Genomic DNA, 114,677 nt, shown 5'->3' on the forward strand with positions numbered 1-114,677 from the left:
TCGGCGAAATCGACGGCATGATTGGCGCCAATTCCAGGCAGGCGATCCAGGCCGAACAGAAGCGCCTCGGCATGACCGTCGACGGCCGTCCCGGGCAGAAGCTGTTGACCACCCTGCGGGCCGCGCCGGCAGGCCGCTAACGGTCATGGCGATTTGAGACACCCCCGATCATGAAAGTCATGACCGTTTCCCTCTCCCCCGAACCCTCCCCCGCGAGGGGGAGGGGAGATTCGTGAGTCGCATACGCGACTTTCACATTAACGGTCATGGCGATTTGAGACATCCCGGATGATGAAAGCGCCCGCACCGGATGCCGTCACCCCGAATGAAGGGGAAATCTGCATCGATGCCTCGCAATTGCGTCCGGGGGTGCACGTCCGTCTGCCGGTGCCCTGGGTCGAACACCAGTTCATGTTCAACTCCTTTGTCATTGCGGATGAAGAACAGGCGCGGCTGATCGCGGCGATGAAGCTGCCGCAACTGTTCTGCGACCCGACGCGTTGCAAGGTGCCACCGCTGCTGCGACAGGAGCAGCAGCCGGGCGCCGATCCCGAGGCTGCCGCCGAGAAAGACCGTCTGGCGGCGCTGGCGGCGCGGCGCATGGCCGAGAAGCGTGCGCGTGCGCAAGTCATGAGCGAACTCAGGGAACGCCTCGACAAGGCACAGCAACACTACCTCGGCGCCGCCAGGGAAGTCAGTGGCGCCATCCAGGGCTTCCTGCTCCATCCCCGCGAGGCGGTCGAACGGGTCGCCAGGGTCAGCAAGGACACCACCACGGCGCTACTCGCCGATCCCGACAGCGCGATCGTGCTGATTGCCGAAAAAGCGCACGATGACGGTCATGCGGCACACTCGCTGTCGGTCATGACCCTGGCGCTACTGCTCGGCAAACAGGCAAAAATCCCGGAACAGGCCCTGCACTCGCTCGGCATCGGTGCCCTGCTGCACGACATCGGCAAGCTCGCGATCAAGGCCTCGATTCTGCGCAACAACGAGCGCAACCGGCACGAGGAACAGATCTATCAGTCGCATTGCCGTGCCGGCTACGACGCGGCAATGCGTGCCGGCAACCTGACGCCGCCCTTGCTCGAAGCCATCCTGCACCATCACGAGCGTTACGACGGTAGCGGCTTTCCGGATCGCCTGAACGGCAACGCAATTCCCCTGTCAGCACGGCTGGTGGCGATTGCCAACCGCTTCGACAATCTCGTCAGCCCGATCGACCCGCGGCGGGCGCTGTCCCCTTCCGAAGCCTTGTCGACGATGTGGACACGCGAGCAGAAGGCCTTTGATGCGGCCTTGCTGCAACTCTTCGTGCGGGCGATGGGTGTCTATCCTCCGGGATCGATCGTGCAGCTCAGCGACGGCCGCATCGGCGCCATCGTCGGCTCGGCGCCCGCCGGCAAGCCGCTCTCGCCGAAGGTCATGATCTACGCCCCCGAGGTACCGCGTCGCCAGTCAATCATCATCGATCTGGCGAGCGACGACGAACTCAAGGTCGACCGCCCCTTGCGCCTGCAGGAGCGCCCGCCCGAGGAACTCGATTACCTGCTGCCGCGCCGCAAGATCAACTGGTCCTACATGGCGCAACGGCCGTGATCCGATAGGCGCTGCACATCGGCCAGGGGTCATTATTTGTGGGTCGCTGATGTGATTGCCACGTGAATGATCGCCGGCCAGACGAGTCCAACTGGTCTATAGTTGCGCCTGCCGTGCACCACCCGGGTGACGGCATTTTGCAGAGGAGGGCGTGATTTGTCTTCAGCTCCGGGTGAAGCGACCCTGCAGGAGGGCGAGATCTGCATCGATGCATCACAACTGCGTCCGGGTGTGCACGTCCGTCTGCCGGTGTCGTGGGTCAAGCACCAGTTCATGTTCAGTTCTTTTGTCATCGAGAATGAAGAGCAGGCGCGCCTGATCGCCGCGATGAAACTGCCGCAACTGTTCTGCGACCCGGCGCGCTGCAAGGTTCCGCCACGGCCGCTCCAGGAAGCCGTGACACCGCCCGACCACGATGCGGACCAGGCCGCCCAGTCGGAACGGGATGCCCTGGCAGCACTGGAAGCGGCTCGCATGGACGCCAGACGTGAACGTGAGCGGATGATGGAGGGACTCCGGCAACGGCTGCTCAAGGCTGGACAGCATTACCGTGGAGCCGCGGCGACGGTGAGCAGCGCCATCCGGGGCTTCAGTACCAACCCCCAACAGTCGGTCAAGGATTTCAACCGAATCTGTGAGGAATCGACCACGGCGCTACTGACCGACCCGGACAGCGCTTTCGTACTGGTGATCGAGAAGGGGCAGGACGACGGACAAGCCGCGCATGCCTTATCGGTGATGACCCTTTCCTTGTTGCTCGGCAAGCAGGCAGGGCTGCCCGAGCAGGCGTTGCGCGTACTCGGTAGCGCTGCGCTTCTCCATGACATTGGCAAGCGATTGATGAGTCCATCGATCCTGCGCAACCCCGCGCGCAACCGCCATGAGGAGGCGCTCTTCCAGACCCACTGCCGCGGTGGCTACGACGAGGCCTTGCGGACCTGCAGCCTGTCGCATGCGATCCTGGAGACCATCCTGTCCCATCACGAACGCTGCGATGGCAGTGGTTTTCCCGACCACCTCAAGGGCAACGCGATCCCTCTGACGGCGCGGCTGGTTGGAATTGCCGACCGTTTCGATACGCTGGTCAATCCGGTCGACCCACGCCTGGCCATCGGTCCTTCCGAGGCCTTGTCGACGATGTGGTCCAGGGAGCAGAAAGGCTTCGATAGAGGTCTGCTGCAACTCTTCGTGCGCGCGATGGGGGTCTATCCACCCGGCTCCATCGTACAGCTCAGCGATGGTCAGATCGGCGCAGTCGTGGGCTCGGCCCCCGTCAGCAAGCCGCTCTCCCCCAAGGTGATGATCTATGCGCCCGAGGCGCCTCGCCATCAGGCGATCATCGCCGATCTCGCAGCACAAGAAGTGGTGACCATCGAGCGTATGCTGCGCCTGCAGGAACGCTCCATTGAGGAACTCAACTATCTGCTGCCACACCGCAAGGTGAACTGGTCCTGTCCGGCATAGTGACTGATCATGGCTGACCTGCACGGACATGCTGACCGTTAGCGGTCTCTCCAAGCGTCACCCCAGGGCCAGCCGGCCGCTGTTCAGTGCGCTCGCTTTCCACATCGCGGCAGGCGAGATCGTGGCCCTGGTCGGCGAATCGGGCGTGGGCAAGAGCACGCTGCTGAACTGCATCGCCGGCCTGGAAAGCGCCGACCGCGGCGCGATTTGCATCGGCCCGCAGGCGCTGGACATCGTCCGGCTCGATGAAACTGCGCGGGCGGCGCTGCGGGCACAGCACATCGGCTTCGTCTTCCAGGCGTTTCATGTGTTGCCGACGCTGAATGTGGCCCAGAACATCAGCGTGCCGCTGCTGCTCTGCGGCGTGCCGGCCGGCGAACACGCGTCACGCACGCAGGTGCTGCTCGAACGCGTCGGACTCGCCGGTTTCGGCGAACGCTGGCCGGCGTCGCTGTCGGGCGGCGAGCTGCAGCGGGTGGCGATTGCGCGCGCGCTGGTGCACCAGCCGGCGCTGATCCTGGCCGACGAGCCGACCGGCAACCTCGATCCGCGCACCGCCGGCGAGGTGCTTTCGCTGCTGCTCGAAAGAGTCCGCGAGCAGCAGACCAGCGCGCTGATCGTCACCCATTCGCAGCCGCTTGCGCAGTGCTGCGACCGCATCCTGGCGCTGACGCCGGACGGCCTGCAATGACCACTCTGGCCTGGTGGCTGATTTGCGCACAGTTCCGCACACGCCGCGCGGCGACGCTGTTGTCGATGCTGGCGATCGCCCTCGGGGTCGCGCTCGGCTACGCGATCCATTTGATCAACGACGCCGCACTGGCCGATTTTGCACGCGCCATGCAGACCGTGCAGGGCGACCCGGATGCGCTGCTGGCCGCCCGCGACAGTGCCGGCAGTGTTCCCCTGGAAAGCATCAACGACATCGCCCGCGACCCGGCGGTGCTGGTCATCGCGCCGGTGATCGAAACGCGCGTGCGCATCGAACCGGCGCGCACACCGGTGCGGCTGATCGGCCTCGACGTGTTCAGCGCCGCAGCGGTGATGCCAAAGCTGCTGCCACGCCAGAGCGATCGCGTCGCCGGCAACCTCTTCGACGGCGGCGTCTATGTTTCACCGGCGCTGCTCGGCCAGCTCGGGCTGTCGGCCGGTGCGGCGGTGACGCTGCGGCGCGGTGATCAGCACTGGGCCACCACGATTGCCGGCGACCTGCCGGGCACCGGACCCGACGACCTGTTGCTGGTCGCCGACATCGCCTGGGTGCAGGAACACTTCGGACCAGCAAATGCCGTCAGCGAGGGTCGCGTACGCCTAGCGCCTGCGACCGACCCGGCGAGCTGGCGGGCAGCGTTGGCGGGGCAGCTGCCGGCCGGCCTGCTGCTGCGTGCACCCGACGACGAAAGCGCGCGCGTCTCCAACCTGTCGCGCGCTTACCGCGTCAACCTCAACGTGCTGGCGCTGGTTGCCCTGCTGACCGGTGCCTTCCTGGTCTTTGCGACGCAACTGACAGCGGTCGCGCAGCGCTCGACGCAGTTCGCGCTGCTCGGCGTACTCGGTCTCTCACCGCGCATGCGCCTCCTGCAGGTCCTGCTCGAAGGGCTCGCGATCGGCGTACCGGGCGCGCTGCTCGGCTTGGCTCTCGGCTACGTGCTGGCGCTGGCCTTCACGCAACTACTCGGTGGCGACCTCGGCGGCGGTTATTTCGCGGGCAGCGCGCCGCGGATCGTTCCGCAAATGCTGCCCGCGTTGATCTTCCTGGCGCTTGGCTGCGTGGCCAGCCTCGCCGGCGCGCTCTACCCGGCGTACCTGAACCGCGAGCAGCCGCTGGCGCAGGCCCTGAAAATCGGTTTCGCACAACGTCCGCCGGCCGGCGATGCGCAGCGTGTCAGGCGGTTGCTCCCGGTATTGCTGGCGCTGGCTGCGCTCGTCCTGACGCAGTTGCCAGCAATCTTCGACCTGCCACTCGCCGGTTATACGGCCATTGCCCTGGTTCTGGTGATCGGCATCGCCAGCGCACCGCTACTCACGCAGAACGTGTTTGGCGGGTTCGCCCGGCGAAGTTTGCCGGCGCCGCAACGGATCGCCATCCAGAATGTCGCGCAGGCGCCGCTGATGGCGCAGGTGGCGGCGAGCGGTCTGATCGTCAGCTTCGCCCTGACCGCCAGCATGGTGATCATGGTGTCGAGCTTTCGCGTCGCCGTGGACCATTGGCTCGACGAGGTGTTGCCGGCACCGCTGTATCTGCGCAGCAAGTCCACGCCCTTGCCGCAGGAGTTGCTCGCAGCGCTGACCCGGCCCGAGGTGCCATTTGCCCGTGTCGAGCAGAGCGCGCAGGCTTCGCTGACCATCGACCCGCAGCGGCCGAACGTCGCACTGCTGGTACGCGAGATCGAGCGTAGCCATCCGGAAGCGCGCCTGCCGTTCACCGGGCCGGTGCTTGCGCCGCCGGCAGGCGACATCGCCGTGGTCTGGATCAGCGAAGCGCTGCACGAGATCTACCGCATCGCGCCCGGTCAGACCTTGCGCCTGCCGCTGCTCGGACGCGCCATCGAGGTCTTCGTCGGCGGCGTCTGGCGCGACTATTCCCGGCAGTTCGGCGCGATTGCGATCAGCCGCGACGATTACCAGCGCCTGGGCGGCGATTTCCAGCCCACCGACCTCGCGTTGTGGCCGCGGCCCGGCCAGGAAGCCGCTGCCACTGCCTGGCTCGCGCCCTACACCGGTCAGTACGGACTCGAAGTGGCCGACGCTGCCGAGATTCGCCGGCTGAGCCTGTCGATATTCGACAAGAGCTTTGCCGTGACCTACGCGCTCGAAGCCGCAGCGATGCTGATCGGACTGTTCGGGCTGGCGGTGACCCTCGCCGCCAGTGTCTGCTTGCGCGCCCGCGAACTGGCAACGCTCGGCGCGCTCGGTTTCAGCCGCCGCATGCTGAGTCGCGCGGTGATGCTCGAAGGCGCGCTGATCGCCGCCGTCGGCCTCTTCATCGGACTCGCCTGCGGTATCGCGATCGGTACCATCCTGACGCAGGTCATCAACCCGCAGGCTTTCCATTGGCGAATGTCGCTGCACATTCCCTGGCCGGCCCTGCTGGCCGGCGCCGGGTCGACACTGGTCGCGGCCGTGCTTGCCAGCCACTATGCAGCGCGCCAGGCGACGCGGCTACCGGTGGCGCAGGTTCTGGCCAGCGCCCAGTAAGCACCGCCGATGCGCCGCCGCAGCTTCCTGGCCACTCCCTTGCTGTTGCCGCTGCTGGCGCGCGCCGCGGCAGTGGAAACACCGGTCGCCTACCCGCCGGTGACGCCCGGACGCCTGCTCGAATTTCCGCGTGACCACGGCGCGCATCCGGATTTCCGGACCGAATGGTGGTACGTGACCGGCGCGCTGGATTCGCCCAGGCCCGACACCGGTTTTCAGCTCACCTTCTTTCGCAGCCGGACAGGCCGCGCCGAAACACTGCGCTCGCCGCTGGCCGCGCGCCAGATTCTCTTTGCGCACGCGGCGCTGACCATCCCCGGCGAGCGGCTGTGGCACGCCGAACGCGCCGCGCGCGCCGATCTCGGCGCCGGCTTTTCGAGTCTCGACTGCGACGTCTCGATCGGCGCCTGGCGCATGTTTCGGCAGCAGCGCAGCGCGGGCGAAGTGTTCCGACTGCAGATGCAGAGCCCGCAGTTCTCGTACGACCTGACCCTGACGCCTTCGCAGCCGCTGCTGCTGCAGGGCGAGAACGGTTATTCACGCAAGGGCCAAGGGCCGGAGTCGGCGAGCTACTACGTGAGCTGGCCGCAGTTGCAGGTCGCCGGGGAACTGGTGCAGGACGGTCGACGGCAGTCAGTCAGCGGTCGCGCCTGGTTCGATCACGAGTGGTCGACCGCTTACCTCGGTGATGGCGCAGTCGGCTGGGACTGGCTGGGAATCAACCTCGCCGACGGTGGCGCGCTGATGGCCTTTCGCATGCGCGATGCACAGGGACAGACGCGTTTCGCGCATGCCACCTGGCGCGACGCCGCCGGCCACCTGCGCCAGTTCGGGTCGGACGCCGTCAGCTTCACGCCGCTACGCCGCTGGTCGTCGCCGCGCAGCGGCGCCAGTTATCCGGTGCAGTTGGAAATCCGTTTCGGCGAGCACACCCTGCGGACGCTGCCGGTGCTCGACGATCAGGAACTGTCCACCAGCCGGCCGGTGCCGGTGGTGTATTGGGAGGGGCTGGTCAAGGTCGAAGGCAGCCTCAGCGGTCGCGGCTACCTGGAAATGACCGGCTACGCCGGCAGATTGCAGATGTAAGGGAAACTCGCAGTCCGTGCGAGGTTCCCGGACGACCCCGGATCCTGGCCTGCCATCCGTCGTTGCGCACCAGGTCACCGTTCCCGCCAGCGCGGCAGGCGAAGTCAGGCCGCTCAACCGGTCACGGATCGATCGGGTCCCGTACCCACTGCGCGCCGTCACCGACACAGTGAACCTGCGTCTTTCGACGATCAGCATCCCTGCGGCAGGAACGGGGCGCGCAGCCGGCAGGCCATCCGCCTCCGCCCAGTCGCCAGCTATGCGCTCAGTCAGCGTGCAGTACCGGTGGCAATCGAAATTCCATCATGGTCTCCTCCTGGCGCTCGGCCGCAATCTGCCCAAGGGGCACTTCAACGCCCAGGTCGGCCACGGCCCGCTCCAGGGGCAGAGAATAACCATAGCAGCAGACCCTGCGACCCCGGAAAAATCGTGAGCTTAAGACGTCGACAAGCACAGCCGTAAATGCACATTGAGCATTTTTATCTGTTAAAATATGCAAATTTTGCATATAAATGATTCCGCCTATGGCGATTACCACCATTGCCGAACTGGTTCGGGCCGCACGAAATGGTCGTAGCCAGAAAGAATTCGCCCATGAGCTGGGCGTCCTGCAGTCCTCCATCAGTCGTTACGAGAGCGGAAAGGCAAGCCCTCCGGCGCCGGTGATAGAGCACTGCATGCGGATGGTACATTCGGGCAGCAGTGAGCCCATTCCGACAGCCGATGAACTCGCCAACAAGGTGCGGACAGCACTTGCCGATACGAGTCTCGGTCAGGTCCGCCTCCTGATCTCGAAGCTCATTGACACCCTGACAGGTGAATATGCCCAGGTTTGCGCGACGACCGCCGCATCGACCATGAAAGACAGGAAATGATGCAGAATCCGATTCCGGTTGTAGATCTCTTGTGGTTGATGGTCGCGGTGACAGCATCAGGCCCCAGGACTTCATCATCGAAGCCGAGAATTTTGGCGTTCCACAGATGCGCCACAGGGTCATTCTTTTCGGGGTACGGCGCGATCTGTCATGGCTGGATCATGACGTGCTGTCGCCGGCGATGACCGGCAGGGTGTCGGTGTGGCAGGCGATTTCTGGTTTGCCACTTTTGCGCAGCCGTCTGTCGAGGGAGCCGGATTCCTTCGAGTCGTGGTTCCAGGTGATCAGGGAAGCCCCCCGCAGCCTCAAGGGGTGGAGGAGCAAGACCAGAGAAAAGATCGAAGAGTTGATGCGCGAAGCGGCGACGAGAGCCGCAGCACACCAGTCGACTGGCGACAGATTCGTGGCGGGTGACATGAACACTGTAAGGCTTCAGGCGCTCCTATTGAAGGAAAGATATGGCATTGCCTGACGGTCTCTACGACCAGCTGCTCACCCAAACGCTTTGGAATCTCGTCTCCCGGACGACAACGGATGACGGCCGCACCCTCAAGCCCCTGACGGCGGAGGAAGCCCCCGGGCGCCTGGCCGATGCGATTGCTTCCCAGTTGACCCGAATCCTCGATGACCTGAAAGGCGAGGGTGCGGAGAAGCTGCAGCATCAGCTTGACCTGGTCAATTCCGTCCTCGTTGGCCTGCGTCATCGCCTTGGGAATGATGCTGAGGGTGCGGACACCCTCCTCTCTCCACCCCGACTCCTGCAGGCTATCCACCGGCAGTCGTCAAGCCCGGTGATGCCGGAGACCGGCCTGGCTTCGCCTTGGCTCTTCACGGCCGGTAAAGGCTCACCCTCGCTGCTGACCGAATTGCGCCGCGAACTGGCAGCCTGCGATCACGTTGACATCCTGGTCAGCTTCATCACCCACTCCGGGGTGCGCAAGCTGCTTGACATCCTCAAATCCGTGACCGCAGTGAGCGCCGATGGCCAGCCGCGAACGCGCCTGCGCGTCCTGACGACCACCTACACAGGTGCCACGGAAATCCTGGCCCTGGATGAGCTGGCCGACCTGCCGGGTTGCGAGATTCGCGTTTCGCTCGACGGCCGCCGGACCCGGCTGCATGCCAAGGCCTGGCTGTTCCGGCGCCAGACCGGCTTTGGTTCGGCCTACGTAGGCAGCGCCAACTTGTCAGGGGCCGCGCTGATGGGCGGGCTAGAGTGGACGGTGAAATTCACCGAGCGTGGTCAGCCGGATTTGTTTGAACGTGCCAGTGCGCACTTCGAGATGCTCTGGGAAGACAACGAATTCCAGGGCTACGACCCCGCCAACCCGGCACACCGGACCGCCCTCGGGGAGGCGCTCAAACGGGAGTCGGGAGAAGACATCGTTGCCCGGCCCACCTATTTTGACCTTGAGCCGAAAGCCTATCAGCAGGAAATGCTCGATCAGCTGCAAGTTGAACGGAATCACGATCGCCGGCGTAATCTTGTCGTCGCCGCCACCGGCACCGGTAAGACCGTCGTGGCCGCCTTCGACTATAAGCGTCTCTGCATGCAGGAGGGTGGGCAGCCGCGATTGCTGTTCGTGGCCCATCGGGAGGAGATATTGAAGCAGGCGCTGCGGACCTATCGTGAAGTGCTGCGCGACCATTCCTTTGGCGAGCTGCTTACCGGAGGCACCCAACCACAAAGATTCGATCACGTCTTTGCCACCATCGACAGCGTAGTGGCGCGCGATGTGGCGACACGCCACGGCACCGACCACTGGTACGTCGTGGTGGTGGATGAGTGCCACCGCCTGGCGGCCGATCGTTTCGAGGCCTTGGTGACCACCGTTCGGCCGCACATTCTCCTTGGCCTGACAGCGACTCCCGAACGCAGTGACGGCAAGCCGATCCTGGGTTATTTCAACAACCGGCCGGATGGCTCGCCCGCCGTCGAACTCCGACTCTGGCACGCCCTCGACCAACAGTTGCTGAGCCCTTTCGAGTATTACGCCTGCGACGACGATACCGACTTCTCTGAAGTGCCCTGGCAGCAGCCCGGGGAACTGGTCGCCATCGACAGCTTGGTCACTGGCAACGAAGTGCGCGCTCGGCTGGTGCTCAACGAATGGCGCCGTTTGGCGGGTGACCCGGCCCGCGGCCGCGCCCTGGTGTTCTGTGTCTCCGTGGCTCATGCGCAATACATGACCGAAAGACTGAAACAGGCCGGCATCAAGACGCTATGCGTGGTGGGCGACACCTCTCAGGAGGAAAGGCGGAGGGCACCGGAAATGCTGGCCCGGGGAGAGGTTACTGCGCTTGTGACCTGTGATCTCTATAACGAAGGTGTCGATCTGCCGCTGGTCGATACCCTGCTCCTTCTTCGACCCACGCAAAGCCCGGTGCTGTTCCAGCAGCAGATCGGCCGCGGCCTGCGTCTGGCCAGGGGAAAGGAAAGCTGCCTGGTTCTCGATTTCGTCGGTCGCCATCGGGAAGAATTCCGCTTCGACCGCCTGTTGTCCACCATCACCGGACTTTCGCGCAGCCAGTTGATCGAGGCGGTGGACAAAGGTTTCGGCACCTTGCCACCGGGTTGCCACATCCATCTGCAACGTCAGACCCGCGAACAGGTTTTGCGCAGTCTGAGAAAGCTGGTGCAGCAGAACTGGCGTCGACTGCGTACCGAGCTGCAGACCTACGCAGCCCTGCGCGGGCGAAACAACATCCGCCTGGCAAACTTTCTACGCGAACAGGCCATCGACCTGGGTGACATCTACCGTGACAACGGTCGGTCCGGCTGGACCAACCTTAAGCGCGATGCCGGCCTGCTGGGGACGCCGCCGGGAGACGAGGACGACTATTTCGGTCGCCGCTTCGGCGACTTGCTGCACATGGATGATCCGGCACGCACCGACCTGTTGCTCAAGGTCGACGAATCCACTGCGCCCTACCATCCGCAGGAGGAAGGGGAACGCCTTCTGCTCCAGATGCTAGCCTATCAGGTGGACGCGCAGCATCCCCAAACCGGCAGCGGCGAGGATTTTCTGGGACGACTGCAGCTTCACCCGGACCATCGCGCCGAGCTTGCGGAGATCGGAGAGGTCCTGCAGGCAAGAAGCACGTTGCAGCAGCAGGCCATTCCGGGTCTGGAGGATGTTCCCCTCTGCCTTCATGGTGCCTACGGCATCCGCGAAATCCTCACCGCCACAGGCTGGTTGACCGCCAACCGGCGCACACCTTTTCAGGCTGGCGTCCTGCCTCTCCACGAGCGCAAGGTCGAGTTGCTTTTCGTGACCCTCGACAAACGCGAGGGATATCACGAACACATCGCCTACCGCGACTTCGCCATCAGCCCCGGGCGCTTCCACTGGCAATCGCAGAATTCGGCGGGGCCGGATACCCCGGTGGGCCGCCGCTATCTGGAGAGTCCCGGCAACGGCTGGAGCTTCCAGCTTTTCGTTCGCACAGCAAAAGGGAAGCCCTATCGTGCATGTGGCCCGGTTACGCTGGAGCGTGCCGAGGGCGAAAAGCCCATGAGCATCTACTGGCAGCTGGCAGTACATCTGCCGAACCAGTTATTCCGGGAATTCTGTATCCTGCGGGGCGAATAGCCGCGGACGCGATCACACTCTTTAGTTTGCCAATTTTGTTGGCATCGCCGTCATTGAGGCCGAAGCGCGTTCGCAACACTTCGGCATCCTTGGGAGGCAAACTGGCCAGCTGCCGACCCAGCACCTCGCGCAGGGCACACTGCATTGCCTATCCCTCGGGTTTCGGAGTTGCGGTAGGTCGAGCGTAATGGAAACAGGCGGTCGTTCCGCTTTCGGTAGTCACACTACAGCCGGCAGGTGGCTGTCGGTGATAGCGGGAAAGGCAGCCGCGGATTACGAATGATTTCTGCCCAGCGTCAGGTTTCGCTCGATCACCGGAGAAGCGAGCCCGGGTCCTCCCCCGTCGAGTGCGCGCATGGGCGCACCAAGCAAGAAGCCCGCCATTCGGCGGGCTTCTTGCTTCACAAACGGTCATGACTTTGCAAGACACCACCGATGATGAAAGTCATGACCGTTTCCCCTCACTCCCGACCCCTCTCACGCGAGTCGAGAGGGGAGTTCGAGAGTCGCTCACGACTTTCATGGTAATGCTTGCCACGACGCGAGGCTCACTCGAATTCGATGATCACCTGATCGACCGACAGACTCTCACCGGGTGCGGCGACGACCTTCTTGACCTTGCAATCGAGTTCGGCCTTGAGGACGTTTTCCATCTTCATTGCCTCGATGACGGCCAGCTTCTCGCCGGCGCTAACCTGCTGTCCGGCGGTCACCGAGACCTCGCGCAGCAGGCCCGGCATCGGCGAGAGCAGGAACTTCGAGAGGTCCGGCGGCAGCTTCTTGGGCATCAAGGCCAGCATGCGGGCGGCGTTGGCGGTCATCACCGTGGCCTTGACCTGCTTGCCGAAGTGCACTACGCGATACAGGAGACCAATGCGCTCGAGCTGCAGGCAGATCGGTGTACCGTTGCAGGTGCCGCGAAAAACGAGTTCGCCGAACTTCCAGTCGGAAACGAGATCGTAGCGATCGACACCATGCGTCACCGAGTAGCCGCCAGGGATCGGCGTGACGACCACCGGGTAGTCCTTGCCCTCCATCTGGACGACCCACTCACTGCCGACCTTGCGCTGATGGCCCGGCATCTGGCCGCTGACCTGCACCGCGCGATCGATATAGCGACGACGGCCGAAGGCAGCCAGTGCGGCGAGCAGCCCCGGATCGTCGTGCACCACGTCGGCGGCAACGAAGCCTTCCGGATATTCTTCGGCAAGGAAGGCGGTGGTGAACACCCCCGACAGGAAGCGCGGATTCTGCATCAGCGCCGCCTGGAACGGAATGTTGGAATCAATGCCGCGAATCACGAAAGCATTCAGTGCGTCGCGCATCCGGCTGACTGCCTGGTCACGGGTCGCACCGTGGCAGATCAGCTTGGCGATCATCGAGTCGTAGTACATCGAAATCTCGCCGCCTTCGAAGACGCCGGTATCGACGCGGACCTGTCCTTCGGCGGTTTCCGGTGGCCGATACTTGACCAGGCGACCCACCGAGGGCAGGAAGCCGCGGAAGGGATCCTCGGCATTGATCCGACATTCGATCGCCCAGCCGTTGGGCTTGATGTCCTCCTGCCGGAATGGCAGGGGTTCGCCGGCGGCGACGCGGATCATCAGTTCGACGAGATCGACGCCGGTGATCATTTCGGTGACCGGATGTTCGACCTGCAGGCGGGTGTTCATTTCCAGGAAGTAGAACGACTTGTCCGAGCCGACGACGAACTCGACGGTGCCTGCGCTCTGGTAGTTGACGGCCTTGGCGAGTGCCACCGCTTGCTCGCCCATCGCCTTGCGGATCGTGTCGTCGATGAATGGCGAGGGGGCTTCCTCGAGAACCTTCTGGTGCCGCCGCTGAATCGAGCATTCGCGCTCGAGCAGATAGACGGTGTTGCCGAAGGAATCGGCGATGACCTGGATCTCGATGTGGTGCGGGCCTTCAACGAATTTCTCGATGAACACGCGATCGTCGCCGAAGCTGTTACGGGCCTCGTTGCGGCAGGCCTCGAAGCCCTCGAAGGCCTCCTTGTCGTTGAAGGCGACGCGCAGACCCTTGCCGCCACCACCGGCAGACGCCTTGATCATCACCGGGTAGCCGATTCCCTTGGCGATTTCGACGGCCTGCGCCGAGTCGACGATCTCGGCATTGTAGCCGGGGATGGTATTGACTTTGGCTTCCATCGCCAGCTTCTTGGAAGCGATCTTGTCGCCCATCGCGGCCACCGAATAGTGCTTCGGGCCGATGAATATGACGCCGTTGTCTTCGAGGCGGCGCGAGAACTCTTCATTCTCGGAGAGGAAGCCGTAGCCGGGGTGTACCGCCTCGGCGCCGGTGGCCTTGCAGGCGTCGATGATCTTGTCGATCACCAGGTACGACTCCTTGGAGGCTGCGGGGCCGATACATACCGCTTCATCGGCCATCAGTACGTGCATCGAGTCCTTGTCGGCCTCGGAATAGACCGCGACCGTCTTGATGCCCATTTTCTTGGCGGTCTTCATGACCCGGCAGGCGATCTCGCCGCGGTTGGCGATCAGAATTTTCTTGAACATCTCTATTTCTCCCCGTCGATCAAAGCGGAATGTTGCCGTGCTTGCGCCACGGGTTTTCCAGCTGCTTGTTGCGCAACATTGCCAGAGAGCGGCAAATGCGCTTGCGGGTCTCGTTGGGCATGATCACATCGTCGATGAAGCCGCGTGCGCCGGCGACAAAGGGATTGGCGAACTTGGCCTTGTACTCGGCCTCGCGCGCTGCCAGTTTGGCCGGGTCGCCCTTCTCCTCGCGGAAGATGATCTCGACTGCACCTTTCGGTCCCATCACCGCGATTTCGGCAGATGGCCAGGCGAAGTTGACGTCGCCGCGCAGGTGCTTCGACGCCATCACGTCATAGGCGCCGCCATAGGCCTTGCGGGTGATCACGGTGATCTTCGGCACCGTACATTCGGCGTAGGCGTAGAGCAGCTTGGCGCCATGCTTGATGATGCCACCGTATTCCTGCGCGGTGCCGGGCATGAAGCCGGGGACATCGACGAAGGTCACCACCGGGATGTTGAAGGCATCGCAATAACGGACGAAGCGCGCCGCCTTGATCGAACTCTTGATATCCAGGCAGCCGGCGAGGACCAGCGGCTGGTTGGCGACGATACCGACGGTGGAGCCGTCCATGCGCGCGAAGCCGATGACGATGTTTTTGGCGTATTCGCGCTGCAGTTCAAAGAAGTCGCCATCATCGGCGATCTTGATGATCAGTTCCTTGATGTTGTACGGCTTGTTAGGGTTGTCCGGGACCAGCGTATCGAGCGAGAAGTCGAGACGGTCGGCCGGATCCTGCGACGGCAGACGCGGCGGCTTCTCGCGGTTGTTCGACGGCAGGAAACTGATGAACCGGCGAATCATCATCAAGGCTTCGACATCGTTCTCGAAAGCCAGATCGGCGACGCCGGATTTGGTCGTATGCGTGATCGCGCCGCCGAGTTCTTCGGAGGTGACGTCTTCGTGCGTCACTGTCTTGACCACTTCCGGGCCGGTGACGAACATGTACGACGAATCCTTGACCATGAAGATGAAGTCGGTCATCGACGGGCTATACACCGCACCACCCGCGCACGGTCCCATGATCAGCGAGATCTGTGGCACGACGCCCGAGGCGAGGACGTTGCGCTGGAAGACGTCGGCGTAACCGGCGAGCGAAGCCACGCCTTCCTGGATGCGGGCACCGCCCGAGTCGTTGAGGCCGATCACCGGCGCTCCGACCTTGATCGCGTGGTCCATGACCTTGCAGATCTTCTCGGCATGCGCTTCCGACAGCGAGCCGCCGAAAACGGTGAAATCCTGCGAGAACACGAACATCAGGCGGCCGTTGATGGTGCCGCAGCCGATCACCACCCCGTCGCCGGGTACCGACTGCGCGGCCATGCCGAAGTCGTTGCAGCGGTGCTCCTTGAACATGTCCCACTCTTCGAACGAGCCACTATCGAGCAGAAGCTCGATGCGTTCGCGGGCAGCCAGTTTGCCCTTGCTGTGCTGGCTGTCGATACGCTTCTGGCCACCACCCAGACAGGCCGCCGCGCGCTTTTCTGCAAGCTGGCGAATGATGTCGTGCATATGCTCTACTCCCTAACGGTCGCGTCAATCAGAACTACTCAAACAAGTCGGAGGATCTCGGTATTTTTGCAATCAGTGCTTTAGATACGCCAGCAGACGTGACGCTGCTGCGCCGGGCGTCGTGCGCCCTTCGGCGACGTCGCTCAACAATTCCGGCAGCGCCGAGCGCACTGCCGGATGGGAACGGAAATAGCGGCGCAGGCCGGAATCGATCAGGCTCCACATCCAGTCGACGGCCTGCCGGCGGCGTTTTTCTTCGAATTCGCCGGTAGCGGTCAGGGTGCTCTGGTAGCGCTCGATTTCGGCCCAGAATTCGGCGATGCCGCGTTTTGCAAGCGCGCTGACGGTCAGCACCGGTGGACGCCAGTTGGGGCTGGCGCTGCGCAGCATGGTCAGCGCTGCTCTCATCTGCCCGCGCGCGAATGCGGCGGCGCGTTCATCGATGTCGGCCTTGTTGAAGACGATCAGGTCGGCGATCTCGACGATTCCCTTCTTGATCGCCTGCAGGTCGTCGCCGGCGTTGGGCAATTGCAGCAGGACGAACACATCGACCATACCGGCGACCGTCGTCTCGGATTGTCCGACGCCGACCGTTTCGACAATGATGACGTCGAAACCGGCCGCTTCGCAAACCAGCATCGCTTCACGCGTCTTGTCAGCGACGCCACCCAACGAACCCGAGGAAGGGCTGGGCCGGATGAACGCTTCGTCGCGCTGGCAGAGCAACTCCATGCGAGTCTTGTCACCGAGGATCGAACCGCCGGAAACCGACGACGATGGATCAACGGCGAGAACGGCAACGCGCTTGCCGGCTTCGATCAGATGAACGCCCAGCGATTCGATGAAGGTCGATTTGCCGGCCCCTGGCGAGCCCGAGATGCCGACCCGAATCGTTCTTCCCGTGTGCGGCAGCAGCGCTGCCAACACCTGTCGCGCACGTCGATGGTGATCATGGTGCGTCGACTCGACGAGGGTGATGGTTTTGGCCAGCGCCCGCCGGCGACCGGCAAGAACGCCATCGACGAGGTGCTGGTCGGCAGCCGTGAGGCTGCCGGCGGACGCGCTGGACATGTCCATGACCTTTGCAGATGGTGGCGCCGTTCAGGCAGTTACTTGCGCGCGGGCCTTGCGGATTTCCGCGAGAACGGTCATCGCCGAGTCCTCGATGCGGGTACCGGGACCGAAGATGGCCTTGGCGCCGGCGGCAAACAGGAAGTCATAATCCTGCGGCGGTATGACGCCGCCAGCAAAGACGATGATGTCGTCGGCGCCCTGATCCTTGAGGGCCTGCACCAGCGCCGGCAACAGTGTCTTGTGCCCGGCGGCGAGTGAGGAGACGCCAATGGCGTGCACGTCATTCTCGATCGCCAGACGGGCAGCTTCTTCCGGGGTCTGGAAAAGCGGGCCGACGTCGATGTCGAAGCCGAGGTCGGCAAAAGCGGTGGCTACCACCTTGGCGCCCCGGTCGTGGCCGTCCTGGCCGAGCTTGGCAATCATGATCCGCGGCCGCCGGCCTTCTTCATCGTTGAACTTGGCGATTTCGGCCTTCAGCGTTTCCCAACTCGCCATGCCCTCGACGACTGCGCCATAGACTCCCGAGACGGTCTGCTGCGTGGCGCGGAAACGGCCAAAGATTTTTTCCATCGCGTCCGAGACCTCCCCAACCGTCGCGCGCAGGCGCATCGCCTTGACCGCGAAGTCGAGCAGGTTGCCTTCACCGGTTTCGGCGCAGCGCGTCAGATCGGCGAGCGCGGCGTTGACCTGGTCGGAATCACGGTTTGCGCGCACCGTCTTCAGGCGCGCGATCTGTGAGTCTCGGACGGCGTTGTTGTCGATGTCGCGAATGTCGATCATGTCTTCCTTGGCGAGCTTGTACTTGTTCACACCGACGATCACGTCCTTGCCGGAATCGATGCGTGCCTGCTTGTCGGCCGCGCAGCCCTCGATCTTCATCTTCGCCCAGCCGGATTCGACGGCATGCGTCATGCCGCCCATACTTTCTACCTCTTCGATGATCTTCCAGGCTTCGTCGACCAGATCCTGCGTCAGCTTCTCCATCATGTACGAACCGGCCCAGGGATCGATGACGTTGGTGATGTGCGTCTCTTCCTGGATGACCAGTTGCGTATTGCGCGCGATGCGCGACGAGAATTCGGTCGGCAGGGCGATCGCCTCATCCAGCGCGTTGGTGTGCAGCGACTGGGTGCCGCCGAAAACCGCCGCCATCGCCTCGATGGTGGTGCGCACGACGTTGTTGTAGGGATCCTGTTCGGTCAGCGACCAGCCGGAGGTCTGGCAGTGGGTGCGCAACATCATTGATTTCGGGCTCTTCGGTGAAAACTCCTGCATGATCTTCCACCAGAGCAGGCGAGCGGCGCGTAGCTTGGCCACTTCGAGATAGAAGTTCATCCCGATGGCGAAAAAGAACGACAGGCGGCCGGCAAAGAAGTCGACGTCGAGGCCGGAGGCAATCGCCGTTTTCACGTACTCGCGGCCGTCAGCCAGCGTGAACGCGAGTTCGAGCGCCTGTGTGGCGCCGGCTTCCTGCATGTGATAACCCGAAATCGAGATCGAGTTGAACTTCGGCATGTGGTTTGCGGTGTAGCCGATGATGTCGGCGATGATTTTCATCGACGGCTTCGGCGGGTAGATGTAGGTGTTGCGAACCATGAACTCCTTGAGGATGTCGTTCTGGATAGTCCCCGAGAGTTTGTCCTGCGGCACACCCTGCTCTTCGGCGGCAACGATGTAACCGGCGAGAATCGGCAGCACGGCGCCATTCATGGTCATCGACACCGAGATCTTTTCGAGCGGGATGCCGTCGAACAGGATCTTCATGTCCTCGACCGAATCGATCGCCACTCCGGCCTTGCCGACATCACCTGTGACGCGCGGATGATCGGAGTCGTAACCGCGGTGCGTCGCCAGATCGAAAGCCACCGAAACCCCCTGGCCGCCGGCGGCCAGCGCCTTGCGGTAGAAAGCGTTCGACGCTTCGGCGGTGGAGAAGCCGGCGTACTGGCGAATGGTCCACGGACGCACGGCATACATCGTTGCCTGCGGGCCGCGCACGAAAGGGGCCAAGCCGGGCAGCGTGTCGGTGTATTCCAGACCTTCGATATCGGCCTTGGTATATAGCGGCTTGACGACGATTCCTTCGGGTGTCACCCAGTTCAGTGCGTCAACATTCCCTCCGGGCGCCGACTTGGCGGCTGCCTTTTTCCAGGCATCAAGATTTGCAGAATCACTTTTTGCAGCATTGTTCGCGTTGGACATGACGGAACCTTTCGAGAAATCTGTGGATTGAGGCGGTTCTTCCGCCTGACGATGCACAAGCCATGGCGCTCAGGGGAGTCGCGCTGCACAGGCTATTTTAACGCTTGACACCCCGCTCCGCGAATAATACTGTATCCATAATTATGAAAGCAAGGTCCCTTGGGGGACCTGAACAAGGCTGCGAAAAAAGATCGATGGTTGCGAGTCGTATAGCCCAGACTGCCCTCTACCAGGAAGTTGCTGAAAGACTGAGGCAGCGCATCTTTGCGCACGAACTGCCGCCGGGAACACGCATCGACGAGCAGTTGCTGACGGTCGATTACGGCATCAGTCGAACCCCCTTGCGCGAAGCGCTGAAGGTTCTGGCTGCAGAAGGGCTGGTGACGCTGAAGCCACGCCGTGGTTGTTTCGTGACCGAAATATCGGAGCAGGATCTGGACGAGATTTTCCCCTTGATGGCGATGCTCGAAGGGCGTTGCGCACTCGAAGCGACCAGGCGCGCGCAGCCCGAGCAGATCGCCAGGCTTGAAACCATCCATCGACAGCTCGAACGCTTCGCCGCCAGCAATCAGATCGAGCGCTTCTTCGTGGCGAATCAGGAGTTTCACGCACGCATCCAGCAGCTTTCCGGAAACCGCTGGCTACAACAGGTGATCCAGGATCTGCGCAAGGTGCTCAAGCTGACGCGCCTTTTTTCGTTGAGCATCGATGGTCGTCTGCAGCAGTCGCTGGCGGAACATACTGCCATTCTCGAGGCCATCAAGGCCGGTGACGCGACGCGGGCGCAGAACCTGATGCACGATCACATTCTGTCCGGACGGCAGGCGCTGGCCAGGAACCCCGTTCATCAGGAGTTGGTGGCATGACCGGCAGCATTCTCTGCGCGCGCGCGGACGCCGTCGCGACCGTCACCTTGGCGAATCCGGGCAAGCGCAACGCGCTCGACCTGGCGATGTGGCAGACCCTGGCGGCAGTGGTCAGCGAGCTGTCCGCCGACGATCAACTGCGCTGTGTCGTCCTGCGCGGCGACGGAGAGCAGGCTTTCGCTGCGGGTGGCGACATCGAGGAGTTCCGGAGCCAGCGCGATACCCTGGAGCGTGCGATGGCGTATCACGCACAGGCGGGTGCCGCCTTGCAGGCGGTTTTCGATTGTCGCCACCCAACGATCGCCATGGTGCAGGGGGCGTGCATCGGGGGAGGGCTGGAGATCGCCGCGCAGTGTGACCTGCGCATCTGTGGCGAGTCTGCGCGCTTCGGTGCGCCGATCAACCAGCTCGGATTTTCGATGTATCCCGTCGAAATGGCGAGTCTGCTGCGTCTCGCCGGGCCGGCGACGGTGCTCGAAATTCTGCTCGAAGGGCGCATTCTCGGATCAGGAGAGGCTCTGGCCAAGGGCCTCGTCACGCGCGTCGTCGCTGATCCGGAGCTCGTTCCGGAAGCCTACACGAGTGCCCGGCGCATCTGCGAAGGCGCGCCGCTGGTCGCCCGCTGGCACAAACAGTGGGTACGCCGCCTGCAGCACGCTCGACCGCTCAGTGAGCAGGAACTGCGCGCTTCGTTCGCTTTCCTCGACAGCGAAGATTACCACGAGGGCCTGTCGGCTTTTCTCGAAAAACGCAAACCGCAGTTCAACGGTCGCTGATCACCCCGCAGTTCATCCTTTTCCGACGAAGAGTCCCCACAGCATTTTTGCCGCCAGCAGGATCAGGACGCCTGCGAAAACGCGTTTCAAGGTGGCCACCGGCAGACGGTGCGCCAGCCCCGCCCCCAGCGGGGCCGTCAGCATGCTCGCAGGCACCAGCCAGAGCAAGGCCGGCAGATACACGTAGCCAAGGCTCCACTGTGGCAATTCGGCGTGCCCCCAGCCGTTGAAGATGTAGCCCAGCGAGCCGCCCAGCGCGATCGGAAAACCGACCGCTGCCGAAGTGCCGATGGCATGCTGCACGCGCACGTTGCACCAGGTCAGGAAGGGCACGGTCAGCGCACCGCCGCCGATGGCGACCAGTGCCGAGACCGCACCGATGCCGCTACCGACGGCAAAAACGCCGCCGGCACCCGGCAATTCGCGCGATGCTTTCGGCTTCAGGTTGAGGATCATCTGCACGGCCACGCAGCAAACGAAAGCCGTGAAGAACACGGCCAGTGGTTTTGCCGGGACACTGGCGGCGAAGAGCGTGCCGAGCAGTGTCCCGACGAGAATCCCCGGCGTGATCTGGGCGACGATCTTCCACAACACTGCGCCATGCTGGTGATGCGCACGCAGACTGGCCAGCGAGGTGAACAGGATCGCCGCCATCGCCGTTCCAAGGGCCAGATGGAGAACTTCCGCCGGCGGAAAGCCCGCCTGCGCGGCGAACATCATGGTCAGCGCCGGCACCATCACCAGTCCGCCGCCAATGCCGAGCATGCCGGCGAAGAAACCGGTAAACAGACCCAGTGCGATATATGCCAGCCACCAGAGCAATTTTGCTTCCCCTCAGAATCTGTGCGCTGCGTTGTTCACCATCACTTATGGACTTATTGGTCGAGGATTTCCAGCAACATGCGGTCCACCCCCGTTTGCCAATCCGGCAGGACCAGGTCAAAGGCGGCCTGCAGCTTGCGCGTGTCGAGACGAGAGTTGCGGGGGCGTGGCGCGGGGAGCGGGTAGGCGCTGCTGGGCACGGCTTCGATGGCTTCCGGAGCGACCCGAATCGCTCGGCCGGCCTGGCGGGCATGTTCGATGACGTGCCGTGCGTAGCCGTGCCAACTGGTTTCGCCGCCGGCCACCAAATGGTAGAGACCGGCGAGGGCAGGACGCTGCTGCACGCTGCGAATGGCGTGTGCGGTGACGTCCGCCAGCAGTTCGGCGCCAGTCGGCGCGCCGATCTGGTCAGCGACGACCTGGAGTTGATCGCGCTCGCTCGCCAAGCGCAGCATGGTCCGAGCAAAGTTGTTGCCGCGCGCGGCAAAGACCCAACTGGTGCGGAAGATCAGATGCCGGTCGCAGCAGGCCACGGCCTGCTCGCCTGCGAGTTTGGTCTTTCCGTAGACCCCGAGCGGGCCGGTCGGGTCGCTTTCCCGCCACGGCGAGTCGCCGCTGCCGTCAAACACGTAGTCGGTCGAGTAATGCACCAGCCAGGCACCGAGGCGCTCGGCTTCCTCGGCCAGAACGCCGGGAGCCAGGGCGTTGATGGTTCTCGCCAGATCGGGTTCCGACTCGGCCTTGTCGACCGCCGTATGAGCGGCAGCGTTGACGATGACGTCGGGAGCGACTGCGCGCACGCAGGCGGCCAGTCCCGCGAGATCGGTGAAACTGCCGCACAGGCTGCCTTCCCCTTCGTAATCGAGGGCGACGATCTGACCAAGCGGCGCCAGGCTGCGCTGCAATTCCCAGCCGACCTGTCCGCGCTTGCCGAAGAGCAGGATCTTCATGGCTGGCGCTCGCCGTAGTTCTTCTCGACCCAATCGCGGTAGGCGCCGGACTGGACATGGCGAACCCAGTCCTGATTTTGCAGATACCACTGCACAGTCTTGCGAATACCGGTGTCGAAGGTTTCGGCCGGTTTCCAGCCCAGTTCCCTTTCGATCTTGCGGGCGTCGATGGCGTAGCGTCGATCGTGGCCTGGCCGATCGGTCACGTAGCGGATCTGTTCGTGGTAGGGCTTGCCGTCGGCGCGCGGACTGATCTCGTCGAGCAGCGCACAGACCGTATGCACAATGTCGAGATTGGTTTTTTCGTTCCAGCCGCCGATATTGTAGGTCTCGCCGGGACGACCGGCATCGAGTACGCGCCGGATGGCACTGCAGTGGTCCTTGACGTACAGCCAGTCGCGAATCTGCTGACCGTCGCCATAGATCGGCAAGGGTTTGCCGGCGAGAGCGTTGACGATGATCAGCGGGATCAGCTTCTCGGGGAAGTGGTAGGGGCCGTAGTTGTTCGAGCAGTTGGTGGTGAGCACCGGCAGGCCATAGGTGTGGTGGTAGGCGCGTACCAGGTGGTCGCTCGCTGCCTTGCTCGCCGAGTAGGGACTGTTGGGTTCGTAGCGATGGGTTTCGCTGAAGGCGGGTTCGTCTCTGGACAAGGAGCCATAGACCTCGTCGGTGGATACCTGCAGGAAGCGGAAGCCCCGTCTGGCCTCGTCGGGCAGGCCGTTCCAGTAAGCGCGCACGGCTTCCAGCAGATGGAAGGTGCCGACGATGTTGGTCTGGATGAAGTCTTCCGGGCCGTGGATCGAGCGGTCGACGTGCGATTCGGCGGCGAAGTTGAGGATCGCGCGCGGCTGGTATTGCGCCAGCAGGCGGTCCGTCAGTTCGCTGTCGCCAATGTCGCCGTGCACGAAGAGGTGCCGCGGGTCATTGGTCAGCGAGGCGAGGTTTTCGCGATTGCCCGCATAGCTCAGCTTGTCGAGGTTGAGCAGCGCCTCGTCGCTCTGTGCCAGCCAGTCGAGAACGAAGTTGGCTCCGATAAAGCCGGCACCGCCAGTAACCAGAATCATGGGGAGAGCCTTTCAAGCAGGGTGGGGGGAATGCGTGTCGCGACCGGCGGGCGGATCATGGCGTAATCCAGGTCAAGGTGGTATCGGCGATCGGACTCATCTGCCGTAGCTGTCTTCCAGACGAACGATGTCATCTTCTCCCAGGTAGCTGCCGGACTGAACCTCGACGATTTCGAGGTCGATCTTGCCGGGGTTTTCCAGGCGATGCACCACGCCGAGCGGAATATAGGTCGACTGGTTTTCGGAGAGCAGCAGCGATTCGTTGCCGCGCGCGATCAGCGCCGTGCCCTTGACGACGACCCAGTGCTCGGCACGATGATGATGCTTCTGCAGACTGAGGCTCGCGCCTGGCTTGACCAGGATGCGCTTGACCTGATAGCGCGGGCCGTTCGCCAACCCCTCGTAGCTACCCCAGGGGCGATGCACGATGTGCCGGAATTCGGTTTCGCAACGTGTCGCGCACTTCAATTCTTCGACCAGCGCCTTGACCTCCTGCGCTTTCGACTTGTCGGCCACCAATACCGCGTCGGGGGTGGCGATCACGATCAGATCCCTGACCCCCACCGTGGCGAGCAATCGTCCTTCGGAGATCAGGACGCAATCGCGGGTGTCGACGCTGTGCACGTCGCCGCGTTGTGTGTTGCTGTTGGCACCGGTCTGGCCGATGGTCGATAGCGCATCCCAGGCACCGATGTCGTTCCAGCCGGCAGAGAGCGGAATGACCACCCCCCGCTCGGTCTTTTCCATGACTGCGTAATCGATCGAGATCGACGGGCTGGCCGCGAAAGCGACCGGGTCGAGGCGGAGAAAATCGAGATCGCGGCGCGCACTCGCCATCGATGTGGCAACGCAGTTGCGGATGGCCGGCGCGAAGCGGTCGAGTGCCTCGAGATAAGTGTCGGCGCGGAACAGGAACATGCCGCTATTCCAGAAGTAGTCGCCCGAATCCAGGTAGGCTTGCGCAGTTTCAGGATCGGGTTTTTCGACGAAACGAGCGAGGGCATAGCCCCCGCTGACTGGATCGCCACGGCGAATATAGCCGTAGCCGGTTTCCGGGCGGTCAGCCAACACACCAAAGGTGACCAGAGCTCCGGCGTTGGCGTGCGGAATCGCCCCCCTGACTGCGTCCTGGAAAGCGGCGACATCGGCAATCACGTGATCCGAGGGAAGCACCAGCAGCAGCGGCGCAGCTTTCTCCCCTTCCTCACCGAGTGCCTGCAGCGCTGCCGCTGCGACCGCAGGCGCGGTATTGCGCGCGGCCGGCTCAAGCAGGATGTCGGCCTGCAGCCCGATCTCCAGGAGTTGTTCGGCGACCAGGAAACGGTGGTTTTCGTTGGCCACGGCAATTGCCCTGCCAAGTCCTGCGAGGCCGTCGAGTCGTCGCAAGGTGTTCTGGAGCAGCGAAAAATCATCCACCAGACGCAGAAACTGCTTGGGATAATGCGTTCGCGAAAGCGGCCACAGACGGGTCCCGGATCCTCCACAAAGGACGACCGGACGAATCATGGGGGAGTTCATTTGCAGCGTCTCCAGAACAGGGCCGACTCGCCGCGAAGGGATGGCAAGAGGCGGCATTATAGCGCTTCAATGGTGCGCCAGCCGTGCAGCAGGCTGGGCATCTCCTATAATGCGCACTTCCCGGCTACCGCCTTCATCACCCTGGCCCAGCGATGCGCATCCTACTGGTAAAGACCTCGTCGCTCGGTGACGTAATTCACAACCTGCCGGTGCTCAGCGATCTGCGTCATGTCTTTCCCGGAGCGCGGATTGACTGGTGTGTCGAGGAGTCCTTTGCCGATATTCCCCGTCTGCATCCGGCGCTCGACCAAGTCATTCCGGTTGCCCTCAGACGTTGGCGCCGGCACCTTGGCCGGCTTGCCACCTGGCGTGAACTGCGCGATTTCCGGCGACTCATCAGCCGCAAGGCGTACGACATCGTGCTCGATACGCAAGGATTGCTGAAGAGCGCGCTGATTGCTCGGCAAGCGCAGGGCAGGCATTGCGGTTATGCCGCCGAAGCCGCGCGTGAACCCCTGGCAGCGCGGTTCTATGACCAGACCTTCGTCATTCCTCGCAATGTGCATGCGGTACAACGCAACCGCTGGCTGGCTGCTGCTGCTTTCGACTACCCGGTCGACCTGCCGCTCGACTACGGGATTTCGGCGCCGACGATCGAAACCGACTGGCTCAGTGCAGATCGTCTGGTGGTTCTGCTGACGGCGACCAGTCGCGACGACAAGCTGTGGGATGAAATGCACTGGTGCGAGCTTGGCCAGGCTCTTGGCGAGCGCGGACTGACGCCGGTCCTGCCGGCCGGCAACGCGGTCGAACGGCAACGTGCCGAACGTATCGCCGCCGCGGTCACGGCTGCAGTGCTGGCGCCACCTCTGAGCCTGCCGCAGGTCGCCGCGCTGATTGCACGGGCCAGCCTGACCATTGGCGTCGATACCGGCCTCGCGCACCTCGCCGCGGCCCTGCGCGTACCGGTCATCGCCCTGTACATCGCGACCGACCCGGCGCTGACCGGAGTCCATGGCAGCGGCATCGTACGCAATCTCGGCGGCGCCGGTGCTCCGCCGTCGGTCAGCGAGGTGCTGACGGTCACCGAGCAGATCCTGCGCCGATGAGCCGTCTGCTGTATTCGCTGCTCTTCTATCTGGCCATGCCGCTGGTCTGGCTGCGCCTGCTCTGGCGAGCGCGCCGGCAGCCCGAGTACCTGCAGCAGCTGGGCGAGCGGCACGGCTTCTACGCCTCGCGTCCACCCCTGCCGCTGCTCTGGCTGCACGCCGTTTCGGTCGGCGAGACACGTGCCGCGGCACCGCTGATCGATTCGCTGCTGCGTGCCTACCCTGGGCACGGTGTGCTGCTGACGCACATGACGCCGACCGGTCGGACGACCGCTCAGGAGTTGCTGGCGCGGCATCCCGGGCGGCTGATGCAGGCCTATCTGCCTTATGACCTGCCTGCTGCCTGCGGGCGCTTTCTCGACCACTTTCAGCCCCAAATCGGCTTGCTGATGGAAACTGAAGTGTGGCCCAACCTGATCGAGGCGGCCAGGCGACGCAAGCTGCCGATGGCTTTGATCAACGCTCGCCTGTCCGCACGTTCGCAGCGCGGCTATGCACGCTTGCCGAGCCTGATCCGGCCAGCCCTGGCATCGTTGAGCGCGATTGCGGCACAGACCGCCGCCGACGCCGAACGCCTGCAGAAGATCGGCGCTCGCCAGGTCAGCGTCTGCGGCAACCTCAAGTTCGATGTAACCCCGGCGCCGGCCATGCTCCGGCAGGGAGCTTGCTGGCGGCAGGCGCTCTCTGCCCGCCCGGTCTGGCTGGCCGCCAGTACACGAGAAGGCGAGGAAGCGCTGATTCTCGAAGCCTTCATGGGAATGAACATTCCCGACTTGCTCTTGCTGCTGGTGCCGCGTCATCCGCAACGTTTTGCCGAGGTCGCCGAACTGATTGGCAAGCGCGGGCTGGCATTCTGCCGCAGAAGTGCGGAAACCTTGCCAGGCCGCGAAATGCAGGTCTGGCTGGGCGACAGCATGGGTGAAATGGCCGCCTTTTACGCGCTCGCTGATCTGACCCTGATGGGGGGTACCTTGCTGCCTTTTGGCGGCCAGAACCTGATCGAGGCGGCTGCCTGCGGCTGCCCGGTCCTGCTTGGCCCGCATCGCTTCAACTTTGCCCAGGCCAGTGCAGATGCCATTGCTTGCGGGGCTGCGCGTGCGGTTTCGAATGCCAGCGAAGCGGCCATTGCGGCAAGAGATCTGCTCCAGCATCCGCAAGCGCTGCTGGCCATGCGTGCTGCCGCGAAAACTTTCAGTCAGACGCACCGCGGAGCGACGGCGCGCACCATGGCATTGATCGAGCGGCTTATGGCGCTTCGAACAGCGAATTGATCCGTTCCAGGTCGCTTTCGGCGAGCGATCCAACCGCAGCCTTCAACCTGAGCTGGCTGATCAGGGTGTCGAAACGAGCTTTGGCCAGATCGCGCCGGGTGACGTAGACCTGATTCTCGGCATTGAGCACGTCGATGTTGATACGTACCCCGACCTCGTAGCCCAGCCGGTTCGACTCCAGTGAGCTGAGACTGGAAACCAGCGCCGCTTCGAGTGCGCGAACTCCGGCGAGGCCATTGACCACGCCGAGATAGGACTGGCGCGCGCCGAGGGCTGCGTTGCGGATTGCATTGTCCAGCGAGGCCCGTTCCCCGTCGCGCCTGGCAATGGCTTCACGGGTTCGCGAGTTGACAGCCCCGCCCTGAAAAATCGGGATATTGAGCTGTAGGCCAATCTGGCCGGTGCTGGTGTCGATCGAGCCGACCCCAAACTGCCCCGGGCCATTGTTCTGCCCGTAGTTGGCGACTACATCGAGCGTCGGATAATGAGCCGCACGGCTGATGTCGACTCCCTTGCTGGCCGCTTCGGCTGCTGCCTGTTGTGCCTGGACGATAAAACTGTCACGTTCTGCCGCCTCTACCCATGGTTCCATGCTTGCCGGTTGCGGTGGTTCCATCACCGCTTGCGGTTTCAGCCGATTCAGTTCCCCCGGATCCTTGCCGACCAGCACGCGTAGCGCATAACGCTTCACTTCCAGGTCATTGTCGGCAGCGATCTCCTGCGCAGTCGCCAGGTCGAAGCGCGATTGCGATTCATAGGTATCGGTGATGGTTGCCGTGCCGACCTCGAAATTCTTCTTCGCCTGTTCGAGTTGCTGAGCGATCGCCGTCTTGTTGGCCTGCACCGCGCGCAGGTTCTCGATCGCGAAGAGCACGTCAAAATACGCCTGGGCGACGCGCAGGATCAGATCCTGTCCGGCCTGCGCAAAGTTGGCCTCGGTCTGCATCAGCAGCAGCTTCGACTGACCGTACTGGACGAAATTCTGCCAGCGGAACAGCGGTTGCGTCAGGTTCACGCCAAAGCTGTTGCTGTTGTACTTGTTCTGGTAGCTTTGCCGGTCGGGTCCGATCGTGACCTTGTAGTTGGTGTCGTTCCAGAAGGTGTTGCCGGTCGCCCCGATGGTCGGCAACAGGCCGGCGAGCGCCTGCGGTAGCTTCTCGCGTCCGGCTTCGGCGGCCGCACGCGCAGCCGCGTACTGGGCGTCGTAGGCGAGGGCATTGCGATAGACCTGCAGCAGGTCGGCTGCCCTTGCGGAAGCAGCCGACAGGAGAGCCACCAGCACGAGGCTGATCCTGCCGGCGCGGAGTTTCAGGGGCATGACACGAACTCACTTTCAGCAGGCGACGGAGTTGTTGCCGCCAACAGCCAGTTGGCCAGTTCGAGCGCAGGGAGGTGCTGCATCGAGCGCCAGGAGGCCGTTAGAAGACGAAGCTCTGGCGCTTCCTGGTGGTCAAGGGCGCGACCACGGTTTCAAAGAAATTGATGGTGTTGAACGCCTTGTCATCGGTGCGAATGATCAACTGAGCTTCCATCACCGGCGCTTCACCGATGAACGCCGTGAGGCGGCCGCCAAGCTTGAGTTGCTGCAGAAATACGTCGGGCAGTTCGGGCAGGGAACCCGAGATGACGATCAGATCGTAGGGGGAGTGGCCGGACCAGCCCTGTGAGGCGTCACCCGTTTCGACGCTGACGTTGGTTACGCCGGCACGCCGCAGGTTACGGCGGGCGGTTTCGGCGAGGACCGGATCGATCTCGACGCTATAGACATACTCGGCCTTTGAAGCGAGAAGAGCGGCCATATGCCCACTGCCGGTACCCACCTCAAGAACGATGTCGGTGTTCCTGACCCCCACTTCCTGGAGAATGCGCGCCTCGATCTTCGGCGGCAGCATCGTCTGGCCGTTGCCAATCGGTAACTCCAGGTCGGCAAACGCCAGTGCCTTGAACGCCTCGGGGACGAAGACTTCACGCTTGACTGCTGCAAGCACTCCCAGTACTTCCGGATCCAGCACCTCCCAAGGGCGGATCTGTTGCTCGATCATGTTGAAGCGAGCCTGTTCCATGTCCATCTTCACCGCAGCCATAACATTCCCCGTCACAATGGTAATATTAGCACGATCTAATATTGACTCTCGATCGCAAGATTATACCTTGATCGCCAAGCCCCCGCCCACTGCGATTCGGCGCAAGGGGTATGCGGGCAGCGTGAGCACGGGCCAAGCGGATGGCACTGGGCGGGTTTTGCCTGTGGATGGGGCCCAGCCTGTCGACCAAAAGAAACGGCGCCCGCAGGCGCCGCTTCAGACGATCCAGGAAAGCTTATGCGCCGAGGCTCTTGACCTGAGCCGAAAGGCGGCTCTTGTGGCGTGCGGCCTTGTTCTTGTGGATGATCTTCTTGTCGGCGATGCGGTCGATCACCGATACCGACTCCTGGTAAATGCTCTGCGCCGCCGCTTTGTCGCCAGCCAGAATGGCCTTTTGCACACGCTTGACGGCGGTCCGCAGGCTGGAGCGCAGGCTGGTGTTGTGGGCGCGTTGCTTGACGGCTTGGCGGGCACGCTTGCGAGCTTGTGCGCTATTGGCCATGGATGTTTTTCCCTATCAAAAACTGGTGCTTGGGTCGAAAGGCGAAAATTATACAGAATGCCAGCTCTGGACGCAAGCGAGATGTTTGGTCGGTGTTGCTTCTTCGGTGAAAAAACGGGCGCCAGGGCGCCCGTTGATGCTGCGAACAGACTGGAATCAGAAGCTGTGTGTAATGCCGGTACCGAGTGCGTAGTTGCTTTCGCCTGTGGCACCGACGATTCCCGGTATGGCGATTGCTTGACCAGGAAGGAGAACGTTGTTGTTGTTGCTGAAATAGCTGTAGGCTGCATACAAGGAGGTACGCTTCGACAGCGGATAGGTGTACTGGGTTCCGGCACCCCAGCTGACGCCATCCGAGGCATAGTTGCGGTCGGTCGTCAGCCTGCCATAGCTCAGCCCGAGGGTGCCGCGACCGATCGGTGCGGTCAGACCAACGGTCCAGAGGTCGCTGGAATCGATCCCGCCGTACCTGCGCACATTGTTGTTGTTGTCGAGAGCCTGGTAGCTGGCAAAAGCCTTGACGATCTTGAAGTCGTAACTGCCGCCGACGTACCATTCGTTGATGCTCTTGCCGGTACCGGCCAACTGGTATGGAGGGGCAGCGGTCGGGACAACGACATTGGTACGCGATTGCCAGACGGCGTCGAAATTGATCGGACCATTGGCATAGTTGAGGCCAAGACCGTATTTGCCGTTATCCGTGGTACTGACCTGCTTGTCGTTGTAGCCGCCAGAAGCGTCGCGGGTCTCGCCGAAGCTGTAAATGGCACTTGCCTTGAAGCCGGACAGATCGGGACTGGTATAGGTGATGGCGTTGTTGAAACGGGCCGGGCTGTTCGGCGTGATCGTCATGCCATTGATCGCACTGAGGCTCGATTGAATGCCAAAATCGCTCGCGTCGAGTGCGTCGTTGTTGGCGGTCGCGTTAAAACCCGGAGCGTATTGACGACCGAGTGCGACGGTACCATAGTTGCTCGCCAGTCCGACGAACTGCTGGCGGGCGTTCAGACCGCAGGTGCCGATGCCGCAGTTGAGGTCCGGGTCGAGGCCGTACTCGAGGGTAAACACTGCTTTCAGGCCATTGCCCAGCGCTTCTTCGCCCTTGAAGCCGAGGCGATTCCCGGCGCCGACGCCGGTAATACCGCTGAAGGTGTTCGTGCCCGGAATCTTGATTCCGAGACCATTGCGTCCGGCGTTACCTGAACTGTAAGCATAGGCCAAGTCAAGTACGCCGTACATGGTGACGTTGGTCTGCGCGGAAGCAATACCCGATGCCAGACCGGCAACTGCCAGGGCAATCAGTTTCTTTTGCATTTGTGAGTTCTCCTGTAGGTCAAAAAAATGAAGAAAAAATATTTCTTCACCAGTCGTCTGTATCGATGCGTCTGCGCAGCCAACGGCGAAAGTCGACTCGATTGTGGCAGGCGGCACGGGGGTGGGGCAAGCTTTATGAGTGATCATGAAAAGCCGAGCAGAGAGATTGTTGTATTTTAGTCACGTTGCTGAACGGATCAAGATTCGCAGCCTGGTCAGCACGATTCACGAAAAAAAAAACGGGCGCCGAAGCGCCCGTTTCAGGAAGCAATGGAGCAACGTCAAATTAGAAGGTGTGACGGATGCCCGCCAGGAAGGTATTGTTGTCCTCGCCACGCGAGCCAATCGCGCCGGTCAGGAGGCCACCACCCACCGGGGCTGCGGCAATGCCCTTTTTGTCGTTCGAGGCCCAGACATAACCTGCATAGAAGGTGGTGCGCTTCGACAAGGCGGTCGTCCAGGCCAGGGTGGCAGACTGCGAGTCGCCGGTCAGCGGAACCACAGCCCGATTGTTGCCATCCATCATCAGCTGGGCATAGCCCAGATGAATGTTGCTGGCGGCGAGAACCGGGATGACTGCGCCAACCTGCCAGAGCTGGCTGTCGACCTGGCTGTTGTTGATCAGCCGCGAAGAGTTGCTGACGTTCATGCCCTGCCAGCTACCCATGAGCTTGACCATTTTCAGGTCAAAGCTGGCACCAATGTACCATTCCTGGGTATCAAACGAGTTGATGGCGAGAGTGCCAGACGGCCGGATGTTGTCGCGTGCCTGATAGACCAGGTCGACGTTGAGCGGGCCGTTGGCATAGTTGGCACCGACAGCCCACTTGCTGTTATCCGTTACGCTGACGTTCTTGTCGTTGTAGGTGCCGGCGGCGTCCGTGGTCTCACCGAAGGAGTAGATGGCCTTGGCGCTGAAACCGCCCCAATTCGGGCTGGTGTAGGTCAGAGCGTTGTCCCAGCGAGCGGGGCTGTTCGGGGTGATGGTGTAACCGGCGTTGGCGGAAAGGAAGGATTGCGATTCGACCAGGGCACCACCCATCGGGTCGTTATTGACCGTTGCCTGGTAACCCGGAGAATACTGGCGACCAAGAGCGACGGTACCCCAGGTGGCGCCGGAGAGGCCGACGTACTGCTGGCGGGCGTTGAGGCCGCCGGTGTTGCCGACGCCGCTGTTGTTGTCGATGTTGAGCGAGTACTCGAGCGTGAAGATCGCCTTCAGGCCGTTGCCGAGTGCTTCCTCACCACGAAAACCGAGGCGCGAGCCGCTGAGAATGCCGGAAACGATGCCGCTGAAGGTGTTGGTGCCCGGAACATTTACGCGTACCGGGACGCCGGCGACGTTGCGAATACCATTGCCGGCGTCGCCGGTGCTATACGCATAGCCGGCATCGGCAATACCGTACATGGTGACGTTGGTCTGGGCAAAAGCAGCGCCCGAGGCCAGGCTGGCGACTGCCAGTGCGATGAGTTTCTTTTGCATGGTGAATCTCCTCTAGGTTTGAGATCAATGAAGCTCGCTGCTGCTCCATCAAACTGGACCTCTCGAAAAAGAAACGAGAAGTTGCAGCGATTCTGGCAAACGGCGATGGCCTGAGCAAGTTCCCTGAACGCTTTCCTGGAATGCGGGCCAGAGGTTGTTGGGTTTTTGCAACAGGACTCGCCATTTGTCTTGGGAAAGTGCGCCTCGGCAGCCTGGTTGCTGCGCATGGGCAGTTTGTATTCAGGTCAGGCTTGGGGGCCGGTCGGTCGAACACGATGCAAGCGCGCAGAAGCATTCGTTCCGCTTGCCGTACGGGCTGGACGGCGCTAATAAGATTCAGGTGAACAACTCGGCCAGCGCTTCGCCAGGGTCGACAGCACGCATGAAGGCTTCGCCAACGAGAAAGGCATTGACGCCATGGTCGCGCACCAGTTGCACGTCGCGGGTAGAGAGGATGCCGCTTTCAGTGACGACGATGCGGTCAGCCGGGAGATAGGGCAGAAGTTCAAGGGTGTTTTGCAGGTTGACTTCGAAGCTGCGCAGGTTGCGGTTGTTGATACCGATCAGCAAGGTGCGAAGCTGCAAGGCGAGATCAAGCTCCTGAGCATTATGCACTTCGACGAGCACCGCCATGCCGAGACTGTCGGCGATGGCTTCAAAATCACGCATCGCTGGCAGATCGAGTGCCGCAGCGATGAGCAGGATCGCATCGGCATCCATCGCCCTGGTTTCGTGAACCTGATACGCGTCAATCAGAAAGTCCTTGCGCAACACCGGCAATTCACAGGCGGCACGCGCCGCCTGCAGGTATGCTGGTGCCCCCTGGAAAAACCGACGGTCGGTGAGCACCGATAGACATGCCGCGCCATGTTGTTCATAACTGGCAGCGATCCGGGCGGGGCGAAAATCAGAACGCAGGACGCCTCTGGACGGGCTGGCCTTCTTGATCTCGGCGATCACTGCCGGCTTGCCGGCGGCGATTCGGTTCCGGATTGCGCCAAGAAAATCGCGCGGCACTGGCTGTGCTTCGGCTGCGCTGCGCATCGCGGCGAGCGGGGTTTCGACTTTCGACGTGGCGACTTCGTCACGCTTGACGGCAAGAATCCGCTTGAGGACGTCGCTCATTTGAGCGCCTGGCGCAAACTGGTATACGGGTTCAGGGTCGCGAGATTGTGTGCCTGGCGCACGCCCAGCATGGCGAACACTTCACCCGACAGGTATTCGTGACGCTCTTCCTGAGTCTCTTCCCAGGCGAGATAAGCTGCCGCGTCGAAGTGTCGTTCAAGCTGTGGTCTTGCCATGGCAAATCCTCCCGGCAAGTCCATCAGGCCGCAAAGCGTCGCGTGAATTTCACGAAATCGTCGAGCCGGGCGCGCGCGGCACCCGAGGTGAGCGCTTCGAAAGCCTTATCGACTCCATCCGCCAGCGTCGCGGCCAGGCCACTGACGTAGATGCTGGCGCCGGCGTTGAGGGCGACGATGTCGCGCGCGGCACCAATCCGGTCTTCGAGCGCGGCCAGCAACATGGTTTTGGACTCCTCGACGTTGGCCACGCGCAGAACCCTCGGGTCGTGCACCGGCAGGTTGAACTGCTCGGGGTGGAGCGTGTATTCCTCGACGCGGCCGTTCTTCAGTTCGCCGACCAGGGTTTCGCCGGAGATCGAGATTTCGTCGAGGCCTTCGCGGCCGAAAACGACGAGTGCGTGCGAACTGCCGAGGCGCTGCAAGACACGCACCTGGATGCCGACCAGATCGGGATGAAAGACGCCCAGTACCTGATTGGCCGCGTTGGCCGGGTTGGTCAATGGCCCCAGGATGTTGAACAGCGTGCGCACGCCGAGTTCGCGGCGTACCGGCGCCGCGTGCTTCATGGCACTGTGATGATTGGGAGCAAACATGAAGCCGATGCCGACCTCGTCGACGCTCTGTCCGACCTGTGCCGGTGTGAGGTGGATATTGACACCGAGGGCTTCGAGAACGTCGGCGCTGCCTGACTGCGACGAGACGGATCGCCCACCATGCTTGGCAACGCGTGCCCCGGCCGCGGCTGCAACGAACATCGCAGCGGTCGAGATGTTGAAGGTCTGGGCACCGTCACCACCGGTCCCGCAGGTATCGACCAGGCGGGCGCGGTCACTGACCTGCACCTTGGTCGACAATTCGCGCATGACCTGCGCCGCTGCCGAGATTTCGCCGATCGTTTCCTTTTTGACGCGCAGGCCGACGATGATCGCCGCAATCATCACTGGTGTGACTTCACCGCTCATGATCTGGCGCATCAGGGAAATCATTTCGTCGTGGAAGATTTCGCGGTGTTCGATGACCCGCGCCAGTGCATCCTGGGGCTTCATTTGTACTCCTCGAGGAAGTTCTGCAAGAGATCGTGGCCGCGCTCGGTCAGGATCGATTCCGGATGGAACTGGACTCCCTCGACGGCCAGTGTTTTGTGGCGCAGGCCCATGATCTCGCCGTCGTCCGTCCAGGCGGTGATTTCCAGGCAGGCCGGCAGGGAGTCGCGTTCGACGGCCAGAGAATGATAGCGTGTGCAGGTCAGCGGGCTGGGCAGGCCACGAAAGACACCCTGGTCCGTGTGCTTGACCGGCGATACCTTGCCATGCATCAACTTGCGGGCGTGCACGACGCGGCCACCGAAAGCCTCACCGATTGCCTGATGGCCAAGGCATACCCCGAGCAGGGGAATCCTGCCCGCAAATTCGCGAATCGCCGCCAGAGAAATGCCGGCTTGTGCCGGTGCGCACGGGCCGGGAGAGATCACCAGCAAGGCCGGCTTCAGGCGCGTGATCTCGGCAATCGAGATGGCATCGTTACGGAAGACTCTGACATCCTGTCCGAGCTCGCCAAAATACTGGACGAGATTGTAGGTGAATGAGTCATAGTTATCGATCATCAGCAGCATGTTTGGAGCGATCTCCCTGATTGATTCGCCCCGATCACCGATCCGTGGAGATTCCATCCAGCCACTGGTCTGTCATCCGCTGCGGGCGGTTGGCGCCGATACGCCCTTACATATGGCATTGTCGCATACAATCGAGTTAACTCGGAGAGGTGGCTCTCTGGGCTTGGGGATGGTCATGCGGCCGGGCAGAGCCGCCTATTTTGAGCCATTCCCGGCACTTGGCGAGAACGGGTTTTTCAATCCACTTGTGAATGATGATGCCGCAGGCAATCGAAATGGCCATGATCACGGCCAGCAGCAGGAGCGCCTTGGCCTGCGTCTTCTCGCCCGCAGGTACCCAGTCGAGCGAACGGAGCCCGTTGGATACGCGTTTCTGGAAAAAGAAATGTACCAGGTAGATCGAGTACGAGGCGTCGCCGATCAACAGGAGCCAGCGCTGTCTTTTCCACAAGCCTTCGAGTCTTGCCGAGACCGAAGCGAGCAGGAGCAGCGCGCTGCCTGTTCCGAAACCCAGGGTCAAGGTCAGATTGTCCCAGACGGGCAGTTTTGGATCGTCGAGCAGAATGTACCAACAGGCGGTGCCGACGAAAACCAGCGTGCCGGCGACGAGACTGACGATGCCGATCCAGTCGCGACTGTTCTTGCTTAGCTGCTTGCGCAGCGCCATCACCGTGGCCGAGGTGAGCAGGCCGAGCATGAACAGGGTATTGATCAGGTTGAGGCCGATCAGGTTGGCGAAGTGGTAGTGATCATTGAGCGCGACCAGCACGAACCAGGTGGCGAAGACCAGCATCCCCAGCGACCTCTTGAGGATGAAGGTGATGAAAATGCCGTAGAACACCATCTCGTAAGCCAGCGTCCAGGCGACTGCGACGAGCAAGGATTTGCTGGACGTGAATAACAGGGCGTTCAGGAAAAAGTCGCCGACCTCCATGCGGTTGGCGAACACCTTCCAGCCGCCCGAGACGATGAACACGATCCAGTACAGCGGATAAATGCGCACCAGCCGCTTGAGAAGGTAATCCGGAACCCTGTAGAAATTGTCCACGTCGTGGCGGTGCGCATGGTAGATGATCAGGCCGCTGATCACGAAGAACATGTGCACGCCGGAAAACCCGAAATTGCTCAGGGTAAGCAGCGTAAACCATCGCCAACCTGTTTCCCTCCACCGCCACCAAGCGCCTTCGCCTGATGAAATCGGTTGCCCGACCGCAGGCATAGAGACAGCAGGCAAGCTGGTTGGCGATCGGTAGCGGCAGCGAGACTTCGCCGGCGAGGACGCGGCGCATCCAGGCGACCGTGGCTTTGGCGTCGCAGTTCTCGGGAGCTGCGGCAGGTTTCTGAGGCTGTCGTGTTCGGCTTCGAAGAGGATGTCGCTGACGCCGTCGTGGAGGTGCTCGATCAGTCGGGCGGCGCTTGGGATTGGCGAAGGGTTCGCCTTCGGTGCCGCGCAGCAGGAGCGCGTTGGCGCCGTGCCGGTGAGCACGCGCGCGCATGCTGCGAGGTAATCGGGGTGCGTCGCCGCGGCGAGCAGCAGGGAATCGCCCTGAAAAGGATCGAGCATCTTGACCAGGCTGTGCGCGCTGTTGCGCAGGCCCAGACGGATGCGCAGGGCAAGCTGGCGGTCGAGGCCGGGAGAGAGCAGCGGCAGCGGCAGGTAGGCGACGCGGCGTTGATCGATCAGGTTGCGCCTCCTGCAGGCTGCCGCTCGCCAGCAGGCCGTACTCGCTGCAGCACCTGCTCGCTGGTGACCCGCCCGTAATCGTCGCTCAAGCCGTGCAGCAGCACCGGAACGCCGAAGCGCTGCAGCAGCAGCGCCAGCAGCGGCGTCAGATTGGCGTTGCGGCGCGCGCCGTTGTAGGTCGGGATGACCACCGGGCGGATCTTTCCGCAGGGGGGCGCCGCAGGGTCGGCAGGCGATCGCTCGCGGCGGCGAGAAAACCGCCCATTTCGTCGACCGTCTCGGTCTTCATGCGCAGCGCGATGGCGATCGCCCCGAGTTCGAGATCGGGACCTCGCCATCGAGCATCGCGCCGTAGAGCTGCTGCGCGTCGCCGCGTGACAGGTCGCGCGCGCCTGTCGCGCCACGTCCGATCTCCCTGATGAACAACGCGAAATTCATACCCCCTCCCGCTGTGTTCACAGCACGGCTTGCATCGCTGGCGTGCAGTGCCTGGTCAGAAATCATCTGTCGGAGTTCCGGCAGACATGAACCACAGAAGGTACCGCATTTCCGCTGCTCCTGCAGCACGGCCAGCGTCGCGCCGGCTAGCGATGTCGGTCGCGATCTGCGCGGCGGTGACGTCGGCGCATTTGCAGACGACGCGACTGCGTACCGGCAGTTTTCCGGGGCGCTTGCCGATCGGCGCGACGGCCCAGCGGATCAGCTCGGCGTCGAGCGTGTCGTCGGCCATCACCTCCTTGAGCCACACCTCTGCCTGCGTCTCGCCGGCGAGACGAACGCCGATCAGCTTGCCGTCCGGTGCCAGCGCGCGCTTGCTGATCTGGCGGCGTTGGTCTACATAGACGATCGCTGCCGCTTCGTCGCCGAGACCGAACAGGCTGTCGATTTCCTGCAGGCGACTTTCCGGCAGCGCCTGCGGGTGCGCTGCACGGAAGATCACCAGCGGCTCGCGCGACCGTAGAGTCCGACGCTGGCGAAAGCGAACTCGCCGAGCAGCGTCCGCGCCCTGGCGAGCAGGGCGAGCGCGGCCAGCTCGCCAACCCCGGCCTTGCGCAGGATTACCAGTTGCCACGGCAGTTCGGCCTTGTTGACCGCGACCGCGGCGTGCTTGAGTTCGGGTTGATGCGAGTAGGGATCGCGTGCCGAGGTGGTCAGTGCATTGACGCCGGCGCTGTTCATGAACTGGCTGCCCCAGTGCATCGGCAGCCAGGCGCTGCCTCGAGTCAGACCGGCATCCGACTTGACGCGTACGACGATGTCGCCGCGCGCACTGTCCACCTGCGCCAGATCGCCGGCGACCAGGCCGCGTTGCTGCAGGTCGTCCGGGTGCATCGACAGCAGCGGCTCGTCGTCGAGATTGAACAGCCGCGCGACGCTGCCGGTACGGCTCATGCCGTGCCACTGGTCACGCAGACGGCCGGAGAGCAGGCTGATCGGGCGCGCTGCGTCGGTGCTTTCGGCAGTCGGCTGGTGCTCGACCTGGACGAAACGCGCACGCCCGCCGGGGGTCGCAAAGACGCCGTCTTCGTACAGGCGCTGGCGTCCGTGGCTGGCGCCCTCGGGCATGGGCCACTGCTGCGGGCCGGCTGCGTCGAGCAGCGCATAGCTCAGGCCGGTGATGTCGAGATCGCGCCCGCGCGTGCTCTCGCGATGCTCGTTGAAGATCGCTTCGGCGTTGGTGTAGGGAAACAATTTCCGGTCAGCGGCTGATCGAGGCGGGCGCCGAGACGACGCGCGAAATCGACGGCGATCTGCCAGTCGTGGCGCGCCTCGCCGGGCGGGGCTGAGCGCCGGGGTCAGGTGCGTGATGCGGCGCTCGGAGTTGGTGACCGTTCCCTCCTTTTCCCCCCAGGTAGTAGCCGGCAGCAGCAGGTCGGCATAGGCGGCGGTGTCGGTGTTGGCGTAGGCTTCCTGCAGCACGACGAAATCGGCGGCCTGCAGCGCGGCGCGTACTTCGGCCTGGTCGGGCAGCGATTGCGCAGGATTGGTGCAGGCGATCCAGACCGCCTTGACCACCCCGCGCTTGAGCCCCGCAAAGAGTTCGATGGCGGTCCTGCCGGGCGCTGCGGGTACCGACGGGACGCCCCACAGGCTCGCCACTTCATCCCGGTGTTTGGAGTTGGCGAGGTCGCGGTGCGCTGAAAGCAGGTTGGCCAGGCCACCGACTTCACGGCCGCCCATGGCGTTCGGCTGTCCGGTCAGCGAGAAGGGGACCGGCGCCGGGGCGACCGATCTGGCCGGTCGCCAGATGCAGGTGGATCAGCGCTGCGTTGTTGTGCGTGCCGTGCGACGACTGGTTGAGTCCCTGGCAGTACAGCGACAGCGCCGCGCCGGCAGTACCGAACCAGCGTGCCGCCTGGATGATGTCGGTTTCGGCGAGGCCGCAGATCTCGGCCACCGCCGCTGGCGGGTAGGCGGCAACGATTGCTTCGAGTTCGTCGAAGCCCTCGGTATGCAGCGCGATGTAGTCGCGATCGACGAGTTGTTCGCCGAGCAGGACGTTGAGCAGGCCGTTGTAAAGCGCGATGTCGGTGCCGGGCTTGAGCGCCAGGTGCAGATCGGCAAGCGCGGCGGTTTCGCTGCGGCGCGGGTCGATGACGATGATCCGCAGCTCCGGATGGGCTGCGCGCGCATCCTCGATGCGACGAAAAACGATCGGATGCGCGACCGCCGGGTTGGCGCCGGCAATCAGCAGGCAGTCGGCCAGGGCGATGTCCTCGTAACAGCACGGTGGTGCATCGGCGCCGAGTGTCTGCTTGTAACCGGCCACCGCCGAGGACATGCACAGGCGCGAGTTGGTGTCGATGTTGTTGGTGCCGATCAGCCCCTTGGCGAGCTTGTTGAAGACGTAATAGTCCTCGGTGAGCAACTGCCCGGAGACGTAGAAGGCGACGCTGTCCGGCCCATGCGCGCGAATGATCTCGGCAAAGCGGCCGGCAGCATGATCGAGCGCCGCTTCCCAGCCGACACGCTGGCGCGGCTGACTGCGATCCAGGCGCAGTTCCGGATGCAGCAGGCGATAGTCCGGCCGCGCCGTCAGGTGCAGCGTCGCGCCCTTGCTGCACAGACGGCCGAGGTTGGCGGGGTGCTCGGGGTCGCCGCGCACCCCGACGATCTGCCCGTCTGCGGATTCAATCAGCAGCCCGCAACCGACGCCGCAGTAACAACAGGTGGATTTGATTTGCTGGTTCATGACTATTGCTCCTGATTGTGCATAGCAATAGGTGTGCCACCATGATAAATCATGGAGATGGCGTGTCTGACCGGCATTTTGCCGGCAATTGCGCCTCGTCATGGTGCGCTGCGGGGCGCTGCTGCCTCAATGCGGGGCATTTTGACCGCTCGTCAGCAATTGCCGACACTGCTGCAGGGAGCCTGGCGCTCGGCCGGCGAACCGGATGATCCCTTCCTGCCGCCCGGCTACCTGTAGACCAGGGCATGTTTCGAGGTCGGCGCTGCGGTCCGTGCTGCCGTGTCAACGCGCAGCAGTACGTCGTCCAGGATGCTGAGGTCCTGGCGTCGAACTGGCCGATAGTGGCGTCCTGGTCTCTGGCGCGCCACTGCCAATTGGCGGCCAGAGAAGCTTACCGGTGCAGCGGCAGTCTCTGGGATGCCTTGATGGCGGCCGGGACGCTGCTCGTCGAGCCGGGCTTGTCGCCCATCGAGAGCTGGAGCAGTTTTCCTGCAAGGGAGCTACAGTTCTACCCTCAAGAATCGGCCGGATGTGCCGTGAAACCATATACGGGGTAACCAATCATAGGAGTAGAGATCATGAACGTAACCGGAATCGCCGCTGCGGCGACTGAAATGAGTCAGGCCAGAACTGCAGAGGCGGTGCAGATGGCGGTACTGAAAAAGGCCATCGACGTACAGGAGAAAGGCGCGCTGCAACTGCTTGAAGCGGCTTCGCCGGTGGCCAGCAATCCGCCGAATCTGGGCAATCGAGTCGATATCTCGGCTTAGGTCGTAGCAGCGCCCGCTGTCGGTGGTCCCGGATCAAGCGTCCTCGCCGGATGGGCGTGCGGCGCTTGCGACCAGCGCGGCGATCGCCTTGCCGACGTCGACGGTACTCGCCTTGCCGCCCATGTCCGGCGTGCGCGTCCCCTCGGCAAGGACCGTTTCGATTGCCGCCATGACCGCTGCCGCCGCTGCGCTGTAGCCCAGATGTTCGAGCATCATCGCGCCGCACCAGATCTGGCCGACCGGGTTGGCAATGCCCTGGCCGTAGATGTCCGGTGCTGAGCCATGCACCGGTTCGAACAACGAGGGATGCCGGCGCTCGGGATTGAGGTTGGCCGATGGCGCGATGCCGATGGTGCCGGTGCAGGCGGGACCGAGGTCCGAGAGGATGTCGCCGAACAGGTTCGAGGCGACGACCACGTCGAACCAGTCGGGGTGGCGAACGAAGTGCGCAGTGAGAATGTCGATGTGGTACTTGTCGCTGCGGATGTCGGGATACTGCGCGGCCATCGCCGCGAAGCGCTCGTCCCAGTAGGGCATCGAGATCGCGATGCCGTTCGACTTGGTCGCCGAGGTGACATGTTGCTTTGCTCGCTGCCGCGCGAGTTCGAAGGCGAATTTGAGGATCCGGTCGACGCCGCGGCGGGTGAAGATACTTTCCTGGACGACCGTCTCGTTCTCGCTGCCCTCGAAAATGCGGCCGCCGATGCTCGAATACTCACCCTCGGTGTTTTCGCGGACGACGTAGAAATCGATGTCACCGACCTCGCGGCCAGCGAGCGGCGTCGGGATGCCCGGCATCAGGCGCACCGGGCGCAGGTTGGCGTACTGGTCGAACTCGCGCCGGAACTTGAGCAGCGAACCCCATAGCGACACGTGGTCGGGTACCTTCTCCGGCCAGCCGACGGCGCCGAAGAATATCGCAGCGTGCTGGCCGATCCGCTCCTTCCAGTCATCGGGCAGCATGCGGCCGTGCTTGAGGTAGTAGTCGCAGCTCCAGTCGAACTCGTCCCACTGGATTTTCCAGACAATCCCGACAATCCAGATCGCCGACGGCCTTGATCACTCGCCAGCCAAGCCCCAGAATCTCTGCCCGGCAAGGCGCTTTCCGCCCTAGCTCATGCACCATTCCCTGCTGACCATGCAAATCTCGACCAAGCGCCCTTTCCTTTCGCTGATCCTCCCCGTGCTCAATGAAGCGGCGACAATCCGCGCGCAGGTAGCGGTGCTTCAGGAACTGCGCGGCCGCGGCGCCGAGCTGCTGCTGGTCGATGGCGGCAGTAGCGACGGCACGCCGGATCTGGCGCGGCCAGGGGTCGACCGGCTGCTCGAATCGCCGCGTGGCCGGGCATCGCAGATGAACGCGGGGGCAAATGCGAGCCAGGGCGAGGTGCTGCTCTTTCTGCACGCCGACACCACGCTGCCGCCAGCGGCCGACGGGCTGATCCGAGCCGCGATTGCGGGCGGTGCCGCCTGGGGACGCTTCGACGTGCGCATTGACGGACGCCAGCCACTGCTGCGAGTCGTCGAATCGATGATGAACTGGCGCTCGCGCCTGAGCGGCATTGCCACCGGCGATCAGGCGATTTTCGTTCGCCGCGAGGTTTTCGAGCGCCTTGGCGGCTATCCCGAACTGCCATTGATGGAGGACATTGCCTTGTCGAAGCGGCTCAAGCGCATCTGCCGACCAGCCTGCCTGCGCGAACGGGTACTGACCTCCGGGCGACGCTGGCAGAAACACGGCGTTCTGCGAACGATTTTGCTGATGTGGCGCCTGCGCGCGAGTTATTTTCTGGGTGCGGACCCGCAGCAACTGGCGATTCGCTATGGCTATCTGCCGCGCCAGCGCTGAGCCACTCGGCATCGCCGTCTTTGCGCGCGCGCCACAGGCCGGTGCCGCCAAGACCCGCCTGATTCCAGCCCTCGGTGCGGTCGGCGCCGCCCGCCTGCAACGCCGGCTGATCCTGCATGCGCTGGCGGTCGCGCAGGCTGCGGCGATCGGCAGAGTGACGCTTTGGGGAACACCGGACGACCAGCAGCGCTTCTTTCGTGCCGTGCAGCGCTGTTGCGATGTCGATCTGTGCGGCCAGTCGGGCCTGGACCTCGGCGAACGCATGGCGGCGGCTTTTGCGGCGCAGGCCGGACCGTTGCTGCTGATCGGCAGCGACTGTCCGGCGCTGCAGCCGGCGCATCTGGTGGCTGCCGCCAAGATCCTGCTCGAAGAGCGCCAGCACGCCAAGGACGCGGTGTTCATTCCCGCTGAAGATGGTGGTTACGTGCTCGTCGGCCTGCGTTGTCCGCAGCCGCAACTCTTCGCGGCCATCGAGTGGGGGAGCGAGCGGGTCATGGCCCAGACGCGGCAGCGCCTGTCCGGGTCGGGGCTGCGCTGGGGCGAGCTGCCCCGGCTGTGGGATGTCGATCGGCCGGCCGACCTGCTGCGCCTGGCCACTCTGGAAGGATTTGTCGAATGGAGCCAATGAATACCAGACGCCGGTGGGCTTCGCTGGCGCTGCTGATGACCCCGGTCATCGGCGTCGTCAGCGGGTTTTCAGTCTGCCCGGCGCGCGCCGACGCCAGGCGAGTCGAGCTGCCGAGGTTTTCTGCCGCGCTGCCGGGAAATCATTTGCCGAAGGAATGGCTGCATCAGACCTTGCCCTCGGTCGAGCGGCCGAACCGTTTCGATCTGCTGGCCGATGCTGGCGTGACGGTGCTGCGGGTGATTTCCGACCACTCGGCGTCGAGTCTGGCAATCGCAGAGCGCGTTGACCCGGCGGTGACACCCTTGCTGCGATGGCGCTGGCGAGTTTCCAAGGCAGTTTCCGGATCGGACCTGCGGCGCAAGGCCGGTGACGATTACGCCGCGCGTGTCTATGTCCTGTTCGATCTGCCACCGGAGCGGCTCGGTGTCGGCGACCGCATGAAGATCGCTGCGGCGCGCGTCCTGTATGGCGCCAATCTGCCGGCAGCAGCGCTGTGCTACGTCTGGGGTACGGCGCAAGTCGCCGGCGAATCGGGATGGAATGCCTATAGCGATCGCCTGCGGATGATCGTCGTCGATTCCGGCAACGCGCACTCCGGAAAATGGCGGGAGGTCGTTCGCGATGTCGCCGCCGATTTTCGTGCGGCCTTCGGCGATCCGGTGCCGGCGATCTCGGGTGTTGCCCTCGCCGCCGACACCGACAACACCGGCGATCGCGTCGAGACCCACTTCGGTGACCTGTGGTTCGAGGCACGACCGTGAAGATCTCATGGACCGTCCGTCGATCGTCGATGATCGCGCCAGCCGCCGCCGGAGCCTGTCATGTCAGGAGGGATGGCTCCGGTCAGCGGTTTTGCAGCAGCTTACTGAGTCTGCTGAATGCCGGCGACAACCCAACCGGACTTGCCGTCACGTGGCTTGACCAAGTGCCAGATTTCGTCGAAGGGCTCGGCGGCGGCGTCCTGGTTTTCGCGGATCATGCCGCTGAAACGCGTGCTGACAACGTAGCGGCCTGGCTCTTCGGCGACATCGATCACTGCTGCCTCGACGCTGACGACATCGGTTTCCTGCCTGGCGTTGCCGCGCTCGCGAATCTGCAGGCTGATCTCGGCAAACATCTCTGGCGTGGTGAATTCACGGATGTCGTCGAGATTGCCGACGTCGTTGGCGGCCTGCAGGCGGATGAAGCTGAGCTTGGCGTTGCGCACGAAACCGGCGACGTCGAAGTCGGTCGGGATGTGTCCGGTGGCGACACCGGCTGCGTCGTTGCTACCGGATGCCGGCAGGGAAAGCTCATGGTTGCCCGTAGGCGCGCCGCCGGCACCCGCCGCCGCGTACTGCAGGCCGCCGCCAGCAGGTTCGCGAGCAGCGGCGCGGCGACGCATGACGAGGCCGATCACCATCAGTACGGCCATTACCAACAGGCCAATCATTAGCATCGAAGCGAGTTCCTCGCCGAAGCCGAAGTACGAGGCCAGCGCGGCCAGGCCCAGGCCGGCGGCGAGTCCGGCCAGCGGCCCCATCCACGAACGCTTGGGTTGCGCGGCTGCCGCGGGCATCGCGCCTGGCGTCTGCGCTGGCGAGACGGCGGCTTTGTCGGGGGTGGTGGACTGACGTTGCATGCCGGTGGACTGGCCGCCGCCCAAACGTTTGCTGGCGGCTTCCGCATCGCCGAACGCAAGTGTACAGCCCAGTGCCAGAACGGCGGCGAGCAGTGAAAAGGTTTTCATGGATGTCTCCTGTGAGTGGTCGAACAGGCTCGAGAATAGACACTTGGAGATCATCAGAAAAGCAGAATTATCTGGAACGATACTTCGTAAAAAACTGATGATTGACGTCCGCAAGGCGTATCCTGCTATACCGCGCTCTTGTTCCTCGGCCTGGAGAGCCCCGGATGCCGCGCCTTGCGTACCGGCAGCAGCGGCCCGTCAAGCGCGTTCACGACATCGGTGTGGGCGCTCGACGCCTCACCAAACACCTCGTTGCGCGCCACTTCGCTGATGGCGACGATCGCCGGGTGGGTCAGCCGACGCTCGGTGGTAATCGCGAAGAGCTGTTCGGCGATCGAATCGATGCGCCCCAGGGATGTGACGCGATACTGTTCGCAAACGTAGGCGGCGATTGCCGTCGGAGCGACGAAGAGGCCGTCGCCGGCCTGTCCGAAGGCCTTGAGCAGCGCGCTGTCGTCGAACTCACCGATGATGCGCGGATGCAGGCGCTGCGCTTCGAACCAGTGTTCGAGGCGGGGCCGAATGGCGACGTCTTCGCCCGGCATCAGAAACGGAGCGCCGTCGAGCATGGCCGGGAAGCTGTCGTTCGGTCGCAGCGTCTCGACCAGCGCGGCGGCGCCGAAAACCGTCAGCGTGCTCTCGCCGAGCAGATGACTGTAGCCGCGCACGTTGAGATTCGCGGGCATCGGGCGGTCGGCGATCACCATGTCCAGCCGATGGATGGCCAGTTCCGCCAGCAGGGCGGTCAGGCGGCCCTCGCGACAGATCAGACGCACCGGTTCCGGCAGGTGCAACGCGGGTTCCACCAGTCGGTGGGCCACCGATTTGGGCACCGAGTCGGCAATGCCGACCGTAAACGGCAGGCTCTTCGTTGCACGTCTGGTCGCGCACGGCGTCGAGCAGTTCGTCGCCGAGAGCAAAGATCTCTTCGGCGTAGCCGAGGATGCGTCGGCCGCTGTCGGTGAGTTCCAGGCCACGCCCGACGCGGCGGAACAGGGCCACCCCGAGGCTTTCCTCCAGCTCGCGCAACTGGCCGCTGATCGACTGCGGCGTGAGATGCAACTGTTCGCCGGCGCGGGCGATGGCGCCGGATTTGGCGACGCCCAGAAGTAGCGCAGGTGTTTGTAGTTGAGTGTGCCATGTTATAAATACATCCAGAAAATCGATGTGTTGATCAATTATATTCGATTTGTTGGATTGGTTGCCGTGCGCTACAGTTTTCCCCGTTGCCAACCCACAAGGAGTTCCTCCATGCACATCATCATCCAGGCCCAGGTTTCGATCTCTCCGCCGGTTTGCGCGAGCACGTCGAGAGGCGCATCCATTTCGCGCTTGATCGGGCCAGTCAGTACGTGCGCAAGGTTTCGATCCGTCTCTCCGATGTCAATGGTCCTCGCGGTGGGGAAGACAAGCGCTGCAGCATCCAGGTGACGGTTGCCGGGGCCGCCGACGTGCTGATCGAGGATACCGAGCCCGACCTCTATGTCGCCATCGACCGGGCGCCGACCGTTCGGGGCGGACACTGGCGCGTCTGTTGCGCGGCGAGCGCGAACATCGCCACGAAAGCCCGCGTGGAACCCGAAGTCCAGGGGCGTGGCGATCGCCGGGAAGCCAGAAAGCACGAGTGACGGCAAGTGCGGCCCTGATTCACGGGGATCGAATCATGAAAAGGATCGCTCTTGCTCATCGGCACCAACCTGGCGATCATGCTGGTGCTGGGCATCGTCTGCACCCTGACCGGCGCGCACAAGTTCTTCTCCGGCGCCGGGCTTGACCTTGGCAAGCTGCTGTTCTTTGCGCTGATCATGGGTTTCGGCGGGGCCTTCATCTCGTTATGGATGTCGAAGACCCTCGCCAAGTGGAGCACCGGAGCGCAGGTGATCGAATCGCCGGGCAACTCCACGGAGTACTGGCTGTTCGATACGCGTGCGCCGATTCTCCGAAAAGGCGGGTCTGCCGATGCCCGAGGTGGCGATCTACGAGGGCGAGCCGAATGCCTTCGCGACTGGCGCCAGTCGCAACAGTTCGCTGGTCGCCGTCTCTACCGGCCTGCTGCAGAACATGACGCGCAGCCGAGGCGGAGGCAGTGATCGCTCACGAAGTCGCGCACATCGCCAATGGCGACATGGTGACCCTGACGCTGATCCAGGGGGTGGTGAACACCTTTGTCATCTTCATCGCCCGCGTCGTCGGCTGGCTGGTGGATTCGGCGCTGCGCAGGGGCGGCCGAGAGTCGGGACCGGGCATTGGCTACACGATCACGGTGGTGGTGTGCGACATCGTCTTCGGCATCCTGGCCAGCATCATCGTCATGTACTTCTCGCGCAGTCGCGAGTTCCGCGCCGATGCCGGAGCCGCGAAGCTCCTGGGCACGCCGCGGCCGATGGTGGACGCGCTACGTCGCCTCGGCGGCATGGAAGCCGGCGAACTGCCGCAGAATGTGGCGACCGCCGGCATCAATGGCCGGCCGGGCTGGATGGCCCTGTTTTCCAGCCATCCGCCGATCGAAGAGCGCATCGCGGCGAACTGGAAAGTATTTCGCCGAGGAGCGTGAACTTTTCGAACAGCTTGTCCGCAGCCAGAGCCCCAAGGCGCTGATCGTCGCCTGCGCCGACTCACATGTTGATCCTGCACGAAACGCCTTCGAGGGCACCCGCTCGAGCCAGCAACCCGTTTCCGGAATCCGCTCGTGAGCGCCGTCGAAACCTTCGCCACCGGCTCGATGTGGGCCGGCTTCATTGTCTTTGTCCTGATCATGCTGGCGCTTGATCTGTTCGTCTTCGGCGGACGCCAGGCGCATCGTGTCTCGGTTAGGGAGGCATTGGCCTGGGTGCTGGCCTGGATGGCGCTGAGCATGGCTTTCGCCGGCCTCATGTGGTGGTATCTGGACGGCGCACTCGGTCGCGAGATCGCCAACCGCAAGACCCTGGAGTTTCTCGCCGGTTATCTGATCGAGCAATCGCTGTCGGTTGACAACATGTTCGTTTTCGTGATGATCTTCGGCTATTTTGCGGTGCCACCGGAATTGCAGCGTCGTGTCCTGCTGTATGGCGTACTTGGTGCGATCGTCATGCGCGCGACGATGATTCTCGCCGGCGTCTGGCTGGTGACGCAGTTCTCCTGGTTGCTCTATGTCTTCGGCGCCTTTCTGGTCGTCACCGGCATCAAGATGCTGATCTTCGCCGAGCACGAACCCGATCTCGAAGCCAACCCGATCCTGCGCTGGCTGCGCGGCCACCTGCGCATTACCGGCGCTTTCCACGGCGAGAGTTTCTTCGTGCGCCAGAATGGTATCCTCTGGGCGACGCCGATGTTCCTGGTGCTGGTGCTGATCGAGGCCAGCGACGTGGTCTTCGCGGTGGACAGCATCCCGGCCATCTTCGCTGTCACCACCGACCCGTTCATCGTCTTCACCTCGAATATCTTCGCGATCATGGGCCTGCGCGCGCTCTACTTTTTGCTCGCTGACATGGCCGACCGCTTTCATCTGCTCAAGTATGGCCTCGCCGTCGTGCTGATGTTTATTGGCGGCAAGATGCTCGCGGCACCATGGTTCCATCTGCCGATCCAGTGGTCCCTGGGAATCGTCGCCGGCATCCTGCTGATTTCGGTTGCGGCAAGCCTGGCCTTGACGCAGGGAAAGCCGAGTGCGACCAGTGCTGGAGATGCATCCTGAGCGAAGCGATGCCGATACCCGCAGGCGGAGAACGCAAGGCCCAGGATCGCCTGCGCACACTGTTTCCCATGCGGTGCGGCGCCCCGGAATAAGCTTTTGTATTTCCACGGCGGTTGATTCAAGGGAGCGATATGCTGGAAAGCAATACAAGTAACGACAAAACGATCGATTTTCTCAATCGGGTGATCCGTCAGGTCTCCAGAGTGGTTGCGGTGATCATGGTGCTGGTGATCATCTGGGGCGTTGCCGATATCGTGTATGTCCTTTATGAGCGCCTGATGGCACCGCCCTTCATGCTGCTGGAGATCAAGGACATCCTGGCCACCTTCGGCGCTTTCATGGCCGTGTTGATCGCCATCGAGATTTACCACAACATCATTCTGTACGTGGCGGATCACCGCGACCACCGGCTCGCCGTGGAAATCGTGCTCGGCACCGCCTTGATGGCGATTTCTCGAAAGGTGATTGTGTTCGATTTCAAGGAAATGACTGCAGAATACATGTACGGGTCGGCGGCGGTCATCTTCGCGCTGGTAATAGGCTACTACCTGATCGCGGTACGTGGCGCCCAAACCGCGCAGGCTTCTCGGGTCAAGAGGAATCTCGATGAAGAACCATGACCCATGGCAGAAAATGGAACCCTGGAGCATTGATGCCGCTGCGCCTGCTGGCCTGCCTGGATGCATCCTCTCAGTCAACGCGCTGCTCGGATTTTTCCAGGAACATCGTGCCGAGGCCGCGCTGGCTGCGCTCAAGAACATGCATTTGTCCAGGGCTATATGGCGCATCACTCTGAATCACACTCTTGCCACTCGGCCATAGCGACAAGATCAAGCGGGCGGTGGTGGCGTGGCACCTGGCGCACCTCGTAAGGCTTGGACGCACTCATCCTGAGCTGTCCGCCTGCGAGTTGTTCAGCGAAGAGGAATAGCCAGGCGCATATATACAGGGCGCTTTGGTGGGCGAATTCTTGGCGTCTGCTAGCCTTGCGATGCGTGCAATAGCGCGCTGCGCCTGACAAAAATCGGGGCGCGCGGAAAGCGCTGCCTGCAAGGCGCTGATCGCCTGTGGGAAGCGTCGCAGGCGGAACAGCAGCAGTCCAAGCTCATACCAGGCTCCGGCCAGGGTCGAGCCATGGCCGCTGGCAGCCTGCAGGCACTGCGCCGAGGCATGCAGGCTGCCGGTGGGCCGGTGAACGTCGCCTTCGGCCGCATTGAAGGCCTGCATGGCCTCGCTGCGACGCCTGGTGCGGTAATAGACCAGGCCGAGCAGTTGCAAGGACACGAGGTCGTCCGGGATCGCCTGCAGGATGCTGCGCGCCATCCACTCGGCCTGCGCGAACTCGCCACTCTGATAGAAGGTGCCAAGCAGGTCAAACAGGGCGTTGATCATCGCCAGTCCTCCATTGTGTTCTTGAAACGAGCGGCTTGCCTCTTGCCGCCTGGTGAAGCGAGGGCATCAACCGAGTTCGACCGGCACGAAGATCCTGGCGTTGTCACGTTCGATCAGCAGCGCCACGTTCTTGCCCGCCTTGTCGAGCAGCGCGCGCAATTGCGCGACATCCTGGACCGTCTGGCCGTTGAGCGAAACGATGACGTCGCCAGGCTGGATGCCGGCCCGCGCGGCGGGTCCGCTGACACTCTCGACGATCAGCCCGTTCGGATTTTCGACCTGCCGACGCTCGTCCGGAGTCAGGGAACGCAGCGCCAGGCCGAGTCGCGATTTGTCGGCTTCCCCGCCAACGGCTGAGGCCAGCTTGGGAGTGGCAATCTCGCCGACAGCGAGGGCAATGTCGCGGCGCATTCCCTTGCGCCACACCTGCAGTTTGACCTGGGTTCCGGGCTTGAGCGCAGCGACCAGTGGCGGCAGCTCGGACGAGCGGACGATCGTGGTGTCGTTGAGCTTGAGGATGATGTCGCCAGCTTCAAGACCGGCGACGGCAGCTGGGCCGCCTTTCTCGACAGAACTGATGAGGGCGCCGGCCGTAGCCTGCAAACCGAACGATTCCGCAAGTGCTTGTGACACTTCCTGGATTGTGACCCCCAGGCGTCCATGACTGACCTTTCCGTGCTGCACCAACTGCTCCTTGATGTTCATCGCGACGTCGATGGGGATCGCGAAGGAGACACCCTGATAACCGCCGCTGCGGCTGTAGATCTGCGAGTTGATGCCGATCACTTCACCGTCCAGATTGAGCAGTGGTCCGCCGGAATTCCCAGGGTTGATTGCCACGTCGGTCTGGATGAACGGCACATAGCTGTCGCTGGCCAGCGAGCGTGATTTTGCCGAGACGATTCCGGCGGTGACGCTGTTCTCGAAGCCGAATGGTGCCCCGATGGCGACGACCCATTCGCCGACCCGCGCGCGCGCCGGATCGCCAAGGCGCAGGACCGGCAGATTCGTGGCATCGATGCGCAGCACCGCGACGTCGGTCAGCTTGTCGAGGCCGACGACCCTGGCCTTGAATTCACGTTTGTCGGTCAGCTTGACGATCACCTCATCGGCATCGGCGACGACATGTGCGTTGGTCAGGATCAGTCCGTCGGCGCCGACGATGAAGCCGGAGCCCTGGCCGCGTGCGGGTGTACGCTCACGCGGCGGCGGCATGCCAAAGCGGCGGAAAAACTCGAACATCGGATCGTTGGGGTCGATCGTTGCGGCCGTCTTCGACAAGCCACTGACGCTGATGTTGACCACCGCCGGACCGCTGTGCTCGACGATCGCGGTGAAATCGGGCAGTACCATTCCCGACCGGGGCAGGGCTGCCGGAGCCGGTGCTGTGGCGGCGAACGCCTCACCGGGAGGGATGACTTCGCCACCGAATTTTGCGTAGCCGGCGCCGAGGGCGGCGACCAGCGTCACGGCGAACAGACTGCGCTTGAGGGGGTTTTCTTGCATGGTGATCTCCTTTTTCGTGGCAGAACCGGAAGCGCGCGTGGCTTCCCGCGCGTGGCTTCCCATTCGGAAACGATAGAAGAAAGTGACTTAAAGCGGACTTAAAGGGGCAGCAAGCGAGGGAATTCAACGCGCGCGCGCAAGCCACCCAGGTCGGCATCGTCGAGAAGCACGTGTGCCCGATGACGATCTGCGATGGCCTTGACGATCGCCAGTCCGAGACCACTGCCGGCGGTGTCGGTTTGCGCTCGGCGATAGAAGCGGTCGAAGACATGCTCTCGCTCCTCGGAGGGAATTCCTGGACCCGAGTCGCAGACTTCGATGAATGTTCCGCGTTCGTCTTCGCCGCTGCTGACGTCCACTTTACCTCCTGGTGGGGTATAGCAGACGGCGTTGCTCACCAGGTTGCCGACCAGGATACGCAGTGCTTCCGGGTCACCCGTGACCACCCCCTCGCGAGCCGTTGGCGTCACACCGAGGTCGACCCGCCGAGCATCCGCCAGTGGCAGATGCTCGGCGATGACTTGTGCTGCCAGCTCGGCAAGCTGCACCGGTACCAGTGGTCGCTCGCCACCGCCCGGTTCCTGGCGGGCCAGGGTAAGGAGTTGCTGCACCGAATGGGTGGTGCGCTGCAGCCCGCCTTTGAGTTCGGCGAATGCTTCGGCACGTGACCTGGCATCGCTGGCGCGTTCGGCGAGCTGGACCTGCAGGGTCAGCGCCGCAAGCGGCGTGCGTAGTTCGTGCGCGGCATCGGCGATGAATTCGCGTTGCGCCACCAGCGCGCGCCGCAGGCGATCGAGGAGTTCGTTGAGCGCCCGCACCAGCGGTAGGACTTCACTGGGCACCCGGCTTTCGGGCAAGGGGTCGAGGGCTACCGGTGTGCGCGTGCTGACTGCCCGCGCTATTGCATCGAGAGGGCGCAGGCCGCGGCCGACGACGATCCAGATCAGCACCCCGAGCAGTGGCAGCATCAGCAGGAACGGCGCGACGGTCCGCCAGGCGGCTGCGAGCGCCAACTGGTCTCGCACTTGCATTGGCTGCGCCACCTGGATCATCTGGCCGGCCTGCTGCATCCCGAAGACTCGCCACTGGCCATGGCCGGTGTCGATCGTCGCAAAACCGATCGGTGCCTGGTGAGGAAGTTCCTGGCGGGGATGCGAGAGGTAGATGCGAGTCCCATCCGGACCCCAGATCTGAACCGAGAAATGCTGCGCGTCTTCGTCGATCCCAAATTCACGCAGCGGCCCGTTCTGCAAGGCATGATCGCGAAGAGTGAGCGCCAGCTGGCGCAGTTGATAGTCGAACATCGCCTGTGCCTCATCGCGCGCCGTTCGGTAGGTGGCGAGCGCACCAAGCAGGGTGGTCAGCATGATCGTGGACAAAAGTGCCATCAGCAGCTGCTGGCGGATCGATTTCATCCGCTTGGGGGCACCAGATATCCGACGCCGCGGATGTTCCTGATCCGCTCGGCGCCGAGCTTTCGTCGCAGGGAATGGATGTAGACCTCGACGGCGTTGCTCTCGATTTCCTCACCCCAGCCATACAGTCTTTCTTCGAGTTTCGCTCGCGACAGCGGCACGCCGGGTTGTTCGAGCAAAGCCTGCAGCAGCGCAAACTCACGCACCGAGAGCAATACCGGCTGGCCATTCTGCGTAAGCTCATGGGTTGCCGGATTCATGCACAGCTCGCCGATGCGAATCACCGGGTCGGCGCGGCCGGCGTGTCGGCGCAGCACGGCGCGCAGGCGTGCGCACAGCTCGTCGAGATCGAATGGCTTGACGAGATAGTCGTCGGCACCGCTGTCGAGTCCGGTGATGCGATCGGCAACTGCATCGCGGGCGGTGATTACTACCACCGGGATGCGATTGGCGGCACGCCGTAGTGTCGTGAGAATGGCCAGACCGGACCTGCCAGGCAGGCCAAGATCGAGCAGCAGCATCTCGTAGGGAGTGGTCGCCAGAGCCAGTTCGGCGTCCTGGCCGTCGCGCACCCAGTCAACCGTGTAGCCGTTCTGTCGCAGACCCTGCTGAACGCTTTTGCCGATCATCGGATCGTCTTCGACGAGCAGTACGCGCATCGGATCAATGCCTGATCTGAGTGGATTTGCGGACGTACATGTACATGGCAGGCTCCGATGTGGTGATCACAGTTGTTATACTGCGCCGGCGCCTGGCTGATTTCAAGAACCTGCCGCGGAAGTCCGGCCACGATTCTGCTCCCCTTCCACCGTCACGAAAAATGTCGATCAGCGCTATAAAAACAAGCCCTTTCAGGGAGATGACCATGAAACCGATTGTCTACACTTGTTCACTGCTATTGCTGATGACCGCAATGCCTTCGATCTGCGCCGCGGGCATGTTGCGCCAATATGCCGACGAGCTGAACGAAACCGTCACCCTGGTGAAGACCGGCGCACTCAAGCAGGCTGTTGCAAAGATTGAAGGAGCCAATGAGGGGGACGACAAGGACATTCTCTACTTTTTCGAGAAAGGGGAGTTGCTCAGCCTCGGCAGCAACTTCACCAGCAGCCGCGAAACCTGGATGAAGGGCGATGAGATCATTCAGGCGTGGGAAAACGAATTTCGTACCAATCCAACGAAGATGTTTGGCGACATTGGCAGTTTTCTGATCAACGACAAGACCCGCCGTTACGATGGGCAAGACTATGAAAAGGTGTTGCTCTCGACGCGCTTGACACTGAACCACATCATGCTCGGCAATTTCGACCATGCCCGCATCGAGATGAAGAAAACCTATGAGCGTGAAAAGCTGATCGAGGCTTTCCGTGAAAAGGAGTACGACGCTCTCCAGGCCGAGTCGAACAAACAAGATTCGGGTCAGGTCAGCAGTCTTGAAGGCTATCCAATGCAGGAACTCGATACGCCGGAAGTCCGCGAGTTGAAGAACGGTTTCCAGAATGCCTTTGCGCACTATCTGGCTGGTTATTTTTTTGAAGTCACCGATGAACCTTCGCTTGCCGAACCGGGTTATCGCAACGCGCTGCAACTGGCTCCGGGCAAAGTCATGATCCAGAGTGCTCTCAATGATCTTGGCAAACGCGTACCTGGCCCGGGCGAGACCGATGTGCTTTTCGTTTTGGAGACCGGATTCGCGCCGCGCATCGACTCGTTGACTATTTCGATCCCTATCATGCGAAAAGGAGGAATGCTCATCACCCCCCTCTCCTTCCCGGTGCTCAAGGCTTCAGAACAGGTATCAGTGCCTTCCTCGCTAGCGGTTGCCGGAGGTCGATATCCGGTTGAGACACTGACCAATATCGACACCATGGCGCGGCGTCTGCTCAAGGATCAAATGCCGGGAATCATCCTGCGTACGGTCATCCGGGCGGGGCTCAAGTCAGTCGTCCAGGAACAGGCCAACAAGGCGCACTGGATCGCCGGGATGATTGCCAATGTCGTATCGGTGAGCACCGAGCAGGCCGACGACCGCAACTGGCGAACCCTGCCGGAACGTATTTCCATAGCCCGTGCCATTCTTCCGCAGGGTCGGCAAATCATCGAATTTCAGACCCAAGGCGGCCACTACCGCACGGAAGCAGACGTCTCCGGTCGCTTTACCATCGTGCCGATCCGCTTTACCGGGAACGCAGTCTATGTCGGACAACCCAACCGTGCCAAGGACGTCGCCGCTGGGTTTCTGCCTGCCAGTACGATTTCGGCAGGCGGCATTGTCCCGCCTGCACCTGACTCCAGTGGCTCTTTGGTGCCTTCCGTAGCCGCCGTACCGGCCAGGGCCGACTTGGGGAAGCGTGTGCAGGTTGGAGACACCACCTACATCGGCGACTTTCGCTTTGCCCAACCCAGTGGCCAACCCAGTGGCAAGGGGGTAATCGAGTGGCAGAATGGGCAACGCTTTGAAGGCCAGCTTGAAAACGGTGTCAAGCAAGGCTATGGTGTCTTCATTGCGCCTGGAAGTTTCCGTTATGAAGGCAATTGGGAGGACAACAAACAGAACGGTAAAGGGAAAACCATCTTTGATAACGGGGATGTTTACGAAGGTGAAATACTGAACGGCGAATTCCACGGCCAAGGCAGTTACACGACAAAAGCCGGTTCCCGCTACGAAGGTTCCTGGAAAAATGGCGTCAAGGAAGGGCCGGGAAAAATTACCTTCCCCGATGGCGATTCCTGGGAAGGAATCTTCAGCAATAACGAAAGAACCGACCAGGGGAAAATGACTTTTTTGCCCAAGCCTGAGATGGGATCAAGGCCGTAAGAAGAGCCCAAGCCGACCTCCGCCAACAAGAAATAAAAAAGGCTGGGCGGGAATGTCCCGTCCAGCCATCATTTCTAACTGGGTAGCCGCAATGGCCAGGTTCCAGTTGCTTACTTTCCGCCGATAACACCAGCTTCATTGGCCGCGGTGTTGTTCTTGCCCACCGCAACAGCGGTCGCGTTCTTTTGCGAGGCCTGGATTTTGGTGTTGCCCTGGATCTGGGTACCACCCTTGATGGCACCGGTCGTGTTCTTGGCGGTGTTGCCTTCGCCAACAGCAACAGCCGTCACGTTCTCGTTTTTAGCCTTGATGTCGGTATTGCCCTGAATCTGAACACCTTGGGCATTCGGTGAGGACATGCTGCCCTTCGGGCCACTTTGCGAGGCTTGACCGAAAGCAGCGGTAGAAATGACAGCAGAAGCCAGGGCGATGATAGCGAATTGAGCGCGCATTGTTGTTTCCTCCGGTATGGGAATGATGAACTATGGGGACGACGTATTACTTGCCGCCGATGACGCCGGCTTCGTTGGCAGCGGTGTTGTTCTTGCCCACCGCAACGGCGGTCGCGTTCTTCTGCGAAGCCTGGATTTTGGTGTTGCCCTGAATCTGGGTGCCACCCTTGATGGCGCCGGTCGTATTCTTGGCTTCATTGCCTTCGCCGACAGCGACAGCTGTCACGTTCTCGTTTTTCGCCTTGATGTCGGTATTGCCCTGGATCTGCACGCCCTGCGGGTTGCTGGAACGCTGGGTTTGTTGAGCGAAAGCCGGGGAAGCAACAACGGCAGCAGCAATCATCATAGAAATTAAACGCATGTGAGTCTCCTTGGTTCAGTTAAAAAGTACTGCGAAAGGATCAACCAGTTACTACCTTGAATACGACGCGACGATTCTTCGGATCGCGCGCGTCGAGGTTCGGCATCGTCTCGGTCGAGCCCTTGCCTACCGGCACAAAGCGCTTCCGATCGATTCCGTGTCGGGTGGAGATGAAAATCACCACCGCATTGGCGCGGTCGCGAGACAGCGCCATGTTTTTTTCATAATTACCGATCACGTCGGTGTGCCCTTCGACGATGATGCAGCGATCCGGCGACAATGCCAGGACTTTAGCGATCTGGTTCAAGGTGCCTTCAGAGGCAGAAGAAACCGTTGCACTGCCGGCATTGAACTGGATGGGGAAATCTACCCCCACCGTGCGTACGTCAGGCGGTAGCGAGCCGCAATCACGAGAGCCTGCTGCAGTAGTAGAGGATGGCGCAACTTGGGCAGAGGGTTCGGCTGCCTGAGAGCCGGATTGCTGTTGATTGTCAAAAACGATTGCGCGGGTACGTTTCTGCTGTGGCATGCCGGTGTCGGACGGCATGTTCATCGCGCGCTCGAGTTCCTTAAGCTTGTCTTCATCCGATGCGGCCTGGGCTGCGCCTACGCCGGCGATCAACATCAAACCCATCAAAACCCTGGAAATGTTATTCATTGCGATCTCACTTGCAAACGTTGATGACTTCTTTTGTTGTTACGACAACGTCGTTCTTGCGTCCACCACGAGTGTTGGGTTGTGTCGTTCCGACATTGACATTACAGGTGCCTTGTTTCTTGCTTCCGACATTGACGACCTGCTTCTCGTCGGTCGGGGTTTTCTGGCCCTTGGCTTGTTCGGACCAGCGTTTGGCCATCGCACTGTTGACTTTCTGGTTTCCATGAGCATCCAGGCCCTCAACGGCGTAAGCGCTTAGCGTAGTCGAAGCCATCGCCAAGGTGATCGCAAGACTCGTCAATTGCTTATTTGCATTCATTACTGACTACTCCTCCAATATTTGTACATGCCTTTTTGTTTCGCCCAATGGCCACTGTAGTGACGTTGCCCGCAGCGACGTTAACTCTGGTGTTGCCCTTTGGGTCACCTTGAACGACGCCGACACGATTTTTTGCGACGTTGTTGTCTCCAGCGGCAACCGCAGTCATGTTTTTTGTGGTCGCATTGATTTCCGTGTTGCCCTGAACCTTCGTGCGCTGACTGTTTTGTGCGAGAGTTGAACCGGCAAAGGTCGCCAAAACAATTATAATCAAGCCAAGTCTTTTCATGTCATGCCTCCTAGCGCATGGGCAATCGGATGGGCGGACTACCGCGACGGAAGGTCTCTCGCAGCGATTGCAATTCCGCATCGGAGACGCCCAACTTGCGGGCACTGAATGATTTCGGATCTGGCGTGAACATCAGGTACGCCTGCATTTCGTTGATCAGAAGTTCTTCATTATTGACTGCATAATTGAAATTTGCGAGAAAGCGCTTGAAGAGTTCCCTTTGGTTTTCCGTCATGGTTTCGTACCAGAAACGCTGACAGAATTTGGCATAGTGCGGGTTTGCGTAATACTCGCCGTGAGCCAGTTCATGCAACAGGATGGCATAGCGTGCACCAGGAGAAACCATCGGTTCAGTAGCTTTTCGGTCCTGAGTTTGCGGTATGGCAAGCACGACAACACCTGGTTTCATGGCCTGGTAGAAACCCCGCCAGAAGCGCACCAGCCCCTGTTCCATCAGGAACTCGCGAATGACAATTTCTTCCGGGTTCAATTCAACCTTGTCACGCAATGCAAAGTTGAAGAACTGCACCAGTTCGGAGATCAGCACATCGTGACCGAAAGCAAAATCGGCCTGTGTGCGGCGTGCTGCTTCGACATAGCGAGCCAGTTCCTGATTGCTCAGTACCTTGGGATAAGGCTCGGTGGTCTGTTGTTCCGTAAATTGAGTAATGCGGTTGAAGCTGCGACCTTGATAGGTCAAGCCTGGGAAATCAAATATGTAAATGCTGGGATTTTCGGCCATCTGCCAGACAGTCAGTTCTCCCGTGCGGGAATCGAACACCTGCGAAAAGTCGGCTTGCACGGCATCCAGCGCCCAAGCCGATTGCGTCATCGCCATGAGCACACTGGTTCCGATCATTTTCCTGATGCGTCCGGCAATAGTGTCAAATCCTGATTTCACTTGTATATCCCATACAGATCATTCGGGAACCTATCCTGAGCAGTACCAGATAAGTAATTGGACAATATTTTTGCAGCGTGGTTCCAATTCATGTCGGATGTTAATCGTCAAAAATCTTATTCACGGGGGCTTAGGCGATACGCCTGGGCACGTGATATATTGTTACGAACTTCGACTTGTCGCAACGAGGTCGGCGCACCAATCGAGCCCGATACCCACGGATAAACCAGCAAAGCGCCCGTACGTGGACGGTCCTGGTTGTAAACGCGCCAGGCATTGCTTCTCTGCATGAGATATCCCGGCTCTGTCTCTGCCAGAGGAACGAAGCGTGACGTCAAACCTCCCGGAGGTGGTGGCGGTCTCACGACACTGTAATCAATGACGATCACGGCCTGGGCTGAAGAAACAAGAAAACCAATGGTAAAAATGCCCAGGAGGCTATTTTTCCTGAATTGCGACATTTCCATCTTTCTCCCACTTAATTACATAGGTCTTGCCTGACTTCTTGGAGGTATAGGGCGATTTTCCCTTTGGAACCTTTTCACCATCCACAAACACCTCGCCGTTGATCACGGCAACACCATCCATCTGCACATCCGGGTCAATCGTCCCCGCAGTATTACTTGCAACCGATCCGCCTTTTCCTGTCTGTACTTTCACGCCGAGTCCAGATACATCAACAGATACTTGCGCCAGTGCAAGCGTAGCCATACCGAGAATGGCAATAGCAACCCACCATTTCATTACTGTCTCCATATTGCACGATTCATAGACTATATAACGCAGTGGCGGAGTGTTCGGTTGACATGGAAAATCACCGACAACGAACTTTGACTTGCCGCCCATCGCGAAAGATATGCACGATGCTACCTGACATGGTGTCGTCCCCGATTCTTCCGGAAACATTGTCGACCTCATGGCATGGCACGAGTGGAATGCCGTCGCGACCGACGTGGCTCAAATCCATGTCCTGAGCGTTTCCTGTCCCGGTATAGGCGCGTGCGCGATTGCGTTGCTCCATGTGACGCGGTTGGCCACCATCGGAACCAGCAGCCCCGGACCCGGAAAAGGATGGAGGTGAAGAATTATCACCACTTGGTTGATATGCCCTGGCCTTATTGCGGTTTTCGAAAGCTTTCTCTTCTGTTGGTGCGCCGCCACGAGGCGCAAGAATTCCGACCTCGTCGTCCTCCAGGTTTGCCGGTGCTTCGCCTTGATATCTCCCTGCCTTCTCGCGCTGTGATTGCGAGGTTGACTTCGAAGGTGCCTTTTCCGGCACAATGATCAATTCTGCCAACAGCATGACCTTCCCAGCCTGACCGTCTGCCGCCATCGCCATGGGCGACATGACTGAGAGCATCAATGCGCTGTTCTGGAGAAGAAGTCTGACCAGGGGGGGCATGGCGATCTCGTCGATTACCGGGTAACCGTGATGTCGATGTAACTGCTCATGGCAGTCGGATTGCCTTGACGGTACTGGCTCACCACTTCATCAAGCGAGCGGACGGGCAAGGGGGCCAGATCCCGGGCGCCTTTCAGTGCGGCCGGGACGACCAGTTCGCGGTCAGCGCCAATACAGGCGACCCGCTCCTTGCCAGCCTGATCGAAGCGAATCTTGAAGCCGCCGCTGGGAAGCCTGATGGTGCTGCCAGATCGCAAGGTAGGATTGCCGACGAACTGGTTGGGGAAAATTCGTGCCACGGAACGATTGATATCTTCGTAGTAGCAATACACGGTGCCATCACCCATCAAGGACAGTGACATGTTCAGGAACTCGCCGACCTTGTAGCTTGGCTTCGAACCTTTGTCGCTTTCGAGATTCACCCGGAATGCAGAGGCAGCGGGTGCCGCCTGCTGTGGAGGGAGCAACGCTGGCGCAGGTGCAGGTGGCCTGTACGCCGCTGCTTTGGCCGGTGGCGTGCCGGGCACATAAGCCAGGTTGTTCTGGATATCATCGAACAGACTGGCGTAGAGCTCGAAACTGATTCGCCCATCCGCCACGAGATGGTTTTGCGCCTGGTATTCAAGGATGGCGTCCTTGAGCGTGTCATTCATCTTGCCGTCGATCGGGCCATTGTAGCGGTTCATGCTGCCACCCAGCTTGCGCTGAACAAAAGTGATTCTTTCGCTTTCTTTCAGTGTTTCGTAGGTTTCCAGCGCCTGTTCACGAATCACCGGATTGGTGATGTCCGCATCCAGGCAACGCCAGTAAGGAACCTGGGTGAATTGGCCCAGAGTCTCGATCAGACCGAGTTCAAGCAGGGTTCGCGTCGTTGCGCCCAAGCCTTCCGAGCGGCTGAAATCGAGATTGAACGAGAGGCCGACCTTGCCCAACTTGCCACCGGCTTCACCGGACTTGCCGGTCTTGATGATGACCATCGTGTTGGAAGTGCTGGTTTGCGGAAGGATCTTTCGGGTGGCCGCATCACCGATACTCATGTCCATGCTGATCAGGTCATAGGAGGCATCGGAAGAAAAGCCAAAATCGAAGAAAGCTGCCGCCAAACCGAATCCACTGTTCTTGCGAATGGTGTTGTCATCCATCTGGGTGATCGAGCCCCGGATGTAGTAATCCGGAATCTTCATCATGGACTGACCCTTGGTGTCGAAAAGTCGTGCCAGATCGTCACCACCGCCATGGAAATCGATGAACTCAAAGGCGTTGCTCTTGACCGTCATTTTGGCGATGGCGGTAATCAGCATTTCCTTGGTGCCTGTGCGCACCTTGCCGGTCTCATCCGGAATGCCGGTCGAGGTCACGACGATACCGCTCTTGCCATAGGCGAGGAACAATTCATCCATGCATCGCAAGGCCTGGGAAAAATTGGTGATCGTCTTGATGGCAGGGGTCTTTGGGGCGGCGGCGTTGGAAACGGTTGCCGCCGGATCTTGCGACTTGCCGAGCACGTCCTGCGCCGAAGCAAAGTTGCAGAGCAGAGCCAATGGAAGCATCGTTAAACCGGGGATCAGTTTCGACATGGTCAACCCTTTTTGATGAAATCGATCGTTCAGCGCAATCGGAAAAATTTCGCCTATCAATATACTTTACCATCAAGAGGAGCGTATCCAACAAGCAAATATTTCACGGTTTGCTCGTATCAGGGGTGCATGAATGGGTCTCTCAATGGGCAAGCAGTCTTCGAAAACGGACCATGCGGCTACCCTGGCGTCGATTGACTACGGCGAACGGTCAGGCGAATGGCCTGAAATATTCAGCGTGTCAGCAGCATCAGCAGCAGATTGACGAGCAAGGAGACGCCGGCGATGATCCGCCAGGTGAGCAGCGGGTTGCGTAGTGCCAGCGGGGTCACCGGCGGGCGGTTGACCGGGCGGCTGGCACCGCGTTCGAGCGCCAGAAGAAACTCCTCGGCGGTTTCGAAGCGTTGCGCAGGGTCTTTTGCGACCGCCTTGAGCAGGACGTTTTCGAGCCAGCCCGGGATATCCGGTCGGTAGCGCGTTGGTGCCACCGGCTCGGAAAATTTCGGGTGCTGGAAAGGTTCGATCTCGCCGTAGGGATACTTGCGGGTCAGCAGGTGGTAGAGCGTGACGCCCGCGGCATAGAGGTCATGCGCGGCACCGGCCTGCTCGCCAGCGAAGAGTTCCGGCGCCATATAGCTCGGCGTGCCCGGGCTGCCGATAGCGACTTCGTCTTCAGAGAGACTGACGGCGACGCCAAGGTCAAGAATGCGCAGGCAGCCGTCGCGGCCGAGGTGAATGTTCGCCGGCTTGATGTCGCGGTGCGCGATGTCGAGGCGGTGCAGTGCACAGAGCCCCTTCATCAGCCGGATACCGTTCTGGACGGCTTCGGCGACGGTGAAGTGCATATCCGCATCAAGCATCCGCTGCAGCGTCGCTCCCTCGTGCCAGCTCTGAAGATAGTAGAGGCAGCTACGTCTTTCAGTCGGTAGCATTTGTGCGAAAAAAGGCGAGACGATGCGCCGGGAGCGCCATTCTTCCATGATCAGCGCCCGGATTTCGTCAGGATCGTCAGCGAGTTCCGGGCGCAGCGTCTTGAGCACCATTGGCTGGCCGGAGAGCTGATCGGTGACACGGTACAGCAGCGTCGCCCGTGAGTCGTGCAGCACTTCGTCGATGCGCAGGCCGTCGAAGGACTGGCCGGGCTTGAAACGCGGCGGCAAGGGCAAGCGCGCCGAGCCTTCGAGCGAGTCGCGCAGCTTCTCTGCCGGCAGTTCGGCGACACGCAAGACCACGGCGCTGGCGTTGTCCTGTCCGCCCGAGGCCAGTGCAAGACTGGTCAGCGATGCAGCAGCCTGTTGCGCGTCGGGATGCGCAATCAGTAGGCCACAGATACGCTGGTTGTCGAGTGCGCCCCAGACGCCATCGGAGCAAAGCAAAAAGCAGTCTCCCTGGCGCAATTCGCCGTCGGCGAAATCGAGGTGGAAATGGCGGTCGAGGCCTACTGCGCGCGACAGGACGTTCCGGAGTTCCGGATGTTCCCAGACGTGGTCGGTAGTCAGTCGCCGACAGACGCCATTGCGCAGCAGGTAGAGTCGCGAGTCGCCGACGTGAGCGCACACATAACGCCGGCCGCGCAGCACCAGGGTAGTGAGCGTCGTCGCCATGCCGGCAAGTTCCGGCTGGCGGCCGGCTTCGGCGATGACCCAGCGATTGAGCGGGACGACGACCTTTTCCAGCGCATGCGGCACACTCCAGGTGTCGGGGGTCGCGTAGTAGTCCGAAAGCAGGCCGCGCACCGTGTATTCGGCGGCCTCACGACCGCCCTTGTGGCCGCCGATGCCGTCGGCGACGGCTGCGATCAGCCCCTTGTTTTCGAGGTCGGTTCCCTGCGGGGTGACCATGCCGCAAAAATCCTCGTTACGTTCGCGGGGTCCGGTGAGCGAGGAGTGACCGACGTCGACTCTAAGCGGCATGCCAGCATGGCTCCAGAAAAGGGCGGCAGGTCACAATGTACCTTGCCACCCCACACTCTGCGCAAAGAAATTTTCGGATCAGATCTTCGCCACGGTAAGGTGCGCAGCACCCCAGGTCGTACGCCAGCGAGTCTTGACGCCGGTCAGTCCGGCCAGAGCCAGCAGAGCGAGTGCAGCAAAGATCAGGAAGCCGATCTGATAGCTGCCGGTGAGTTCCTTGGCGTAGCCGAGCGAAGAGGCCAGGTAGAAGCCACCGATACCGCCAGCCATGCCAACCATCCCGGTCATGACACCGATTTCCTTGCGAAAGCGCTGCGGCACCAACTGGAAGACCGCGCCGTTACCCATTCCCAGTGCCAGCATCGCACCCACGAAGGCGAGCAGCGCCATCCATGCAGCAGGTAGGCCGATACTGACGATGCCGAGAAAGATCGCTGCCAGCACATACATCACCGACAGGCTCTTGATGCCACCGATGCGGTCGGCGACGTTACCACCGATCGGTCGCACCAGCGAACCGGCGAAAACGCAGGCGGCAGTGAAGAAACCGGCAGTCTTGGCGTCGAGGCCGTACTGGATGTTGAAGTAGATCGTCAGCGACGAGGCGAGGCCGACGAAACCGCCGAAGGTCACCGAGTAAAAGAACATGAACCACCAGGCGTCGGTGTCCTTGAGCACTTTCAGGTATTCAGCCAGCGATTTGGGGGGCGGGCATTCCGGCGCGTCCTTGGCGGCGAACAGGTAGAAGACGAAGACCAGGAGCAGCGGGATCAGCGCCAGGCCGAAGACGTTGCTCCAGCCGAAGGCGATCGCCAGGCTCGGTGCGATCAGCGCTGCCAGCGCCGTACCCGAGTTGCCGGCTCCGGCAATCCCCAGCGCCGTTCCCTGATGTTCCGGCGGATACCAGCGCGAGGCGAGCGGCAAGGCGACCGCGAACGACGCGCCGGCAACGCCGAGGAAGCCGCCGAGGATCAGCGTCTGCTCGTAGCTGTGGATACCGAAGTACCAGGCGACGAACAGCGAGACGATGACGATCACCTGTCCGATGGCGCCAGCCAGTTTGGGTTTCAGGTGGTCAACCAGCACGCCCATGACGATGCGCAGGATGGCGCCGGCAAGCACCGGCGTGGCGACCATCATCCCTTTCTGTGCGTGCGTCAGGCCGAGATCCTTGGCGATCTGCACGCCCAGGGGCCCCAGCATCACCCAGACCATGAAAGCCAGGTCGAAGTAGAGAAATGCCGCGTACAGCGTCGGCCGGTGTCCGGCTTTCCAGAATGACTTGTCCATTGTCGTAGTCCTTTCGAATCAGATTTCAAGAAATACCGTGCCGCTTTCCACGCGGATCGGGTAGCTGCGCGAGCAGCCCTGGTCGGGAGCGACTGCCTCGCCGGAATCCAGACGCAGTTTCCAGCCGTGCAGGGGACAGGTCACCTGATTGCCGTGCACCAGCCCCTGCGACAGGGGCCCACCCTTGTGCGGGCACTGGTCTCGCAGCGCAAACACTTCTCCGCCCGAGGTGCGGAAAACGGCGATGTTGCCGCTGGTCGAGCGCACGACGCGGCTGCCCAGGCGCGGAATTTCTTCAAGCTTGCAGATCGATTTCCATTCAGCCATTTCTGTTCTCCAGTCCTTCATACCGAAAGCAATTCATACTCGTTGTGCTCTACGCCGGCGATGCGCTCGGCCCAGGGATCCTTGGTGTCCTGCAGTTCGGCCAGCAGGCGTCCATACAGCGCCTTGCGGCTCTCCTCGTCCTCGACGACCCGCTGCTTGGCATGGTCAAGACCGACACGTTCGAGGTAGTGGCAGGTTCGTTCGAGGTAGAAGCCCTCTTCGCGGTAGAGCTGCAGGAAAGCGCCGGCGTACTCCATCACCTCTTCGTCGTTCTTCACTTTGACGAAAAACTGCGCGACTTCGGTCTTGATGCCGCCATTGCCACCAACGTACAGTTCGTAACCCGAATCGACGCCGATCACGCCGACGTCCTTGATGCCGGCCTCGGCGCAGTTGCGCGGACATCCCGAAACGGCGAGCTTGACCTTGTGCGGCGAGTACATGTCGAACAGCATCTTCTCGAGCTTGACGCCCATGGCCATTGCCAGTTGCGTTCCGAAGCGGCAGTGTTCCATGCCGACGCAGGTCTTGACGGTGCGGATCGACTTGCCGTAGGCGTGACCCGAGGGCATGTCGAGATCCTTCCAGACACTGATCAGGTCTTCCTTTCTGATCCCGAGCAGGTCGATGCGCTGGCCGCCGGTGACCTTGATCGTCGGCACCTGATACTTGTCGGCGACATCGGCGATTCGGCGCAGCTCGGCTGCTGTGGTCAAACCACCCCACATGCGCGGTACCACCGAAAAGGTGCCGTCCTTCTGGATATTGGCGTGCGCGCGTTCGTTGACCAGGCGCGAGCGCGGATCGTCCTTTGCCTCTTTCGGCCAGGTCGAAATCAGGTAGTAGTTCAGCGCCGGGCGGCACTTGTCGCAGCCGTCTGGCGTCTGCCATTCGAGGAAGCGCATGACCGCGTCGGTACTCAGCAGGTGCTGCGCGCGAATCGCGTCGCGCACCTCCTGGTGCGAGTAATCGGTACAGCCGCAGACCGCCTTGCGGTTCGAAGCTGCCGGCGTGTAGGCACCACCGATCGTCGCCGAGAGGATCTGCTCGCAAAGGCCAGCGCAGGAGCCACAGGACGACGCTGCCTTGGTGTGCTTTTTGATGTCGTCGAGCGTGAACAGCCCTTTTTCCTTGATCGCCTTGACGATGCTACCCTTGCTGACACCGTTGCAGCCGCACACTTCCGCGCTGTCGGCCATGGAAGCTGCCTTGCTGTGGCCCTGATGGCCGACGTCGCCGACGTGTGACTGTCCGAACAGCAGATGATCGCGAATTTCGTGGATGTCCTGGCCGTCGCGCAGCAACTGGAAATACCAGGGACCATCGGCGGTATCGCCATAAAGGACGCCACCGACCAGCTTGTTGTCCTTGATCACCAGTTTCTTGTATACGCCTCCGGCCGCATCGTTGAGGACAATTTCCTCGCTATCGTGGCTGCCAAAAAAATCACCGGCCGAGAACAGGTCGATTCCGGTCACTTTAAGCTTGGTCGAGGTGACCGATCCGGTATAGCGGCTGATACCGTAGTTGCCGAGATGGTTGGCCGCGACCTTGCCCTGTTCGAAGAGCGGCGCGACCAGTCCGTACGCGGTGCCGCGGTGCGCGACGCATTCGCCGACGGCGTAGATTTTCGGGTCGTAGGTCTGCATGGTGTCGTTGACCACGATGCCCCGGTTGCAGTAGATGCCTGCCGATTCGGCCAGCGCCGTGTTCGGGCGGATGCCGACGGCCATCACTACCAGATCGGCAGGAATCTGCAGACCATCCTTGAGGCGGATCGCCGAGACCCGTCCACTCTCGCCGGCGATCAACATTTCGGTCTGTTTGCCAAGCAGGAACTTGAGGCCGCGGTCTTCGAGCGATTTTTGCAGCATCCGGCCGGCAGTCTGGTCGAGCTGGCGTTCGAGCAGCCAGTCGGCAAGATGTACCACGGTCACGTCCATCCCGCGCAGCTTCAGTCCGTTGGCGGCTTCGAGGCCGAGCAGGCCGCCACCGATCACCACCGCATGCCGGTAGCGGCGCGCGGCGTCGATCATCGCATCGGTGTCGGCGATGTCGCGGTAGGAGATGACGCCCGGCAGGTCATTGCCGGGGATCGGCAGGATGAACGGGTTGGAGCCGGTCGACAGCAGCAGCCGGTCATAGGGTGCTTCGGTACCGTCCTCGGCGATCACCCGGCGTTGCACGCGGTCGATCCTGCTGACTTTCTTGCCCAGGTGCAGCTTGATGCCGTGCTCCGCATACCAATGATGATCGTTGAGAATGATGTCCTGAATCGTCATCTCGCCGGCCAGTACCGGCGAGAGCAGGATGCGGTTGTAGTTGGGGTGCGGCTCGGCGCCGAAAACGGTGATCTCGTACTGATCGGGAGCGATCTTCAACAACTCTTCAAGCGTGCGCACGCCAGCCATGCCGTTGCCCACCATTACCAGTTTCTTCTTGCTCATTTTCACGACTCCCTTTGCTGTGTCTTGATGGGAGGATTAAAGCAATAATTGGGCCATATTCTGGATGCGCTGATTTTTCAGGATTTCTGCCACGCCTTGTGTCCTCACTGATGATGCGGCGCACAATCTCGGGGCGTTTTGCTGCATTTTGGTGCGGTGATGCGGTCACCGGGGGTTGGGACGGCAGATGGGATCGACTGGCATTCCGGTCGGGAGGGTGGCAGCTACTTCGTAGCATTCGTAGCATTCGCTGATCGCTTCGGATCTGATGAATCGATCGCTGCGGAAGGGCAACTTTTTCGCGTCTGCCAGGCAAATATCCGGTTAAAATGCCCTCGGGTTGAAGCAGATCCTATTGCCAGACATGCCGTTCAGCCTGCCGATGCAGATGGCGGCCATTGGGACAAACCGGGAGAGAATCGATGTATCGAGGGTATATCGCGGCAGTGTTGACATTGCTGGTGACGCTGTTGACCGGCTGCGCCACCAATCCGATGCGCCAATATGACTCGGAGCTCAAGGAAACGGTGAACCTGGTGAAGACCGGTGCGGTCAAACAGGCAATCGAGCAGGTCGAGAAAAATAATACCGCCGGCGCTCTGTCGCAGGACAAAGACATCCTCTATTACTTCGAGAAGGGCGAGCTCCTCAGTCTTGACAAGGACTATGCCGGAAGTCGCGACACCTGGCTGAAAGCCGACGCCATCATTCAGCAATGGGAAGACGAGTACCGTACCAATCCGCAGAAGCTGATCGGCGACATTGGTAGCTACCTGATCAATGACAAGACGCGGCGCTATGACGGTCAGGACTACGAGAAGGTCATGTTGTCGGCGCAACTCACCCTTGATCATATCCTCCTCGGCAGTGCCGATCTGGCGCGCATCGAGATGAAGAAGACCTACGAGCGCGAGCAGTTGATCAAGTCTTTCCGCGAGAAGGAATACGACAAGCTCAAGGAAGAGGGCGACAAGCTCAAGGTCGATAACGATCCGAAGCATCTCAAGGACTATCCTCTCGCCGAACTCGACACACCGGAAGTCCGCGATTTGAAGAACGGCTACCAGAATGCTTTCGCACACTACCTTGCCGGCTACTTCTTCGAGGTCACCGGCGAACCTTCGCTCGCCGAACCCGGCTACCGCAATGCCTTGCAGCTTTCGCCAAACAAGCTGCTCATCCAGGGCAGCCTGAAAAACGTCGGCCGGCGCAAGCCCGGGCCGCGCGAGTCGGACGTGCTCTTCGTCGTAGAATCGGGATTCGCGCCGTCGTGGAAGTCGATCACCATCCCGATCCCGGTGCCGCGCAAGAATGGCCTGGTGGTCACGGCACTCTCGTTTCCGGTACTCAAGGCCGAGAACCGCGGCTTCGTTCCTCCGGTTTTGACGGTCGCCGGCCGCCAGTTGCCGGTCGAGACGCTGAGCAACATCGACACCATGGCGCGTCGGCTGCTCAAGGATCAGATGCCGTCGATCATTCTGCGCACGGTGATCCGCGCTGCACTGAAAGCCGTCGCCGAGGAGCAGGCGAACCAAGCGTCGCCGATCCTCGGTATCGCGGTCGGCGTGGCTTCCGTGGCCACCGAGCAGGCCGACGATCGCAGCTGGCGCACGCTGCCCGAGCGCATTTCGGTGGCGCGCGCGATCCTGCCACATGGTCGGCAAACGGTCGAGTTCCAGACCGGCGCCGGCGCTTACCGCACCGAGGTCAACATCGGTAGCCGCTTCACCATCGTTCCCATCCGACTTACCGGCGGTGCCGTCTATGTTGGCCAGCCGAACGTCGCCATCGACGGCGCTCAGTCGACCAGTACCAAGTCCGATGCCCGTCCCCCGACACGTGGCGTTCGCGGCAAGCCGGCAAATGCGGCGGCAACCCAGTAATCCTGCAGGAGATTCTCATGACACGCATCTTCCTTATCGCGGTCAGCCTGATTTTTGCTCTCGCTGCCGCCGGCAACGCGCTGGCCGCGGCCGAACGGCGCGTCGCGCTGGTGATCGGCAACAACGACTATCAGAACGTCACCAAGCTGGAGAAGGCGGTCAACGATGCCAATGCCGTGGCCCGCGAACTCAAGAAGATCGGCTTCGAAGTGATGGCCTACAACAACGTGGGGCAGAAGAAGATGAACCTGGCGGTCAACGAGTTCGTGCAGAAGATCTCCGGCGGCGGGGTCGGCGTCTTCTTCTTCGCCGGACATGGCTTGCAGGTCAACAATCAGAACTTTCTGGTGCCGGTCGACATGGATTCTCCGCGCAGCGAAAACGACCTCGCCGACCAGGCGGTGAGCGTGCTGGCGATCCAGGACAAGATCGCCGATGCCAAGGCCAAGTTCACCCTGCTCGTTCTCGACGCCTGCCGCGACAATCCCCTGCCGAAGAAGTCCGGCACGCGCTCGATCGGCGCCACGCGTGGTCTGGCGCCACCACAGGCGCCCAACGGTCAGGTCGTTCTCTATTCGGCGGGCGCCAATCAGCAGGCGCTCGACAAGCTGGGCGACAACGACAACAACCCGAACGGCCTGTTTACCCGCGAGTTCCTGCCATCGATCACGCAGCCGGGAATCAGCGCCACCGACGCGATGCGCAGGGTGCGCAGCACGGTTACCCAGAAGGCGAAGTCGGTCGGCCACGACCAGCAGCCGGCACTCTACGAACAGACCGATGGCGACTTCTATTTCGTCGCCGGCCAGGCACCGGCCGGCGCCAGTACTGCAACGACGGTGGTGCAGACGGTCGACCCGAAGGCGGTCGAACTGGCGTTCTGGGACAGCATCAAGAACAGCAACACGCCGGATGATTTTAGCGATTACCTCAGCAAGTATCCGGACGGGCAATTTTCCGCACTGGCCAAGCGGCGCTTGACCGCCACCAGCCAGACAGTAACCCGCGGCGGCGACTCTGCTGCTGCGCCGGCGCCGGCACAACTGGCGCTCAGCAGCCAGCCGCGACCGGCGGCAGAAACAGCGCCGAGCATCGCCAGCAAGATCGAGGAATTGGGCAAGATGGCTTCCCTCAAGGTGAGTGACATGCGCGCCACCAAGCGCGACAACCTGCTGCGCATCCAGGTCGAGATCACCAATACCAGTTCCAGCAACCAGCAGCTGTACTATCGCTTCAAGTGGCTCGACCGCGATGGCTTTTCCGTCTGGGACGATGAGCCGTGGAAACCGCTACTGGTTTATGGACTGCAGAAGCAATTGATCAACGTCGTCGGACCGACCTTCAAGGCGACCGATTTCCGGCTAATCCTGCAAAGCCCGAACAACATCAGCAACTGAGTCGTGGCAGCCGGCAGCGGTGAGCGCTCGCCTGGCCCGAGGCGACTTTCACCTCAAACCGGCGGCGCCACCAGCCCATTTCGCAACACGACCGCTCGCCGGTCGCCAACATCGCCATCAGGAGGTAATGCAATGCAAGGTCAGTCCAATTACGAAATCCGCTTCACCCTGCTCGCCAGCACATTGGTACTGGCACTTGCCGGCTGTGCGACGACTTCGTCGCCGACGGTTGGTGGCGGCAATGTCAGCTACGGCGATTCCAAGGCCGTCGAAACGGTGACCACCGACCTCGGCTCGACCGACATCCAGATGATTTCGGAAAAAATGACGCAATCGCTGATTCAGCACCCGTTGATCCAGGATCTGATCCGCAAGCGCCAGTTGCTGATGGCCTCGCCAGTGAAGAACAAGACCAGCGAATATTTCGACACACGCCTGATCACCGACACCATCCTGACGCAGTTACAGAAAAGTGGGGTCCGCTACGCCATCGAGGGCGAGGATATGCAGAACCAGGTCGATGAACTGCGTCGGCAGAATCAGAGCGGTCTCTATGACAAAGGCAAGTCGGTCAAAATGGGGAGAATGCAGGGTGCCAAATATCGTATCGATGGCAGCATCTCGTCGATTGTGAAGAAGAACGTCGACATCAAGGACGTCTACTACAAGATGAACCTGCGTCTGGTTGAGATCGAGACCGGCATTGTCGAATGGTCTGACGAAAAGGACATCCGCAAATCGGCCAGACGTTAGTCGCCAGCCCTGTCAAGGCACCAGGAGATCTTGAGATGAACGCCATCAACCTTGTCCGTGCGGGCGTTTTCGCACTTCTCGCCGCCACCAGTCTCGCAGTCGCAGCGCCGCCGCCCAAGGTCGCAGTGACCGATCTCGCTTATGAGGAACGTGTCAGTGAGTATTTTCGCGTGGTTGCGGCCAACGAAAAATCGTCGCTGCGCGCTTCCGGTCGCGAAAGTGAGCGTGAATCCGACTATGGTTATGCGCGGCGCAGCAGCGGTTCGCTGAACGCCAAGTCGGAGAGCAGCTACTACGAGGCGGAAGGCACCTACAGCTACATCGAGCGCGGCGAGTTACGCAAGTTTACCGCCGACATCAAGGGCGAGATGCTGAAGTCGGGCCGTTTCCAGTTGGTACAGGGCAAACCCTTCACCGACAGTAAGCACGTCGAGAGGTTGTATGACGTCATCGCACGTGTCAGGCAGGGCATGTATCCTGGCGCCGACTATGTACTCTTCGGATCGATCAATAGTATGGAATTCCGCCAGGAAGCCAACCCGATCGACCACACCAACACCGTCTCGCATACGCTCAGCCTTGAACTGGTCGCTGAATTCAGTCTGATCAGCACGCGCGACTACAAGATCAAGGCTGCTTTCAGTGCGATGGGCACCGGCCAGGATGTCAAGCTGATGACCAGCCGTGGCGGCCGTGTCGTTCTCAACCGAGGAAAGGTCGTTTCTGAGGTCTCGAAAAGCCTTGGTGAAGATGTCGCCCGCCAGTTCGACGAGCAATTGGGAGGTATCCGCGGCGACGATTCGCGCGGTGACAGCAGCTATCGCACGCGTGAGGAACCCAATCGTGAGGAAGTGATCATTTTCCGCTGAGAGGCAAAATAGAACTGCTTGTTCCTGGTTGGCCAGCTTGAGCACATGCTGACAGCGATCATGAACGAAGATCCAGCCCCACAGCCGGAGCTTCCGTCCAGTCGCGTGGCGCCAGCATGTCGTAGAGTGCGGCCTCGGCGCTGCCGGCTTCCGGGTGCCAGTCGTAGCGCCATTTGACGAGCGGTGGGAGCGACATCAGGATCGATTCGGTGCGCCCGCCCGACTGCAGGCCGAAGAGCGTGCCGCGATCCCAGACCAGGTTGAACTCGACATACCGTCCGCGCCGGTATGCCTGGAAGTCACGTTCGCGTTCGCCATAGGGCAAGGTCTGCCGCCTTGCAATGATCGGCAGGTAGGCTTCCGTAAACGCGTCACCGACCGCCCGGGTGAGCGCGAAGCAGCGCTCGAAGCCACCCTCGTTGAGATCATCGAAGAAGACGCCACCGACTCCGCGTGGCTCGTTGCGGTGCTTGAGGAAAAAGTACTCGTCGCACCATTGCTTGTAGCGTGCGTGCGTGCCTTCCCCGAAAGGCCGCAGCGCCTGTTTGCAGGTCGTGTGGAAATGCCGGATGTCTTCCGCAAAAGGGTAGTAGGGCGTCAGGTCCATGCCGCCGCCAAACCACCAGGCGGGCTCGGAATCGGCACGGGTCGCGATCAGCGCGCGCACGTTCATGTGCGCGGTCGGGCAGTAGGGATTTTCCGGATGCAGTACCAGCGAAACGCCCATCGCGGCGAAAGCGCGCCCCGCCAGTTCGGGGCGTTTGGCAGTTGCCGAGGCCGGCAGCGCGGCGCCGCTGACCTGCGAGAAAGCGACGCCGCCGCGTTCAAAAATACGGCCACCCTCAAGAATGCAGGTGCAGCCACTGCCCGCGAGTGGCGAGTCAGCTTCCTTTTCCCAGGGGTCGGCGCGGAAGCTCGCGCCAGTACTGCCCTCGAGCGTTTCGAGCGCCGTGACGATATGCGTCTGCAGGTCGGTAAAGTACGCCTTGAGGCGGGCCGGGTCGATCATCCCTGGCCTGCGACTGCCGGTGCCTGCCTGGTTTCGCTCACCGGCTGATGGCGCGGTGGCCGATGTCCCGGCGATACTGCATGCCGTCGAAGTGAATGCCGACAATCAGGTCATAGGCGCGTCTCTGTGCCTGTTTGACGTTGTCGGAAAGTGTCGTGACGCACAGCACACGACCACCGGCGGTGACGATTCGGCCATCGCTTTCGCTGCTGCCGGCATGGAAGACATGGCAGTCCTCGCTGTTCTGCGGTAGACCGCTGATCAGATCGCCGGTGCGTGGGGTGCCGGGGTAATTGGCTGCAGCCAGTACGACGCCCAGTGCAACGCGACGGTCCCAGCTCGCTTCAACCAGGTTGAGCCGGCCGGCCAGGGCATGGTCGAAGAGAGTCAGCAGGTCGGATTTCAAGCGCATCATGATCGGTTGTGTTTCCGGATCGCCAAGCCGGCAATTGAACTCGACGGTCTTGACCGATCCGTCCTTGCCAATCATCAGGCCGGCGTAGAGGAAGCCGGTGTAGGGGATGCCGTCAGCGGCCATTCCCCGGACTGTCGGCAGGATGATCTCGCGCATGGCGCGGGCGTGGACTTCAGGAGTGACCACGGGTGCCGGTGAGTAAGCGCCCATGCCACCGGTGTTGGGGCCGGTATCGCCGTCGCCGATGCGCTTGTGATCCTGACTCGATGCCAGCGGCAGGGCATTCTTGCCGTCGACCATGACGATGAAGCTGGCTTCTTCGCCTTCAAGAAATTCTTCGATCAGCACGCGTGCCGGGGCCGAGTCTTTCGCTGTGCTGTCACCGCTTGCGGGGAGCATGTGGTTGATCGCATCATGGGCATCGGCCAGGTTCATGGCTACCACCACCCCTTTGCCGGCGGCCAGTCCATCGGCCTTGATGACAATCGGTGCGCCCTGCTGGTCGACGTAGGCATGTGCCGCGCTGCTGTCGGAGAAGGTCGCGAAGCGGGCGGTGGGAATGTTGTGCCTGGCCATGAAGCGCTTGGCGAAGTCCTTCGAACTTTCGAGTTGGGCGGCTTCCCTGGTCGGACCGAAGATCTTCAGGCCACGGTCGCGAAAAAGGTTGACAATACCGGCGGCGAGCGGTGCTTCGGGGCCGACTACCGTGAGATGGACCTTGTGCTTTGCGGCGAAGTCGGCGAGCGCCTCGGGGTCGGTGATGTTGACATTCTCGAGTTCACGCTCGCGCGCAGTGCCGGCGTTGCCCGGTGCGACGAAGACCTTCTGCAGGCCCGGGGTCTTCGCCAGACGCCAGGCGAGTGCATGCTCACGACCGCCGGAGCCGATGACCAGTATCTTCATGACCATCCTTTCACCACCAGAACTGCTGTGTGTGCCCGTTGGTGCGCACCCGTCAAACTGCGCCGTACCCAGGCACTGATAAGCCTGTTCACAATCTTCTGCACCACATCTTCCCCCGCTGTCGCTCGCTCGAGAATCAGTGCCGGAAGTGCCGGGCACCGGTGAACACCATTGTCAGGCCATGCTCGTCGGCGGCAGCGATCACCTCCTCGTCACGCATCGAGCCACCTGGCTGGATGACTGCCTTGGCGCCTGCAGCCGCCAGAACGTCAAGCCCGTCGCGGAAGGGGAAGAAAGCATCGGAGGCGACACAGGAACCTGCCAGGTCGAGGCCGGCATTCTGCGCTTTGTTGGCGGCGATGCGAGCCGAATCGACGCGGCTCATCTGGCCGGCGCCAACACCGAGGGTCATGCCGCGTCCGCAGAATACGATGGCATTGGACTTGACGAACTTGGCAACGCGATAGGCGAAAAGAAGATCCTCGATCTGCGCATCGGTCGGTGCGAGTTTGCTCACTACCCTCAGGTCGGAGGCCTGGACGTTGAAGCGGTCGGGCGTCTGCAGCAGCAACCCGCCACCGACACGCTTCATTTCGAAAGTATGCTGGCCCCTGGCCAGCGGCAGTTCGAGGACGCGCAGATTCTGTTTGGTGGCCAGCAGCGCGCGGGCGGCGTCGCTGAAAGCCGGTGCCAGCAGGACTTCGACGAAATGTTTGCGAGCATTCATGGCGGCCACGACATCGGCGTCTACCGTGCCGTTGAAAGCGATGATGCCGCCAAAGGCGGAAGTCGAGTCGGTCTGGAAGGCTTTTTCGTAGGCAGACAGGAGGCTGAGATCGATCGCCACGCCGCAGGGATTGGCGTGTTTGATGATCACGCAGGCGGGAGTGTCGAAAGTCTTGACACATTCCCAGGCGGCGTCGGCATCGGCGATGTTGTTGTATGAGAGTTCTTTGCCCTGCAACTGCCGGTAGTTGGCGATCGAACCCGCCAATGGTGTGGGATCGCGGTAGAAGGCTGCCTGCTGGTGCGGATTCTCGCCGTAACGCAGCGTCTCGACGCGATCGAAAGCAAGTTGCAGAGAATCGGGAAACGGCCCGGCCTGGTTCGATGCGTCGAGCGAAGTCAGCCAGTTGGCGATCGCCGCGTCGTAGCGCGCAGTGTGCGCAAAGGCCTTTTTGGCCAGCGCGAAGCGTGTGCCGAGACTCAGTGCACCATCGCTGGCCGCCATCTCGGCGAGCAGAGTAGAGTAGTCCTCTGGATCGGTGACCACGGCCACGCCGGGGTAGTTCTTGGCGGACGAACGCAGCATGGCCGGACCGCCGATGTCGATGTTCTCGATTGCCTCGGCGAGGGTGACGCCGGCCTGGGCGATGGTTTCACGAAAGGGGTAGAGATTCACACACACCAGATCGATGGTCGGGATGCCGTGCCGTTCAAGCGTAGCCATGTGCTCGGGCAGATCGCGACGCGCCAGGATGCCAGCATGTACCTTCGGATGCAGGGTCTTGACGCGGCCGTCGAGCATTTCCGGGAAACCCGTGTAATCGCTCACCTCGGTGACTGGTAGGCCGGCGTCGCGGAGCATCCGAGCGGTGCCACCGGTCGATAACAGTTTGACATCGTGGGCGATCAGGCCCTGCGCGAATTCGAGGGCGCCATTCTTGTTGGAGAGGCTGATCAGGGCTTGGCGGATTTTCATGGTGGGCAGGTGGCAGCTCTTAGAAAAGGGTAAAAGGAATGTTCAGTCGATCAGCTTGTGGTCGAGCAGTTTCTTGCGCAGTGTGTTGCGATTGATCCCGAGGATCTCGGCCGCCAAGGTCTGGTTGCCGCCGGCCTGTTTGAGAACGACTTCAAGCATTGGGCGCTCGACGCTCTTGATCACCATCGCGTAAACTGCAGCCGGCTTCTCGCCTTCAAGCTGTTGAAAATAGTTTTCCAGCGCCTTGCCGACGCAAGTTGCGATATGGTCATCATCGTTGCGCTTCATGCTGCGAGATCCTCGAAGTTGGCATGCGGTGAAGGGGCAGAGCTGACGTAGCTCAGATGCTCGTGGTGTTCAGCGAGGGCGGAGAAAAAATCATGGACTGCCTGTCTTTGCAGTTCGATGGTCGGCAACTGGTTCATCCTGTGACGGAAAGCCGCCGAGCCGACCAGACCCCTGGTATACCAGGAAATATGCTTGCGTGCGATACCGACACCGGTGTCGACGCCGTAAAAGAGATATAGATCCTCAAGGTGTTCGAGCAGCACCTCGTGAATTTCACTGACCAGGGGTGGCGGCAGGTGCGTCCCGGTGTTCAGGAAATGCTCGATCTCGCGGAACAGCCATGGGCGCCCCTGCGCGGCGCGGCCGATCATCAGCGCGTCGGCATGGGTAGTATCAAGAACATGCTTTGCCTGTTCCGGAGAGCCGATGTCGCCGTTGGCGATGATGGGAATTGTCGCTACGGCTTTCGCTGCCCGGATCGTCTCATATTCGGCCTGGCCGCTGTAGCCGCAGGCGCGCGTGCGGCCGTGCATCGCCAGAGCTCTGATACCTGACTGCTCGGCGATCTCGAGGATACTCAGGGCGTTGCGACTGTTCTTGTCCCAGCCGGTACGGATCTTCAGCGTCACCGGTGTGCCCGGTACGGCATTGACGACGGCTTCAAGAATCTGCCGGACCAGCGGTTCGTCCCTGAGCAGGGCGGAACCGGCCATGACGTTGCAGATTTTCTTCGCCGGGCAGCCCATGTTGATGTCGATGATCTGGGCACCTCGTTCAACATTGTAGCGTGCCGCAGCGGCCATCATCGAGGGACTGGCGCCGGCGATCTGTACCGAGATCGGGGCAAGCTCGCCCGCATGGTTGGCACGGCGTTGGGTCTTCATGCTGCCATACAGCAGGGAGTTTGAAGTGACCATCTCGGACACGGCCAAACCCGCACCCATGCGCTTGCAGAGTTGCCTGAAGGGGCGATCGGTGACGCCCGCCATCGGCGCGACGAACAACTGATTGCGAAGCGAAAAACCGAGAAATTCCATGCTGGTGAGGTGCCGGAGGGCAAGGCAAGACCCGGATTCTACCGCGATTGCTGCCGCGAAAACAGACACTTCTTGCCTCCGGGTGAGGCGCGAAGGGGCATTTTCGCCTGTTCACCGGCCGGATCGCCGATCCTCGCTAGCGGTTTTCTTTATGCCAGTTGTCAACCGCCACCAGAAGAGAGCGTTATCCCAGCATGGATGGCAGGAAAATATACTTCGACAGGAGAATACAATGGGTAGCCTAAGCAGCGAGTCTTTTGACCAGTTTCTCGATTCACTCAAGCAGGCGGGTGTGGAAATCAGCAATGAAGGTGAGTTGCGCGAGCGCTTGGCCGAAGCTCAGCGTTGGCGCTTTGCTTTCGCTACGCTGGCAGCCAATGGCCGTCCTTTGGGGATTCGTTTTCAAGATAGTAGTAGTGGCGTGAACGAGGCGGATATTCACCGCGCCTTTGCGCGCTTCCAGTTTCCTGAAATTTGGCAGACCACCTTTGCTGCCAGCCTGCGGGCTGAGCACTGACCAGTCCCGAAAGTGGCTGTGCCGCCGGTTCGTTGCCTCAACAGACCGGTCTCTTCCAACAGTTTCGACCCCTCCGACGTTTGCACAACGTTGATGCTTGTTGAACGACGGTGGCGAGGTGAGTCATAATGTCGGTATGAACGACTCACCTCCCCAGGACCCGCGTCGGCGGCTCCGTGAACTTCTCGCCATCCCTGAGCGCGATCGCACCGACGAGCAATGGGATGAACTGATCGAGATCGAGATCACCCTTGCTCCGGGAAACCGCGAGTCCGAGCGTCCTTCGGACCGCCAACCGGAGAAGCGCCAAGGAACTCCCGGTCAGGTCCGTCGCCCGGACCAGCGCAAGACCGGGGCCCGGCCTGCCACCCAGAGGCCGGACCCGCGCCCGCCTGCTGCCAGAACCGAACCCGCAGCGGAGGCGCAGCCTGACCTACGATCGCCCGACGCGCGACCGCCAAAGCGACATGTTCGGCGGCCAAGGCGTCCACCCGAGACCCCAAGCGAAGGCTGACTCGGTTGCGTGCTCAGCACCGCCACCGAGTAAATGGCGCTGTGACCGCATGCCGACAGCCAGCGCTTGCCAAAAGTGGTGTCAAATCAGCCAGTGCTCCCGGTTCGTAGCCACAGGCACTTGCCTTTGCTGGCTTGTTCAATGGCTGCTAATAGCTGCTCGTGCACAGCAAGTTCTTCCTGGCTGGCGCGCCGGACCTGCTGTGCCCGACGCTGCCTGCCGGGGCTGAAGGTTCCGGCAGCGTCGATCCCGTTCGTTTTGTCGTCGCCAAGATCCATGATCAGGCTTTCCTGACCGCGGGTCATTGCCAGATAGACCTCGGCAAGAATCTCGGCATCGAGCAAGGCACCGTGCAGCGTGCGGTGCGAGTTGTCTACTCCGTAGCGGTCGCAAAGCGCGTTGAGGTTGTTCTTCTTTCCGGGGTGTAGATCCTTGGCCATGCGCAGGGTGTCGCACACACCGTGGCAGACCGTGTTCACCGGCGCCATGTCGAGCAGCGCCAGTTCGGCGTTCAGGAAACCGACGTCGAAAGCGGCGTTGTGAATGACGAGTTCAGCATCGCGCACAAAGTCGAGGAACTCCGCCGCAATATCGGCAAAGCGCGGTTTGTCGAGCAGAAACTCGCGACTGATCCCGTGCACCGAGAGGGCGCCAGAATCGATATCCCTCTCCGGATTCAGATAGCTGTGGAAGTGTCGGTTGGTCAGGCGCCGATTGCGCATCTCGACGCCGGCGATTTCGATGATGCGGTGTCCGAGCTTGTGCTCCAGGCCGGTCGTTTCAGTGTCCAGGAAAATCTGGCGCATGTTCGTCTTCCTTGAGGTCTATTGCGGCTTGCGGGTAATTGACAGCTCGTCCATGGCGCGATTGGCCAGAGCGTCGGCGCGTTCATTGCCGCTGTGCCCGGCATGCCCCTTGACCCAGGACCATTTGATCCGGTGCTGGCCAGTCAGCTCATCAAGACGCTGCCAGAGGTCGGCGTTCTTGACCGGCTTCTTGTCGGCAGTGCGCCAGCCATTGCGCTTCCAGTTGTGAATCCACTCGCTGATGCCTTTTTGCACATACTGCGAATCGGTATGCAGATTGACTGTCGCCGGTCTCTTCAGCGCTTCGAGGGCACGTATCGCGGCAGTCAGTTCCATCCTGTTGTTGGTGGTGGCCACTTCACCACCCCAGAGTTCCTTCTCCCGATCGCCAGCCCGCAGGAGAACGCCCCAGCCGCCGGGTCCAGGGTTGCCGCGACAGCCACCGTCGGCGTAGATGGTGACGACTTCTTCATCGCTCATGGGATTTCCTTTTTGCTGACTATGGACAATGCCTTACGAGGGGACCGCTGTTGCTTCCAGCTCGGCAGGATCAGACGCATGCCATGCACGCGCTTGATCGCACGCAGCAGATAGACGCCGCCGGCAAAAGCCCACCAGCGATCGCCGGCGGCTTCCATGAAGTGCCAACGCTTCAGCCAGTGCTCATGTGTGCATGGCGGTGAATAACAGCCAAAAGTACCCCGTTCGACCTCGAAGCCGAGCAGTTGCAGCCAGTCCTTGAGACGCCGTACCGACAGGTAGTGGCCGTTCCACGGAAAATGGCCGGGGCAGTTCGGCAGAGCACGGCGCAGACCCCAGATGGAAATCGGGTTGAAACCGGTAATCAGCACTTCGCCTTCCGGGATCAGGACGCGCTCAACTTCGCGCAGAATCTGGTGTGGGTCCGCACGGAACTCAAGGACATGCGGCATGACCACCAGATCGATGCTGTGTGCCGCGAAGGGAAGTTGCCGAAAATCGCAGAAGACATCGACCTGGCCCGAATCGTCTGCCACCTGTCGGAGGGGGATACGGTTCTGGGCAAGCAGATCGCACTGTGGGAGACCCAGCTGGACGGCATTGTAGCCAAAAAGGTCGGCGACGACCGCGTCGATCCTGGCTTGCTCCCAAGCCATGACGTAGCGCCCTTGCGGGCTTTCCAGCCAGGTGTCGAAGCCAGGGATTGACATTTTCCGCAGTTCTTCCAAAATCGACCAATGTTCAAAGTTACCAGGATTCCAGCCTTCAAGGATAACTACATCTGGTTGTTGCGCAAGGGCGCGACAGCAACTGTGGTTGATCCTGGCGATGCGCGCCCCGTTCTCGACGTGCTCGAGCGAGAGGGTTTGTCGTTGAGCGCCATTCTCATCACCCATCACCACGCCGATCATCAGGGCGGGGTTGCCGGATTGCTGGCACAGCATTCCGCCGAGGTCTTTGGTCCAGCAGCGGAGTCGATTGCCGGTATCAGCAAACCCTTGCGTGGTGGCGACACGGTGAGCATTGCGCCTTGCGACATCGAATTTCAGGTGATCGCAGTGCCCGGACACACGCTTGGACACATTGCGTATTATGGCTCAGGCTGCCTGTTCTGTGGCGACACCTTGTTCGCCGGTGGCTGTGGCCGTCTGTTCGAGGGGACCGCCGCACAGATGGCTGATTCGCTGGCTCGTCTGGCCGCGCTGCCGGATGACACAGCGGTGTATTGCGCCCATGAGTACACGCAGGCGAATCTGCGCTTTGCGCTGGCGGTCGAGCCCGGGAATCGGCGGCTGCAAAGCCGTTTCGAGGAAGTTGCTGCGACTCTTGCCAGGGGGGGGGCTACGCTGCCATCGACGATTGCCATCGAGAAGGCGAGCAATCCCTTTCTGCGTTGTGGCGAACCGGAAGTGGTGGCTTCAGCCCGCAGCAGAGTGCCTGCGGCGCGCGATGAAGTGGCGGTATTTGCTGCACTGCGCGAGTGGAAGAACCACTTCTGAACGTTCGTTCAGCCGCTTTCGTCGGGCGTAGTGAGTCGCCTGGCTGACTGCCACGCCCGGCTGACCGTGTTGAGCACCTTGCCGGCGTTGAACGGCTTGATGATGAAGCCACTGGCGCCGCCCTGAATCGCTTCCCGGACGTTGTCCACGCTGGGGCTGCCGGTGATCATCACGACGACGATCTCCGGGTGCGTGGCCCTGATCGTCTGCAGGGCCTCGAGGCCACCGATCTCGGGCATCAGGATATCCAGGCAGATGATATCGGGCCGCAGGCGCTCTACGAGTTCGAGTGCGGCGACACCATTCCTCGCTTCGCCAATGACCTCGTATCGCTTGCTGCGCAGAATGGTGCGCAGCAGCGTCCGCATCAGATCGTTGTCATCGACGATGAGGACTCGCTGAAGCGACGATGAGTTCATCCTGCGTGCCTGTGAAAACTTGTCGGAATCCGTGGCCGGAAGCGTCCAGCCGCAAGCCGGTGGCTACGCTGCGGCTCGGCGCTTGTCGCAAGGCGAGTGCGGGAAAAGCCTCGTCGTGCTAAATTGGTGTTTTCCCCAGCCTGCCTGCGGCCAGCTGTCATGACCGAAAAAAACCGTACCGCCACTGCCACCGCCTCCATGAGCCTCAGAAAATACGGGTTGCGCGTTATACTTTGCGTGCTGGTCATCGGTGCTTTGGGCTATTTTGCACTGCCTCCGCTCGTGCAATCGACGCTTGTCGAGAAACTCTCCGAGGCCTTGCACCGACCGGTAACCGTTGACAGCATCAGCATAAACCCCTATGCGCTGTCCTTGCAAGTTGTCGGACTTGCGATTCAGGAAAAAGGGGGAGGAGAGAAGGTTCTGGGATTTGACCGCCTGTATGTCAACGTCGAATCGACTTCGCTGTGGCGTGGTGGCCCGGTAATCAGTGAGCTGAAACTGGAGGGGCCGGCCTTGAAGGTCGTGCGTCTGCCTGACGGACGCTTCAACTTCTCTGATCTGATCGACGAGTGGATGGGCAAGCCGGAGTCCAATGATCCTGTCTCGCTTTTTTCACTCAACAACATCCAGATCACTGGCGGCAGGCTCGAATTCGACGATCAGGCCAACGGGGGAAAGCACCTCATTGACGAGATTAACATTGCGCTGCCGTTTATCTCGAGCTTGCCCCAGGCCACCGAGATCTATGTCGAGCCAGCTTTTTCGGCGTCGATCGATGGCTCGCCACTACTCGTCCAGGGCAGGAGCAAACCTTTCGCAAAATCGATCGACAGCGAGTTGGCGTTTGATTTTCGTGATGTGCAACTGGGCAGATATATTGCTTATGTGCCGATTCGCTTGCCGATTCAGGTCGTCTCCGGTGCCCTCGACAGTGACTTGAAGCTGGTTTTTCGCCGACAGGACGACCAGCATTCGACCGTTGGTCTCGCAGGCAATGTCGCCATTCGGGATCTGAACGTCCAGGATTCTTCAGGTTCACCACTGCTGTCCCTGAAGCGCATCGACGTTCAGCTTGGGTCTCTGGATCCGATCAATCGAAACTTCGTGATCGATAGGGTAGCCGTCGATTCGCCCGAGATCCATGCGCGGGTCAGTCGGCAGGGCACGATCAACTGGATCGATTTCTTCAGCAGGGAACTCTCAGAACTCGCAGCCCACGAGGGGGCTGCGCCGGATGTGCAGCCTGCACCGCTCGCGTGGTCGCTGGGCGAAGCGAAGCTCACCGGCGGTGCGCTGCGCTGGCTCGACGAGTCGCATGGCAAGCCATTCCATGCGAGCGTCGAAGGAATCGATCTTGCCTTGCAGAAACTGGATTCCAAGGGTGGCGCTGCGGCCGAGTTCGCTGCCGCCTGGCGCCTGCAGGCTGCCCAGTGGATCAAGGTCGATGCTTTCTCGGTCAAGGGAGGTCGGCTGGATCTGGCCAAGCGTGAAGTGGTGATCGATGAGGTCGCGGCACGCGGCGCCAGCTTGCTGATTCGGCGCGCTGCCGACGGCAGCATCGAGTTTGTCGAGCCTCCTTCCTTGCGTGTGGTCAAGGCTTCGCAGAAGGATTCCTTGCGCCCATGGCAGGTGAGCGTCGCCAAGTACCGCGGTGAAGACCTCGGGCTGCGTTTCGAGGATGCGGCTGTCTCGCCGGTGGCGACGCACACCATTGAAGGCATGAGCATTGATGCCGAAAACCTGTCCACCGAACCCGGCAGGACCGCCAGGGTGTCGACGCGTTTGCGGCTCAATCGCAAGGGAGAGGTCGAGGCTGCTGGCAGCGTGAAGGTCTTCCCGCTCGATCTGGACCTCAAGGTGGCCGTCAAGACGCTGGAACTCTTGCCACTGCAACCCTACTTTACCGAGCGGCTGAACATCGATGTCACCCGCGGCCAGGTGACGCTGAACGGAGTCGTGCAGTTGCGCCAGGTCGGGACCGGCGCCGTCGACGCGGCCACGCTGGCTGGGGGAGTCTCCGGGCAGGTGACGGTAGGCGATTTCTACGCGGTGGACAAGATCAATTCCGCCGATTTCCTCAAGTGGAAGTCCCTCTACCTCGGCAAGATCGATGTGCGCCTGAATCCGGATTCGCTGTCGATTGGCGATGTGGCGCTCGCTGATTTTTTTGCGCGCGTGATCATCAGCCGTCAGGGCCAGCTGAACCTGTTGCAGATCGTTCGCCAGACCGACGCAGCACCATCTGCCGTGGCAGCCAAGTTGTCGGCGCAAGCGGAGGGGCTTGCCGGTGCAGGTACGGCGGTGGCGCCGCTGGTCGCCAGCGGCAAGCCATCGCTGCCGATCAAGATTGGCAAGATCACGCTGCAGAACGGCGATATCCGGTTCAGCGACAATTTCATCAAGCCGAACTACTCGGCCAATCTCAGGAAAATTGGTGGAAGCATCAGCGGGCTGTCCTCGGTGAATGACAGCGTCGCGAGCCTCGACCTGCGCGGAAGTTACGACAATATCGCGCCTATCAACGTATCGGGGCAGATCAACCCGCTGTCGGCCAAACCCTATCTTGATCTTCAGGCCGATATCAAGGGGATCGAGATGAGCTCACTGTCGCCGTACTCGGGCAAGTATGCCGGGTACGCGATTGAAAAAGGCAAGTTGTCGCTGTTCGTCAAGTACAAGATCCAGAATGACCAGCTGACTGCCGAGAATCGGGTCTTTCTCGATCAGCTGACCTTTGGCAACGCGGTAGATAGTCCGGATGCGACCAAGCTGCCGGTGACTCTCGCCCTTGCCCTGCTCAAGAACCGCAACGGAGAGATCGACATCAATCTGCCGATCGCCGGTTCTCTCAATGATCCCGAATTCAGTGTCGGTGGTCTGGTCGTCAAGGTGATCGTGAACCTGCTGGTCAAGGCGGTGACTTCGCCCTTTGCCTTACTGGGATCGATATTTGGCGGTGGTGAGGAGTTGTCGAACGTCGAATTCGCTTTCGGACAGGCATTGATCACGCCTCCGGCACAGCAGCGGCTGGAAAATCTGGCCAAGGCCCTGATCGACCGGCCCGCGCTCAGGCTCGAAATCGAAGGGCGTGCAGACCCGGAGAACGATCCCGAGGGATTGAAACGAGATCGCCTGGATCGCAAGCTGCGGGCGCTGAAGCGGGATGATTTGACCAGGAAGGGTGTCGAGAGTGGTTCGACGGATGCCATCGAGATCGCTGCCAACGAGTATCCCGTGCTGCTTGAGCGTGTCTATCGTGCCGAGAAGTTTCCCAAACCGCGTAATCTGGTGGGTCTGGTGAAGGGGCTTCCGGTCGAGGAAATGGAGAAACTGATTCTCGCCAATGCCGTCGTGGATGAGGAAGATTTGCGAGATCTTGCCGATCGCAGGGCAAAAACGGTACTGGACTGGCTGGCGGCCCATGAGGTTCCCGCAGAGCGCCTATTCCTGCTGCCGGTGAAGCTGGTGACGACGGATGGCAAATCGGAAGCAGCAAACAGGGAAAGCCGAGTTGCCCTGTCCTTGAAATAGAACTGCCTTGCGAATCTGGACAGTCCTAACGGTCATGACTTTTCCAGGCACCACCGATCATGAAGGTCATGACCGTTTCCCTCTCCCCCAACCCCTCCCCCGCGAGTGGGGAGGGGAGGTTCGTGAGTCGCTGACGCGACTTTCATGGTAATCGGAAAGAAGCTGCGGATGAGTGAGTATGTGGCAAATACTCCAAGTAAAGGGGCTACAGCAGAAGAGAAATGAGCAAAACCGAACTCGAAGCAGCGTTTTGTGCGACGACGTATCGGGTGACGACCCCCGAGGGCTTTTTTTCCTTGCGAATTGGCGTACCTGCCCCCGCTTTCGACGCTTTCCTGCTTGGCCTGGCCGCCGCTCAGCATCTGGCCTGCGATGACGAGCCTGGGAAGGCCTCCGAGATGTGCTGGGGGATAGTTACGGCATACAATCCGGCAGCGCTGTTCCCTGAAGAGAAGAACCGGCTTGCTCAGGAGCGATTGCTCGAAAGAATCCAGGCCTTGGGCTGGTGTTTTCTTGCCGCCAGCAACCTTGCCGACGACGGTATCTGGCCCGAGGAACCGAGTTATCTGGTATTGCAAGCGGACGAGCAACAAATGCGCATGCTGGCGAGCGAGTTCAGTCAACTCGCCGTGGTTTGTGGACGAACGGGCTCGGTACCGAAACTGCTCTGGCTTTGAGGCTTGCCGGGGATAGTGACTATGGTTGCCTGACCGGTGGCAGGCGCGCCTGGATACGCCTGGAATATTTTTTCTGTGAGGTGATGGAGCACTGTGAGCAAGCACGTTGGGCGTTTCGAGATCATTCGTGAACTGGGTCGAGGTGCCCAGAGCATTGTCTATCTCGCTCGTGATCCACATTTGCAAAGACAAGTGGCGATCAAGACGCTCCACTTTGCACGTTCTGATCCGCAGCAGAATCGCCAGTTGCTGGATGAGGCAAGGATGGTCAGCCAGTTACGCCACCCGAACATCGTTCCGATCTTCGAGGCTGCCGAGGAACGGGGTGATCTTTATCTCGTTTTCCAGTACGTCCCGGGCAAAAACCTGGCCGAGCACCTGGCGCAGAGCGGCGCGCCGAAGCCAGCCAGAGCGATTGCGATCATGCAGGCGATCCTCGATGCAATTGCGCATGCGCATGCGGCGGGAATCATCCATCGTGACCTCAAGCCGAGCAACATTCTGATTGACGACGATGAACTGCCGCGCGTGATGGATTTCGGCATCGCCGCTCGTACCGGGGCGCTGTCGGGCGACGGCGGACAACTGACTGGCACACCGGCCTACATGGCACCAGAGTACATTTTGCAGCGCACGAGCAGCGAACGGTCCGACATTTTTTCGGCGGGCATGGTTTTCTATGAGTTGCTGACCGGCAAGCGGGCGATTCCCGGGAACGACATTCTGCTGGTGATGAAACAGATCGCCAGCGAGGACATCCGGCTGCCGCAAGACAGCAGCGGCCTACTGGAAGAGCGATTGGCGCATCTTCTCTACCGGGCGCTGGCGCGCGATCCACAGAGTCGCTACGAATCAGCCAGGCAGATGCGCGAGGCGCTGGACGACTACCTGGCACCGGAGACCCTGCAGCCGTCGGCCGATCCGAGGCAGAGTACGATCGATTTCCTGTTGCGGCGCATGCGACACAAGAGCGATTTTCCGGCCCTCTCGGAGTCGGTCGGGGCGATCAACCGGATCACGGCCTCGGAGAATCAGAGTATTTCCGAAGTCTCGAACACCATCCTCAAGGATTTCTCGCTGACCAACAAGCTTCTGCGCATGGTCAATTCGGTGTATTACCAGCAGGCGGGTGGCGGCAACATCAGCACGGTTTCCCGCGCGGTGGTGGTCCTTGGTCTCGATGCGGTGCGCAGCATTGCCATCACGGTGTTGCTTCTCGATCACCTGCAAAACAAGGACAATGCCAATCAACTCAAGGATGAGTTCCTGCGTGCCAACCTGGCCGGGGTACTGGCCAGGGACCTTGCCGGCAAGAGCGCTGCGCGCCTGGACATCGAGCAGGCCTTTATCTGCTCGATGTTCCACAATCTGGGTCGTTTGCTGAGCCAGTATTACTTCCCGGAAGAAAGCGCCGAGATGAAGCGCATGCTGCTGCAGAAAAACTGTTCCGAGGAGGCGGCAGCACTGCAGGTGCTGGGGATCTCGCTCGAGGATCTCGGCATTGGCATTGCCCAGACCTGGGGATTTCCAAGATTGATCGTCAATAGCATGCGTCGGCTTCCGGCGGGCAGCATTCGCCGCTCGCTCAATCCCGAAGATCGCTTGCGGGTGTTCTCGGCGCTGTCGAACGAGCTATGCACGGTGATTTCGGAAACCGCAAGCGAACAGCAGGCGAGAGAACTGCGCAAGATCGCGGCGCGTTTCGGCGAGGCCGTCGCACTCGACGAACAGGAACTGCGTAGTGCCCTGGAAAAATCGCTGGAGCAGGTGACGCAGTTTGCCGCCACCATTCATCTGAATCTGCAGCAGACGCGTTTCGGCAGGCAGATCACGGCCTGGGGAGGTGCGCCGACCAGTCCGCCAACGCTCGAATTGATGCCAGGTACCGACGATGGCCTGGCAGGTACAGTTCTCTCGGATGTCATTGCAGAGGGGGTAGCCGCAGATCCTGTGGTCGATTGCGGCGAATTCGCTGCCGGGACTGAGACGGTGGCCAGCGAAGCCATCCTGCTGGCCGGAATTCAGGATTTGAGCAACGTGTTGGTCAACAGCTTCAAGCTCAATGATGTGCTGCGCATCACGCTCGAAACCATCTACCGTGCGAAGGGCTTCAAGCGCGTCATCCTGTGTATTCGTGAAGCGCGCAGCAATTCGATGCTCGGTCGTTTCGGCTTTGGTCCCGATGCACTGGATATCGCCAAGAGCTTCCGATTTTCACTCGTGTTTACCCCGGATATCTTTCATGCGGCACTTGCCAAAGGCGTTGATATTCTGATCAGCGACACCAATGATCCGAAAATTGCAGCGCGCATCCCGGGGTGGTTTCGCAAGGCGGTGGCTGCCGAAACCTTTGTCGTTTTTCCGCTCTGCGTCAACGGCAATGGGGTGGCCATGATCTATGCCGACCGCGCACATGCAGGCGAGATCGTAATTTCCGAGAAAGAACTGGCCTTGATGAGAACCTTGCGCAATATGGCTGTGCTAGCCATCAAGCAGTCGATCTGAGGTGATCGGCAGAGCGGTGCCCATCAGGCAGAGTCTGCCCGGGTCGACGTTTTTCCATGGCTTGACGGCCGCGCCGATCTACCAGAGTTTCCACCATGGTTCCTGACGATCCAGACCGCGGACGTAGTATTCGCTGTTTGGAAAGTTCTTGCGCATGACACGTTCGGCGTCGTCGCGCAGATCGGTGAGTCCGAGCGCGTCATAGGCCTTGACCATGATGAAAAGTGCTTCCTCGGTGGCCGGCGTATCGGGATAGTTCAACACCGCGTACTGGGCACGGTTCGCAGCTGCCAGATAGGCTCCTCGTTTCATGTAGTAGCGAGCGACGTGCAGTTCAAGCGAGGCCAGGGCATTGACCAGGTACTTCATGCGCAAGATCGCATCGGGCGTGTACTTGCTGTCCGGAAAGCGAGTGACCAGTTCGCGGAATGCGTCAAACGACTCGCGTGCGCTCTTCGGGTCGCGCTCGGTCATGTCCTGGTTGCCGATTGCGCCCATGATGCCGAGGTTTTCGTTGAAGTTGATCAGCCCACGCAGGTAATACACGTAATCAACATTCGGGTGATTCGGATGCAGCTTGATGAAGCGATCGCAGGCGGCAATCGCCGCCGCGGGCTCCAGATCTTTCCAGTAAGCGTAGGCGATGTCGATTTGCGCTTGTTGCGCGTAGCGACCGTAGGGATAGCGTGATTCGAGCTTTTCGAAGTACTTGATCGACTTGGCATAGGAGCCGTCATTGAGCGCATCCTTGGCTTCGGCATAGAGCTTGTTTGCCGACCAGCCAATGGTTTCATCCTTTTCTTCGGGAAAAAGCCCACAGCCCGAGAGCAGAGAAACGACAATGAGCGCTGCGATAACCGCTACACTACGCATGATGGAAAACCCGAAGAAAAGAAAGGCATCGGCCGATGCGAGCAAGCAGGACATCGGGTACGCCGATTATAGCTCAAACCCCGGCATTGCCCTGATCGTGCCTGGCGAGTGCAGCGGCCAACGCCTGGACCAGATTCTTGCGCGCCTGCTGGCGCAGCATTCGCGTAGCCGCTTGCAGGGCTGGATACGCGAGGGCAGGGTGGTGGTGAACCACGCGCCGATCGTCGAGCCTCGATACAAGCTGTGGGGTGGCGAAACCATCGAAGTTGCCGAAGCACCTGACGAACGTGCCGAATCGTCCACTCCGGAGGACATTCCCTTGCAGGTGGTCCACGAGGATGAGCAGATGATGGTCATCGACAAGCCGGCTGGCCTGGTTGTTCATCCGGGCAGTGGGAACTGGAGCGGCACCTTGCTGAATGCCTTGTTGCATTATGCTCCACAACTCGACAAGGTGCCGCGGGCCGGCATTGTGCATCGACTCGACAAGGATACCAGTGGTCTGATGGTCGTCGCCAAGACACTCGAGGCGCAGACCGATCTGATACGGCAGCTGCAGGCGCGAACCGTCAAACGCCATTATCAGGCCTTGGCGCGGGGCATCGTCGAGCGCTCGGGGAGCGTGGATGCACCAATCGGCCGGCATCCGACCCTGCGGACTCGCATGGCAGTGGTGCGGACGGGCAAACCGGCGCGCACGCACTACCGGGTGCTGGAATCGTTCGTCGGGTGTACGCTGATCGAGTGCGCGCTGGAAACCGGGCGGACGCACCAGATTCGCGTGCACATGATGTCGGTCGGGCATCCGCTGGTTGGTGATCCGGCATACGGCGGTGGCGCCAGTCGTGTGCCGCGAGGGCCCTTGTTTCCTCGCCAGGCGCTGCACGCGAGTCGTCTGGCTCTGACTCACCCGCAGACGGGTAGAGCGGTATTCTGGAAATCGAGCTTGCCCGAGGACATGGCAGCGCTGCTCGAAACACTGCGGCAGGAAGTGCTGTCAGTGCGCAGCAGCGAAGCAACATACGATCCAGACGATGAAGACGCCTGGGATGATGGAGATCAGGAGGGCGGCCCGGAAGTGATCTACATCGATGACGATGAGGTAGTCGATGAGCAATGAGGAGCCACTCATGCGTGGCCACCTTCGCGACTTGGCGCTTGAACCTTGAACCCATGACCGCCTGGATTATTCCTGACTGGCCGGCACCGGCGAGTGTACGCAGCCTCATCACGACTCGTCAGGGTGGGGTGAGCAGGGCACCGTACGCCAGCCTCAACCTCGGCGATCACGTGGGTGATGACCCTCTGGCGGTAGCGGCCAACCGTCAACGGCTTGGCCGGAGTCTGCCGGCGACACCCTGCTGGCTGCAGCAGGTGCACGGCACGACAGTGCTTGACGCCGGTGCAGGCAGCGCGCAAGTCCGGGTAGCCGACGGCGCATTTGCGCGCAATGTCGGTGTCGTCTGTGTGGTGATGACTGCGGATTGTCTGCCGGTGCTGCTCTGTGACCGCGCCGGGACCGTCGTTGCTGCCGCGCATGCCGGTTGGCGCGGCCTGCAGGCCGGCATTCTGGAAAGAACGGTGGCCGCCATGGCGGTGCCAGGCGTAGAGTTGCTCGCATATCTGGGGCCTGCCATCGGTCCTCAGGCCTTCGAGGTCGGCGGCGAGGTGAGGGCTGCGTTCGTCGATGCGCACGCGCAGGCGGCAGCCGCTTTCAAGCCACTGCCGCAGCCGGTTAACAGGTCTGGTGGCTGGCTGGCCGATATTTATCGGCTGGCCCGTCAGCGTCTTGCGAGCCTGGGTGTCGAAGGCGTCTACGGCGGAGAATACTGCACGGTCAGTCAAGAAAGCCGTTTTTTTTCGTATCGGCGTGACGGCGTGACTGGACGCATGGCGTCGCTGATCTGGCTATCCGAATAAAATCAGTGCTCGGGTTTCTCGTGGTCTGTGCGATCGCTCGCGGGACTTGCTTCTCTGGACATCCGTGCCGCACGACGCCGCCGACCGGCGCCGCCGAAAAGCCACAGCAGCAGTGTCGTCGGTGCCAGACCATAGAAAACGAGCGTCAATATGCCGGCGACGACACTGGTCTCGGTCAGTGCCATCAACACGGTCACGTATAGCCAGGCGATTACGACGATATGCATGAGCACATTATAAGCTGCCGCTTGCTTGACTGTCGGTGACCAGAGCCGGTGCACGTGGATGCGCAGGGGACTGGCTGCGGCAGCATGGCAAGTACTTTGGCATTGACAGCGTCGATGCTGCAATGCAGAATCACTAGTTCGAGTGTTGTTTCAACCGTCCACAAGAAAGGAAAAAGCTATGACGCAACGTGTTGCTTTGGTTACAGGTGCTATGGGTGGGATCGGAACGGCCATTTGCCAGGAACTGGCCAAGGCCGGCCACAAGGTGGTTGCCGCCTACCATCCGGAGTTTGACAAGCCGGAAGAGTGGACAAAGGCCATGGCGGAAGCCGGTTTCAACGACTTCATCTGTGTTGCCGGCGACGTCTCCGATTACGACTCCTGCGTCGCCCTTACTGCGGAGGCGGAAGCCAAGGCGGGTCCGATCGACATCCTGGTCAATAACGCCGGCATTACCCGTGACAAGATGTTCGCGCGGATGGAGCTGGCGCAGTGGAATGCCGTGATCTCAACCAACCTGAATAGCCTCTTCAACATGACCAAGCAGGTCTCGTCGAAGATGGCCGAACGTGGTTGGGGCCGGATCATCAACATCTCTTCGCTCAACGGTCTCAAGGGCCAGGCTGGCCAGACCAACTACTCGGCTGCAAAAGCGGGCGTGATTGGTTTCACCAAGGCGCTTGCTGCCGAACTGGCGGCCAAGGGCGTGACGGTCAACGCCATCTGCCCTGGCTATGTAGCCACCCCGATGGTGATGGCGATCAAGCCGGAGATCCTGCAGGGCATCATCGATACGGTTCCGATGAAGCGTCTGGCCAAACCGGAAGAAATCGGTGGCGCATGTGCCTATCTCGCTTCGGACATCGCCGGCTTCATGACTGGTTCGACGATGAACATCTGTGGTGGTTTGTACTATCAATAAACAGTTTCCTGGATCAGGAAAGTCAGGACAGGCTCCAATAGGAGCCTGTTTTTTTTGGTAGGCGTATAATTGTGCTGCACCGCATCAAAGGACGCGAAAGAGCGCCCGTCGAGTCATCTGCAAATGGAGGAAGGGTCGCCATGCCCGAACAGCTGCGACTGATCAAGAAATACCCGAACCGTCGTCTTTACGACACCAAGACCAGCGCGTACATCACCTTGAGCGACGTGAAGGATCTCGTGTTATTGAAAGAAAACTTCAATGTGCTCGATGCCAAGACCGGCGAGGACATCACGCGCAGCATCCTGCTGCAGATCATCCTCGAGGAGGAAGCGGCCGGCATCCCCTTGTTTACCACGGATCTCCTGGCTCAGATGATTCGCTTCTACGGTCACGCCATGCAGGGAATGCTCGGCAAGTATCTGGAAACGAACATCAAGTCCTTCGTCGATTTTCAGAAGAAGCTGCAGGACCAGTCACAACAGCTCTATGGTGAAAACAGCAGCCAGATGCAGAACGACATGTGGTCGCAGTTCATGAACTTCCAGGGCCCGGCGATGCAGACGATGATGGCCACCTACATGGAGCAGAGCAAGAAGATGCTGCACCAGATGCAGGACCAGTTGAAATCCCAGACCCGCACCCTGTTTACCAGCATCCCGCTGCCGGGATTTCCGGTGGATACGGTCAAGCAGACGAAGGACGCCGAGAAGTAGGTCCTGCAGCCGAGGTGATCGCGCCGTACCAGCGTGAGGTTTCTGGGCAGTTACGCCGGCCTTGCAGCCGGCGTATTCCATCCCGTTAATGTGAAAGTCGCGTCAGCGACTCACGAATCTCCCCTCCCCACTCGCGGGGGCGCAGGCGGGGTTTCGCGGAGCACCGCTCCGCGCCGCCGCAGCCGGCCCGCGATGCCGCGCGGGCCGTGGAAGGGGTTGGGGGAGAGGAAAACGGTCATGACTTTCATCATCGGGTGTCTTGCAAAGTCATGACCGTTAGCGTAGCAGCGCTACATAGGTTGCCGCGATGATCGCCGTAGTGATCACGCCACTGATGTTGGCTCCCAGGGCGTGCGGCAGGATGATCGCTCCGGCGTTGGCATTGGAAGCAATCTTCTGGACGACCTTGGCAGTCGTCGGGACGCAACTGACCCCGGCAATGCCGATCATCGGATTGTATTTCCCGCCCGTCCAGAAATACAGGATGTAACCGCCGAGGAGGCCGCCGAGAGCGGAGATCGTCAAGGCCAGCATTCCCAGCAGCAACAGTTTCAGGACCGTCGGGTCAAGCAGGGTATTGGCTTCGCAAAGGATCCCCAGCGTCAGTCCGAGAAAGAACGTTGCCGCATAGAGAAATACATCGCCTAGCAGTTTGGTAAAGGGGTCGATGCCGCTTTCGCGAACCGCGACGCCGACGAACAGCGAAAAGAACAAGGGAGCAGCAACCGGAAACAGCAGGCACAGCAGCGTACAGGCGACCACCGCGAAGGTGAGTTTCTGTGCGCGGCTGATCTTCGGTCCGCGATCTGCAGCCATGTTGATGCCGCGGATGTGCTCCGGTACCAGCCACTTGATCAGGTATGGGTAAGCACCATAGGTCAGGCCGAGATAGAGATAGCCAACGACGGTGATCGGCACGAACAGATCCTTGGCCAACACCAGTGAGGTGAACAGCACCATCGGCCCGTCAGCACCGCCGATCGTAGCGACAGCTGCAGCCTGGCCCGGATTAAGGCCCAGCGAGACGGCGATCGGGAAGACGGCGATGGTTCCCAACTCGGCGAACAGCGCGATGAAGATGCTCTGGAAGGGCCGTGCCATCACGTAACCGACATCGAGCAGGACGCCGATGCCCATGAATACCAGACAGGCGATCAGACCGTTGCTGAAGGTCAGGGTGTAGATCGGTTGCAGCCAGTCGATCTGCATGATGTTCATCAGATCGATCGGATCGGAGATCAACGGATCGACGAACAGCGTCCCCATCTTGCCGCCTTCGAGGAACATGACGCCGGCATTGACCGAGGACATGCCCAGCCCCATCGGGATCATTAACAGGGGTTCGAGGACGTTCTTGGAACCCAGATAGATCAGAAAGAAGCCGAGCAGCATCAGGAAGATGCGCCCGAACATGATTTTCGGCTCCGAGGCCGCCAGCGTGGCAATGCCCTGGAACAGATCGAGAAGATGAATGCCTTCCATACGCTTCAGTCCTCGCGCCAGACGACCGGATTTCTTCGTCCGCGCATCGAATTGCAGACGGCAGGAGCACGCCCCTGCCTGTTAGCCGAGATCAAGCGATGGTCACCAGTGGCTGACCGCCCTCGACCGCATCACCTGGCGCGACCAGCACACGCGTCACCTGGCCCGCGCGGCTGGCCATGACAGGCGTCTTCATTTTCATCGCTTCGAGCACCAGCAGCCGATCGCCGGCGGCAACCGTCTGGCCGACCTTGACGTCAACCTCGACTACTACCCCGCCCATGCCGGCAAGCTCGTCGCCGGCGCCAGCCGCAGCAGTGCCTCTGGGTGCCGCCGGGGCTGCGCTGGGGGCACTAGCTGCTGCGGCCACCGGAAGGACAGCGGCGGCAGGGTTGGGCGAGTGCGTGGACTGGCCGGCAGTGAGTTCCAGCACGCTGACGTCGTACTCGCGTCCGTTTACAGTAACCTTGAATTGTCTGGGCATGTCTTGCTCCTTTTATCTGGGGCCTCGGCCCGTAAGCCCCGGCGTATGTGATGAATGTTGGGTGGCACGCGCACCGGCTGCCCAGCCGTGACTGGTTGGTGCAATGTGCAGAATGTGGTGTGGCCCGATGGCGGCAAAGATCGCCGCCGACAGCGCAGCGACATCCTCGTCGGGTACGCCGAGTCCGATCGGGCAGACGGTTCCGATCGGTATGTCGACGGGTTTGGTCTTTTCCATCCGGCCAGTCAAAGAAACCATTACCTTGATCAGCACGGCAACCAGCACCGAGATGACGATGGAAATGCCGTAGACCTGCAGCGCCTTGAAAATGGCGTCAGTCACCATGGGGTGTCTTCCTTCCGTTGCCGATTACATGGGGATGTTGCCGTGCTTCTTCGCCGGCCGGAGTTCTCGTTTGTCGAGGATTTTGCGCAGCGCCAGGGCGACCATCCAGCGCGTATCCTGTGGTTCGATCACGTCCGTGATGTAGAAATTGCCGGCCGAAACGTAGGGTGACGCGAATTCGTCCCGGTACTCCTGCGCCAGTTCTGCGGCCTTGGCCTGGCGATCCTCTGCCTCCGCCAGTTCCTTGCGATAGAGGATCTTGACGGCAGCTTCGGCGCCCATCACGGCGATCTCGGCCGTTGGCCAGGCGAAAACCATGTCTGCTCCCATTTCCTGGCTGCACATCGCGAGATACGAGCCACCGTAAGCCTTGCGCAGGATCACCGTGATTTTCGGTGCGGTGCACGATCCGTAAGCAGAGAGCATCTTCGCGCCATGGCGGATGATGCCGCTGCGTTCCTGCTCGACTCCCGGCAGGAAACCCGGAACATCCACCAGGGTCACCAGCGGGACGTTGAAGATGTTGCAGGTCCGCACAAAGCGGGCCACCTTGTCGGCTGCATTGAGATCGAGTGCGCCAGCCATCACCATTGGCTGGTTGGCGACGATGCCAACCACGACGCCGCTGATGCGGGCGAAGCCGACGACGACGTTGCGGGCAAAACCGGCATGCACCTCCATCAGTTCGCCATGGTCGACGACGCGGCGAATCACCGCGTACATGTCGAGCGGTTCGGACGGGCTGTCCGGGATGCAGTCGTTGATCGCCGGGTCTTCCATTTCGTCGATCGGCACTTCGAGATGGTGTGGCGGATCCTCGGTGTTGTTGGCCGGCAGGTAGGAAAGCAGTTGTTTGACCAGCGCGATGGCATGCTGATCGTCTTCCGCAATGAAGTGGGCATTGCCGCTGACCGTGGCATGCATCTCGGCGCCGCCGACTTCCGCCATCGTCGTCGCGCGGCCGGTGACTGCCTTGATTACCTCGGGGCCGGTGAGGAACATATGCGCGTTGTTGCGGGTCATGATCACGAAGTCCATCAATGCCGGCGAATAGGCTGCACCACCTGCACACGGACCGCAGATCACCGCGATCTGTGGCACCACCCCGGAAAGCAGCACATTGGCGTAGAACACGTCGCCATAGCCGGAAAGTGCATCGACACCCTCCTGAATGCGGGCACCGCCCGAATCCTTGAAGGCCACCACCGGCACGCCGATCTTGAGGGCGTGCCGCATGATGCGGGTGATCTTTCTGGCCTGCATCTTGCCCAGCGTGCCGGCAACGACGCTGAAATCCTGGCTGAAAGCAGCGACCTGCGTGTTTCCTACGTAACCGCTGCCAGCGATCACGCCGTCAGCGGGCAGGGTCCGCCCGGCCATGCCGAAGGAGGTTGCGCTGTGTTCGGCATGCAGACCGAGTTCCTGGAAAGTACCTTCGGCAAACAGGGTGTCGAGCCGCTCGCGAGCCGACAACAAACCCTTGGCGTGCAGCGCTTCCAACTTTTCTGGGCTGACGTTTTCAGTCAGTTTTGCGCGCCTCGCGCGCAGCTTATCGATCAACTCCGGTCGTATCGTCATCTGGATTCCTAACAGGTGGCTAAGTTGGATTAATTCTCATTCTCGCAGCAGCGAGCTGCTGGCGACCTTCCGGCAGCGTAGTATCCATACTTTTGCGGGTGTTGGCTAGTGCCAGAAAAAAATGTTCGTGCTGGTCGAAGCGCGACCATACTCCAGATCACCGCAAAGGACGGTGTCTGATGACGTACAATAAGGGCAGCAGCCGGGATCTGTTTCCGCCGTTGGCCGGGCGCTTTGCAGAAGAGGTGCCGTCTGAAATAGAAAAGGCCCCGACTAATCGGGGCCTTTTTATTGGGTGCCTGGTGCCCAAGAGAGGAATCGAACCTCCACGGTGTTGCCACCACTAGGACCTGAACCTAGCGCGTCTACCAATTTCGCCACCTGGGCAATTCCAGCGAGAGCCGAATTCTATAGGAACATGAGGAAATGTCAATCATGAACATGTCGGCAATCCGACGCCGCGATCCGTACCTGGAACGTGAACTAAAACACTACGAGCAACCCTTGCCTTCGCGCGAATATATCCTGCAGATTCTCGAGGAGCAGGGCAAACCAGTGGGTTTCGACGAGCTTTGTGCGCTGCTCGACATCCAGACAACCGAGTTCGAGCCGTTTCAGCGCCGCTTGCGGGCGATGGAGCGCGAGGCGCAGTTGTTGCGCAACCGCAAGGCTTCGTACCTCCTGCCGGAACGTGCCAGTCTGATCGCCGGGCGCGTCGAGGGACATCCCGATGGGTATGGCTTCCTGGTGCCGGATGATGGTAGCGATGACCTGGCTCTCGAAGCCCGGCAAATGTCCAAGGTGCTGCATCGCGATCGCGCCCTGGTGCGTGTCGTCGGCACCGACCGCCGTGGACGCCGTGAGGGCGTCATCGTCGAGGTGCTGGAGCGGGCCAATAGCCGGGTCGTTGGTCGCGTCCTGCTGGAACATGGGATCACCGTCGTGGTACCCGAAAACAAACGTATCAACCAGGACATCCTGGTCGCGCCGAACGGGAATATCCATGCCCGTTCGGGCGAGGTGGTGACGGTCGAGATCATCGAGCAGCCCGGCCGGCATTCGAAGCCGATTGGGCGCATCGTCGAGGTACTCGGCAACTACACCGACCCGGGAATGGAAATCGAGATCGCGCTGCGCAAGCACGAACTGCCGTTCGAGTTCTCAAGCAGTGCGCTTGCAGAAGCTGCGGCGTTGCCGGATACCCTGGACCCGGCTGATTGGCAAGGTCGTACCGACTTGCGGGCGCTGCCGCTGGTAACCATCGACGGGGAAACGGCGAGGGATTTCGACGACGCGGTTTTCGCCGAGAAGCAGGGTTCTGGCTGGCGACTGGTGGTGGCGATTGCCGACGTCAGTCACTATGTGCAGCCGGCCACGGCGCTGGATCGTGAGGCTCGGGAACGCGGCAATTCGGTCTATTTCCCTCGCCGGGTCATTCCGATGTTGCCGGAGAAGCTCTCCAACGGCCTGTGTTCGCTGAATCCCGACGTCGAGCGCCTGGCGATGGTTTGCGACATGCGGATCGACCGCCATGGCGAGATCACCGATTACCAGTTCTATCCGGCGGTTTTCCGCTCGCAGGCGCGGCTGACCTATGATCAGGTATGGAACTGGCTGGCCGGCATGACGCAGCCGGAGAACGATTTCCATCGTGGCCTGCAGCCGCATCTGCAGACGCTCTACGCACTGTTCAAGGTGCTTGTCGAGGCACGTGGCAAACGCGGGGCGATTGACTTCGAAACCATCGAAACGATGATGCTGTTCAACGCGCAGGGCAAGATCGAAAACATTGTTCCGGTGCGTCGCAACGACGCGCACCGTGTGATCGAGGAGTGCATGCTCGCCGCCAATGTCTGTGCTTCGGACTTTCTTCAGGCCAGGCGGCAGCCGTGCCTGTACCGGATTCATGAAGGTCCGACGGCGGAGAAACTCGAGGCACTGCGCAACTTCCTCAAGGAATTCGGGATTGGCCTGGGCGGCGGTGACGATCCGACTGCCAGGGATTATGCTGAATTGCTGGAGAGCATCAAGGACCGCCCCGATGCCCAGTTGCTGCAGACGGTGATGCTGCGCTCACTGCGCCAGGCCATGTACAGCCCCGATAATGTCGGACATTTCGGCTTGTCGTACGAGCACTATACCCATTTCACTTCGCCGATCCGCCGCTACCCGGACCTGCTGATCCATCGTTCGATCAAGGCGGTGCTGGCGGGAACGCACTATCAGCCAGGCAAGTGGGACGACATTGGTCTGCACTGTTCGATGACCGAGCGGCGCGCCGACGAGGCGACACGCGATGTCGGCAACTGGCTGAAGTGCTACTACATGCGCGACCGTATCGGTGAGAGCTTTGCCGGAACGATTGCCGCAGTGGTACCCTTCGGGATTTTCGTCGCGCTCGATGAGGTCTATGTCGAGGGTCTGGTGCATGTTTCGGAACTCGGTGAGGAGTATTTTCAGTACGACAGCGTCAAACACCAGATGCTCGGCGAGCGAACCGGCCGCCGCTATCGTCTCGGTGACCGTTTGCAGGTGAAGCTCGTCAGGGCGGATCTGGAAACCGGGCGAATCGATTTCGTGCTCTCCGAGCCGTCGTGATCCGCAGCCGCGGCAGAAAGTGGCGATCGTGAGCGGAGATTTTCGGGAAGATCTGCAGGGGCAGGAACTGCCTGAGCTTGCGGCGAGGTTGTTAGGTGTGGTGTCGGCAATGGTCGAGGAGACCCGCCCGGGGCGAACCCTGGGGCGAGTGAGCCTGCACAGCCATCTCGAGCGGGATCTGGGACTGGATAGCCTGGCGCGGGTCGAACTCCTGCTGCGGGTGGGCAGCGAGTTTGGCAAGTCACTGCCTGAAGGGGCGCTTGCCGAGGCCGAAACGCCACAGGACCTGCTGCGATTCATTGCGCGTGCCGGCGTCGGAAGTGTGGTCGCAGCGGCCGTCGAACCCGCGACAGCCAGCACCCCGACCGGAGTTCCCGAACTGGCGAGGACGCTGGTCGAAGTCCTCGAGTGGCATGCCGAACGCCATCCGCAACGTCCACACGTGCTGCTCTACGGCGATGTCGGGGGCGAGCCGGGCGAGTTTCGTGCCGAAAGCCTGTCCTACGGCGAAATGCTCGAACAGGCGCGCCGCGTCGCCACCGGGCTGGTGTCGAGGGGCCTGTTGCCGCGGCAAGCGGTGGCATTGATGCTGCCCACTGGACGCGACTATCTGACGAGCTTCTTCGGCGTGATGCTTGCCGGTGGCATTCCGGTGCCGATCTATCCGCCGGCACGACTGGCGCAGATCGAGGATCACCTGCGGCGGCACGCACGCATCCTCGCCAATGCCGAAGCGGTATTCATCATCACCGTGCCGCAGGCGAAAGGGGTAGCCGCACTGCTGCGGGCCGAGGCGCCGACGCTGACCGAGGTGCTGACCCCCGCGGAACTGGACCATCAGCCGATCCCCCTGCTGTACCGCGCTGCTGCAGAGGATATCGCCTTTCTGCAATATACCTCCGGCAGCACGGGGGACCCCAAGGGCGTGATGCTCAGCCACGCCAATCTGCTCGCCAACCTGCGGGCCATGGGCGAGGCTATCGGGGCCAGCAGCGATGATGTCTTCGTTTCGTGGCTGCCGCTCTATCATGACATGGGATTGATCGGCGCCTGGTTTGGCTCGCTCTATTTCGGCATGCGCCTGGTACTGATGTCGCCGCTGGCTTTTCTGTCGCGGCCGGTGCGCTGGCTGCATGCCATCTCGCGGCATCGCGGCACGCTTTCTCCGGCCCCCAACTTCGCCTACGACCTGTGCGCGCGCAAGCTTGCCGACGCCGATCTTCAGGGGCTCGATCTGTCTTCCTGGCGCCTGGCGCTGAACGGCGCCGAACCGGTGAGCCCGGCGACGCTAACCGCCTTTGCCGAGCGTTTCGCTCCCTATGGCCTGCGCGGCGAGGCGATCACGCCGGTATATGGCCTCGCCGAATGCTCGGTCGGGCTGGCCTTCCCGCCGCTTGGACGCGGCCCGCGCATCGACGTGATCGAGCGGGAAGCCCTGGTCAAGCAAAAATGCGCTGTGCCGGTCGCCAACGGCGAGGGTGACCCACTGCGCGTGCCAGCCTGTGGCCGGGTTCTGCCGCGGCACGAGATCCGGGTGGTGGACGAACAGGGCTGTGAACTGCCGGATCGGCGCGTCGGCTGCCTGCAGTTTCGCGGGCCGTCGGCGACAGCGGGCTACTATCGCAACCCGCTTGCGACGCAAGCGCTGTTTCGCGACGGCTGGCTGGACTCCGGGGATTTCGCCTATACCGTCGAAGGCGAAATCTATCTGACCGGCCGGGTCAAGGACTTGATCATCCGCGGCGGCCGCAACCTCTACCCTACGAACTCGAACAGGCGGTCGGCAACCTCGCCGGCGTGCGCAGGGGCTGTGTCGCGGTGTTTGCCAGCAACGATCCGGTCAATGCCACGGAACGGCTGATCGTTCTTGCCGAGACGCGCGAAGAAGACGCGGCGCTGCGCGAGGCGCTGCGGCAGCGCATCCACGCAGCGGCCGTCGAGGCCATCGGCATGCCTGCCGACGAGGTCGTGCTGGCGCCGCCGAATTCGGTGCTCAAGACTTCGAGCGGCAAGATCCGGCGCAACGCGTCGCGAGAAGCCTTCGAAAGTGGCTTGATCGGTGTCCGGGCTGCGCCGCTGAGGCAGCAGATGCTGCGGCTGGCTCTGGCGGCGCTGCGCGAGCGCCTGCGCGAATCGGCGGGGCGTCTCGCCAGGAAAATCTATGGCTCTGGTGCTGGAGCGTCTTCCTGCTGCTCGCGGTGCCGGTGCTCGGGCTGGTCATCGTCTTGCGTACGCCGGCGATCGGACGCCGCGTCGTCCATCACGCCGCCCGCCTCTTCCTGCGGCTGGCCGGCATGCCGGTCGCGAGCACCACGGCGGCAGAGCCGACAGCGGGACCGCACCTGCTGCTGGTCAACCACTGCAGCTATTTCGACGCGCTCGTCCTGTGCGCCGCCTTGCCGCCGAGCGAAGCCTACAGCTTTGTCGCCAAGCGCGAGTTCGTCGAGCACCGGTGATCCACGCTTTCCTGCGCGCGCTCGGCACCTTGTTTGTCGAACGTTTCGAAGCGTCAAGAGTGTCGAGGACGTCGACGAAATCGTCGCCGCGCTGGGCGAGGGGAAAAGGTGGTGATTTTCCCGGAAGGCACCTTTTCGCGCGAAGCCGGCCTCAAGCCGTTTCGCATGGGTGCTTTCGTCGCCGCCGTGCGGGCCGGGGTGCCGGTGCTGATCGGGCGGTCTGCGCGGCACGCGCAGCGTTCTGCGGGACCGCACCTGGCTGCCGCGGCGGGTCAGCCTGTCGCTTTGAATTCGGGCCGCTGCTTTCGCCCGACGGCGACGACTGGGCGGCAGCGGTCCGCCTGCGCGAGCGACACGCCAAGAAATGCTGCGAACTCTGCGGCGAGCACGACTCTACGGCCCAGGCCAGCAGCGCATCGACCGCTGAGCCACGGGCCTCGGCGGTGGCGCCGGAAAATCTCTGAAAGAATAAATGGCAGATGTGCAGCAGCGCTTGTCATGTCCCATGACAAATGCACAGGCAAAGACTGGAAATCGTCCCGCAAAGTTCATCGCTCGCATTGTCGATAAATTTTACAGTTCGAACGATTTTTCTCCCGAGTCCCGCCGCTCCCCCTCTAGTCGATCCGGCGCGATCCGGCAATAACAAATGAGTTTATTGCGATAGAAAATTTATATAAAGCAATGACATGATCGACGCTTGAACTGATTCATGCCAACCCTGCTTAATCCCGTAAGCTTATCGTAAAATTTTGATTTATATGATCATTGAATCGATGCCAAGAAAAATGATATATGAGTCCGAAAGTGTTGTGGCATGAAACGTGCTTTGGAAACCGTAAGCGCAGACCACGTCCCTGAACAGAGGCCGGTGTGTCCTGGCTTCTTCCTTGGTTGACCAACTTCATGGAGACTTCAATGATCAGATTCGGCAAGTCAATATTGGCAAGCACCCTCTTTGGCGCCCTGATGTACGTTAGCGTGCCAGCCTTCGCGGGCGTCGTCTTTGACAGCCAGGCGCTGGGCGAACCGCAATGCGCGACGGAAACTTGCTTTACGGAAGAGCGCGGCTCCGGTGACAACTATGCGGCGGTTCTTTCATTCTCGTCCAATGTCAGTATCACCCAGTTTGGCGTGTTTTCCGCCGTTGGCGGCGACCAGAACATCAAGTTCGTGATCTTCGACAGCGCGCTCGGCGGCACCGGCAACCTGCTGTTCAGTCAGACGAAGTTCTATTCGAACAACCCGACCCAGACCTTCCTGTATACCGACCCGTTCGCGTTCACTTTCCTGGCCGGCAAGACCTACGATGTCGGCATTCTGGGTGACGGAATAGGTTCGACGCTGACCGGTCGGTGGATTGTCAAGAACCTCACTGACGGCCCGATCACCGAGATTTCGCAGAATGCGAATATTTCGAATTTTAGCAGTCCAGTCACAGGCGGCTACGCGGGCGTGTCGCCCTATGTGCAGCTGGTGTATGAGAGTGGCAGTACCCTCGTTCCCGAACCTGCCTCACTGATACTGTTGGGCATAGGTCTGGCTGGCCTGGGAGCCGTACGCAGGCAGCAGAAAACCTGATTCGCCTCATTACGACTGAAGAATACATTACGCTCACCGTTGCAGGACGAGCATCAGCGTCAATGGATAGGCCGTGAACGAATCTGCATCCACGGTTCCATCGCGGTCTCCCACTGCTGCCACAGATTTGCCTTGCTCCCAGCCGGCGATAGAACACTGCTCATGATACAAACGCGTGTAACGGGCCCGAAACCCGTTTTCGCGCATGTCTCTGGGAAGAATTTGCCCAGGATTTCTTGTCGCAAATTTTACATTGACAGCACCGAGCAATCGCTCTTATCGTATGTTCTGGATAAATCAATGCAAATTTTTCATGGCATGAAATTTGCCCTTCGCATTTCACGAGACCTGCCAGGCTGCAGTATCGCGACATCACGACTTGTCACCCCACCACAAGTGGACACCGATATGCTTAATCATTCTATGAGGAGAAACGGTCATGAAGCGTGCAATGCTCACCAGTATCGTCGTTCTTTCCTGGATTTCGGGGGAAGCAATGGCAGTCTGCTCACCACCTTACCAGAACGAAACATGGCTCAAGTCTAACCTGCCCGGTAAAACGGTCTGCTCGCCAGCTGGCTGCAGCGGTTCCTCGTGCAAATGGCAGGAGCACCATGAAGGTAGTACTGGTACTACCACTGGCCGCCTCCTGGAGTGGGGACCGGCTGGTCCGGGGGAACCGGTCGGCACCTGGACCATTTCACCAGCCAGTCCCAGTCGCGGAATTCTTCCGAAGGTCATTCACAGCTATGGCAGCAACTCTTACCCTTATGACGTCAAGGACAATGGCGGGACCTACTCGTTTTGCGGACCCAATGGCGAGTTCCCTTTTTCAATACGCCCGGGGATAGGTGCTTGCCCGTGACCCGAGCCGGCGCGTGGCGTCCGGAATGTTCAGTCAGTACTGGCCAGGCGGGATTTTTCGTGGCTAAGGCGCCATCACCAAGCTTGTGACCGAGGCCAGCGCTACGGTGAACCCAGCTCGTGTGCGGGTATGCAATTCCCTCGGTTGCCGGGCGCAATCCTCTCCTCCAAGACGAAGTTGATCGTCGGGGCGTAGGTCGTGATGGCTGGCGTCCTCGCCGGCCCCTCTGAACCAGCGGGGATCCGAACCTCTCGTTATTTCTTGAGCGGCCAACTCCTGCAGCCCACGATCAATCAATTTCATGACGGCTCCTTGCGTCCTCGTCATGATCACCCCCGTGCACCTCTTGCGAGCAATCCTTTTGCGCCAGCCGGGCATGGCGAGACCAGAGCCCAGGCACCGGGACTATTGCTGCCTAACGGTAGCGCTTCGAGGCGGTGCTGCTTCAGGACCGGGATTCAATGTTGCGTTACTTCCACAGTATCCTATACTGGTTCACAGCCGGCTGGAATGGGGAGGGCTTGCTTTTCCAGCATGGCGATCCGAAACGCACGATGAGCAACAACGCATCAGTAAGTGTCGGAATTTTTTACACCAAAAACAACAGGGGCCATGGTGATCCATGTAACTCATTGACTTTTAAAATTTTTAGTTTATGGCACACAACGTGCTTGGATCTCACGTACCTCACGCAGATCACCCAAATTCAGCCCAGTCCGGGCCGCGGCTTGGTTTGTCTATCACGTTATCTCACACTTATAGGGGTCATCATATGAAACGTGTACTACTTTCTGCCCTGTTGGCGGCTACCGCACTCCAGGCATCTGCTGGCATCGTCAATGGAAGTTTCGAGTCTGGACTTACCAGCTGGACTACCTTCGGTTCCACCGGGGTTTTCGACAATCCGCCGACTTCCGGGACGACAACAGACGGATTCAAATCGGCCCGCGTTACTGCCCTGTTTGGAGGGGCAAACAACGCCGCAGGTCTCGAAGCCTTTGTTGGTGTTTCGGATGCAGCTCTCCGGGCAATCAAGTCTCCCGCGGGTTACACACCAGCCTTCATCAATGGAGGTGCAATCCAGCAGACCTTTACTGTTGGTGCCGGAGGAGATACCCTGCAATTCGATTGGCGTTTCGCCACAAATGAGACCACTCTCGCAAATGACTTCTCGTTTTTCGTCCTGGACGGAATTGCGCTTGCGCTCGGTGATACCGGCGGCACTGGCACTGTATTCGGGTCTGGAGTTGCAGGTTATACGAGAGCAACGGACTGGATTACCCGGACCGTTCCTCTTGGCGCGGGCTCCCATACCCTGAGCTTCGCCGCTCTCCAAGGCGCGAATACCAACAGGGAATCTTCGCTGTTGGTCGACAAAGTCAGACTCCAGTCGGACGCAGCGGCGCCGATACCCGAACCCGTCAGCCTTGGCCTGGTGGGCCTGGGCTTGCTTGCCTTTGGCTGCAACCGCCGCCGCAAGGCCTGATGGCGGTTTTCCTCCAGTCGGGCAGCGAGAGGAGGCATTCACCGAGGATGCCGTGCCCATTGAGCGTTCCGGAGTTCCAGCCGGAATGCGTCCTGCAAGGGAGGAGGAAAACGGCCATGTTTTCAGGTTCGGGGGGGCCTGGAAAAGTCATGACCGTTAGCGGAAAAAAGGCGACAGCAGTCGCCTTTGGTGGCTCATCGGTCCCGCCTACAAGCCTGCTTCCGCGCGCAGCGTCGCGGCTTTGTCGATGGCCTCCCAGGTGAACTCGGGTTCTTCGCGGCCAAAGTGACCGTAGGCAGCGGTTTTCCGGTAGATCGGGCGCAATAGATTGAGGGACTGGATGATTCCTTTTGGGCGCAGGTCGAAGTGCTTGCCGATCAGTTCGACGATGATTTCGTCGCTGACCTTGCCGGTGCCGAAGGTATTGACCATCAAGGACACCGGCCGGGCAACGCCGATCGCGTAGGCGACCTGTACTTCGCAGCGCTCGGCGAGACCGGCTGCGACGATGTTCTTGGCCACGTAACGCGCGGCATAGGCCGCCGAGCGATCGACCTTCGACGGATCCTTGCCCGAGAAGGCGCCGCCGCCATGCCGGGCAGCACCGCCATAGGTATCGACGATGATCTTGCGGCCGGTCAGACCACAGTCGCCGTGCGGGCCGCCCACCACGAAGCGGCCGGTCGGGTTGACCAGATAGCGGGTTTTGCTGGTCAGGAGTTCCGGCGGCAGGACCGGTTTGATGACTTCCTCGATCACGGCTTCCGAGATCTGGGCGTGCGAGACATCGGGATCATGTTGCGTGGAAACGACGATGGTGTCGATCGACAGCGGTCGGCCGTCCACATATCGAACCGTGAGCTGGCTCTTGGCGTCCGGGCGCAGCCACGGCAGGCGGCCGTCGCGACGTACCTCGGCCTGGCGCTGCATGAGGCGGTGCGCGTAATGGATCGGTAGCGGCATCAATGACACGGTTTCGTTGCAGGCGTAGCCAAACATCAGCCCCTGGTCGCCGGCGCCCTGGTCGAGATCGATTCCCTGGCCCTCGTTGACCCCTTGTGCGATATCCGGCGATTGGCGGTTGATTGCTGTCAGAATGGCGCAGCTTTTGTAGTCGAAGCCGATTTCGGAGTTGTCGTAGCCGATGCGGCGAACCGCGTCCTGGGCGATTTCGCGATAATTGATGTGGGCTTTGGTGGTGATTTCTCCCGAGATGACGACCAGGCCGGTCGACACGAGGGTTTCGCAGGCGACCCGGGCCGGAGGATCGTCGGCCAGAATGGCGTCGAGGATGGCATCGGAAATCTGATCGGCAACTTTATCCGGATGGCCTTCGGAAACCGATTCCGAAGTAAAAAGGTACTCTTTGCTCACGCTAGGTCTGCTCCAAATGAAAAACCCCGAGACGGCTCTGCGTGGCCGGCTCCGGGGTACGAGCAGACGACGCTTTAGCAGTATTTGGTGGCCGCTTCCGCAGCTTCCTCCGCCCTGCAAGTTGTCCTGATTAACTCGGCGGATGGATAATTATAGTTTTACTTGTTTCGGCGGGTCAAAGCTTTCTGACCGCCTGCTGCCAACTTCCTCACATTCGGACGCACGCGTGATCCTCCTGTTCCGTCTTCTCAGCCGCCTGCCGCTGGCCTGGCTGCATGCGCTCGGCGCTTTCCTCGGCTGGCTGACCTGGCTGTTGTCGCCGACCTACCGCCGGCACATGCGCGAGAACATGCTGCTCGCACTCGGTGCAGACGAGACCCGGCGGCTGCGCCCAAGGGCCATCGGCGAAGCCGGCAAGGGCGCTCTCGAACTGGCGCGAATCTGGCTGCGACCGCTCGCCGAGACGGCCGCTCGCGTCGTCGAGGTATCGGGCTGGGAACTGGTCGAGGCCGCTTCCCGGCGCGGCAAAGGGATCCTCTATCTGACGCCGCATCTCGGCTGTTTCGAGATCACCGCGCAATACCTGTCCACGCATGCGCCGATCACGGTCCTGTACCGGCCACCCCGGCAGGCCTGGTTGCAGGCCATGATCGAAGCTGGTCGCGCGCGTGCCCAGTTGCACCTGGCGGCTGCCGACCTGTCCGGGGTGCGCAGTCTGCTGAAGGCGCTCAAACGCGGCGAAGCGGTCGGCATACTGCCCGACCAGGCGCCGAAAGCGGGCGAAGGTCGCTGGCTCGATTTCTTCGGGAAATCTGCCTATACAATGACGCTGGCCGCGCGATTGGTCGAGAGCGGTGCCAGCGTGATCATGGTCTGGGCCGAACGTCTGCCCGGGGGGGCCGGTTACCATTTCCACCTGCAGGAACCGACGCAGCCGATCCGCGGCACCATCGAGGAGCGTGCGCAACAGATCAACCACGAGATCGAACATCTGATTCGCCAGTGCCCAGGGCAGTATCTCTGGGCTTACAACCGCTACAAGCGGCGCCGCGGCAGTGCCGCACCGCCGGAGGCGGCACCGGCCGGCGCGGGCGAAGAAGCGCCGCAGCGCGCGGCGGGCCACAGCGGCGCGGGCAGGGATTGATGCAGATTGCCTTCTGCCTGTACAAATACTTTCCATTCGGCGGCCTGCAGCGGGATTTTCTGCGCATTGCGCTCACCTGCCAGGCGCGCGGCAACCTCGTTCGGGTGTACACCCTGGAATGGCGCGGAGACGTTCCTGCCGGTTTCGAGGTGGTCCTGGTGCCGGTCCGGGCATTGACCAATCCGCGCCGCTATGCGAAGTTCAGCCGCTGGGTCGGGATCGATCTGGCGAAACATCCGGCCGACCGCGTCGTCGGCTTCAACAAGATGCCGGGCCTCGACGTCTATTTTGCTGCCGACCCCTGTTATGAAGACCAGGCCAGGACGCGCTCGCTGCGCAATCCCCTGTACCGGATTTCGGCGCGTTACCGCCATTTCTCGGCGTACGAGCGTGCGGTTTTTGCAGCACCTGGGCGAACCGAGATTCTGTTGATTTCGCCACTGCAGAAGCCGCTCTTCCAGCAGTACTACGGTACCCCCGATGCGCGCTTCCACCTGTTGCCACCAGGCATCTCGAGAGACCGGCGGGCACCGGCCGAGGCCCCGGCAATCCGGGCCGAATTCCGCCACGAGTTTGCTCTGCAGGCGAGCGATCTGCTGTTGCTGCAGATCGGTTCCGGTTTCAAGACCAAGGGGCTGGATCGCAGCCTGAGAGCGCTTGCCGCCTTGCCGGCCGCGCTTCGCGGCCGTTGCCGGCTGATCGCCATTGGCGACGATGATGCCCGGCTCTTCTGCAGCCAGGCGCGCGCGCTCGGACTTGCCGAGCGCGTCAGCATCCTGCGCGGGCGCAGCGACATCCTGCGTTTTCTGCTCGGCGCCGACCTGCTGATTCACCCTGCCTACCACGAGAACACTGGCACGGTGTTGCTCGAAGCGCTGGTTGCCGGCCTGCCGGTGTTGACCACCGCCGTCTGTGGTTACGCGCATTACCTGGTCGAGGCCGACGCTGGTCTGGTCGTTCCCGAACCTTTCGAACAGGCGTGCCTCGATCAATCACTGACGCGGATGCTCCGTGACGAAGCAGCGCGCCGGCGCTGGCAGCAGAATGGCCTGGCCTTTGCCGAGCATGCCGACATCTACAGCAATGCCGAAAGGGCGGCCGAGGTGATCCTGAAAGACCGGCAATGAACACGGACGAGTGCTTTCTCGACGAACCCTTTCGCACGCTCTGGGAGGGGCAGGATCCTTTCGTCGCCGTCGAGGCGCTCGAAGGCCAGGTCTTTCGCGAACTGGAGGCGCGCCGCACCTTGCGCAGCGAAGTCGCGGGACGTACTTATTTCGTCAAGATCCATCGCGGCATCGGTTGGGCAGAGATTTTCAAGAATCTCCTCTCGCTGCGTTTGCCGGTGCTCGGTGCACAGAACGAATGGCGGGCGATCCGGCGGCTGCAGGAACTCGGCATCGACAGCATGCGCGCCGTGGCCTTCGGCCGCTGCGGCTGCAATCCGGCACGGCAACGCTCGTTCATCGTCACCGAGGAACTGGCACCGACGGTCAGTCTCGAGGATTACTGTCTCGACTGGGTGAAGCATTCCCCCGCCGTTCGCCTGAAGCGTGCGCTGATCGGCCGTGTGGCCGACGCGGCGAGGCGGATGCACCAGGGTGGCGTCAACCATCGTGACTTCTATCTCTGTCATTTCCTGCTCCATCTCGACCCGCCGCCGACGCCAGAGCACTTCCGATTGTCGCTGATCGACCTGCATCGTGCCCAGATCCGGGCCAGGACGCCACGCCGCTGGCGCGACAAGGATCTCGCCGCCCTCTATTTTTCGGTACTCGACATCGGTCTCACCAAGCGTGACCTGTTGCGCTTTCTGGCGGCGTATTTTGCCCGGCCGCTACGCCTGCTGTTGCGTGAGGAAGCGCCGCTACTTGCTTCTCTGGCGAACGAAAGGCAACGCCTGCAGACACGTTTTGCACGCAAGTCCGCGGCGGGAGAAATGACATGACCGACTGCTGCCGGAAATCCGGGTAGGCGCCGCCGGCCTGCCGAACTTGTCCATTACCCACTGGCCTCATCGAGTGACATGACCCTGGACGCACTGACCCTGGCCAGTACCCTGCAGACCGCCGGACGCCATCCGGCGCTGCCCTTCCGGGTGGCACTCGCCGATGGGCGTCCGCTCGACATGCACCGCCTGTTGCGCGTGCTGCCCGGCAAGCGCCTGGTCGGCGAGGCCGAACTGGAGGGTCGCCGGGTGCTGGCCAAACTGTTTGTCGGGCGCCGCAGCGAAAAGCACTGGCGGCAGGAACGCGCAGGCCTGGAAGCCCTCGTTCTCGCCGGCGTGCCAACGCCCACACTGCTGGTCGCGACACCGATGGCCGGCGGTGGCCACGCGCTGTTGACGGACTTTCTGGAGCCGGCCGAGAGCCTGGCCGAATGCTGGGCACGCGTCGCCGGGCGCGCCGCCGGTGACACCGAAGCGCTGTCGCTTCTGGAACCGGCGCTGACCCTGGTCGGGCGCCTGCACGCCGCCGGGTTGGTGCAGGATGACCTGCATCTCGGAAATTTTCTGCTCCACGACGGCCGCCTGTGGGTCATCGATGGCGATGCGGTGCGCGTCGTCAGTCGGCCACAGCGGCTGCCGATGGCGGATGCCTGTGCCAATCTGGCCGTGCTGCTGGCGCAGTTGCCTGGTGAATGGGAAGGGCAGTTGGCGGCGCTGCTGCCGGCATATCAGGCTGGGGCAGGGGAGGTGTCGCCCGATCTGGCGGACTTGCACGAACAGATCGCGCGCGTCAGGGCCTGGCGTTTGCGCGACTTTCTGGCCAAGACCGTGCGCGATTGCACGCTATTCGCCGTCGAGCAGAGCGTCACCCGCTTCTGCGCGGTGCTTCGCCAGGATGCCGAAGCGCTGGCGCCGCTGCTGGCTGCGCCGGACCGCGCGATCAGCGCTGGCCGCCCCTTGAAGGACGGCGGCACCTGCACGGTCGCCAGCGTGCTCATCGATGAGCGCATGCTGCTGATCAAGCGCTACAATCTCAAGGGTCTGAGGCACGCGCTCGGCCGCTTGTGGCGCCCGAGCCGGGCCTGGCATTCCTGGCGGGAAGGGCATCGGCTGCAGTTTCTCGGAATTCCGACGCCGGCGCCGCTGGCGCTGCTCGAGGAACGCTGCGGGCCACTGCGCCGGCGCGCCTGGCTGGTCTGCGAATATTGCCCGGGGCCGAATCTGCTGGCGCATTTATCTCCCGAGCATGCACCGCCCGCTGCCGAGGCGCGGGCCATTCTGCATCTGTTCGAGTCGATGCACCGGCAGCGCATCAGCCACGGTGACCTCAAGGCGACGAATCTGCTGTGGGATGCGGGGCGCGTCCTGCTCATCGATCTGGACGGTGTCATTCAGCATCGCTTGCCGGTGGCGCATGCGCGTGCCTGGCAGCGTGATCGTGCCCGCCTGCTGCGCAACTGGCCGGCCGCTTCGGTTCTCCGGCGCTGGCTTGACGATCACCTGCCGGCGGCCTGAGGCTGCGCCGCAGTTCAAGCAGTCGCGGCGTCGCAGGCGGGCCCGGCGGGTAAGCGCGGGTAGATCAGAAGAACTGCTTGGCGAAGTTGGCGATGGCCAGCGCGATCAGGATGCCCATCATCCACGAAAGCTTGTCGAACTTGGCGTCGATCTTGGTTTCCAGCAATTCCAGCTTGACGTCGAAATGCTCGCGGGTGACCAGATGGGACTGCGCGTCCGCGACGACGCGCACCACGGCTTCGGCCTGCTTTTCATCAAAGCCTGCCGCCCGCAGTTTGGCAACGAATTCCTGGGTGTCGAACGTCACGGTGCTCATGGTCATCTCCTTTCCGGCAGTGTAGACGAAACAAAGCCCGCTTGGGACGGGCTCATTTTCGGCCTGCTGCAGCGCTTCGGCCAAGGCTTTCACGGCCTCCTTGGAAACGATCATCCTGTTGCGCCCGGCGAGTACCGCATGAATCTGGCGGGCTACTTTCATCGCCATGCTGGCTGGCGTCATCATCGCAGGGTTCCAGGTTTTCTGAATGGAACTGCTTGGCGTGCAGGCGCGCGTAGTGGCCATTGGCGGCCAGCAACTCCGGGTGGGTGCCGTGTTCGACAATGCGCCCCTGTTCCATGACCAGGATCAGGTCGGCCTTTTCGACGGTCGACAGACGATGCGCGATGACCAGCGTCGTTCGCCCGGCCATCACCCGGTCGAGTGCATCCTGGATGTGCCGTTCCGATTCGGTGTCGAGCGCCGAAGTCGCCTCGTCGAGAATCAGGATCGGCGCATCCTTGAGCAACGCCCGGGCAATTGCCAGGCGTTGGCGTTGTCCGCCCGACAGCATCACGCCGTTTTCACCGATCAGCGTGTCGTAGCCGTCCGGCAGGCGGTCGATGAACTCGCTGGCAAAGGCCGCCTCGGCGGCCCTTTCGATCGCCGCCCGCGGCGCAGTCGACAGGTCCCCATAGGCGATGTTGCTGGCGATGCTGTCATTGAACAGCACCACCTGCTGCGTCACCAGCGCAATGTGCCGGCGCAGATTGCGCAAGGTATAGTCCTCGACGTCGACGCCGTCGATCAGGATCTGGCCGGAGTCGTGGTGATAGAAGCGGGGGATCAGGTTGGCCAGCGTCGACTTGCCGCTTCCCGAGCGCCCGACCAGCGCCACCATCTGCCCGGGCTCGACCGAGAAGCTGACCCTGTCGAGCACGCACTGCGTACTCCCGGCATAGACAAAAGAGAGGTCCCTGACCTGCAGATGACCGCTGACACGATCCCTTTCGACATGGCCATGATCCGGTTCAGGGACTTCATCGAGTTGGGCGAAGATGCTCTCGGCGCCCGCCAGTCCTTTCTGAATCGTTGCGCTGACTTCGGAAATCTGGCGAATCGGCTTCGGTAACATGCCGGCTGCGGTAATGTAAGCGACCAGGTCGCCGGCCGATGAATCACCGCGCAGCAACAGCACCAGCATCAGCAGCGCAGCCATCGTGCTGAAGGTGACAAACTGCAGCGCCGG

Annotated in this window: 101 protein-coding genes, 1 tRNA gene and 4 pseudogenes (2 of these 106 running past the window's edge); 45 read left to right on the forward strand and 61 right to left on the reverse strand. The window is 61.4% G+C overall.

Features of this window, described 5'->3' with window-relative positions:
- The 6 genes from V5B59_RS18785 to V5B59_RS18810 all read left to right on the forward strand — a co-directional run.
- Positions 1-140, forward strand: partial view of a lytic murein transglycosylase gene (locus V5B59_RS18785; RefSeq protein WP_169069736.1) — the 3' portion only. The gene continues 1,063 nt to the left of window position 1, outside the view; 140 of the gene's 1,203 nt are visible here — the last part of the coding sequence; the start codon falls outside the window, past its left edge; its stop codon occupies positions 138-140.
- A gap of 148 nt (positions 141-288) precedes the next feature.
- Entirely contained in the window at positions 289-1,599 is a 1,311-nt protein-coding gene (locus V5B59_RS18790; RefSeq protein WP_248594730.1) for an HD-GYP domain-containing protein, read from the forward strand.
- A 156-nt stretch (positions 1,600-1,755) separates the two neighbouring features.
- Positions 1,756-3,063: an HD-GYP domain-containing protein gene (locus V5B59_RS18795; protein ID WP_248594729.1), complete on the forward strand. Its 1,308-nt coding sequence runs from the start codon at positions 1,756-1,758 to the stop codon at positions 3,061-3,063.
- 28 nt (positions 3,064-3,091) lie between these two features.
- A complete protein-coding gene (locus tag V5B59_RS18800; RefSeq protein ID WP_034915930.1) occupies positions 3,092-3,754 on the forward strand; it encodes an ABC transporter ATP-binding protein in 663 nt (220 codons plus the stop codon).
- Positions 3,751-6,261, forward strand: coding sequence for an FtsX-like permease family protein (locus V5B59_RS18805; RefSeq protein ID WP_169069735.1), 2,511 nt, complete (start codon positions 3,751-3,753; stop codon positions 6,259-6,261). Before V5B59_RS18800 ends, V5B59_RS18805 begins: the two co-directional genes overlap by 4 nt.
- A 9-nt stretch (positions 6,262-6,270) precedes the next feature.
- Positions 6,271-7,347, forward strand: a complete 1,077-nt coding sequence (locus tag V5B59_RS18810) for a lipocalin-like domain-containing protein (protein WP_169069734.1) — start codon at positions 6,271-6,273, stop codon at positions 7,345-7,347.
- Between the two features lie 265 nt (positions 7,348-7,612).
- On the opposite strand, the gene V5B59_RS18815 is transcribed toward V5B59_RS18810, so the two are convergent.
- A complete protein-coding gene (locus tag V5B59_RS18815) occupies positions 7,613-7,855 on the reverse strand; it encodes a hypothetical protein (protein ID WP_169069733.1) in 243 nt (80 codons plus the stop codon).
- Between the two features lie 16 nt (positions 7,856-7,871).
- Between V5B59_RS18815 and V5B59_RS18820 the strand changes: the two genes are divergently transcribed.
- The 3 genes from V5B59_RS18820 to V5B59_RS18830 are packed head-to-tail and all read left to right on the forward strand — an operon-like array spanning position 7,872 to position 11,815.
- A complete protein-coding gene (locus V5B59_RS18820; protein ID WP_169069732.1) occupies positions 7,872-8,222 on the forward strand; it encodes a helix-turn-helix domain-containing protein in 351 nt (116 codons plus the stop codon).
- Positions 8,223-8,253: 31 nt separating this feature from the next.
- A complete protein-coding gene (locus V5B59_RS18825) occupies positions 8,254-8,694 on the forward strand; it encodes a DNA cytosine methyltransferase (protein WP_332352226.1) in 441 nt (146 codons plus the stop codon).
- Positions 8,681-11,815 (forward strand): DUF3427 domain-containing protein, encoded by a 3,135-nt coding sequence (locus V5B59_RS18830; RefSeq protein ID WP_169069730.1) that lies wholly within the window; start codon positions 8,681-8,683, stop codon positions 11,813-11,815. Before V5B59_RS18825 ends, V5B59_RS18830 begins: the two co-directional genes overlap by 14 nt.
- A gap of 548 nt (positions 11,816-12,363) precedes the next feature.
- Here V5B59_RS18830 and accC read toward each other — a convergent pair.
- The 4 genes from accC to scpA all read right to left on the reverse strand — a co-directional run bounded on the left by accC (position 12,364) and on the right by scpA (position 19,180).
- The gene (accC, locus tag V5B59_RS18835; RefSeq protein ID WP_169069729.1) at positions 12,364-14,352 is read right to left on the reverse strand and encodes an acetyl-CoA carboxylase biotin carboxylase subunit; all 1,989 of its coding nucleotides are present in this window, start codon (positions 14,350-14,352) and stop codon (positions 12,364-12,366) included.
- 19 nt (positions 14,353-14,371) lie between these two features.
- Positions 14,372-15,904, reverse strand: a complete 1,533-nt coding sequence (locus tag V5B59_RS18840) for an acyl-CoA carboxylase subunit beta (RefSeq protein ID WP_034926362.1) — start codon at positions 15,902-15,904, stop codon at positions 14,372-14,374.
- A 72-nt stretch (positions 15,905-15,976) separates the two neighbouring features.
- The gene (meaB, locus tag V5B59_RS18845; RefSeq protein WP_169069728.1) at positions 15,977-16,975 is read right to left on the reverse strand and encodes a methylmalonyl Co-A mutase-associated GTPase MeaB; all 999 of its coding nucleotides are present in this window, start codon (positions 16,973-16,975) and stop codon (positions 15,977-15,979) included.
- A gap of 30 nt (positions 16,976-17,005) precedes the next feature.
- Positions 17,006-19,180: a methylmalonyl-CoA mutase gene (scpA, locus tag V5B59_RS18850; protein ID WP_288131963.1), complete on the reverse strand. Its 2,175-nt coding sequence runs from the start codon at positions 19,178-19,180 to the stop codon at positions 17,006-17,008.
- Positions 19,181-19,374: 194 nt separating this feature from the next.
- On the opposite strand from scpA, the gene V5B59_RS18855 reads away from it, so the two are divergent.
- Both V5B59_RS18855 and V5B59_RS18860 read left to right on the forward strand, forming a co-directional pair.
- Entirely contained in the window at positions 19,375-20,046 is a 672-nt protein-coding gene (locus tag V5B59_RS18855) for a GntR family transcriptional regulator (protein WP_034908811.1), read from the forward strand.
- Positions 20,043-20,822, forward strand: a complete 780-nt coding sequence (locus V5B59_RS18860) for an enoyl-CoA hydratase/isomerase family protein (RefSeq protein ID WP_169069727.1) — start codon at positions 20,043-20,045, stop codon at positions 20,820-20,822. Before V5B59_RS18855 ends, V5B59_RS18860 begins: the two co-directional genes overlap by 4 nt.
- A gap of 12 nt (positions 20,823-20,834) precedes the next feature.
- Here V5B59_RS18860 and V5B59_RS18865 read toward each other — a convergent pair whose 3' ends face one another.
- From V5B59_RS18865 to V5B59_RS18880, 4 genes are all read right to left on the reverse strand, one after another.
- Positions 20,835-21,644, reverse strand: coding sequence for a sulfite exporter TauE/SafE family protein (locus V5B59_RS18865; protein WP_034908806.1), 810 nt, complete (start codon positions 21,642-21,644; stop codon positions 20,835-20,837).
- Positions 21,645-21,697: 53 nt separating this feature from the next.
- Positions 21,698-22,594, reverse strand: a complete 897-nt coding sequence (gene rfbD / locus V5B59_RS18870) for a dTDP-4-dehydrorhamnose reductase (protein ID WP_034908804.1) — start codon at positions 22,592-22,594, stop codon at positions 21,698-21,700.
- Complete coding sequence (rfbB, locus tag V5B59_RS18875; protein ID WP_034908802.1) at positions 22,591-23,658, reverse strand: dTDP-glucose 4,6-dehydratase; 1,068 nt, start codon at positions 23,656-23,658, stop codon at positions 22,591-22,593. Before rfbB ends, rfbD begins: the two co-directional genes overlap by 4 nt.
- A 96-nt stretch (positions 23,659-23,754) precedes the next feature.
- Positions 23,755-25,176, reverse strand: coding sequence for a mannose-1-phosphate guanylyltransferase/mannose-6-phosphate isomerase (locus V5B59_RS18880; protein WP_169069726.1), 1,422 nt, complete (start codon positions 25,174-25,176; stop codon positions 23,755-23,757).
- A 152-nt stretch (positions 25,177-25,328) separates the two neighbouring features.
- Between V5B59_RS18880 and waaC the strand changes: the two genes are divergently transcribed.
- On the forward strand, positions 25,329-26,285 hold the full coding sequence (gene waaC / locus V5B59_RS18885; protein ID WP_169069725.1) for a lipopolysaccharide heptosyltransferase I: 957 nt from the start codon (positions 25,329-25,331) through the stop codon (positions 26,283-26,285).
- Positions 26,282-27,556 (forward strand): lipid IV(A) 3-deoxy-D-manno-octulosonic acid transferase, encoded by a 1,275-nt coding sequence (waaA, locus tag V5B59_RS18890; RefSeq protein ID WP_169069724.1) that lies wholly within the window; start codon positions 26,282-26,284, stop codon positions 27,554-27,556. Before waaC ends, waaA begins: the two co-directional genes overlap by 4 nt.
- On the opposite strand, the gene V5B59_RS18895 is transcribed toward waaA, so the two are convergent.
- The 13 genes and pseudogenes from V5B59_RS18895 to V5B59_RS18955 form a co-directional block, all read right to left on the reverse strand.
- Positions 27,531-28,874 carry a TolC family outer membrane protein gene (locus V5B59_RS18895; RefSeq protein ID WP_169069723.1) on the reverse strand — a complete coding sequence of 448 codons (1,344 nt, stop codon included), beginning with the start codon at positions 28,872-28,874 and terminating at the stop codon, positions 27,531-27,533. The genes waaA and V5B59_RS18895 overlap by 26 nt on opposite strands.
- A 100-nt stretch (positions 28,875-28,974) precedes the next feature.
- A complete protein-coding gene (locus V5B59_RS18900; RefSeq protein ID WP_169069746.1) occupies positions 28,975-29,625 on the reverse strand; it encodes a protein-L-isoaspartate O-methyltransferase family protein in 651 nt (216 codons plus the stop codon).
- A gap of 250 nt (positions 29,626-29,875) precedes the next feature.
- On the reverse strand, positions 29,876-30,142 hold the full coding sequence (gene rpsT, locus V5B59_RS18905) for a 30S ribosomal protein S20 (RefSeq protein WP_169069722.1): 267 nt from the start codon (positions 30,140-30,142) through the stop codon (positions 29,876-29,878).
- A 156-nt stretch (positions 30,143-30,298) separates the two neighbouring features.
- Positions 30,299-31,456, reverse strand: coding sequence for a porin (locus V5B59_RS18910; protein ID WP_169069721.1), 1,158 nt, complete (start codon positions 31,454-31,456; stop codon positions 30,299-30,301).
- A 286-nt stretch (positions 31,457-31,742) separates the two neighbouring features.
- Positions 31,743-32,939, reverse strand: coding sequence for a porin (locus V5B59_RS18915; protein ID WP_169069720.1), 1,197 nt, complete (start codon positions 32,937-32,939; stop codon positions 31,743-31,745).
- Between the two features lie 336 nt (positions 32,940-33,275).
- Positions 33,276-34,064, reverse strand: coding sequence for an indole-3-glycerol phosphate synthase TrpC (gene trpC / locus V5B59_RS18920; protein ID WP_169069719.1), 789 nt, complete (start codon positions 34,062-34,064; stop codon positions 33,276-33,278).
- Positions 34,061-34,240, reverse strand: coding sequence for a hypothetical protein (locus V5B59_RS18925; RefSeq protein ID WP_034920260.1), 180 nt, complete (start codon positions 34,238-34,240; stop codon positions 34,061-34,063). The genes trpC and V5B59_RS18925 overlap by 4 nt, the downstream gene beginning before the upstream one ends.
- Positions 34,241-34,263: 23 nt before the next feature.
- Entirely contained in the window at positions 34,264-35,289 is a 1,026-nt protein-coding gene (trpD, locus tag V5B59_RS18930) for an anthranilate phosphoribosyltransferase (protein ID WP_169069718.1), read from the reverse strand.
- Positions 35,286-35,855, reverse strand: a complete 570-nt coding sequence (locus tag V5B59_RS18935) for an aminodeoxychorismate/anthranilate synthase component II (RefSeq protein WP_169069717.1) — start codon at positions 35,853-35,855, stop codon at positions 35,286-35,288. Before V5B59_RS18935 ends, trpD begins: the two co-directional genes overlap by 4 nt.
- Positions 35,856-35,991: 136 nt before the next feature.
- Positions 35,992-37,419, reverse strand: a complete 1,428-nt coding sequence (locus tag V5B59_RS18940) for an acyltransferase family protein (protein ID WP_332352227.1) — start codon at positions 37,417-37,419, stop codon at positions 35,992-35,994.
- 116 nt (positions 37,420-37,535) lie between these two features.
- A complete protein-coding gene (locus tag V5B59_RS18945) occupies positions 37,536-37,730 on the reverse strand; it encodes a hypothetical protein (RefSeq protein WP_332352228.1) in 195 nt (64 codons plus the stop codon).
- A 94-nt stretch (positions 37,731-37,824) separates the two neighbouring features.
- A complete protein-coding gene (locus V5B59_RS18950; RefSeq protein WP_332352490.1) occupies positions 37,825-37,977 on the reverse strand; it encodes a hypothetical protein in 153 nt (50 codons plus the stop codon).
- Between the two features lie 60 nt (positions 37,978-38,037).
- Positions 38,038-40,732, reverse strand: a pseudogene (locus V5B59_RS18955) (nitrate reductase); the annotation flags it as partial.
- A gap of 578 nt (positions 40,733-41,310) precedes the next feature.
- On the opposite strand from V5B59_RS18955, the gene V5B59_RS18960 reads away from it, so the two are divergent.
- Entirely contained in the window at positions 41,311-41,502 is a 192-nt protein-coding gene (locus V5B59_RS18960) for a YjfB family protein (RefSeq protein WP_034918016.1), read from the forward strand.
- 33 nt (positions 41,503-41,535) lie between these two features.
- Here V5B59_RS18960 and V5B59_RS18965 read toward each other — a convergent pair.
- Positions 41,536-42,516, reverse strand: a pseudogene (locus V5B59_RS18965) (tartrate dehydrogenase); the annotation flags it as partial.
- A gap of 103 nt (positions 42,517-42,619) precedes the next feature.
- Here V5B59_RS18965 and V5B59_RS18970 point away from each other — a divergent pair.
- Genes V5B59_RS18970 through V5B59_RS18980 form a run of 3 tightly spaced genes read left to right on the forward strand, consistent with a single transcriptional unit; the run spans position 42,620 to position 44,740 of the window.
- Positions 42,620-43,351 (forward strand): TIGR04283 family arsenosugar biosynthesis glycosyltransferase, encoded by a 732-nt coding sequence (locus tag V5B59_RS18970; RefSeq protein WP_288131943.1) that lies wholly within the window; start codon positions 42,620-42,622, stop codon positions 43,349-43,351.
- Positions 43,326-43,979: a TIGR04282 family arsenosugar biosynthesis glycosyltransferase gene (locus V5B59_RS18975; RefSeq protein WP_034918018.1), complete on the forward strand. Its 654-nt coding sequence runs from the start codon at positions 43,326-43,328 to the stop codon at positions 43,977-43,979. Before V5B59_RS18970 ends, V5B59_RS18975 begins: the two co-directional genes overlap by 26 nt.
- Positions 43,976-44,740: a DUF3047 domain-containing protein gene (locus tag V5B59_RS18980; RefSeq protein ID WP_248594727.1), complete on the forward strand. Its 765-nt coding sequence runs from the start codon at positions 43,976-43,978 to the stop codon at positions 44,738-44,740. The genes V5B59_RS18975 and V5B59_RS18980 overlap by 4 nt, the downstream gene beginning before the upstream one ends.
- Before the next feature lie 101 nt (positions 44,741-44,841).
- Here the strand turns inward: V5B59_RS18980 and V5B59_RS18985 are convergent, their stop codons facing one another.
- Entirely contained in the window at positions 44,842-45,708 is an 867-nt protein-coding gene (locus V5B59_RS18985) for a Tim44 domain-containing protein (protein WP_169069712.1), read from the reverse strand.
- Between the two features lie 125 nt (positions 45,709-45,833).
- Positions 45,834-46,826 (reverse strand): annotated as a pseudogene (nhaR, locus tag V5B59_RS18990) (transcriptional activator NhaR).
- 108 nt (positions 46,827-46,934) lie between these two features.
- Between nhaR and V5B59_RS18995 the strand changes: the two are divergent.
- The 4 genes and pseudogenes from V5B59_RS18995 (at position 46,935) to V5B59_RS19010 (ending at position 50,004) form a co-directional block, all read left to right on the forward strand.
- On the forward strand, positions 46,935-47,336 hold the full coding sequence (locus tag V5B59_RS18995) for an HPF/RaiA family ribosome-associated protein (RefSeq protein WP_332352229.1): 402 nt from the start codon (positions 46,935-46,937) through the stop codon (positions 47,334-47,336).
- 35 nt (positions 47,337-47,371) lie between these two features.
- Positions 47,372-48,262 (forward strand): annotated as a pseudogene (htpX, locus tag V5B59_RS19000) (protease HtpX).
- A 168-nt stretch (positions 48,263-48,430) separates the two neighbouring features.
- On the forward strand, positions 48,431-49,384 hold the full coding sequence (locus V5B59_RS19005; protein WP_034918052.1) for a TerC family protein: 954 nt from the start codon (positions 48,431-48,433) through the stop codon (positions 49,382-49,384).
- Positions 49,385-49,515: 131 nt separating this feature from the next.
- Positions 49,516-50,004: a phosphate-starvation-inducible PsiE family protein gene (locus tag V5B59_RS19010; RefSeq protein ID WP_034918028.1), complete on the forward strand. Its 489-nt coding sequence runs from the start codon at positions 49,516-49,518 to the stop codon at positions 50,002-50,004.
- A gap of 265 nt (positions 50,005-50,269) precedes the next feature.
- On the opposite strand, the gene V5B59_RS19015 is transcribed toward V5B59_RS19010, so the two are convergent.
- The 4 genes from V5B59_RS19015 to V5B59_RS19030 form a co-directional block, all read right to left on the reverse strand.
- Entirely contained in the window at positions 50,270-50,776 is a 507-nt protein-coding gene (locus V5B59_RS19015; protein WP_034918034.1) for a tetratricopeptide repeat protein, read from the reverse strand.
- Between the two features lie 66 nt (positions 50,777-50,842).
- Entirely contained in the window at positions 50,843-52,282 is a 1,440-nt protein-coding gene (locus V5B59_RS19020) for a DegQ family serine endoprotease (protein WP_169069709.1), read from the reverse strand.
- A 98-nt stretch (positions 52,283-52,380) separates the two neighbouring features.
- A complete protein-coding gene (locus tag V5B59_RS19025) occupies positions 52,381-53,670 on the reverse strand; it encodes an ATP-binding protein (RefSeq protein WP_248594726.1) in 1,290 nt (429 codons plus the stop codon).
- Between the two features lie 23 nt (positions 53,671-53,693).
- Complete coding sequence (locus V5B59_RS19030; protein ID WP_034918748.1) at positions 53,694-54,356, reverse strand: response regulator; 663 nt, start codon at positions 54,354-54,356, stop codon at positions 53,694-53,696.
- Between the two features lie 206 nt (positions 54,357-54,562).
- Here V5B59_RS19030 and V5B59_RS19035 point away from each other — a divergent pair, with 206 nt between their 5' ends.
- Positions 54,563-56,515: a hypothetical protein gene (locus V5B59_RS19035; RefSeq protein ID WP_169069708.1), complete on the forward strand. Its 1,953-nt coding sequence runs from the start codon at positions 54,563-54,565 to the stop codon at positions 56,513-56,515.
- A gap of 110 nt (positions 56,516-56,625) precedes the next feature.
- On the opposite strand, the gene V5B59_RS19040 is transcribed toward V5B59_RS19035, so the two are convergent.
- The 13 genes from V5B59_RS19040 to nirB form a co-directional block, all read right to left on the reverse strand.
- Positions 56,626-56,967 (reverse strand): hypothetical protein, encoded by a 342-nt coding sequence (locus V5B59_RS19040; RefSeq protein WP_034918743.1) that lies wholly within the window; start codon positions 56,965-56,967, stop codon positions 56,626-56,628.
- A gap of 46 nt (positions 56,968-57,013) precedes the next feature.
- Entirely contained in the window at positions 57,014-57,313 is a 300-nt protein-coding gene (locus V5B59_RS19045; RefSeq protein WP_034918740.1) for a hypothetical protein, read from the reverse strand.
- Between the two features lie 55 nt (positions 57,314-57,368).
- Complete coding sequence (locus V5B59_RS19050; RefSeq protein ID WP_169069706.1) at positions 57,369-57,986, reverse strand: OmpA family protein; 618 nt, start codon at positions 57,984-57,986, stop codon at positions 57,369-57,371.
- A 7-nt stretch (positions 57,987-57,993) separates the two neighbouring features.
- Complete coding sequence (locus V5B59_RS19055; protein ID WP_169069705.1) at positions 57,994-58,305, reverse strand: hypothetical protein; 312 nt, start codon at positions 58,303-58,305, stop codon at positions 57,994-57,996.
- Positions 58,292-58,594, reverse strand: a complete 303-nt coding sequence (locus tag V5B59_RS19060) for a hypothetical protein (protein WP_332352230.1) — start codon at positions 58,592-58,594, stop codon at positions 58,292-58,294. Before V5B59_RS19060 ends, V5B59_RS19055 begins: the two co-directional genes overlap by 14 nt.
- Before the next feature lie 10 nt (positions 58,595-58,604).
- Complete coding sequence (locus tag V5B59_RS19065; protein ID WP_169069703.1) at positions 58,605-59,495, reverse strand: hypothetical protein; 891 nt, start codon at positions 59,493-59,495, stop codon at positions 58,605-58,607.
- Positions 59,496-59,933: 438 nt separating this feature from the next.
- A complete protein-coding gene (locus tag V5B59_RS19070; RefSeq protein ID WP_169069702.1) occupies positions 59,934-60,239 on the reverse strand; it encodes a hypothetical protein in 306 nt (101 codons plus the stop codon).
- A gap of 70 nt (positions 60,240-60,309) precedes the next feature.
- The gene (locus V5B59_RS19075; RefSeq protein WP_169069701.1) at positions 60,310-60,897 is read right to left on the reverse strand and encodes a hypothetical protein; all 588 of its coding nucleotides are present in this window, start codon (positions 60,895-60,897) and stop codon (positions 60,310-60,312) included.
- Between the two features lie 14 nt (positions 60,898-60,911).
- Complete coding sequence (locus V5B59_RS19080; RefSeq protein ID WP_169069700.1) at positions 60,912-62,474, reverse strand: DUF4384 domain-containing protein; 1,563 nt, start codon at positions 62,472-62,474, stop codon at positions 60,912-60,914.
- A 233-nt stretch (positions 62,475-62,707) separates the two neighbouring features.
- Positions 62,708-64,387, reverse strand: a complete 1,680-nt coding sequence (locus V5B59_RS19085; RefSeq protein ID WP_169069699.1) for a bifunctional protein-serine/threonine kinase/phosphatase — start codon at positions 64,385-64,387, stop codon at positions 62,708-62,710.
- Positions 64,388-64,465: 78 nt separating this feature from the next.
- Positions 64,466-65,677, reverse strand: coding sequence for a nitrate/nitrite transporter (locus tag V5B59_RS19090; RefSeq protein WP_169069698.1), 1,212 nt, complete (start codon positions 65,675-65,677; stop codon positions 64,466-64,468).
- A gap of 18 nt (positions 65,678-65,695) precedes the next feature.
- On the reverse strand, positions 65,696-66,004 hold the full coding sequence (gene nirD, locus V5B59_RS19095; RefSeq protein WP_169069697.1) for a nitrite reductase small subunit NirD: 309 nt from the start codon (positions 66,002-66,004) through the stop codon (positions 65,696-65,698).
- Positions 66,005-66,021: 17 nt separating this feature from the next.
- The gene (gene nirB / locus V5B59_RS19100) at positions 66,022-68,451 is read right to left on the reverse strand and encodes a nitrite reductase large subunit NirB (RefSeq protein WP_169069696.1); all 2,430 of its coding nucleotides are present in this window, start codon (positions 68,449-68,451) and stop codon (positions 66,022-66,024) included.
- A gap of 422 nt (positions 68,452-68,873) precedes the next feature.
- Between nirB and V5B59_RS19105 the strand changes: the two genes are divergently transcribed.
- The 4 genes from V5B59_RS19105 to V5B59_RS19120 all read left to right on the forward strand — a co-directional run bounded on the left by V5B59_RS19105 (position 68,874) and on the right by V5B59_RS19120 (position 73,353).
- Positions 68,874-70,334, forward strand: coding sequence for a COG3014 family protein (locus V5B59_RS19105; RefSeq protein WP_169069695.1), 1,461 nt, complete (start codon positions 68,874-68,876; stop codon positions 70,332-70,334).
- A gap of 17 nt (positions 70,335-70,351) precedes the next feature.
- Positions 70,352-71,731: a DUF1425 domain-containing protein gene (locus V5B59_RS19110; protein ID WP_169069694.1), complete on the forward strand. Its 1,380-nt coding sequence runs from the start codon at positions 70,352-70,354 to the stop codon at positions 71,729-71,731.
- Positions 71,732-71,863: 132 nt separating this feature from the next.
- Positions 71,864-72,484, forward strand: coding sequence for a penicillin-binding protein activator LpoB (gene lpoB / locus V5B59_RS19115; RefSeq protein ID WP_169069693.1), 621 nt, complete (start codon positions 71,864-71,866; stop codon positions 72,482-72,484).
- Between the two features lie 35 nt (positions 72,485-72,519).
- Positions 72,520-73,353, forward strand: a complete 834-nt coding sequence (locus tag V5B59_RS19120) for a penicillin-binding protein activator LpoB (RefSeq protein ID WP_169069692.1) — start codon at positions 72,520-72,522, stop codon at positions 73,351-73,353.
- 58 nt (positions 73,354-73,411) lie between these two features.
- Here V5B59_RS19120 and hemF read toward each other — a convergent pair whose 3' ends face one another.
- From hemF to dusB, 5 genes are all read right to left on the reverse strand, one after another.
- A complete protein-coding gene (hemF, locus tag V5B59_RS19125; RefSeq protein ID WP_211203327.1) occupies positions 73,412-74,362 on the reverse strand; it encodes an oxygen-dependent coproporphyrinogen oxidase in 951 nt (316 codons plus the stop codon).
- Between the two features lie 37 nt (positions 74,363-74,399).
- On the reverse strand, positions 74,400-75,680 hold the full coding sequence (purD, locus tag V5B59_RS19130; protein WP_169069690.1) for a phosphoribosylamine--glycine ligase: 1,281 nt from the start codon (positions 75,678-75,680) through the stop codon (positions 74,400-74,402).
- 136 nt (positions 75,681-75,816) lie between these two features.
- A complete protein-coding gene (gene purH, locus V5B59_RS19135; RefSeq protein ID WP_169069689.1) occupies positions 75,817-77,382 on the reverse strand; it encodes a bifunctional phosphoribosylaminoimidazolecarboxamide formyltransferase/IMP cyclohydrolase in 1,566 nt (521 codons plus the stop codon).
- Positions 77,383-77,424: 42 nt separating this feature from the next.
- Positions 77,425-77,670, reverse strand: a complete 246-nt coding sequence (locus V5B59_RS19140) for a helix-turn-helix domain-containing protein (RefSeq protein WP_034919415.1) — start codon at positions 77,668-77,670, stop codon at positions 77,425-77,427.
- Entirely contained in the window at positions 77,667-78,707 is a 1,041-nt protein-coding gene (gene dusB / locus V5B59_RS19145; RefSeq protein ID WP_169069688.1) for a tRNA dihydrouridine synthase DusB, read from the reverse strand. The genes V5B59_RS19140 and dusB overlap by 4 nt, the downstream gene beginning before the upstream one ends.
- 232 nt (positions 78,708-78,939) lie before the next feature.
- Between dusB and V5B59_RS19150 the strand changes: the two genes are divergently transcribed.
- Positions 78,940-79,224 (forward strand): hypothetical protein, encoded by a 285-nt coding sequence (locus V5B59_RS19150; protein WP_034919406.1) that lies wholly within the window; start codon positions 78,940-78,942, stop codon positions 79,222-79,224.
- A 600-nt stretch (positions 79,225-79,824) separates the two neighbouring features.
- On the opposite strand, the gene dnaQ is transcribed toward V5B59_RS19150, so the two are convergent.
- From dnaQ to V5B59_RS19165, 3 genes are read right to left on the reverse strand one after another with little or no spacing between them, the layout of a single operon-like run.
- Complete coding sequence (dnaQ, locus tag V5B59_RS19155) at positions 79,825-80,544, reverse strand: DNA polymerase III subunit epsilon (protein WP_034919400.1); 720 nt, start codon at positions 80,542-80,544, stop codon at positions 79,825-79,827.
- 18 nt (positions 80,545-80,562) lie between these two features.
- Positions 80,563-81,024, reverse strand: a complete 462-nt coding sequence (gene rnhA / locus V5B59_RS19160; protein WP_034919396.1) for a ribonuclease HI — start codon at positions 81,022-81,024, stop codon at positions 80,563-80,565.
- The gene (locus V5B59_RS19165) at positions 81,021-81,734 is read right to left on the reverse strand and encodes a class I SAM-dependent methyltransferase (RefSeq protein ID WP_169069687.1); all 714 of its coding nucleotides are present in this window, start codon (positions 81,732-81,734) and stop codon (positions 81,021-81,023) included. Before V5B59_RS19165 ends, rnhA begins: the two co-directional genes overlap by 4 nt.
- A 27-nt stretch (positions 81,735-81,761) precedes the next feature.
- Between V5B59_RS19165 and gloB the strand changes: the two genes are divergently transcribed.
- Positions 81,762-82,523: a hydroxyacylglutathione hydrolase gene (gene gloB, locus V5B59_RS19170; RefSeq protein ID WP_034919392.1), complete on the forward strand. Its 762-nt coding sequence runs from the start codon at positions 81,762-81,764 to the stop codon at positions 82,521-82,523.
- Positions 82,524-82,531: 8 nt separating this feature from the next.
- On the opposite strand, the gene V5B59_RS19175 is transcribed toward gloB, so the two are convergent.
- Positions 82,532-82,942 carry a response regulator transcription factor gene (locus V5B59_RS19175; protein WP_169069686.1) on the reverse strand — a complete coding sequence of 137 codons (411 nt, stop codon included), beginning with the start codon at positions 82,940-82,942 and terminating at the stop codon, positions 82,532-82,534.
- Between the two features lie 159 nt (positions 82,943-83,101).
- Here V5B59_RS19175 and V5B59_RS19180 point away from each other — a divergent pair, with 159 nt between their 5' ends.
- From V5B59_RS19180 to V5B59_RS19190, 3 genes are all read left to right on the forward strand, one after another.
- Positions 83,102-86,476, forward strand: a complete 3,375-nt coding sequence (locus V5B59_RS19180) for a DUF748 domain-containing protein (protein ID WP_434735632.1) — start codon at positions 83,102-83,104, stop codon at positions 86,474-86,476.
- A gap of 221 nt (positions 86,477-86,697) precedes the next feature.
- A complete protein-coding gene (locus V5B59_RS19185; RefSeq protein WP_034919379.1) occupies positions 86,698-87,153 on the forward strand; it encodes a DUF3293 domain-containing protein in 456 nt (151 codons plus the stop codon).
- Positions 87,154-87,246: 93 nt separating this feature from the next.
- Positions 87,247-89,658 carry a serine/threonine protein kinase gene (locus tag V5B59_RS19190; RefSeq protein ID WP_034919374.1) on the forward strand — a complete coding sequence of 804 codons (2,412 nt, stop codon included), beginning with the start codon at positions 87,247-87,249 and terminating at the stop codon, positions 89,656-89,658.
- A 78-nt stretch (positions 89,659-89,736) separates the two neighbouring features.
- Here V5B59_RS19190 and V5B59_RS19195 read toward each other — a convergent pair whose 3' ends face one another.
- Positions 89,737-90,531 (reverse strand): outer membrane protein assembly factor BamD, encoded by a 795-nt coding sequence (locus V5B59_RS19195; protein ID WP_169069683.1) that lies wholly within the window; start codon positions 90,529-90,531, stop codon positions 89,737-89,739.
- Position 90,532: 1 nt separating this feature from the next.
- Here V5B59_RS19195 and rluD point away from each other — a divergent pair, with 1 nt between their 5' ends.
- A complete protein-coding gene (gene rluD / locus V5B59_RS19200) occupies positions 90,533-91,651 on the forward strand; it encodes a 23S rRNA pseudouridine(1911/1915/1917) synthase RluD (RefSeq protein ID WP_169069743.1) in 1,119 nt (372 codons plus the stop codon).
- Positions 91,652-91,704: 53 nt separating this feature from the next.
- Positions 91,705-92,451 carry a peptidoglycan editing factor PgeF gene (pgeF, locus tag V5B59_RS19205; RefSeq protein ID WP_034919431.1) on the forward strand — a complete coding sequence of 249 codons (747 nt, stop codon included), beginning with the start codon at positions 91,705-91,707 and terminating at the stop codon, positions 92,449-92,451.
- A gap of 2 nt (positions 92,452-92,453) precedes the next feature.
- On the opposite strand, the gene V5B59_RS19210 is transcribed toward pgeF, so the two are convergent.
- Positions 92,454-92,678, reverse strand: coding sequence for a hypothetical protein (locus V5B59_RS19210; RefSeq protein ID WP_169069682.1), 225 nt, complete (start codon positions 92,676-92,678; stop codon positions 92,454-92,456).
- Positions 92,679-92,856: 178 nt separating this feature from the next.
- On the opposite strand from V5B59_RS19210, the gene phbB reads away from it, so the two are divergent.
- Together phbB and phaR are read left to right on the forward strand one after the other, a co-directional pair.
- Positions 92,857-93,600 carry an acetoacetyl-CoA reductase gene (phbB, locus tag V5B59_RS19215; RefSeq protein WP_034919366.1) on the forward strand — a complete coding sequence of 248 codons (744 nt, stop codon included), beginning with the start codon at positions 92,857-92,859 and terminating at the stop codon, positions 93,598-93,600.
- A 140-nt stretch (positions 93,601-93,740) separates the two neighbouring features.
- On the forward strand, positions 93,741-94,316 hold the full coding sequence (phaR, locus tag V5B59_RS19220) for a polyhydroxyalkanoate synthesis repressor PhaR (protein ID WP_169069681.1): 576 nt from the start codon (positions 93,741-93,743) through the stop codon (positions 94,314-94,316).
- Positions 94,317-94,592: 276 nt separating this feature from the next.
- On the opposite strand, the gene V5B59_RS19225 is transcribed toward phaR, so the two are convergent.
- From V5B59_RS19225 to V5B59_RS19245, 5 genes are all read right to left on the reverse strand, one after another.
- The gene (locus V5B59_RS19225) at positions 94,593-95,798 is read right to left on the reverse strand and encodes a sodium ion-translocating decarboxylase subunit beta (protein ID WP_169069680.1); all 1,206 of its coding nucleotides are present in this window, start codon (positions 95,796-95,798) and stop codon (positions 94,593-94,595) included.
- A 91-nt stretch (positions 95,799-95,889) separates the two neighbouring features.
- Positions 95,890-96,282, reverse strand: a complete 393-nt coding sequence (locus V5B59_RS19230; protein WP_034919360.1) for a biotin/lipoyl-containing protein — start codon at positions 96,280-96,282, stop codon at positions 95,890-95,892.
- Between the two features lie 12 nt (positions 96,283-96,294).
- Complete coding sequence (locus tag V5B59_RS19235; RefSeq protein WP_034919357.1) at positions 96,295-96,627, reverse strand: hypothetical protein; 333 nt, start codon at positions 96,625-96,627, stop codon at positions 96,295-96,297.
- 24 nt (positions 96,628-96,651) lie between these two features.
- Positions 96,652-98,205 carry an acyl-CoA carboxylase subunit beta gene (locus V5B59_RS19240; RefSeq protein ID WP_169069679.1) on the reverse strand — a complete coding sequence of 518 codons (1,554 nt, stop codon included), beginning with the start codon at positions 98,203-98,205 and terminating at the stop codon, positions 96,652-96,654.
- Positions 98,206-98,505: 300 nt separating this feature from the next.
- Positions 98,506-98,592, reverse strand: a tRNA-Leu gene (locus tag V5B59_RS19245).
- Between the two features lie 39 nt (positions 98,593-98,631).
- Here V5B59_RS19245 and rnr point away from each other — a divergent pair.
- The 6 genes from rnr to V5B59_RS19275 all read left to right on the forward strand — a co-directional run bounded on the left by rnr (position 98,632) and on the right by V5B59_RS19275 (position 107,191).
- A complete protein-coding gene (rnr, locus tag V5B59_RS19250) occupies positions 98,632-100,803 on the forward strand; it encodes a ribonuclease R (protein WP_169069678.1) in 2,172 nt (723 codons plus the stop codon).
- Positions 100,804-100,831: 28 nt separating this feature from the next.
- A complete protein-coding gene (locus V5B59_RS19255; RefSeq protein WP_332352232.1) occupies positions 100,832-102,664 on the forward strand; it encodes an AMP-binding protein in 1,833 nt (610 codons plus the stop codon).
- 343 nt (positions 102,665-103,007) lie between these two features.
- Positions 103,008-103,259, forward strand: a complete 252-nt coding sequence (locus tag V5B59_RS19260) for a hypothetical protein (RefSeq protein ID WP_332352233.1) — start codon at positions 103,008-103,010, stop codon at positions 103,257-103,259.
- 111 nt (positions 103,260-103,370) lie between these two features.
- Positions 103,371-103,829 (forward strand): 1-acyl-sn-glycerol-3-phosphate acyltransferase, encoded by a 459-nt coding sequence (locus tag V5B59_RS19265; RefSeq protein ID WP_332352234.1) that lies wholly within the window; start codon positions 103,371-103,373, stop codon positions 103,827-103,829.
- A 348-nt stretch (positions 103,830-104,177) separates the two neighbouring features.
- Positions 104,178-104,840: a PEP-CTERM sorting domain-containing protein gene (locus V5B59_RS19270; RefSeq protein ID WP_034918707.1), complete on the forward strand. Its 663-nt coding sequence runs from the start codon at positions 104,178-104,180 to the stop codon at positions 104,838-104,840.
- Between the two features lie 1,637 nt (positions 104,841-106,477).
- Positions 106,478-107,191, forward strand: a complete 714-nt coding sequence (locus V5B59_RS19275) for a PEP-CTERM sorting domain-containing protein (RefSeq protein WP_169069677.1) — start codon at positions 106,478-106,480, stop codon at positions 107,189-107,191.
- A 207-nt stretch (positions 107,192-107,398) separates the two neighbouring features.
- Here the strand turns inward: V5B59_RS19275 and metK are convergent, their stop codons facing one another.
- Positions 107,399-108,565, reverse strand: a complete 1,167-nt coding sequence (gene metK / locus V5B59_RS19280) for a methionine adenosyltransferase (RefSeq protein WP_169069676.1) — start codon at positions 108,563-108,565, stop codon at positions 107,399-107,401.
- Between the two features lie 226 nt (positions 108,566-108,791).
- Between metK and V5B59_RS19285 the strand changes: the two genes are divergently transcribed.
- The 4 genes from V5B59_RS19285 to V5B59_RS19300 all read left to right on the forward strand — a co-directional run bounded on the left by V5B59_RS19285 (position 108,792) and on the right by V5B59_RS19300 (position 113,172).
- Positions 108,792-109,709 (forward strand): lysophospholipid acyltransferase family protein, encoded by a 918-nt coding sequence (locus tag V5B59_RS19285; RefSeq protein WP_308240070.1) that lies wholly within the window; start codon positions 108,792-108,794, stop codon positions 109,707-109,709.
- Positions 109,709-110,836, forward strand: coding sequence for a glycosyltransferase family 4 protein (locus V5B59_RS19290; protein WP_169069674.1), 1,128 nt, complete (start codon positions 109,709-109,711; stop codon positions 110,834-110,836). Before V5B59_RS19285 ends, V5B59_RS19290 begins: the two co-directional genes overlap by 1 nt.
- Positions 110,833-111,657, forward strand: a complete 825-nt coding sequence (gene rfaP / locus V5B59_RS19295) for a lipopolysaccharide core heptose(I) kinase RfaP (RefSeq protein WP_034919063.1) — start codon at positions 110,833-110,835, stop codon at positions 111,655-111,657. Before V5B59_RS19290 ends, rfaP begins: the two co-directional genes overlap by 4 nt.
- 78 nt (positions 111,658-111,735) lie before the next feature.
- A complete protein-coding gene (locus tag V5B59_RS19300; RefSeq protein ID WP_169069673.1) occupies positions 111,736-113,172 on the forward strand; it encodes a lipopolysaccharide kinase InaA family protein in 1,437 nt (478 codons plus the stop codon).
- A 64-nt stretch (positions 113,173-113,236) separates the two neighbouring features.
- Here V5B59_RS19300 and V5B59_RS19305 read toward each other — a convergent pair whose 3' ends face one another.
- Positions 113,237-113,572 (reverse strand): DUF1640 domain-containing protein, encoded by a 336-nt coding sequence (locus V5B59_RS19305; protein WP_288129946.1) that lies wholly within the window; start codon positions 113,570-113,572, stop codon positions 113,237-113,239.
- Positions 113,541-114,677, reverse strand: partial view of a lipid A export permease/ATP-binding protein MsbA gene (gene msbA, locus V5B59_RS19310; RefSeq protein WP_169069672.1) — the 3' portion only. It continues 795 nt past the right edge of the window; the window shows 1,137 of its 1,932 coding nt (coding positions 796-1,932); the start codon falls outside the window, past its right edge — the gene reads right to left on this strand; its stop codon occupies positions 113,541-113,543. The genes V5B59_RS19305 and msbA overlap by 32 nt, the downstream gene beginning before the upstream one ends.

Origin of the sequence: Candidatus Accumulibacter contiguus (assembly GCF_036625285.1) — a bacterium.
Lineage (GTDB): Bacteria > Pseudomonadota > Gammaproteobacteria > Burkholderiales > Rhodocyclaceae > Accumulibacter > Accumulibacter contiguus.

What these genes read in the sequence shown, in the direction of transcription:
- V5B59_RS18790 (WP_248594730.1), top strand. Translation starts at nt 289, where the DNA reads ATGATGAAAGCGCCCGCACCGGATGCCGTCACCCCGAATGAAGGGGAA.
- V5B59_RS18800 (WP_034915930.1), top strand. Translation starts at nt 3,092, where the DNA reads ATGCTGACCGTTAGCGGTCTCTCCAAGCGTCACCCCAGGGCCAGCCGG.
- V5B59_RS18805 (WP_169069735.1), top strand. Translation starts at nt 3,751, where the DNA reads ATGACCACTCTGGCCTGGTGGCTGATTTGCGCACAGTTCCGCACACGC.
- V5B59_RS18810 (WP_169069734.1), top strand. Translation starts at nt 6,271, where the DNA reads ATGCGCCGCCGCAGCTTCCTGGCCACTCCCTTGCTGTTGCCGCTGCTG.
- V5B59_RS18815 (WP_169069733.1), bottom strand. Translation starts at nt 7,855, where the DNA reads ATGCAAAATTTGCATATTTTAACAGATAAAAATGCTCAATGTGCATTT.
- V5B59_RS18820 (WP_169069732.1), top strand. Translation starts at nt 7,872, where the DNA reads ATGGCGATTACCACCATTGCCGAACTGGTTCGGGCCGCACGAAATGGT.
- V5B59_RS18830 (WP_169069730.1), top strand. Translation starts at nt 8,681, where the DNA reads ATGGCATTGCCTGACGGTCTCTACGACCAGCTGCTCACCCAAACGCTT.
- accC (WP_169069729.1), bottom strand. Translation starts at nt 14,352, where the DNA reads ATGTTCAAGAAAATTCTGATCGCCAACCGCGGCGAGATCGCCTGCCGG.
- V5B59_RS18840 (WP_034926362.1), bottom strand. Translation starts at nt 15,904, where the DNA reads ATGCACGACATCATTCGCCAGCTTGCAGAAAAGCGCGCGGCGGCCTGT.
- meaB (WP_169069728.1), bottom strand. Translation starts at nt 16,975, where the DNA reads ATGTCCAGCGCGTCCGCCGGCAGCCTCACGGCTGCCGACCAGCACCTC.
- scpA (WP_288131963.1), bottom strand. Translation starts at nt 19,180, where the DNA reads ATGTCCAACGCGAACAATGCTGCAAAAAGTGATTCTGCAAATCTTGAT.
- V5B59_RS18855 (WP_034908811.1), top strand. Translation starts at nt 19,375, where the DNA reads ATGGTTGCGAGTCGTATAGCCCAGACTGCCCTCTACCAGGAAGTTGCT.
- V5B59_RS18860 (WP_169069727.1), top strand. Translation starts at nt 20,043, where the DNA reads ATGACCGGCAGCATTCTCTGCGCGCGCGCGGACGCCGTCGCGACCGTC.
- rfbD (WP_034908804.1), bottom strand. Translation starts at nt 22,594, where the DNA reads ATGAAGATCCTGCTCTTCGGCAAGCGCGGACAGGTCGGCTGGGAATTG.
- rfbB (WP_034908802.1), bottom strand. Translation starts at nt 23,658, where the DNA reads ATGATTCTGGTTACTGGCGGTGCCGGCTTTATCGGAGCCAACTTCGTT.
- V5B59_RS18880 (WP_169069726.1), bottom strand. Translation starts at nt 25,176, where the DNA reads ATGAACTCCCCCATGATTCGTCCGGTCGTCCTTTGTGGAGGATCCGGG.
- waaC (WP_169069725.1), top strand. Translation starts at nt 25,329, where the DNA reads ATGCGCATCCTACTGGTAAAGACCTCGTCGCTCGGTGACGTAATTCAC.
- waaA (WP_169069724.1), top strand. Translation starts at nt 26,282, where the DNA reads ATGAGCCGTCTGCTGTATTCGCTGCTCTTCTATCTGGCCATGCCGCTG.
- V5B59_RS18895 (WP_169069723.1), bottom strand. Translation starts at nt 28,874, where the DNA reads ATGCCCCTGAAACTCCGCGCCGGCAGGATCAGCCTCGTGCTGGTGGCT.
- V5B59_RS18900 (WP_169069746.1), bottom strand. Translation starts at nt 29,625, where the DNA reads ATGGACATGGAACAGGCTCGCTTCAACATGATCGAGCAACAGATCCGC.
- rpsT (WP_169069722.1), bottom strand. Translation starts at nt 30,142, where the DNA reads ATGGCCAATAGCGCACAAGCTCGCAAGCGTGCCCGCCAAGCCGTCAAG.
- V5B59_RS18910 (WP_169069721.1), bottom strand. Translation starts at nt 31,456, where the DNA reads ATGCAAAAGAAACTGATTGCCCTGGCAGTTGCCGGTCTGGCATCGGGT.
- V5B59_RS18915 (WP_169069720.1), bottom strand. Translation starts at nt 32,939, where the DNA reads ATGCAAAAGAAACTCATCGCACTGGCAGTCGCCAGCCTGGCCTCGGGC.
- trpC (WP_169069719.1), bottom strand. Translation starts at nt 34,064, where the DNA reads ATGAGCGACGTCCTCAAGCGGATTCTTGCCGTCAAGCGTGACGAAGTC.
- V5B59_RS18925 (WP_034920260.1), bottom strand. Translation starts at nt 34,240, where the DNA reads ATGGCAAGACCACAGCTTGAACGACACTTCGACGCGGCAGCTTATCTC.
- trpD (WP_169069718.1), bottom strand. Translation starts at nt 35,289, where the DNA reads ATGAAGCCCCAGGATGCACTGGCGCGGGTCATCGAACACCGCGAAATC.
- V5B59_RS18935 (WP_169069717.1), bottom strand. Translation starts at nt 35,855, where the DNA reads ATGCTGCTGATGATCGATAACTATGACTCATTCACCTACAATCTCGTC.
- V5B59_RS18940 (WP_332352227.1), bottom strand. Translation starts at nt 37,419, where the DNA reads ATGCTCGATCCTTTTCAGGGCGATTCCCTGCTGCTCGCCGCGGCGACG.
- V5B59_RS18950 (WP_332352490.1), bottom strand. Translation starts at nt 37,977, where the DNA reads ATGAATTTCGCGTTGTTCATCAGGGAGATCGGACGTGGCGCGACAGGC.
- V5B59_RS18960 (WP_034918016.1), top strand. Translation starts at nt 41,311, where the DNA reads ATGAACGTAACCGGAATCGCCGCTGCGGCGACTGAAATGAGTCAGGCC.
- V5B59_RS18970 (WP_288131943.1), top strand. Translation starts at nt 42,620, where the DNA reads ATGCACCATTCCCTGCTGACCATGCAAATCTCGACCAAGCGCCCTTTC.
- V5B59_RS18975 (WP_034918018.1), top strand. Translation starts at nt 43,326, where the DNA reads ATGGCTATCTGCCGCGCCAGCGCTGAGCCACTCGGCATCGCCGTCTTT.
- V5B59_RS18980 (WP_248594727.1), top strand. Translation starts at nt 43,976, where the DNA reads ATGAATACCAGACGCCGGTGGGCTTCGCTGGCGCTGCTGATGACCCCG.
- V5B59_RS18985 (WP_169069712.1), bottom strand. Translation starts at nt 45,708, where the DNA reads ATGAAAACCTTTTCACTGCTCGCCGCCGTTCTGGCACTGGGCTGTACA.
- V5B59_RS19005 (WP_034918052.1), top strand. Translation starts at nt 48,431, where the DNA reads ATGTGGGCCGGCTTCATTGTCTTTGTCCTGATCATGCTGGCGCTTGAT.
- V5B59_RS19010 (WP_034918028.1), top strand. Translation starts at nt 49,516, where the DNA reads ATGCTGGAAAGCAATACAAGTAACGACAAAACGATCGATTTTCTCAAT.
- V5B59_RS19015 (WP_034918034.1), bottom strand. Translation starts at nt 50,776, where the DNA reads ATGATCAACGCCCTGTTTGACCTGCTTGGCACCTTCTATCAGAGTGGC.
- V5B59_RS19020 (WP_169069709.1), bottom strand. Translation starts at nt 52,282, where the DNA reads ATGCAAGAAAACCCCCTCAAGCGCAGTCTGTTCGCCGTGACGCTGGTC.
- V5B59_RS19025 (WP_248594726.1), bottom strand. Translation starts at nt 53,670, where the DNA reads ATGGCACTTTTGTCCACGATCATGCTGACCACCCTGCTTGGTGCGCTC.
- V5B59_RS19030 (WP_034918748.1), bottom strand. Translation starts at nt 54,356, where the DNA reads ATGCGCGTACTGCTCGTCGAAGACGATCCGATGATCGGCAAAAGCGTT.
- V5B59_RS19035 (WP_169069708.1), top strand. Translation starts at nt 54,563, where the DNA reads ATGAAACCGATTGTCTACACTTGTTCACTGCTATTGCTGATGACCGCA.
- V5B59_RS19040 (WP_034918743.1), bottom strand. Translation starts at nt 56,967, where the DNA reads ATGCGCGCTCAATTCGCTATCATCGCCCTGGCTTCTGCTGTCATTTCT.
- V5B59_RS19045 (WP_034918740.1), bottom strand. Translation starts at nt 57,313, where the DNA reads ATGATGATTGCTGCTGCCGTTGTTGCTTCCCCGGCTTTCGCTCAACAA.
- V5B59_RS19050 (WP_169069706.1), bottom strand. Translation starts at nt 57,986, where the DNA reads ATGAATAACATTTCCAGGGTTTTGATGGGTTTGATGTTGATCGCCGGC.
- V5B59_RS19055 (WP_169069705.1), bottom strand. Translation starts at nt 58,305, where the DNA reads ATGAATGCAAATAAGCAATTGACGAGTCTTGCGATCACCTTGGCGATG.
- V5B59_RS19060 (WP_332352230.1), bottom strand. Translation starts at nt 58,594, where the DNA reads ATGAAAAGACTTGGCTTGATTATAATTGTTTTGGCGACCTTTGCCGGT.
- V5B59_RS19070 (WP_169069702.1), bottom strand. Translation starts at nt 60,239, where the DNA reads ATGAAATGGTGGGTTGCTATTGCCATTCTCGGTATGGCTACGCTTGCA.
- V5B59_RS19075 (WP_169069701.1), bottom strand. Translation starts at nt 60,897, where the DNA reads ATGCCCCCCCTGGTCAGACTTCTTCTCCAGAACAGCGCATTGATGCTC.
- V5B59_RS19080 (WP_169069700.1), bottom strand. Translation starts at nt 62,474, where the DNA reads ATGTCGAAACTGATCCCCGGTTTAACGATGCTTCCATTGGCTCTGCTC.
- V5B59_RS19085 (WP_169069699.1), bottom strand. Translation starts at nt 64,387, where the DNA reads ATGCCGCTTAGAGTCGACGTCGGTCACTCCTCGCTCACCGGACCCCGC.
- V5B59_RS19090 (WP_169069698.1), bottom strand. Translation starts at nt 65,677, where the DNA reads ATGGACAAGTCATTCTGGAAAGCCGGACACCGGCCGACGCTGTACGCG.
- nirD (WP_169069697.1), bottom strand. Translation starts at nt 66,004, where the DNA reads ATGGCTGAATGGAAATCGATCTGCAAGCTTGAAGAAATTCCGCGCCTG.
- nirB (WP_169069696.1), bottom strand. Translation starts at nt 68,451, where the DNA reads ATGAGCAAGAAGAAACTGGTAATGGTGGGCAACGGCATGGCTGGCGTG.
- V5B59_RS19105 (WP_169069695.1), top strand. Translation starts at nt 68,874, where the DNA reads ATGTATCGAGGGTATATCGCGGCAGTGTTGACATTGCTGGTGACGCTG.
- V5B59_RS19110 (WP_169069694.1), top strand. Translation starts at nt 70,352, where the DNA reads ATGACACGCATCTTCCTTATCGCGGTCAGCCTGATTTTTGCTCTCGCT.
- lpoB (WP_169069693.1), top strand. Translation starts at nt 71,864, where the DNA reads ATGCAAGGTCAGTCCAATTACGAAATCCGCTTCACCCTGCTCGCCAGC.
- V5B59_RS19120 (WP_169069692.1), top strand. Translation starts at nt 72,520, where the DNA reads ATGAACGCCATCAACCTTGTCCGTGCGGGCGTTTTCGCACTTCTCGCC.
- hemF (WP_211203327.1), bottom strand. Translation starts at nt 74,362, where the DNA reads ATGATCGACCCGGCCCGCCTCAAGGCGTACTTTACCGACCTGCAGACG.
- purD (WP_169069690.1), bottom strand. Translation starts at nt 75,680, where the DNA reads ATGAAGATACTGGTCATCGGCTCCGGCGGTCGTGAGCATGCACTCGCC.
- purH (WP_169069689.1), bottom strand. Translation starts at nt 77,382, where the DNA reads ATGAAAATCCGCCAAGCCCTGATCAGCCTCTCCAACAAGAATGGCGCC.
- V5B59_RS19140 (WP_034919415.1), bottom strand. Translation starts at nt 77,670, where the DNA reads ATGAAGCGCAACGATGATGACCATATCGCAACTTGCGTCGGCAAGGCG.
- dusB (WP_169069688.1), bottom strand. Translation starts at nt 78,707, where the DNA reads ATGGAATTTCTCGGTTTTTCGCTTCGCAATCAGTTGTTCGTCGCGCCG.
- V5B59_RS19150 (WP_034919406.1), top strand. Translation starts at nt 78,940, where the DNA reads ATGGGTAGCCTAAGCAGCGAGTCTTTTGACCAGTTTCTCGATTCACTC.
- dnaQ (WP_034919400.1), bottom strand. Translation starts at nt 80,544, where the DNA reads ATGCGCCAGATTTTCCTGGACACTGAAACGACCGGCCTGGAGCACAAG.
- rnhA (WP_034919396.1), bottom strand. Translation starts at nt 81,024, where the DNA reads ATGAGCGATGAAGAAGTCGTCACCATCTACGCCGACGGTGGCTGTCGC.
- V5B59_RS19165 (WP_169069687.1), bottom strand. Translation starts at nt 81,734, where the DNA reads ATGTCAATCCCTGGCTTCGACACCTGGCTGGAAAGCCCGCAAGGGCGC.
- gloB (WP_034919392.1), top strand. Translation starts at nt 81,762, where the DNA reads ATGTTCAAAGTTACCAGGATTCCAGCCTTCAAGGATAACTACATCTGG.
- V5B59_RS19175 (WP_169069686.1), bottom strand. Translation starts at nt 82,942, where the DNA reads ATGAACTCATCGTCGCTTCAGCGAGTCCTCATCGTCGATGACAACGAT.
- V5B59_RS19180 (WP_434735632.1), top strand. Translation starts at nt 83,102, where the DNA reads ATGACCGAAAAAAACCGTACCGCCACTGCCACCGCCTCCATGAGCCTC.
- V5B59_RS19185 (WP_034919379.1), top strand. Translation starts at nt 86,698, where the DNA reads ATGAGCAAAACCGAACTCGAAGCAGCGTTTTGTGCGACGACGTATCGG.
- V5B59_RS19195 (WP_169069683.1), bottom strand. Translation starts at nt 90,531, where the DNA reads ATGCGTAGTGTAGCGGTTATCGCAGCGCTCATTGTCGTTTCTCTGCTC.
- rluD (WP_169069743.1), top strand. Translation starts at nt 90,533, where the DNA reads ATGGAAAACCCGAAGAAAAGAAAGGCATCGGCCGATGCGAGCAAGCAG.
- pgeF (WP_034919431.1), top strand. Translation starts at nt 91,705, where the DNA reads ATGACCGCCTGGATTATTCCTGACTGGCCGGCACCGGCGAGTGTACGC.
- V5B59_RS19210 (WP_169069682.1), bottom strand. Translation starts at nt 92,678, where the DNA reads ATGCATATCGTCGTAATCGCCTGGCTATACGTGACCGTGTTGATGGCA.
- phbB (WP_034919366.1), top strand. Translation starts at nt 92,857, where the DNA reads ATGACGCAACGTGTTGCTTTGGTTACAGGTGCTATGGGTGGGATCGGA.
- phaR (WP_169069681.1), top strand. Translation starts at nt 93,741, where the DNA reads ATGCCCGAACAGCTGCGACTGATCAAGAAATACCCGAACCGTCGTCTT.
- V5B59_RS19225 (WP_169069680.1), bottom strand. Translation starts at nt 95,798, where the DNA reads ATGGAAGGCATTCATCTTCTCGATCTGTTCCAGGGCATTGCCACGCTG.
- V5B59_RS19230 (WP_034919360.1), bottom strand. Translation starts at nt 96,282, where the DNA reads ATGCCCAGACAATTCAAGGTTACTGTAAACGGACGCGAGTACGACGTC.
- V5B59_RS19235 (WP_034919357.1), bottom strand. Translation starts at nt 96,627, where the DNA reads ATGGTGACTGACGCCATTTTCAAGGCGCTGCAGGTCTACGGCATTTCC.
- V5B59_RS19240 (WP_169069679.1), bottom strand. Translation starts at nt 98,205, where the DNA reads ATGACGATACGACCGGAGTTGATCGATAAGCTGCGCGCGAGGCGCGCA.
- rnr (WP_169069678.1), top strand. Translation starts at nt 98,632, where the DNA reads ATGTCAATCATGAACATGTCGGCAATCCGACGCCGCGATCCGTACCTG.
- V5B59_RS19270 (WP_034918707.1), top strand. Translation starts at nt 104,178, where the DNA reads ATGATCAGATTCGGCAAGTCAATATTGGCAAGCACCCTCTTTGGCGCC.
- V5B59_RS19275 (WP_169069677.1), top strand. Translation starts at nt 106,478, where the DNA reads ATGAAACGTGTACTACTTTCTGCCCTGTTGGCGGCTACCGCACTCCAG.
- V5B59_RS19290 (WP_169069674.1), top strand. Translation starts at nt 109,709, where the DNA reads ATGCAGATTGCCTTCTGCCTGTACAAATACTTTCCATTCGGCGGCCTG.
- rfaP (WP_034919063.1), top strand. Translation starts at nt 110,833, where the DNA reads ATGAACACGGACGAGTGCTTTCTCGACGAACCCTTTCGCACGCTCTGG.
- V5B59_RS19300 (WP_169069673.1), top strand. Translation starts at nt 111,736, where the DNA reads ATGACCCTGGACGCACTGACCCTGGCCAGTACCCTGCAGACCGCCGGA.